This is a genomic window from Streptomyces sp. NPDC097981, from assembly GCF_040302565.1.
Lineage (GTDB): Bacteria > Actinomycetota > Actinomycetes > Streptomycetales > Streptomycetaceae > Streptomyces.
On the sequence record NZ_JBEORW010000020.1, the window covers coordinates 1 to 113,827 of the forward strand.

The 113,827-nt window shown below is 73.0% G+C and carries 99 protein-coding genes, 1 tRNA gene, 1 other RNA gene and 1 pseudogene (1 of these 102 cut by a window edge); 56 read left to right on the top strand and 46 right to left on the bottom strand.

Annotation, left to right across the window (positions count from 1 at the left end; all coding sequences use genetic code 11):
* Positions 1 to 294, top strand: a 294-nt coding sequence (locus ABTY04_RS20190; RefSeq protein WP_352214710.1) for an integrase core domain-containing protein, incomplete at its 5' end; no start/stop codon positions are given.
* A gap of 167 nt (positions 295 to 461) precedes the next feature.
* Positions 462 to 741, top strand: a pseudogene (locus tag ABTY04_RS20195) (NUDIX hydrolase).
* Between the two features lie 368 nt (positions 742 to 1,109).
* On the opposite strand, the gene ABTY04_RS20200 reads toward ABTY04_RS20195, so the two are convergent.
* The 5 genes from ABTY04_RS20200 to ABTY04_RS20220 form a co-directional block, all read right to left on the bottom strand.
* Positions 1,110 to 2,126: a LacI family DNA-binding transcriptional regulator gene (locus ABTY04_RS20200; protein ID WP_352214711.1), complete on the bottom strand. Its 1,017-nt coding sequence runs from the start codon at positions 2,124 to 2,126 to the stop codon at positions 1,110 to 1,112.
* Positions 2,114 to 3,724 carry a glycoside hydrolase family 13 protein gene (locus ABTY04_RS20205; protein ID WP_352214712.1) on the bottom strand — a complete coding sequence of 537 codons (1,611 nt, stop codon included), beginning with the start codon at positions 3,722 to 3,724 and terminating at the stop codon, positions 2,114 to 2,116. Before ABTY04_RS20205 ends, ABTY04_RS20200 begins: the two co-directional genes overlap by 13 nt.
* A 74-nt stretch (positions 3,725 to 3,798) precedes the next feature.
* Positions 3,799 to 4,653: a sugar ABC transporter permease gene (locus tag ABTY04_RS20210; RefSeq protein WP_352214713.1), complete on the bottom strand. Its 855-nt coding sequence runs from the start codon at positions 4,651 to 4,653 to the stop codon at positions 3,799 to 3,801.
* Entirely contained in the window at positions 4,650 to 5,687 is a 1,038-nt protein-coding gene (locus tag ABTY04_RS20215; RefSeq protein ID WP_352214714.1) for a carbohydrate ABC transporter permease, read from the bottom strand. Before ABTY04_RS20215 ends, ABTY04_RS20210 begins: the two co-directional genes overlap by 4 nt.
* Before the next feature lie 8 nt (positions 5,688 to 5,695).
* Positions 5,696 to 6,970, bottom strand: a complete 1,275-nt coding sequence (locus ABTY04_RS20220) for an extracellular solute-binding protein (protein WP_352214715.1) — start codon at positions 6,968 to 6,970, stop codon at positions 5,696 to 5,698.
* Positions 6,971 to 7,192: 222 nt separating this feature from the next.
* On the opposite strand from ABTY04_RS20220, the gene ABTY04_RS20225 reads away from it, so the two are divergent.
* The 5 genes from ABTY04_RS20225 (at position 7,193) to ABTY04_RS20245 (ending at position 11,693) form a co-directional block, all read left to right on the top strand.
* Positions 7,193 to 8,812, top strand: a complete 1,620-nt coding sequence (locus tag ABTY04_RS20225; protein WP_352214716.1) for a glycoside hydrolase family 13 protein — start codon at positions 7,193 to 7,195, stop codon at positions 8,810 to 8,812.
* 26 nt (positions 8,813 to 8,838) lie between these two features.
* Positions 8,839 to 9,888, top strand: coding sequence for a LacI family DNA-binding transcriptional regulator (locus tag ABTY04_RS20230; protein WP_352214717.1), 1,050 nt, complete (start codon positions 8,839 to 8,841; stop codon positions 9,886 to 9,888).
* Between the two features lie 101 nt (positions 9,889 to 9,989).
* Positions 9,990 to 10,880, top strand: a complete 891-nt coding sequence (locus ABTY04_RS20235; protein ID WP_352214718.1) for a phosphatase PAP2 family protein — start codon at positions 9,990 to 9,992, stop codon at positions 10,878 to 10,880.
* Positions 10,881 to 10,965: 85 nt separating this feature from the next.
* Positions 10,966 to 11,089, top strand: a tRNA-OTHER gene (locus ABTY04_RS20240).
* A gap of 295 nt (positions 11,090 to 11,384) precedes the next feature.
* Positions 11,385 to 11,693: a hypothetical protein gene (locus tag ABTY04_RS20245; RefSeq protein ID WP_352214719.1), complete on the top strand. Its 309-nt coding sequence runs from the start codon at positions 11,385 to 11,387 to the stop codon at positions 11,691 to 11,693.
* A gap of 25 nt (positions 11,694 to 11,718) precedes the next feature.
* On the opposite strand, the gene ABTY04_RS20250 is transcribed toward ABTY04_RS20245, so the two are convergent.
* Positions 11,719 to 14,706 (bottom strand): bifunctional [glutamine synthetase] adenylyltransferase/[glutamine synthetase]-adenylyl-L-tyrosine phosphorylase, encoded by a 2,988-nt coding sequence (locus ABTY04_RS20250; protein WP_352214720.1) that lies wholly within the window; start codon positions 14,704 to 14,706, stop codon positions 11,719 to 11,721.
* Between the two features lie 1,040 nt (positions 14,707 to 15,746).
* Here ABTY04_RS20250 and ABTY04_RS20255 point away from each other — a divergent pair.
* Both ABTY04_RS20255 and ABTY04_RS20260 read left to right on the top strand, forming a co-directional pair.
* Positions 15,747 to 17,879, top strand: coding sequence for a PIG-L family deacetylase (locus ABTY04_RS20255; RefSeq protein ID WP_352214721.1), 2,133 nt, complete (start codon positions 15,747 to 15,749; stop codon positions 17,877 to 17,879).
* 255 nt (positions 17,880 to 18,134) lie between these two features.
* Positions 18,135 to 20,225: a PIG-L family deacetylase gene (locus tag ABTY04_RS20260; protein WP_352214722.1), complete on the top strand. Its 2,091-nt coding sequence runs from the start codon at positions 18,135 to 18,137 to the stop codon at positions 20,223 to 20,225.
* A 139-nt stretch (positions 20,226 to 20,364) separates the two neighbouring features.
* Here ABTY04_RS20260 and glnA2 read toward each other — a convergent pair whose 3' ends face one another.
* A complete protein-coding gene (glnA2, locus tag ABTY04_RS20265) occupies positions 20,365 to 21,726 on the bottom strand; it encodes a gamma-glutamylpolyamine synthetase GlnA2 (protein ID WP_266788554.1) in 1,362 nt (453 codons plus the stop codon).
* A gap of 173 nt (positions 21,727 to 21,899) precedes the next feature.
* Here glnA2 and ABTY04_RS20270 point away from each other — a divergent pair, with 173 nt between their 5' ends.
* From ABTY04_RS20270 to ABTY04_RS20285, 4 genes are all read left to right on the top strand, one after another.
* On the top strand, positions 21,900 to 22,280 hold the full coding sequence (locus ABTY04_RS20270) for a hypothetical protein (RefSeq protein WP_352214723.1): 381 nt from the start codon (positions 21,900 to 21,902) through the stop codon (positions 22,278 to 22,280).
* Between the two features lie 68 nt (positions 22,281 to 22,348).
* Positions 22,349 to 23,035, top strand: coding sequence for a thioredoxin-like domain-containing protein (locus ABTY04_RS20275; RefSeq protein WP_352214724.1), 687 nt, complete (start codon positions 22,349 to 22,351; stop codon positions 23,033 to 23,035).
* Positions 23,032 to 23,799 carry a DUF305 domain-containing protein gene (locus tag ABTY04_RS20280; RefSeq protein WP_352214725.1) on the top strand — a complete coding sequence of 256 codons (768 nt, stop codon included), beginning with the start codon at positions 23,032 to 23,034 and terminating at the stop codon, positions 23,797 to 23,799. Before ABTY04_RS20275 ends, ABTY04_RS20280 begins: the two co-directional genes overlap by 4 nt.
* A 121-nt stretch (positions 23,800 to 23,920) precedes the next feature.
* Positions 23,921 to 24,340 (top strand): CBS domain-containing protein, encoded by a 420-nt coding sequence (locus ABTY04_RS20285; protein WP_352214726.1) that lies wholly within the window; start codon positions 23,921 to 23,923, stop codon positions 24,338 to 24,340.
* Here the strand turns inward: ABTY04_RS20285 and ABTY04_RS20290 are convergent.
* Entirely contained in the window at positions 24,325 to 24,585 is a 261-nt protein-coding gene (locus tag ABTY04_RS20290) for a hypothetical protein (protein ID WP_352214727.1), read from the bottom strand. The genes ABTY04_RS20285 and ABTY04_RS20290 overlap by 16 nt on opposite strands.
* A 50-nt stretch (positions 24,586 to 24,635) precedes the next feature.
* Between ABTY04_RS20290 and ABTY04_RS20295 the strand changes: the two genes are divergently transcribed.
* The 4 genes from ABTY04_RS20295 to ABTY04_RS20310 all read left to right on the top strand — a co-directional run bounded on the left by ABTY04_RS20295 (position 24,636) and on the right by ABTY04_RS20310 (position 30,111).
* Positions 24,636 to 25,136, top strand: a complete 501-nt coding sequence (locus ABTY04_RS20295) for a hypothetical protein (RefSeq protein WP_352214728.1) — start codon at positions 24,636 to 24,638, stop codon at positions 25,134 to 25,136.
* A gap of 112 nt (positions 25,137 to 25,248) precedes the next feature.
* Complete coding sequence (locus ABTY04_RS20300; RefSeq protein WP_352214729.1) at positions 25,249 to 26,892, top strand: multicopper oxidase family protein; 1,644 nt, start codon at positions 25,249 to 25,251, stop codon at positions 26,890 to 26,892.
* Positions 26,893 to 27,014: 122 nt separating this feature from the next.
* Positions 27,015 to 28,280, top strand: coding sequence for a DUF4190 domain-containing protein (locus ABTY04_RS20305; RefSeq protein WP_352214730.1), 1,266 nt, complete (start codon positions 27,015 to 27,017; stop codon positions 28,278 to 28,280).
* Between the two features lie 76 nt (positions 28,281 to 28,356).
* Positions 28,357 to 30,111, top strand: coding sequence for an NAD+ synthase (locus ABTY04_RS20310; RefSeq protein WP_352214731.1), 1,755 nt, complete (start codon positions 28,357 to 28,359; stop codon positions 30,109 to 30,111).
* A 103-nt stretch (positions 30,112 to 30,214) separates the two neighbouring features.
* Here ABTY04_RS20310 and ABTY04_RS20315 read toward each other — a convergent pair whose 3' ends face one another.
* Positions 30,215 to 31,243 carry an endonuclease/exonuclease/phosphatase family protein gene (locus tag ABTY04_RS20315; RefSeq protein WP_352214732.1) on the bottom strand — a complete coding sequence of 343 codons (1,029 nt, stop codon included), beginning with the start codon at positions 31,241 to 31,243 and terminating at the stop codon, positions 30,215 to 30,217.
* 339 nt (positions 31,244 to 31,582) lie between these two features.
* Here ABTY04_RS20315 and panB point away from each other — a divergent pair, with 339 nt between their 5' ends.
* The 3 genes from panB to ABTY04_RS20330 all read left to right on the top strand — a co-directional run bounded on the left by panB (position 31,583) and on the right by ABTY04_RS20330 (position 34,456).
* Entirely contained in the window at positions 31,583 to 32,443 is an 861-nt protein-coding gene (panB, locus tag ABTY04_RS20320) for a 3-methyl-2-oxobutanoate hydroxymethyltransferase (RefSeq protein WP_352214733.1), read from the top strand.
* A gap of 121 nt (positions 32,444 to 32,564) precedes the next feature.
* Positions 32,565 to 33,599, top strand: coding sequence for an ATP-binding cassette domain-containing protein (locus ABTY04_RS20325; RefSeq protein ID WP_502996679.1), 1,035 nt, complete (start codon positions 32,565 to 32,567; stop codon positions 33,597 to 33,599).
* Entirely contained in the window at positions 33,596 to 34,456 is an 861-nt protein-coding gene (locus ABTY04_RS20330; protein WP_352214735.1) for an ABC transporter permease, read from the top strand. The genes ABTY04_RS20325 and ABTY04_RS20330 overlap by 4 nt, the downstream gene beginning before the upstream one ends.
* 60 nt (positions 34,457 to 34,516) lie before the next feature.
* Here ABTY04_RS20330 and ABTY04_RS20335 read toward each other — a convergent pair whose 3' ends face one another.
* Positions 34,517 to 37,981, bottom strand: a complete 3,465-nt coding sequence (locus tag ABTY04_RS20335; RefSeq protein WP_352214736.1) for an AfsR/SARP family transcriptional regulator — start codon at positions 37,979 to 37,981, stop codon at positions 34,517 to 34,519.
* Positions 37,982 to 38,053: 72 nt separating this feature from the next.
* Between ABTY04_RS20335 and ABTY04_RS20340 the strand changes: the two genes are divergently transcribed.
* Complete coding sequence (locus ABTY04_RS20340; RefSeq protein ID WP_352214737.1) at positions 38,054 to 38,854, top strand: site-2 protease family protein; 801 nt, start codon at positions 38,054 to 38,056, stop codon at positions 38,852 to 38,854.
* A gap of 14 nt (positions 38,855 to 38,868) precedes the next feature.
* Here the strand turns inward: ABTY04_RS20340 and ABTY04_RS20345 are convergent, their stop codons facing one another.
* Entirely contained in the window at positions 38,869 to 39,054 is a 186-nt protein-coding gene (locus ABTY04_RS20345; protein WP_352214738.1) for a hypothetical protein, read from the bottom strand.
* A gap of 89 nt (positions 39,055 to 39,143) precedes the next feature.
* Positions 39,144 to 39,860, bottom strand: a complete 717-nt coding sequence (npdG, locus tag ABTY04_RS20350) for an NADPH-dependent F420 reductase (protein WP_352214739.1) — start codon at positions 39,858 to 39,860, stop codon at positions 39,144 to 39,146.
* A 115-nt stretch (positions 39,861 to 39,975) separates the two neighbouring features.
* Here npdG and ABTY04_RS20355 point away from each other — a divergent pair, with 115 nt between their 5' ends.
* Complete coding sequence (locus ABTY04_RS20355) at positions 39,976 to 40,581, top strand: hypothetical protein (protein WP_352214740.1); 606 nt, start codon at positions 39,976 to 39,978, stop codon at positions 40,579 to 40,581.
* Positions 40,582 to 40,612: 31 nt separating this feature from the next.
* Here the strand turns inward: ABTY04_RS20355 and ABTY04_RS20360 are convergent, their stop codons facing one another.
* Positions 40,613 to 40,852 (bottom strand): hypothetical protein, encoded by a 240-nt coding sequence (locus ABTY04_RS20360; RefSeq protein ID WP_352214741.1) that lies wholly within the window; start codon positions 40,850 to 40,852, stop codon positions 40,613 to 40,615.
* Positions 40,853 to 40,924: 72 nt separating this feature from the next.
* On the opposite strand from ABTY04_RS20360, the gene map reads away from it, so the two are divergent.
* Positions 40,925 to 41,782: a type I methionyl aminopeptidase gene (gene map / locus ABTY04_RS20365; RefSeq protein ID WP_030156294.1), complete on the top strand. Its 858-nt coding sequence runs from the start codon at positions 40,925 to 40,927 to the stop codon at positions 41,780 to 41,782.
* A gap of 155 nt (positions 41,783 to 41,937) precedes the next feature.
* Positions 41,938 to 42,585, top strand: coding sequence for a biliverdin-producing heme oxygenase (locus ABTY04_RS20370; protein WP_352214742.1), 648 nt, complete (start codon positions 41,938 to 41,940; stop codon positions 42,583 to 42,585).
* 9 nt (positions 42,586 to 42,594) lie between these two features.
* Here ABTY04_RS20370 and ABTY04_RS20375 read toward each other — a convergent pair whose 3' ends face one another.
* The 4 genes from ABTY04_RS20375 to ABTY04_RS20390 form a co-directional block, all read right to left on the bottom strand.
* Positions 42,595 to 42,936 (bottom strand): hypothetical protein, encoded by a 342-nt coding sequence (locus ABTY04_RS20375; protein WP_352214743.1) that lies wholly within the window; start codon positions 42,934 to 42,936, stop codon positions 42,595 to 42,597.
* A 76-nt stretch (positions 42,937 to 43,012) separates the two neighbouring features.
* Positions 43,013 to 43,684 carry a PhzF family phenazine biosynthesis protein gene (locus ABTY04_RS20380; protein WP_352214744.1) on the bottom strand — a complete coding sequence of 224 codons (672 nt, stop codon included), beginning with the start codon at positions 43,682 to 43,684 and terminating at the stop codon, positions 43,013 to 43,015.
* A 19-nt stretch (positions 43,685 to 43,703) separates the two neighbouring features.
* Positions 43,704 to 45,155: an HtaA domain-containing protein gene (locus ABTY04_RS20385; RefSeq protein WP_352214745.1), complete on the bottom strand. Its 1,452-nt coding sequence runs from the start codon at positions 45,153 to 45,155 to the stop codon at positions 43,704 to 43,706.
* Between the two features lie 98 nt (positions 45,156 to 45,253).
* Positions 45,254 to 46,771, bottom strand: coding sequence for an HtaA domain-containing protein (locus ABTY04_RS20390; RefSeq protein WP_352214746.1), 1,518 nt, complete (start codon positions 46,769 to 46,771; stop codon positions 45,254 to 45,256).
* A 103-nt stretch (positions 46,772 to 46,874) separates the two neighbouring features.
* Here ABTY04_RS20390 and ABTY04_RS20395 point away from each other — a divergent pair, with 103 nt between their 5' ends.
* The 6 genes from ABTY04_RS20395 (at position 46,875) to efeU (ending at position 53,474) form a co-directional block, all read left to right on the top strand.
* Positions 46,875 to 47,912, top strand: a complete 1,038-nt coding sequence (locus ABTY04_RS20395) for a heme/hemin ABC transporter substrate-binding protein (protein ID WP_352214747.1) — start codon at positions 46,875 to 46,877, stop codon at positions 47,910 to 47,912.
* A gap of 1 nt (position 47,913) precedes the next feature.
* Positions 47,914 to 49,035: a FecCD family ABC transporter permease gene (locus ABTY04_RS20400; RefSeq protein ID WP_502996680.1), complete on the top strand. Its 1,122-nt coding sequence runs from the start codon at positions 47,914 to 47,916 to the stop codon at positions 49,033 to 49,035.
* Positions 49,036 to 49,067: 32 nt separating this feature from the next.
* Positions 49,068 to 49,910, top strand: coding sequence for a heme ABC transporter ATP-binding protein (locus ABTY04_RS20405; RefSeq protein WP_352214831.1), 843 nt, complete (start codon positions 49,068 to 49,070; stop codon positions 49,908 to 49,910).
* Between the two features lie 185 nt (positions 49,911 to 50,095).
* Positions 50,096 to 51,244, top strand: a complete 1,149-nt coding sequence (gene efeO, locus ABTY04_RS20410) for an iron uptake system protein EfeO (RefSeq protein ID WP_352214748.1) — start codon at positions 50,096 to 50,098, stop codon at positions 51,242 to 51,244.
* Between the two features lie 21 nt (positions 51,245 to 51,265).
* Positions 51,266 to 52,555: an iron uptake transporter deferrochelatase/peroxidase subunit gene (efeB, locus tag ABTY04_RS20415; protein WP_352214749.1), complete on the top strand. Its 1,290-nt coding sequence runs from the start codon at positions 51,266 to 51,268 to the stop codon at positions 52,553 to 52,555.
* A gap of 25 nt (positions 52,556 to 52,580) precedes the next feature.
* Positions 52,581 to 53,474, top strand: coding sequence for an iron uptake transporter permease EfeU (gene efeU / locus ABTY04_RS20420; RefSeq protein ID WP_352214750.1), 894 nt, complete (start codon positions 52,581 to 52,583; stop codon positions 53,472 to 53,474).
* 77 nt (positions 53,475 to 53,551) lie between these two features.
* Here the strand turns inward: efeU and ABTY04_RS20425 are convergent, their stop codons facing one another.
* The 3 genes from ABTY04_RS20425 to ABTY04_RS20435 form a co-directional block, all read right to left on the bottom strand.
* Complete coding sequence (locus tag ABTY04_RS20425; RefSeq protein WP_352214751.1) at positions 53,552 to 54,112, bottom strand: GNAT family N-acetyltransferase; 561 nt, start codon at positions 54,110 to 54,112, stop codon at positions 53,552 to 53,554.
* A gap of 151 nt (positions 54,113 to 54,263) precedes the next feature.
* A complete protein-coding gene (locus ABTY04_RS20430) occupies positions 54,264 to 55,121 on the bottom strand; it encodes a PhzF family phenazine biosynthesis protein (RefSeq protein ID WP_352214752.1) in 858 nt (285 codons plus the stop codon).
* A gap of 134 nt (positions 55,122 to 55,255) precedes the next feature.
* The gene (locus ABTY04_RS20435; RefSeq protein WP_352214753.1) at positions 55,256 to 56,017 is read right to left on the bottom strand and encodes an SDR family oxidoreductase; all 762 of its coding nucleotides are present in this window, start codon (positions 56,015 to 56,017) and stop codon (positions 55,256 to 55,258) included.
* A gap of 108 nt (positions 56,018 to 56,125) precedes the next feature.
* Here ABTY04_RS20435 and ABTY04_RS20440 point away from each other — a divergent pair, with 108 nt between their 5' ends.
* The gene (locus ABTY04_RS20440) at positions 56,126 to 57,427 is read left to right on the top strand and encodes a multidrug effflux MFS transporter (protein ID WP_352214754.1); all 1,302 of its coding nucleotides are present in this window, start codon (positions 56,126 to 56,128) and stop codon (positions 57,425 to 57,427) included.
* 85 nt (positions 57,428 to 57,512) lie between these two features.
* Positions 57,513 to 58,526 carry a small ribosomal subunit Rsm22 family protein gene (locus tag ABTY04_RS20445; RefSeq protein WP_352214755.1) on the top strand — a complete coding sequence of 338 codons (1,014 nt, stop codon included), beginning with the start codon at positions 57,513 to 57,515 and terminating at the stop codon, positions 58,524 to 58,526.
* A gap of 3 nt (positions 58,527 to 58,529) precedes the next feature.
* Here the strand turns inward: ABTY04_RS20445 and ddaH are convergent, their stop codons facing one another.
* A complete protein-coding gene (ddaH, locus tag ABTY04_RS20450; protein WP_352214832.1) occupies positions 58,530 to 59,366 on the bottom strand; it encodes a dimethylargininase in 837 nt (278 codons plus the stop codon).
* Between the two features lie 106 nt (positions 59,367 to 59,472).
* Here ddaH and ABTY04_RS20455 point away from each other — a divergent pair, with 106 nt between their 5' ends.
* Positions 59,473 to 60,102 (top strand): TetR/AcrR family transcriptional regulator, encoded by a 630-nt coding sequence (locus ABTY04_RS20455; protein WP_352214756.1) that lies wholly within the window; start codon positions 59,473 to 59,475, stop codon positions 60,100 to 60,102.
* A 185-nt stretch (positions 60,103 to 60,287) separates the two neighbouring features.
* Complete coding sequence (locus ABTY04_RS20460; RefSeq protein ID WP_352214757.1) at positions 60,288 to 61,034, top strand: bifunctional DNA primase/polymerase; 747 nt, start codon at positions 60,288 to 60,290, stop codon at positions 61,032 to 61,034.
* Between the two features lie 102 nt (positions 61,035 to 61,136).
* Here ABTY04_RS20460 and yaaA read toward each other — a convergent pair whose 3' ends face one another.
* Entirely contained in the window at positions 61,137 to 61,937 is an 801-nt protein-coding gene (gene yaaA / locus ABTY04_RS20465) for a peroxide stress protein YaaA (RefSeq protein WP_352214758.1), read from the bottom strand.
* Positions 61,938 to 62,149: 212 nt separating this feature from the next.
* Here yaaA and rnpB point away from each other — a divergent pair.
* Positions 62,150 to 62,551: RNase P RNA component class A (gene rnpB / locus ABTY04_RS20470), an RNA gene on the top strand.
* A gap of 114 nt (positions 62,552 to 62,665) precedes the next feature.
* On the opposite strand, the gene ABTY04_RS20475 is transcribed toward rnpB, so the two are convergent.
* Genes ABTY04_RS20475 through ABTY04_RS20485 form a run of 3 tightly spaced genes read right to left on the bottom strand, consistent with a single transcriptional unit; the run spans position 62,666 to position 65,639 of the window.
* Positions 62,666 to 64,042, bottom strand: coding sequence for a bifunctional RNase H/acid phosphatase (locus tag ABTY04_RS20475; RefSeq protein WP_352214759.1), 1,377 nt, complete (start codon positions 64,040 to 64,042; stop codon positions 62,666 to 62,668).
* Entirely contained in the window at positions 64,042 to 64,785 is a 744-nt protein-coding gene (locus ABTY04_RS20480) for a zinc ribbon domain-containing protein (protein WP_352214833.1), read from the bottom strand. Before ABTY04_RS20480 ends, ABTY04_RS20475 begins: the two co-directional genes overlap by 1 nt.
* Positions 64,782 to 65,639, bottom strand: a complete 858-nt coding sequence (locus ABTY04_RS20485; protein WP_352214760.1) for a Nif3-like dinuclear metal center hexameric protein — start codon at positions 65,637 to 65,639, stop codon at positions 64,782 to 64,784. Before ABTY04_RS20485 ends, ABTY04_RS20480 begins: the two co-directional genes overlap by 4 nt.
* 276 nt (positions 65,640 to 65,915) lie before the next feature.
* On the opposite strand from ABTY04_RS20485, the gene ABTY04_RS20490 reads away from it, so the two are divergent.
* The 3 genes from ABTY04_RS20490 to ABTY04_RS20500 all read left to right on the top strand — a co-directional run bounded on the left by ABTY04_RS20490 (position 65,916) and on the right by ABTY04_RS20500 (position 68,004).
* A complete protein-coding gene (locus tag ABTY04_RS20490; RefSeq protein WP_352214761.1) occupies positions 65,916 to 66,983 on the top strand; it encodes a hypothetical protein in 1,068 nt (355 codons plus the stop codon).
* Between the two features lie 152 nt (positions 66,984 to 67,135).
* Positions 67,136 to 67,405, top strand: a complete 270-nt coding sequence (locus ABTY04_RS20495) for a hypothetical protein (RefSeq protein ID WP_352214762.1) — start codon at positions 67,136 to 67,138, stop codon at positions 67,403 to 67,405.
* Positions 67,402 to 68,004 (top strand): hypothetical protein, encoded by a 603-nt coding sequence (locus tag ABTY04_RS20500; protein WP_352214763.1) that lies wholly within the window; start codon positions 67,402 to 67,404, stop codon positions 68,002 to 68,004. The genes ABTY04_RS20495 and ABTY04_RS20500 overlap by 4 nt, the downstream gene beginning before the upstream one ends.
* Here ABTY04_RS20500 and ABTY04_RS20505 read toward each other — a convergent pair.
* Genes ABTY04_RS20505 through chsH3 form a run of 3 tightly spaced genes read right to left on the bottom strand, consistent with a single transcriptional unit; the run spans position 68,001 to position 70,967 of the window.
* Complete coding sequence (locus ABTY04_RS20505) at positions 68,001 to 68,969, bottom strand: 3-oxoacyl-ACP reductase (RefSeq protein ID WP_352214764.1); 969 nt, start codon at positions 68,967 to 68,969, stop codon at positions 68,001 to 68,003. The genes ABTY04_RS20500 and ABTY04_RS20505 overlap by 4 nt on opposite strands.
* A gap of 19 nt (positions 68,970 to 68,988) precedes the next feature.
* Positions 68,989 to 70,068, bottom strand: a complete 1,080-nt coding sequence (locus ABTY04_RS20510; RefSeq protein WP_352214765.1) for a Zn-dependent alcohol dehydrogenase — start codon at positions 70,066 to 70,068, stop codon at positions 68,989 to 68,991.
* 26 nt (positions 70,069 to 70,094) lie between these two features.
* Positions 70,095 to 70,967, bottom strand: a complete 873-nt coding sequence (gene chsH3 / locus ABTY04_RS20515; protein WP_352214766.1) for an enoyl-CoA hydratase ChsH3 — start codon at positions 70,965 to 70,967, stop codon at positions 70,095 to 70,097.
* A 255-nt stretch (positions 70,968 to 71,222) separates the two neighbouring features.
* On the opposite strand from chsH3, the gene ABTY04_RS20520 reads away from it, so the two are divergent.
* Positions 71,223 to 71,639 carry a response regulator gene (locus ABTY04_RS20520; protein WP_352214834.1) on the top strand — a complete coding sequence of 139 codons (417 nt, stop codon included), beginning with the start codon at positions 71,223 to 71,225 and terminating at the stop codon, positions 71,637 to 71,639.
* Positions 71,640 to 71,815: 176 nt separating this feature from the next.
* Complete coding sequence (locus tag ABTY04_RS20525; RefSeq protein WP_352214767.1) at positions 71,816 to 72,244, top strand: hypothetical protein; 429 nt, start codon at positions 71,816 to 71,818, stop codon at positions 72,242 to 72,244.
* A gap of 307 nt (positions 72,245 to 72,551) precedes the next feature.
* Here ABTY04_RS20525 and ABTY04_RS20530 read toward each other — a convergent pair whose 3' ends face one another.
* From ABTY04_RS20530 to ABTY04_RS20565, 8 genes are all read right to left on the bottom strand, one after another.
* Positions 72,552 to 73,745, bottom strand: coding sequence for a lipid-transfer protein (locus ABTY04_RS20530; RefSeq protein WP_352214768.1), 1,194 nt, complete (start codon positions 73,743 to 73,745; stop codon positions 72,552 to 72,554).
* Between the two features lie 12 nt (positions 73,746 to 73,757).
* Positions 73,758 to 75,890, bottom strand: a complete 2,133-nt coding sequence (locus ABTY04_RS20535) for an acyl-CoA dehydrogenase family protein (protein ID WP_352214769.1) — start codon at positions 75,888 to 75,890, stop codon at positions 73,758 to 73,760.
* Positions 75,891 to 76,258: 368 nt separating this feature from the next.
* Entirely contained in the window at positions 76,259 to 77,932 is a 1,674-nt protein-coding gene (locus ABTY04_RS20540; RefSeq protein WP_352214770.1) for a serine/threonine-protein kinase, read from the bottom strand.
* 188 nt (positions 77,933 to 78,120) lie between these two features.
* Positions 78,121 to 79,680, bottom strand: coding sequence for a serine/threonine-protein kinase (locus ABTY04_RS20545; RefSeq protein ID WP_352214771.1), 1,560 nt, complete (start codon positions 79,678 to 79,680; stop codon positions 78,121 to 78,123).
* The gene (locus tag ABTY04_RS20550) at positions 79,680 to 81,209 is read right to left on the bottom strand and encodes a serine/threonine-protein kinase (protein ID WP_352214772.1); all 1,530 of its coding nucleotides are present in this window, start codon (positions 81,207 to 81,209) and stop codon (positions 79,680 to 79,682) included. The genes ABTY04_RS20545 and ABTY04_RS20550 overlap by 1 nt, the downstream gene beginning before the upstream one ends.
* 53 nt (positions 81,210 to 81,262) lie before the next feature.
* Positions 81,263 to 82,738: a serine/threonine-protein kinase gene (locus ABTY04_RS20555; RefSeq protein WP_352214773.1), complete on the bottom strand. Its 1,476-nt coding sequence runs from the start codon at positions 82,736 to 82,738 to the stop codon at positions 81,263 to 81,265.
* A 12-nt stretch (positions 82,739 to 82,750) separates the two neighbouring features.
* The gene (locus ABTY04_RS20560; protein WP_352214774.1) at positions 82,751 to 83,011 is read right to left on the bottom strand and encodes a DUF397 domain-containing protein; all 261 of its coding nucleotides are present in this window, start codon (positions 83,009 to 83,011) and stop codon (positions 82,751 to 82,753) included.
* Positions 82,971 to 83,819, bottom strand: coding sequence for a helix-turn-helix domain-containing protein (locus ABTY04_RS20565; protein ID WP_352214775.1), 849 nt, complete (start codon positions 83,817 to 83,819; stop codon positions 82,971 to 82,973). Before ABTY04_RS20565 ends, ABTY04_RS20560 begins: the two co-directional genes overlap by 41 nt.
* Positions 83,820 to 83,903: 84 nt before the next feature.
* Here ABTY04_RS20565 and ABTY04_RS20570 point away from each other — a divergent pair, with 84 nt between their 5' ends.
* Complete coding sequence (locus ABTY04_RS20570) at positions 83,904 to 84,341, top strand: ATP-binding protein (RefSeq protein WP_502996681.1); 438 nt, start codon at positions 83,904 to 83,906, stop codon at positions 84,339 to 84,341.
* Positions 84,342 to 84,442: 101 nt separating this feature from the next.
* Positions 84,443 to 85,447, top strand: a complete 1,005-nt coding sequence (locus ABTY04_RS20575) for a polyprenyl synthetase family protein (protein ID WP_352214776.1) — start codon at positions 84,443 to 84,445, stop codon at positions 85,445 to 85,447.
* Positions 85,448 to 85,464: 17 nt separating this feature from the next.
* Here the strand turns inward: ABTY04_RS20575 and ABTY04_RS20580 are convergent, their stop codons facing one another.
* Positions 85,465 to 87,138 carry a serine/threonine-protein kinase gene (locus tag ABTY04_RS20580; RefSeq protein ID WP_352214777.1) on the bottom strand — a complete coding sequence of 558 codons (1,674 nt, stop codon included), beginning with the start codon at positions 87,136 to 87,138 and terminating at the stop codon, positions 85,465 to 85,467.
* Positions 87,139 to 87,528: 390 nt separating this feature from the next.
* Here ABTY04_RS20580 and ABTY04_RS20585 point away from each other — a divergent pair, with 390 nt between their 5' ends.
* The 4 genes from ABTY04_RS20585 to ABTY04_RS20600 all read left to right on the top strand — a co-directional run bounded on the left by ABTY04_RS20585 (position 87,529) and on the right by ABTY04_RS20600 (position 91,392).
* Positions 87,529 to 88,179, top strand: a complete 651-nt coding sequence (locus tag ABTY04_RS20585) for a class I SAM-dependent methyltransferase (protein ID WP_352214778.1) — start codon at positions 87,529 to 87,531, stop codon at positions 88,177 to 88,179.
* A 165-nt stretch (positions 88,180 to 88,344) separates the two neighbouring features.
* Complete coding sequence (locus tag ABTY04_RS20590) at positions 88,345 to 89,298, top strand: N-acetylmuramoyl-L-alanine amidase (protein WP_352214779.1); 954 nt, start codon at positions 88,345 to 88,347, stop codon at positions 89,296 to 89,298.
* A 136-nt stretch (positions 89,299 to 89,434) separates the two neighbouring features.
* Entirely contained in the window at positions 89,435 to 90,247 is an 813-nt protein-coding gene (locus ABTY04_RS20595) for a hypothetical protein (RefSeq protein ID WP_352214780.1), read from the top strand.
* A gap of 134 nt (positions 90,248 to 90,381) precedes the next feature.
* Complete coding sequence (locus ABTY04_RS20600) at positions 90,382 to 91,392, top strand: LLM class F420-dependent oxidoreductase (RefSeq protein WP_352214836.1); 1,011 nt, start codon at positions 90,382 to 90,384, stop codon at positions 91,390 to 91,392.
* A gap of 52 nt (positions 91,393 to 91,444) precedes the next feature.
* On the opposite strand, the gene ABTY04_RS20605 is transcribed toward ABTY04_RS20600, so the two are convergent.
* The 4 genes from ABTY04_RS20605 to ABTY04_RS20620 form a co-directional block, all read right to left on the bottom strand.
* Complete coding sequence (locus ABTY04_RS20605; RefSeq protein ID WP_352214837.1) at positions 91,445 to 92,098, bottom strand: hypothetical protein; 654 nt, start codon at positions 92,096 to 92,098, stop codon at positions 91,445 to 91,447.
* A gap of 157 nt (positions 92,099 to 92,255) precedes the next feature.
* The gene (locus tag ABTY04_RS20610) at positions 92,256 to 93,338 is read right to left on the bottom strand and encodes a prenyltransferase/squalene oxidase repeat-containing protein (RefSeq protein WP_352214781.1); all 1,083 of its coding nucleotides are present in this window, start codon (positions 93,336 to 93,338) and stop codon (positions 92,256 to 92,258) included.
* The gene (locus ABTY04_RS20615) at positions 93,335 to 94,069 is read right to left on the bottom strand and encodes a class I SAM-dependent methyltransferase (RefSeq protein WP_352214782.1); all 735 of its coding nucleotides are present in this window, start codon (positions 94,067 to 94,069) and stop codon (positions 93,335 to 93,337) included. Before ABTY04_RS20615 ends, ABTY04_RS20610 begins: the two co-directional genes overlap by 4 nt.
* 73 nt (positions 94,070 to 94,142) lie before the next feature.
* Positions 94,143 to 95,459, bottom strand: a complete 1,317-nt coding sequence (locus ABTY04_RS20620) for a glycosyltransferase family 4 protein (RefSeq protein WP_352214783.1) — start codon at positions 95,457 to 95,459, stop codon at positions 94,143 to 94,145.
* A 238-nt stretch (positions 95,460 to 95,697) separates the two neighbouring features.
* Here ABTY04_RS20620 and ABTY04_RS20625 point away from each other — a divergent pair, with 238 nt between their 5' ends.
* The gene (locus tag ABTY04_RS20625; RefSeq protein WP_352214784.1) at positions 95,698 to 96,324 is read left to right on the top strand and encodes a TetR family transcriptional regulator; all 627 of its coding nucleotides are present in this window, start codon (positions 95,698 to 95,700) and stop codon (positions 96,322 to 96,324) included.
* 756 nt (positions 96,325 to 97,080) lie between these two features.
* Here the strand turns inward: ABTY04_RS20625 and ABTY04_RS20630 are convergent.
* From ABTY04_RS20630 to ABTY04_RS20640, 3 genes are all read right to left on the bottom strand, one after another.
* Complete coding sequence (locus ABTY04_RS20630) at positions 97,081 to 97,587, bottom strand: hypothetical protein (protein WP_352214785.1); 507 nt, start codon at positions 97,585 to 97,587, stop codon at positions 97,081 to 97,083.
* Positions 97,588 to 98,323: 736 nt separating this feature from the next.
* Positions 98,324 to 98,557 (bottom strand): ferredoxin, encoded by a 234-nt coding sequence (locus tag ABTY04_RS20635; protein WP_352214838.1) that lies wholly within the window; start codon positions 98,555 to 98,557, stop codon positions 98,324 to 98,326.
* Positions 98,558 to 98,562: 5 nt separating this feature from the next.
* The gene (locus tag ABTY04_RS20640) at positions 98,563 to 100,026 is read right to left on the bottom strand and encodes an aldehyde dehydrogenase (protein ID WP_352214786.1); all 1,464 of its coding nucleotides are present in this window, start codon (positions 100,024 to 100,026) and stop codon (positions 98,563 to 98,565) included.
* 204 nt (positions 100,027 to 100,230) lie between these two features.
* On the opposite strand from ABTY04_RS20640, the gene ABTY04_RS20645 reads away from it, so the two are divergent.
* The 7 genes from ABTY04_RS20645 (at position 100,231) to ABTY04_RS20675 (ending at position 108,552) form a co-directional block, all read left to right on the top strand.
* On the top strand, positions 100,231 to 101,370 hold the full coding sequence (locus tag ABTY04_RS20645) for a Strvi_7410 family MBL fold metallo-hydrolase (protein ID WP_352214787.1): 1,140 nt from the start codon (positions 100,231 to 100,233) through the stop codon (positions 101,368 to 101,370).
* 330 nt (positions 101,371 to 101,700) lie between these two features.
* A complete protein-coding gene (locus ABTY04_RS20650; protein ID WP_352214788.1) occupies positions 101,701 to 102,945 on the top strand; it encodes an SCO2321 family membrane protein in 1,245 nt (414 codons plus the stop codon).
* The gene (locus ABTY04_RS20655; RefSeq protein ID WP_352214789.1) at positions 102,945 to 103,601 is read left to right on the top strand and encodes an SCO2322 family protein; all 657 of its coding nucleotides are present in this window, start codon (positions 102,945 to 102,947) and stop codon (positions 103,599 to 103,601) included. The genes ABTY04_RS20650 and ABTY04_RS20655 overlap by 1 nt, the downstream gene beginning before the upstream one ends.
* A 290-nt stretch (positions 103,602 to 103,891) precedes the next feature.
* Positions 103,892 to 105,091: an energy-coupling factor transporter transmembrane component T family protein gene (locus ABTY04_RS20660; protein ID WP_352214790.1), complete on the top strand. Its 1,200-nt coding sequence runs from the start codon at positions 103,892 to 103,894 to the stop codon at positions 105,089 to 105,091.
* Positions 105,088 to 106,905: an ABC transporter ATP-binding protein gene (locus tag ABTY04_RS20665; protein WP_352214791.1), complete on the top strand. Its 1,818-nt coding sequence runs from the start codon at positions 105,088 to 105,090 to the stop codon at positions 106,903 to 106,905. Before ABTY04_RS20660 ends, ABTY04_RS20665 begins: the two co-directional genes overlap by 4 nt.
* Positions 106,902 to 107,852 (top strand): ECF transporter S component, encoded by a 951-nt coding sequence (locus ABTY04_RS20670; RefSeq protein ID WP_352214792.1) that lies wholly within the window; start codon positions 106,902 to 106,904, stop codon positions 107,850 to 107,852. The genes ABTY04_RS20665 and ABTY04_RS20670 overlap by 4 nt, the downstream gene beginning before the upstream one ends.
* A gap of 247 nt (positions 107,853 to 108,099) precedes the next feature.
* The gene (locus ABTY04_RS20675) at positions 108,100 to 108,552 is read left to right on the top strand and encodes an aggregation-promoting factor C-terminal-like domain-containing protein (protein WP_352214793.1); all 453 of its coding nucleotides are present in this window, start codon (positions 108,100 to 108,102) and stop codon (positions 108,550 to 108,552) included.
* A gap of 122 nt (positions 108,553 to 108,674) precedes the next feature.
* On the opposite strand, the gene ABTY04_RS20680 is transcribed toward ABTY04_RS20675, so the two are convergent.
* Complete coding sequence (locus tag ABTY04_RS20680; protein ID WP_352214794.1) at positions 108,675 to 109,844, bottom strand: steroid 3-ketoacyl-CoA thiolase; 1,170 nt, start codon at positions 109,842 to 109,844, stop codon at positions 108,675 to 108,677.
* 241 nt (positions 109,845 to 110,085) lie between these two features.
* Between ABTY04_RS20680 and ABTY04_RS20685 the strand changes: the two genes are divergently transcribed.
* On the top strand, positions 110,086 to 111,342 hold the full coding sequence (locus tag ABTY04_RS20685; protein WP_352214795.1) for a cytochrome P450: 1,257 nt from the start codon (positions 110,086 to 110,088) through the stop codon (positions 111,340 to 111,342).
* Between the two features lie 216 nt (positions 111,343 to 111,558).
* Positions 111,559 to 111,942 carry a DUF6193 family natural product biosynthesis protein gene (locus ABTY04_RS20690; protein ID WP_352214796.1) on the top strand — a complete coding sequence of 128 codons (384 nt, stop codon included), beginning with the start codon at positions 111,559 to 111,561 and terminating at the stop codon, positions 111,940 to 111,942.
* A gap of 172 nt (positions 111,943 to 112,114) precedes the next feature.
* Here ABTY04_RS20690 and ABTY04_RS20695 read toward each other — a convergent pair whose 3' ends face one another.
* Positions 112,115 to 113,827, bottom strand: the 3' portion of a protein-coding gene (locus tag ABTY04_RS20695) for a bifunctional glycosyltransferase 87/phosphatase PAP2 family protein (RefSeq protein ID WP_352214797.1). It continues 303 nt past the right edge of the window; only the last 1,713 of its 2,016 coding nucleotides appear in the window; its start codon lies off the right edge, out of view; the stop codon is at positions 112,115 to 112,117.

Sequence of the window (113,827 nt, forward strand, 5' to 3'; positions counted from 1 at the left end):
GAATACACATCGCGTGAATACCGCACGTTGATACGGGAGTTGAAGCTGAGGCAGAGCATGGGGAGAACGGGCTCGTGTTATGATAACGCCGTAGCCGAAAGCTTTTTCGGATTGCTGAAAGCGGAGATCGGGACCACCGTCTGGGAGTCCCGTGAAGCCGCTCGCGCCGACGTCTTTCGTTTCATCGAGGTCGAGTACAACCGCACCCGCCTGCGCAAGCACCCGGTCTACGGCTACGTCACCCCGATCGAAACCCGGGCCCTGACGACCCAAGACGTCACCCCCGCAGCGTAACCACCCGCTGTCCACGGCCACGGGGGAACTTCAACTGGCCCGACCTGCCGACCTGGCAGCAAGAGACCGATGCCGACATCTTCGAGGCCATCGAGAAGGCCGTCAGCTGACACGAGTGCCCTGCGCAGCGGGGCAGGCCGAACAACGTTCTCGGAAGGCCGGTCAAGATGCCCAGGCGTGACTACGAGGACGAACCGAACGCACCCAAGGCGAACAGCCTGGTGCCGGCTGCTTCGGCCGTCGTCGGCGACGGCGACGGCGAGGTACGACAGGAATTCTCGATCTGCCTTCTCGCCCGACCCGTCAGCGGGCACCCTCCGCACCTCGGACGAGTCGCTGGAAGTCGCATGGTTCGCACCGCACGAAGTGGATGCCCTCCCCATGGTCCCCGGTATCCGCAAGCGGCTCAACGACTGGCGGACCGGACAAGGCCCCGTCGTCCGCTGAAGTTCGCTGCTGCCCGGCCCCAGACGGCCGCCGGACGCCGTGCCGGCCGAAGCGCGTAGCGATCTGCCGCGCCCCGGGCCAACCGAAACCCCATGGGCAGCTGCACGCTGCCCGCTCCGGCTTGACCCCGCCCCGGCCCGGGACGACTGACGATGGGCCCTCGGCGGAGCCGTCCCCTCCCCGCGCCGCATCCGGGCCGGGCTCGGTGGTACCGGTGGGCGGGCTCCGGATGACAGGGGCCGCCAGCCGGGATCTACCCTCGCAGCCGCCAGGGGGCCGGGTGGGCAACACCGGCCGGGCCCGGCACCGCTCGGGGGTGGGAGCGGCCCGCGCTACGCAGCTCGCCCCCACCCCCTACTCCCCAACCCCTACTCTCCCGGGCCCTGCCCCGTGGACCCCCGCACCACCAGTTCCGGCTGGAACACGTACTCCGTCCGCTGGACCGGGGTGCCGCCGACCGCCTCCAGGAGGGCGCCGACCGCCGCCGTGGCCATGGCGCGGACCGGCTGGCGGATCGTCGTCAGCGGCGGGTCCGTGAACGCGATCAGCGGCGAGTCGTCGAAGCCGACCACCGAGACGTCCTCCGGCACCCGCAGCCCCCGTTCCCGCACCGCCCGGATCACGCCGAGCGCCATCGGGTCGCTGCCGCACACGATGCCGGTGCAGCCGCGGTCCAGCAGGGCGCCGCCCGCGGCGTGGCCGCCCTCCACCGTGAACAGGGTGCGCTGGATCAGCCCCTCCTCCTCGGCCCCCGGCACGGCGGCGACGAACCCCTGCTCCTTGCGGGCGGACGGCACGTACCGCGTCGGCCCGATGGCCAGTCCGATCCGCCGGTGGCCGAGGTCCTCCAGGTGCCGGACGGCCATGTCGGCGGCCGCCCGGTCGTCCGGGGAGATGAACGGGGCGTTCACGTGCTCGTTGAACCCGTTGATCATCACGAACGGCAGGCCCCGCGCGGAGAGCCGCTGGTAGCGCGCGGGGTCCACCGTCGAGTCGGAGTGCAGGCCGGACAGGAAGACGATCCCGGTGACCCCCCGCTCCTCCAGCTGCTCCACCAGCTCGTCCTCGGTGGCCCCGCCCGGCGTCTGCGTGCACAGCACCGGCGTGTACCCGTGGCCGGCCAGCGCCTGCTCTATGACCTGCGCGAACGCTGGGAAGATGGGGTTGGTCAGCTCCGGGATCAGGAGCCCCACCAGGCCGTTGCTGCGTCGGCGCAGCCGCGTGGGCCGCTCGTAGCCGAGCAGGTCCATGGCGGCCAGCACCTTGTGCCGGGTGCCGGCCGCCACGCCCGCCTTGCCGTTGAGCACACGGCTGACCGTCGCCTCGCTGACCTGGGCCTGCGCGGCGATGTCCGTCAGCCGGAGCGGGGAGGTCACACCTGCCACCACACCGCCGTGTCGGCGGGCAGCGTGCCCGGGTCGGTCAGTTCCCCGCTGGCGAGCAGGACCGTGCCCTGCGCCGGTACGGAGACCGGCGACGCCGTCGTGTTCACCGTGCAGACGAACTCGCCGCGGCGGAACGCCAGGACGCCCTCGGGCGCCTCCAGCCACTCCACTGCGTCGCCCGCACCCAGATCGGCCCGCTCCCGGCGGATCCGCAGCGCGGCCCGGTACAGCTCCAGCGTCGAAGCCGGGTCGCCGGTCTGGGCAGCCACGCTCAGGCCCGCCCACTCCGCCGGCTGGGGCAGCCAGCTGCCGCCGGTCCCGAAGCCGTACGGGGCTTGGTCGCCCGACCACGGCATCGGCACGCGGCAGCCGTCGCGCAGTCCGTCCTGGCCGTTCTCCTTGAAGAAGGAGGGGTCCTGGCGCACCTCGTCCGGCAGGTCGGTCACCTCCGGCAGACCGAGCTCCTCGCCCTGGTAGACGTACGCCGAGCCGGGCAGCGCCAGCATCAGCAGGGCGGCGGCCCGGGCCCGGCGCAGGCCGAGTGCCGGGTCGCCGTCGGAGAAGCGGGTGGCGTGCCGGACCACGTCGTGGTTGGACAGCACCCAGGTGCTGGGGGCGCCGACGGGGCGCATCGCGTCGAGCGAGTCGTCGATGGTGGCGCGCAGGGCTTCCGCGTCCCAGCCCGTGGTCAGGTAGTGGAAGTTGAACGCCTGGTGCAGCTCGTCGTGGCGCACGTAGAGGGCGGTGCGGTCGGTGCTGGGGGTCCAGGCCTCGGCGACGCCGATGCGGTCCCCGGCGTACTCGTCGAGGACCTTGCGCCAGGCGCGGTAGATCTCGTGGACGCCGTCCTGGTCGAAGAAGGGCAGCACCTGGTTGCCGAGCAGCTTGAGCTGCTCGTCGCGGCCGAGGTCGGGCAGGCCGGGCGCCTTGACGAGCCCGTGGGCGACGTCGATGCGGAAGCCGTCGACACCCAGATCCAGCCAGAACCTAAGGACCGACCGGAACTCGTCCTGGACGGCCGGGTGTTCCCAGTTGAAGTCGGGCTGTTCGGGCGCGAAGAGGTGCAGGTACCACTCCCCGTCGGCGACCCGCGTCCATGCCGGTCCGCCGAAGATGGACTCCCAGTCGTTCGGGGGCTCGGAGCCGTCGGCGCCCCGCCCCGGGCGGAAGTGGAAGCGCTCGCGCAGCGGCGTCCCCGGCCCCTCCCTCAGTGCCTGCTTGAACCATTCGTGCTGGTCGGAGCAGTGGTTCGGGACGAGGTCCACGATGATCCGCAAGCCGAGCCCGTGTGCTTCGCGGATCACGGCGTCGGCGTCGTGCAGGGTGCCGAACATGGGGTCGATGGCCCGGTAGTCGGCGACGTCGTAGCCGGCGTCGGCCTGCGGGGAGGCGTAGAAGGGGCTGAGCCAGACGGCGTCGACCCCCAGCTCCTTGAGGTAGGGCAGTCGGCTCCGGATGCCTTCGAGGTCCCCCATGCCGTCCCCGTTGGAGTCGGCGAAGCTGCGCGGATAGACCTGGTAGATCACCGCTTCTCTCCACCAACCGGGCAGGGTGCTGCCGGCCTGGGTGGGGATCGTTTCGGCGAGGTGCTGGGTCATGTCGTCCTTGAAGAGATCGGGCCGGGGGTGTGTGGGGGCAGGCGCCGGGTGGTCAGCCCGTGGTCGCGAGGGCGTCAGCCCTTGGTCGCGCCTGCCGTCATCCCGGCGACGAGGTGACGCTGGGCGAAGAGGAAGAAGACTGCGGCGGGGATGGCGATGAGGACGGAAGCGGCACTCATCGCACCCCAGTTGGAGGTGTACTGCGTGACGAAGGTCTGCAGGCCTCCGGCGAGGGTGAGGTGTTCGTCGCCGACCATGAAGGCGGAGGCGTACGCGACCTCGCCCCAGGCGGTGATGAAGGAGTAGAAGCCGGTGACGGCGAGGCCGGGCTTGGCCAGCGGGAGGATGAGGCGCCAGAAGGTGCCGAAGGGGTTGAGCCCGTCGACGCGGCCGGATTCGTCGATCTCGACCGGGATGGTGTCGAAGAAGCCCTTCATCATCCAGGCGCAGAACGGCACCGCGATGGTGAGGTACGTGATGATCAGGCCGAGCGGCTGGTTGAGCAGCCCCAGCTGTCCCATGAGGTTGTAGAGCGGGACGATGAGGATGGCCATGGGGAACATCTGCGTGATGAGCAGGGTCCACATCAGCGGCTTCATGCCGGGGAACTTGAACCGGCTGACCGCGTAGCCCGTGGTGGCGGCGATGAACACGCCGAGCACGGTGGTGACGCCGGCGACGAGCACGGAGTTGCCGAACCAGGTGAGGAAGGAGGTCGACTCCAGCAGGTACCGGTAGTTGTCGAAGGTCGGTTCCTTCACGAAGTCCGTGGAGATGGCGTGCTTCGCGGGCTTGAGCGAGGTCAGCAGGACCCACAGCACCGGGAAGACGGCGATCACGGACGCGACGATCAGGGTGGCGTGCAGGCCGGTGGAGGCGAGCGGGGAGCGCTGCCCCCTGATGCGCGGGGTCGGGGTCGTCACGGTCACCACACCTCTCCCTGCTTGCGCAGCGAGCGCCGGTAGACCAGCGCGAAGATCATGAGCAGCGCGAGGATGAGCACGCCCCACGTGGCGGAGCCGGCGAAGTCGCGCGGGCTGGCCACGAAGGCCTCGCGGAAGGCCTGGGTCACCAGGATCTCGGTGGAGTCGCCGGGTCCGCCCCGCGTGAGCAGGAAGATCACCGGGAACATGTTGAAGGTCCAGATGGTGGAGAGCAGGATCACGGTCATGCTCACCGTGCGCAGTCCGGGCAGGGTGATGTGCCGGAACCGCTGCCAGGCCGTGGCACCGTCCATCTCGGCGGCCTCGTAGAGCTCGGCGGGGATGGACTGCAGACCGCCGAGCAGGGCGACCATCATGAAGGGGATGCCGAGCCAGACGTTGACGGCGACGACGGAGAACTTCGCCCAGGTGGGGTCGTCGAGCCACGGAATCGCCGAGATGCCGCCACCGTCGAGGATCTTGTTGAGGATCCCGCTGTCGCGGTTGAAGAGGAACCGCCAGGCGAAGACGGAGACGAAGCCGGGGACGGCCCAGGGCAGGATGAGCGCCATCCGGTAGGCGGCGCGGCCCCGGAAGTCCCGGTTGAGCATGTTGGCCAGGGCCAGTCCGAGCGTGAAGGTGATCGACACGCACAGGACGGTCCAGGCGATCGTCCAGGCCAGTCGCTGGAGGAACACCGGGTCCCCGAGGACGGCCGTGTAGTTGTCGAGCCCGACGAACTTGTACGTCGCGTCGATGTGGCGGACGCCGATGATACGGGCGACGTTGCGCTCGTTGGCGTCGGTCAGCGACAGGTAGATGCCGCGGACGAGCGGCCAGCCGATGATCACGCCGAGGACGAGCACCACCGGGGCGACCATGGCCCAGGCGTACCAGTGGGTGGCGAGGGCGCGCCTCAGTCCACCGCTGTTCCCGGTCTTCGCGCTGTCAGTCCTGCGGCTCCGGCCGCGGGCGGCGACGGTGTCCTGCCCGTCGCTGCCCGCGGCCTTCGCCACCGACTGGCTGGTGTGAGCAGCCATCGTCTTGTTTACTTCCAGCCCTTGAGGATCTTGCGGAACTCGACGCCGGCCGCCTTGGCCGCGTCCTCCGGGCTGGAGGCCCCGGTGATCGCCTTGGTGTACTCGACCTTCAGCGGCTCGAAGAGGGAGCCGTTCTCCGGGATCCAGGCGCGCTCGACGGCCTTGTCCACGGCCGGCTTGAAGAACTGGACCATCTCGCTGGACTTGACGTCCGGCTGCTCGTAGGCGGCGGTCCGCGTCGGCAGCAGGCTCAGCTCCTTGGCGGACTGGACCTGCACCTCCTGGGAGGTCATGTACTCGACGAAGGCGTGCGACGCGGCGCGGTTCTTGGAACCGGCGAAGACGGCGAGGTCGTGGCCGCCCTGCGGGGAGCCGGCCTTGACGGAACCGGCCGGGACGGCGGCGATGCCGAGGTTCGCCTTGTCCTTGAACTGGTCGCCGGCGTAGGTGTCGGCGACGGCCCACGGACCGTTGATCATCATCGCGGCTTCGCCGGTCTTGAAGGCGGTCTGCATGTTGACGTAGCCGTCGGTGGCGTTGGTGATCGCCGCGCCGGAGGTGACCAGGTCGCGGGCGGTCTTGAACGCGCTGACGCCGGCCGGGTTGTCGACGGTGACCGTCTTGTTCTTCGCGTCGACCAGGTCGCCGCCCTCGCCGTAGATGAGGGGCAGGAACCAGTACGAGTCGTCGCCGCGCAGGTAGAGGCCGGCCTTGCCGGTCTTCGCCTTGATCGAGGCGGCGGCGGTCTTCAGCTCCTCCAGGGTCTTGGGGGGCTGGACGCCGGCGTCCGCGAGCATCTTCTTGTTGTAGAAGAGGCCGAGGGTGTCGATGACCTGCGGGACGGCGTAGGTCTTGCCCTCGAACTTGCCGCTGGCCGCGGCCTGGGGCAGGAACTCGGTGTCGACCTTCTTGGCCGTGTCGGCCGGGACCTCGTCGAGGTAGCCGAGCGAGGCGAAGTCGGCGACCCAGCCGACGTCGGCGCGGATGACGTCGGGGGCTTCGGAACCGCTGCTGAAGGCGTTCTTGACCTTGTTCTGGGCGTCACCGTACGGGACGTTGACGTACTTGACGGTGACCTTCGGGTGCTTCGCGGTGAACGCCTCGGCGATCTTCTGGAAGCTGGCCTTCTCCGCGTCGTTCGAGGTGTCCCACCAGGTGACCGTGCCGGAGAGCTCCCCGCCGGCCTTGGTGTCGCCGCCGTCGTCCTTGGTGTCCCCACCGCAAGCCGTCGCCGCGAGCGCCAGGGTCGCGACCAGCGCGGTGGCCGCTATGCCACGCCGCATATGAACTCCTTCGATGATCCCGGCCGCGCCCTCGCGGTCCCGAGTTGCAGGGAACGTAACAAGCCTGAAAGCCGACGGAAAGAGCTTGCGGCAATTTTCTGCAAGACGGGCCGATCGTTACATCCGTGTGTCCTGACGGTTGCCGCGGCTTGCTGGTTGTTCGAACTCCCTTCGGGTCGTCAGGCCCGCAACCAGGGGGCATGTCGCCGCGTTGACCCCGGTATGACCCATGAGCTGACCGCCTCCCGGCTTGCAAGCGCTTCCAGCAAGGCGACCGAAAGCGTCGGCTGGTGGCGCGATGCCGTCATCTACCAGGTGTACGTACGGTCCTTCGCGGACAGTGACGGCGACGGCATCGGCGACCTCCGCGGGGTGCGCACGCGCCTGCCCCATCTGGCCCGGCTCGGGGTGGACGCCGTCTGGCTCACCCCCTTCTACGTCTCCCCGCAGGCCGACGGCGGCTACGACGTCGCCGACTACCGGGCCGTCGATCCGCTCTTCGGCGACCTCTCCGACGCCGACGAGCTCGTCCAAGCCGCCCACGCCCTCGGGCTGCGGGTCATCGTGGACGTGGTGCCCAACCACACCTCCGACCGGCACGCCTGGTTCCGGGAGGCCCTCGCCGACCCCGCCGCCCGGGCCCGGTACCACTTCCACACCGGGCGCGGACCCGCCGGGGAGCGGCCGCCCAACGACTGGGAGTCCGTCTTCGGCGGCCCCGCCTGGACCCGGACCCCGGACGGCGCCTGGTACCTGCACCTCTTCGCCCCCGAGCAGCCCGACCTGAACTGGGAGCACCCCGAGGTCGCGGAGGAGTTCGCCTCCGTCCTGCGCTTCTGGCTCGACCTCGGCGTCGACGGGTTCCGCATCGACGTCGCCCACGGGATGGTCAAGGCCCCCGGCCTGCCCGACATCGGCCGCGGCGCCCAGGCCACCCTCATCGGCACCGAGCCGCTCCCCTTCTTCGACCAGGACGGCGTCCACGAGATCCACCGCTCCTGGCGGCGGCTGCTCGACTCCTACGAAGGCCCGCGCATCGGCGTCGCCGAGGCCTGGGCGCCGACCTCCGAGCGGCTCGCCCTGTACGTCCGGCCCGACGAGCTGCACCAGGCCTTCAATTTCCGCTTCCTGAACTGCCCGTGGGACACCCGTGCCGTGCGGACCGTGATCGACGAGTCACTGGCCGCCACCGCCTCCGTCGGTGCACCCACCACCTGGGTGCTGTCCAACCACGACGTCGTACGCCACGTCACCCGCTACGGCGGCGGCCCGCAGGGCCTGGCCCGGGCCCGGGCCGCCGTGCTGCTGATGCTCGCCCTGCCCGGGTCGGCGTACCTCTACCAGGGCGAGGAGCTCGGCCTGCCCGAGGTCGCCGACCTCCCCGACGCCGTGCGCCAGGACCCCGCCTTCCTCCGCACCGCCGGGCAGGACGGACTGCGCGACGGCTGCCGGATCCCGCTCCCCTGGTCCGGCGAGGAGCCCCCGTACGGTTTCGGGCCGGCCGGCAGCTGGCTCCCGCAGCCCGCCGACTGGGCCCCGCTCAGCGTCGCCGCGCAGACCGGCGACCCGCACTCCACCCTGGAGCTGTACCGCGCCGCCCTGGAACTGCGCCGCGCACTGCCCGGCCTCGGATCCCCCGACGCGGGCCCGCTGACCTGGCTGTCCGCCCCCGAGGGCGTCCTCCTCTTCACCCGGCCCGGCTTCGCGTGCACCCTCAACAGCCGGCCCGAGGCCGTCGAACTCGCCTCGCCGGGACGCCCCGTACTCTCCAGCACCCCGGTCGAGACGGACGGCCGGACCGTCCTCCTTCCCCCGGATTCGTGCACGTGGTGGGCTTTGTGAGGTGGGAGCCGGTACAGTCCAATCCCGTGACCGCACGGCTAGCCGACATCGCAGCCCAGGCGGGGGTCAGCGAAGCCACAGTCAGCCGCGTGCTCAACGGCAAGCCGGGTGTGGCCGCAGGCACCCGCGAATCCGTGCTGGCCGCGCTCGACGTCCTCGGCTACGAGCGTCCCGTCAAACTGCGCCAGCGCAGCGCGGGGCTCGTCGGCCTGATAACCCCCGAGCTGGACAACCCCATCTTCCCGGCGCTCGCCCAGGTCATCGGCCAGGCACTGACCCGGCAGGGGTACACGCCGGTACTGGCCACGCAGACGCCCGGCGGGTCCACCGAGGACGAGCTCACCGAGATGCTGGTCGACCGCGGGGTCTCCGGCATCATCTTCGTCTCCGGGCTGCACGCCGACACCACCGCCGACATGGGCCGCTACGACCAACTCCGCGGGCAGGGCGTCCCGTACGTCCTCATCAACGGGTTCTCCGACAAGGTCCAGGCCCCCTTCGTCTCCCCCGACGACCGGGCCGCGATGCAGCTCGCCGTGACCCACCTGACCGCGCTCGGGCACACCCGGATCGGGCTCGCGGTCGGACCCAAGCGGTTCGTGCCCGTCCTGCGCAAGATCGAGGGCTTCCGGCTCGGGATGAAGGAACGGCTCGACCTCGACGAGGCCGAGGTCGAGGAACTCATCCAGCACTCCCTGTACACGCTTGAGGGCGGGCAGGCCGCCGCCACGGCGCTCATCACGCGCGGCTGCACGGCGATCGTGTGCGCGAGCGACATGATGGCGCTCGGGGCGATCCGGGCGGCCCGGCAGCAGGGGCTGCGGGTGCCGCAGGACGTCTCGGTCGTCGGCTTCGACGACTCCCCGCTCATAGCGTTCACCGATCCGCCGCTGACCACGATCCGGCAGCCCGTGCAGGCCATGGGCCAGGCGGCCGTCCGCACGCTCCTGGAGGAGATCGCCGGTACGCCGGCCCCGCACAGCGAGTTCGTCTTCCTGCCCGAACTGGTGGTCCGCGGATCCACCGCGTCCGGTCCGCAGCTGGGGGCACCTCCCGGCCGAAGGCCGGGGGAGTAGGGGGGTAGGGGACCGTCTCGTCCTCAGGGGTGAGCGGCTGCGCCGCAGACCGTCCCGAGGGATGATCGGAGGCGAGAACGCATCTGGCAGACTCTGTCCCCATGGGTGAATCGAGCGTGAAGACACTGGAAACCCGGACGGAAGTCTCGTCACCCCACGTGACCGAGAGCGAGACCCGCCCGGGAGATCAGCGCGCCCTGCTCTCCCGACTGCGCACCCCGCGCCGGCCCCGGATCTGGTTCGAGATCCTGCTCATCGGGGTGAGTTACTGGACGTACTCGCTCATCCGCAACTCGGTGCCCGAGCAGAAGGCGGACGCCCTCGCGAACGCCGACTGGCTGTGGAACCTCGAACACACCCTCGGCATCGCCGTGGAGCAGTCGGTCAACCACGCCGTCAACGCGGTGACGTGGCTGGTGGTCGGCATGAACTACTACTACGCCACGCTCCACTTCGTCGTGACCATCGGCGTCCTGGTGTGGATCTACCGTTTCCATCCGGGGCGTTACGCGGCCACGCGCATGGTCCTCTTCGCGACCACGGGCGTCGCCCTCGTCGGCTACTACTTCTTCCCGCTGGCGCCACCCCGGCTGATGAACGGCGGGCACTTCGTCGACACCGTGCTGGTCCACCACACCTGGGGCTCCATGGCCTCCGGCAACCTCAAGCACATGTCGAACCAGTACGCGGCCATGCCCTCCATGCACATAGGGTGGTCGCTCTGGTGCGGGCTGACGATCTTCGCGGTGGCCTCCGCCCCCTGGGCCCGGATCCTGGGCCTGCTCTACCCGGTGGCCACCCTCGTGGTGATCGTGGCCACCGCCAACCACTTCTGGCTGGACGCCGCGGGCGGCATGATCTGCCTCGCGTTCGGCTACACGGTCTCGCGCAGCTGGTACGGGTCCCTCCCCCACCACCTGCCGCGCCACCCCGAGACCGCCGACCCGCACCCGGCGACGGCAGCCCTGCTGAACCGCTTCCGCAAGGTCTAGACAACGCCACCGATATTCCGTGGCCGGGGCCGGTGTCCGGACCGTAGCCTCGGCGTCAGCGGGTGCGCGCGTACCCGCAGGGGGCAGGACCGTGGCAGAGCGGTCTATTGCGCCGGCGGCTCCGGGAGGTTCCCCGGGGCCGCCGTTTGGGGCGAGTGGACGGGCCTGTCCGCCAATGCCCCTCACGGGTTCGAATCCCGTCGGTCCTGCCCCCGGACTGCTCACGTCCGCCGTTCTCCTCGCCCGCATCGGCATGGTGCACTCGCTGGGCGCGCCGGCCTTCCGCCTGGTCGGCCGCGTGTCGGGCCGATTCCTGCCTCAAGCCAAGTGGCGAGGCCCTGCCCGGAGGAGTGAACTGGACGTGAAGGCGCATAAAGGATGTAACGGAGGAGAGTCATGCGTTGCTCACCCCTGCTTGCCTTAGCCGGACTTGCACTCTCGGCCTCCCTTGCCCTCGCACCGGGCGCCGTCGCAGCGGAACCCCGGTCCGGCCAGGTCTCCATCGTGCCGAACACGACACTCTGCAGGCTGGACGGCACGGTCTGGGACTACAGCACGGGACGTCTTTCCACGAATCAAAACGCCGTGGCCTACTGCGAGGGGCTCAGACAAGGCGAAGCCCGTGGGGCGGACGACGGCATGCATTGCCGCCAGAAGAACTATCCGTTGTGGTGGCCCAATCCCAGCGATGCGCAGCGTGCCCGGGACCGCGGCTTCAAGACCGGGTATGACAGGTCCTATCAACGCGAATGGAACGCCAACTCCTGCCAGAACCAGCCGCAACCCGAGCCCTACTATCCTCCGGTGCATTAGCCTCTGAAGACCTGCAGCTGGAGCACTACGCCCCGTAGAACAGGTCGTCCACGACCGCGCGCGCCCGGCGTGTGATGCGGCGGTAGTCGTCGAGCAGCTCGCCGACCGTGCCCTCCGCGTAGCCGAGGTAGCGGCCGACCGCCGCCAGTTCGCGGGCCTCCGACGGGAAGGTGTCCCCGGCCCGTCCGCGGACCAGCATCACCGCGTTGCGGACCCGGGTGGCGAGCACCCAGGCCTCGTCCAGGATCTGCGCCTCCTCGGTCGGGATCAGCCCGGCGGCATGGGCGGCGGCCAGGGCCTCGCGGGTCCGTGTGGTGCGCAGGCCGGGCTCCGACCAGGCGTGCCGCATCTGGATCAGCTGGACGGTCCACTCGACGTCGCTGAGTCCGCCGCGGCCGAGCTTCGTGTGCAGGGTCGGGTCGGCGCCGCGCGGGAGGCGTTCGGACTCCATGCGGGCCTTCAGCCGGCGGATCTCGCGGACCGCGTCCTCGCCGAGGCCCTCCGCCGGATAACGGAGCGGGTCGATCAGCTCGATGAACCGGGCACCGAGGTCGGCGTCCCCGGCGACCGGCTCGGCGCGCAGCAGGGCCTGGCTCTCCCAGGTCAGGGACCACCGCCGGTAGTACGCGGCGTACGAGGAGAGGGTGCGCACGAGCGGGCCGGAGCGGCCCTCGGGGCGCAGGTCGGCGTCGATGAGCAGCGGCGGGTCGGCGGTGGGGAGCTGGAGCAGTCGGCGCATTTCGGCGATGACGGTCTGGGCGGCCTTCGCTGCCTCCTGTTCGTCGACGCCCTCGCGGGGTTCGTGGACGAACAGGACGTCGGCGTCGGATCCGTAGCCGAGCTCGTGGCCGCCGAAGCGGCCGACGCCGATGATCGCGAAGCGGGTGGGCAGGGTCTCGCCCCATTGGTCGCGGACGGCGGCGCGCAGGGCTCCGGCGACGGTGGCGGCGGTGAGGTCGGAGACGGCGTTGCCGACCCGGTCGACGAGGGCTCCGGGGTCCTCCTCGGCCGGGCTGTCCTCCGTACCGTACGAGCGGATGATGTCGGCGGCGGTGGTGCGGAACAGCTCGCGGCGGCGGACCCCGCGGGCGGCGGCGACGCCCGCCTCGGCGCTGTCGGCGCGGCCGACGGCGGCGAGCACCTCCTGCTCCAGGGCCTCGTGCGTACGGGGCTGGAGCCCTTCGGGGTCGCCGAGCAGGGCGACGGCCTCGGGGGCCCGCATGAGCAGGTCGGGGGCCAGCCGGCCGGCGGACAGGACGCGGGCCAGGTTCTCGGCGGCGGCGCCCTCGTCGCGCAGCAGCCGCAGGTACCAGGGGGTCTTGCCGAGGGCGTCGGACACCTTGCGGAAGTTCAGCAGGCCGGCGTCCGGGTCGGCGGAGTCGGCGAACCAGCCGAGCATGACCGGGAGCAGGGTGCGCTGGATGGCGGCCTTGCGGGTGACGCCGGAGGCGAGGGCTTCGAGGTGGCGCAGGGCCGAGGCCGGGTCGGCGTAGCCGAGGGCTTCGAGCCGCTGCCCGGCGGCGCGCGGGGAGAGCCGGGTCTCGCCGGGGGTGAGCTGGGCGACGGCGTCGAGCAGCGGCCGGTAGAAGAGTTTCTCGTGCAGGCGCCGGACCACGGAGGCGTGCCGCCGCCAGGCCTTGTTGAGTTCGGCGACGGGTTCGGTGCGCAGGCCGAGGGAGCGGCCGAGGCGGCGCAGGTCGGCCTCGTCCTCGGGGACGAGGTGGGTGCGGCGCAGCCGGTAGAGCTGGATGCGGTGCTCCATGGCGCGCAGGAACCGGTACGCGTCGTTCAGCTGGGCGGCGTCGGCGCGGCCGACGTAGCCGCCGGCGGCGAGGGCGTGCAGGGCGTCGAGGGTGGTGCCGGAGTGCAGGCTGGCGTCGCTGCGGCCGTGGACGAGCTGGAGCAGCTGGACGGCGAACTCGACGTCGCGCAGACCGCCGGGGCCGAGCTTGAGCTCGCGGTCGACCTGGGAGGCGGGGATGTTGTCGACGACGCGGCGGCGCATCTTCTGCACGTCGGCGACGAAGTTCTCGCGTTCGGCGGCCTGCCAGACGAGGGGTGTTATGGCGTCGACGTACTGGGCGCCGAGGTCCCGGTCGCCGGCCACGGCGCGGGCCTTGAGCAGGGCCTGGAACTCCCAGGTCTTGGCCCAGCGCTGGTAGTAGGCGAGGTGGGAGGCGAGAGTGCGGACGAGGGGGCCGTTGCGGCCCTCGGGGCGCAGGTTCGCGTCGACGGGCCAGATGGTGCCCTCGATGGTGGTCTCGGAGCAGATCCGCATGAGGTGGGAGGCGAGACGGGTGGCGGCCTGGAGCGCCTTGCCCTCGTCCGTGCCGTTGGCCGCGTCGCCGACGAAGATCACGTCCACGTCGGACACGTAGTTGAGCTCGTTGCCGCCGCACTTGCCCATGGCGATGACGGCGAGCCGGCACGCGGCGGCGTCATCGGGCGCGGCGGCGGACGCGATGCGCAGGGCGGCACGGAGGGTGGCGGTGGCGAGGTCGGCGAGCTCGGCGGCGGTCTGGGCGACGTCGATGGTGCCGCAGACGTCGCGGGCTGCGATGGAGAGCAGACAGCGGCGGTAGGCCACGCGCAGGGCGACGGGGTCGTGCGCCTGGGCTAGCCCCTGCTCGAACTCGGCGAGGCCGGGGTGCAGGTCGGCGGCCTCGTAGGTGACGAGGGCGTGCCAGTCGCGGGGGTGGCGGGCGAGGTGGTCGGCGAGCGCCTCGGACGCGCCGAGCACGCCTAGGAGGCGGTCGCGCAGCGGTTTGGCACTGACGAGGGTGTCGAGGAGCACGGGCCGTTCGTCATTGCTCTGCGCCTCGGCGAGCCGGACGAGCCCGAGGAGGGCGAGGTCGGGATCGGCGGTGGCCCCGAGGGCGTCGAGGAGCACCGGATCGGTGCGTACGGAAGCCAGCGCGTCGGAGTCGAGCAGCCGCGCGGCGGCCGAGGGGTCGGTGAAGCCGCTGCGCAGCAGCCGGATGAAGGTACTGCTCCTGCGTCCCGGGACTGTCATCCCGCCGCCTCCCGCGTGCGTCGCCACCACTGCCCATGCGTGCCTGAAGGGAGCCTATCCGGAGCAGGCGTTCGACTCACCGGCGTGGGCGGGCACATATCATGACGCAGATTGTCGGATTATCTGGATACTTATTCCGAACGCGTGTCCTTCTTCGGGCCGCTCCCCGCCCGAACCGGCCGCAAGGACCCCATATGCCCGACGGACACCCTGCCCCGGGCCCCTGGCACCCCGCCGGAGCCGGGCACGGTGGACCGTCGCGGAACGAGCCGACGGGCAACCCTTCTTGGACCCCTCCCCCGCCCCCGCCGGTCGGACACTGGGACCCGTCAGGCCTTGTGCACGACGGGACTTGGGACCCGCCGAACCCCGCCCAGCCCGGAACCTGGGACCCGTCGGGGCCTGCGCAGCCCGGAACCTGGGACCCGTCGAGCTCTCCGCACACTGGACCGTGGGGCCCGCCGAACCCCGCCCAGCCCGGAACTTGGGACCCGTCGAGCCTCGCCCAGGCCGGGACTTGGGACCCGCCGAACCCCGCCCAGGCCGGGACTTGGGACCCGTCGGGGCCTGCGCAGCCCGGAACTTGGGACCCGTCGACCTTTCCCCACACCGGACCGTGGGACCCGTCCAACCCCGCCCAGCCCGGAACTTGGGACCCGTCGAACCCTGCCCCGTCTGAGACTCGGGACCGCTCGAACCTTGTGCAGCCCGGGGCTTGGGACCCGGCGGGCTCTGCACAGGCCGGGACTTGGGACCCGTCAGGCCTTCCGCAGCCCGGACCCTTGGCCCCCTCGGGCCTTGCGCAGCCCGGGCCTCAGAACGCGTCGCCCCTTCCGCAGGCCGGCCCCTGGGACCCGGCGCAGCCGCCGGCGGGCGGAACGGCGCACGCCTCGGCGGGATCGGAGTGGGACCCGGCGGGCGGACCGGCCGGGCCCGCCCGGGGCCCGGCGCGGCCCGAGCAGTTCCCTCCCGGCGCGGGTGCGGCGGCACCTGACGGCCCGTCCGCCCTGTCCGGCAACGACTCCCGGCAGGGTGCGCCCGTGCATGCCGACCGGCCGACGACCCGTACCACCGCCGGCGGCAATCGCGGCGGCCGCCGCACCGCACGGCGGGGGGCCCGGTTCGTCAAGGTCGTGGCCTTCTGCGCCGCCACCGCCGCCTGCACCATGCTCGTACTCCGCGGCAACGCCGCGCTCGGCGGCCTCGGCCACCGCACGGCGGCCGCCCCGCCTGCCGCCGCCGACGCGCCCGACCCCGGCCGCGTACTGCAGGTCGTCGCCCACCCCGACGACGACCTGTACTTCATGAACCCCGACCTCCAGTACTCCATAACCGCCGGACACCCCGTCACCACGGTCTACCTCACCGCCGGCGAGGCCGACGGCATCAACGCCACCGAGGGCAAGCAGGCCTCCACCCCGCCCAACAAGCCCGCCTACGCCGAGGCCCGCCAGAACGGCATACGCGCCGCCTACGCCAAGATGGCCACCGGCAACCGCAGCAGCGCCTGGAAGCGCACCGTCGTCCCCACCAAGGGCGGCGGCCACGCCGAGGTCGACGTCCTCGTCGCCAAACCCGAGGTCAACCTCGTCTGGCTGCAGATGCGCGAGGCCGGCACCGTCTACGACAGCGCCCCCGACAGCCTGCACGGCCTGTGGGACGGCAAAGTGGCACGGCTGGAGTCGGTGCTCGCCTCCGCCACCCCCGTCAAGCAGCGCTTCTCGTACTCGAAGGAGCAGGTCGTCCAGACCCTCGTCGGCGTCCTGGAGCAGTACAAGCCGACCACCGTCCGCGCCCAGGACCCCACCCCCGGCCGTTTTCCCGACACCAAGCGGTACACCGACCACCAGGACCACTTCTACGGGGCCCGCTTCGTGCAGGCCGCCCTGGCCGCGTACGCGAAGGACGTGAAGGAGCGCCCGCACTTCGCGGTGCAGAACTACCTCGGCTACTTCAACGGCTCCCTGCCCAGCGCCCTGGACCCGGACGAGGCCAAGGAGAAACTGGACATCCTGGACACCTACGCCTGGCTCGACAAGCAGAACCACTGCGGCAGCGACGCCGGCTGCGGAGACCTCAAGGTCGCCGACCACCCCGCCGGCAACGGCTGGACCTCGACCGTCAACTACGCCCGCGGCACCAGCACCTCCTGGCTGGTCTCCGACAAGAAGCACGGCCTGTGGGCTTTCAAGGTGCTCGACGGCCAGGTCGCCCTGTGGCACCGCTCCGGTCCGATCGGCGCCTGGAGCGGTCCACGCCTGCTGCCCGGCACCGGCATGGACCCTGGCGTGTCGACCGCCACCCTGCCCGACGGGCGGATCGCCGCCTTCGGCACCCGCACCTCCTTCGGCGCGCGGCCCGCGGACTACCGGCGCGAGGTGGTGTACGCGGTCCAGAAGGGCCAGGACACGGAGGAGTTCGGGGACTGGCAGTCACTGGGCACGCCCGAGACCGCCGACGAGAACTGGACCTCCGACATCAGCGCCCCCGCCGTCTCGGTCGACGGCACCGGGCAGTTGGCGGTGTTCGTCCGCGACGGCGCGTCCACGCTGCGCGGGCGGGTGCAGCCGGCGAACGGCGGTTGGGGGCCGTGGGCCCAGTACGGCGGAGCCGATCTGCACGGCACCCCGGCCACCGCCACGGACGGCGCCGGGCGGCGCATGGTGTTCGCGGCCACCACCAAGTCGGTGCTCGGCTGGGCGCAGTCCGGGCCGGGTGCGCCGCTGGGGACGGCCGCCCCCACGGGGCTGCCGGACACGACGCTCCCGCTCACCGCGGAGGGGCGCGAGGGCGGGGTGCGGCTGTGGTTCCGCAAGCCGGGCTCGGGCAATGTCCGCACCGCCCTGGTGACGGGTGACGGCGGGTTGAAGACGAACGGCCTCACCGACCTCGGCGGGCTCCGGGGCTTCGGCCCGGTGACGGCGAGCGGGCACGTGCTGGCCGGCCGTGCGGCGGGCGGTCAACTGGGGTCGGACCTCGGGTCCGGGCGGCCGTGGGAGCGGTCGGCGCTGATGTTCGTCGGGGCCCCTTCGTCCACGATGACGGGCAGTAACCTGGTCAACCTGGCGGTGGTGGGGCTCGACGCCCGGCTGTACGTGACCTCGTCGGCGGACGGTGCGGACGCACATCTGGCGCCGTGGCTGCCGGTGGGTCCGCGCAACACCGGCCGCTAGAGGCGTACGCACGGCGCGAACGGGGGCGAACGGTACGAACGGGGCGGCCCAAGTGCGTCCACATGCGGGGCGCTTACCGGGAGCGGAAACACACAGGGCACAATCACTTCCGGTCGTTTTCGGAAAGCAGGAGTCATCGATCGCATCGGCGAACCAAGTACCCCGATTTGGCCTCTCACTGACTGCACTGCATGAACCGACTGCACTGACCGCTCGGCGGTTCTTCCCGCCCGGAACGACCCCAAGGCGTGACCGATGCCGATGACCCGTCGCCGCTTCCTTCTTGCCGCCATCCTTCCCGTACTCACCGTCGGCGCCACCGGCGTGCTCGCCGTCGCCACCGGCCAGCAGACGTCGGCAGAGGCCACCCAGGAGCACAACCAGGCGTTCGCGCTCCCGGCGAGCACCACCGCCGGATCGGTCGTGCAGGTCGTCGCCCACCCCGACGACGACCTGTTCTTCATGAACCCGGACCTCAGCCGGTCGCTGACGGCCGGCCTCCAGCTCACCACCGTCTACCTGACCTCCGGCGAGGCCGACGGCCGCAACGAGGCCAACGGGGCCGGCGCCAAGGACCCGGAGCAGCCCGCCGACCGCGCCCACTACGCGGAGGCCCGGCAGAACGGCATCCGCTCCGCGTACGCCCAGATGGCCACCGGGGACCGCACCAGCCCGTGGAAGCGCACGGTCATACCCACCGCGGGCGGCGGCCAGGCCGAGCTCGACGTCCTGATCGCACGGCCGAAGGTCAACCTGGTCTGGCTGCAGCTGCGCGAGGCCCGCAACCCCACCGCGGAGAACCCGGACAGCCTGCGCGGCCTGTGGAACGGCAAGATACCCGCGCTCGGCGCCCAGCTGGCCTCCGGAACCCCGGTCAAGCAGCCGTATGCGTACACCAAGGACCAGGTGGTCCAGGCGATAGCCGGGCTGCTCGCGCAGTACAAGCCGACGACGATACGCATGCAGGACCCGACGCCGGGCCGGTACCAGGACACCGGCAAGTACACCGACCACCAGGACCACATGTACGGCGCCCGCTTCGTGCAGGCCGCCACCGTCGCGTACGCCGCCCAGGTCGCCGACCGCCCGCGGTTCTCGGTGCAGAACTACCTCGGCTACCACAACGGCGCCCTCCCGCACGCCCTGGACCCGCAGACGGCCGAGACGAAGATCGGCTACCTCAAGACGTACGCCTGGCTCGACCACGAGGACTACTGCGGCAGCCCCTCGGGCTGCGGCGACCGCAAGGTGGCGGGCAGCCCCACCGGCCGCAACTGGGCCCAGTCGCTGCGCTACGCCCGCGCCGACAGCACCTCGTGGATGGCGGCGGGCACCCCCGGCCGGCTCTACGCCTTCGCAGCGCTGGACGGGCAGATGGCCGTCTGGACCCGGCAGAGCGGCACGGCCGGCTGGACCGGCCCGGCCCTGCTCCCCGGCACCGGCATCGACCCGGGCGCGAGCACCGCCCGCCTCCCCGACGGCCGCATCGCGGTCCTCGCCACCCGGACGAGCTTCGGCCCGGTGCCGGCGGACTACCGGCGCGAGATCGTGTACGCCGTCCAGTCCGCGCCGGACGGCCCGTTCGGGCCGTGGCAGCCGCTCGGCACCCCCGAGGGCGCCGACGAGGACGGCACCTCCTCGATCAGCGCCCCCTCGGCGGCCGTGGCCCCGGACGGCCGGCTGACCGTCTACGTCCGCGACTCGCACCGCACCCTGCGCGCCCGCGATCAGCAGCCGGACGGCACCTTCGGCCCTTGGCAGCGCCTGGGCGGCGAGGACCTCCAGAGCGACCCGGTGACGGCGGTCGATGCCGCCGGGCGGCGGCAGGTGTACGCCACCACCAGCAAGTCGGTCCTGGCCTGGACCCAGCCCGTCCCGGGCGCCCCGCTCGAAGGACCCTTCCCGACGGGCCTGCCGGCGACCACGGTCCCGCTCTCGGCGGCTCCGGAGGGCGCGGGCATCCGGCTCTACTTCCGCCGCCCCGACTCGGGCGTCGTCCGTACGGCCCTGGTCACGGCGGGCTCCGGCAAGCCCCAGGTGTCGAGCGTCTCGGAGGCCGGCGGCCGGGCGGGCTACGGCGCGATCAGCGTCGCGGGCCGCCTCCTGTCGGGCCGCGCGGACACGGGCACGATCAGCACGACGGGCCTCGGCGGACCGCCGGCGTGGACGGAGTCGCAGATGCTCTACACGGGCGCCCCGGCCGGCATCCTCGAACCGGCGGGCGCGACGACGACGGCGGTCCTGGGCCTGGACGCGGAACTCCACATCACCACGACCCCACCCGCTTCCCCGGACCCCACCCGCCCCGCCCGCACCACCTGGCACCGAGCGGTCCGCCCGGCCTGACCCGCGCCCCACGAACAAGGGCCTTCCGACGGCCCGTGTCCGCGTCCCGGACCTCGGCGCGGCAGACGACTCCGGGCCGGTGGTCGATGACCACCGGCCCGGAGTGTCCTGCGCACCTCGGAAGGGCTCTGACCTGGGGTTAGAGCACCGGGAGGTTCTTGCGGAGTTCGAAGGCCGTGACCTCCGAGCGGTACTCCTCCCACTCCTGCTTCTTGTTGCGCAGGAAGAAGTCGAAGACGTGCTCGCCGAGGGTTTCGGCGACCAGTTCGCTCCGTTCCATCAGGGAGATGGCCTCGCCGAGGTTCTGCGGGAGGGGTTCGATGCCCATCGCGCGGCGTTCGGCGTCGGAGAGGGCCCAGACGTCGTCGTCGGCGCCCGCCGGGAGTTCGTAGCCCTCCTCGATGCCCTTGAGGCCGGCGGCCAGCAGGACGGCGTAGGTGAGGTACGGGTTGGCCCCGGAGTCGATCGAGCGGACCTCGACGCGGGAGGAGCCCGTCTTGCCCGGCTTGTACATCGGGACGCGGATCAGGGCCGAGCGGTTGTTGTGGCCCCAGCAGATGTACGAGGGGGCCTCGCCGCCGGAGCCGGCCGTGCGGGAGGAGCCGCCCCAGATGCGCTTGTACGAGTTGACCCACTGGTTGGTGACCGCCGCCGTCTCCGCCGCGTGGCGCAGGAGGCCTGCGATGAAGGAGCGGCCCACCTTCGAGAGCTGGTACTCGGCACCCGACTCGTAGAAGGCGTTGCGGTCCCCCTCGAAGAGGGAGAGGTGGGTGTGCATGCCCGAGCCGGGGTACTCCGAGAAGGGCTTCGGCATGAAGGTGGCCTGGACGCCCTGTTCGAGCGCGACCTGCTTCATGACGAGGCGGAAGGTCATGATGTTGTCCGCCGTGGAGAGCGCGTCCGCGTAGCGGAGGTCGATCTCCTGCTGCCCCGGCGCGCCCTCGTGGTGGCTGAACTCGACCGAGATGCCCATGGATTCGAGCATGGTGATCGCCTGGCGGCGGAAGTCCATGCCGACGTTCTGCGGAGTGTGGTCGAAATAGCCGGAGTTGTCCGCCGGTACCGGGCGGGTCCCGTCCAGCGGCTTGTCCTTCAGCAGGAAGAACTCGATCTCGGGGTGGGTGTAGAAGGTGAAGCCGAGGTCGGAGGTCTTGTTCAGGATGCGCTTGAGCACATACCGCGGGTCCGCGAAGGAGGGGGAGCCGTCCGGCATCAGGATGTCGCAGAACATCCGGGCGGTCCCGGGCGCCTCTGCACGCCACGGCAGTATCTGGAACGTGCTGGGGTCCGGCTTGGCGATCATGTCGGACTCGTAGACCCGGGCGAAGCCCTCGATGGCCGATCCGTCGAAGCCGATGCCCTCGTCGAAGGCCTGCTCCAGCTCGGCGGGAGCGACCGCGACGGACTTCAGGAAGCCCAGTACGTCGGTGAACCACAGGCGCACGAACCGGATGTCGCGCTCCTCAAGCGTCCGGAGGACGAATTCCTGCTGCTTGTCCATGCCTTCATCCTCGCAGTTCAGACGGCCTGTGTACCACCTCCCCCGAGGGCGGGGGCACGGTCGGGCGGGTCCAGTATCGCCAGCCGCGGTTTCCGCCACATTACGCACCTCTGAAAGCTCGTGGCACCCCCGCACTGACCTCGGGCCCGTCATGAGCATTACCATCTGCGCCCATGGGGGGCTGGGAGCACATGCGGCACGGGCGCATCGGGCGTCACGTGCCTCGGCGTGCCGTCATCGCGGTGGCCCTTTCCGTGCTGCTCGGAGCGCTGTTCCTGTGTGCACGGCCGGGCGAGCCGCACGCCGCCGCGGCCTCCGTACACGTCCACCCGCACGGGGCGCATGCCGTCTGCGTGTCCCCCGACGAGCTGCCCGGCTGCTCCCCCTTCTCCCACGTGGCCCCCGGCGTGCTGCCCGCCCCGCCGCCCGCGGCGACCGTGGCGGGCCCCGCCCCGGATCCCGTCGTGCATCCCGCCGGCGGCGGCCCGGCCCGGCCGCACGGGACGCTCGCCCGCGCCCCCGACCTCCATGCCCTGCAAGTGCTGCGGACCTGACCGGTCCGGGCGCCGTACCGCGCTCCACCGGATCCCCCCACCCCCCTCAGCAGAAGGATTCAGGGCACATGGCCAGCAGCACCTCCCCCGACAACAGCTCCCGTCAGGCGCGCATAGCCGAGATGCGCCGCGCCGAGCGGTCCCGTGACCGGCGCAACAAGGCCGTCGCGATCACCGCCTCCACGGCGGTCGTCGCGGGGCTCGTCGGATTCGGCGCGTGGGTGATGATCGACCAGAAGGAGAAGAAGGACGCCGCGGCCGCGGCGGTCCGCAAGGCCGAGGCAGCCGCGGCGGAGGCCCGCAAGACCCCGGTGGCCGGCGAGCAGACGTGGGACGCGAAGAGCCTGGGCCGCAACCACGTCGAGACCCCGGTGAAGTACCCGATGAACCCGCCGGTCGGCGGCGACCACAGCCCCCGCTGGATGAACTGCAACGGCGACGTCTACAAGAACCCCGTCCCCGAGGTGAACGCCGTCCACTCGATGGAGCACGGCGCGGTCTGGGTGACGTACAACGAGAAGGCGGCCAAGGCCGACCTCGACACGCTCGCCGGGAAGGTGTCCAAGACCCCGTACACGCTGATGAGCCCGGACAAGGAGCAGGCCGGCACCATCATGCTGAGCGCCTGGGGCAAGCAGCTGACCGTGGACAAGGCGGATGACCCCCGGGTCGCGCAGTTCCTCACCAAGTACGTGCAGGGCGAGCAGACCCCCGAGCCGGGCGCGGCCTGCACCAACGGGCTGGCCGAGAAGTGACCCGTACGTACTGGGCGGCCGGGACCGCCGTCCTGCTCGCACTGGTGTTCGCGGTGGCGGCCACGGTCGGCGCCGCGAGCGGCGGCGACGGCCAGGGCGGCGGGTCCGCTGCGGCCGCCCGCGCACCGGGCCTCTACTCGGCGGACGCGGGCTTCGCCCGGGACATGGCTGTGCACCACCAGCAGGCGGTGGAGATGTCGTTCATCGTGCGGGACCACACCAAGGACGAGCCGGTACGCGGGCTCGCGTACGACATCGCCAACACCCAGGCCAACCAGCGGGGCATGCTGCTGGGCTGGCTGGACCTGTGGGGGCTGCCGAAGGTGGTGGCCGACGAGCCGCCGATGTCCTGGATGGGGTCGGACGGCGGGCACGGCGGCGGCCACGCCGGGCACGGCACGGGGGACATGAGCGGGCACGGCGCGGGCGACATGAGCGGGCACGACATGGGCGACATGGGTGACATGGCCGGGCACGACATGGGCGGCGCCGCCGCCAAGCCCGGCGCGCTGATGCCCGGCATGGCCACCAAGGAGGAGCTCGCGCAGCTCGGCAACGCCGAGGGCAGGGACGCGGAGGTGCTCTACCTCCAGCTGATGACCGACCACCACAAGGGCGGCGTCGCGATGGCCCGGGGCTGTGCGGCGCAGTGCGCGACCCCCGCCGAGCGGGCGCTGGCCCAGGGCATGGTCGAGGCGCAGCAGTCGGAGCTCACCCTGATGGCGGACATGCTGAAACAGCGCGGAGCTGCGCCGCGCGGGTGACGGGCAGCGCCCGTACGGTGGTGGGAGGCGCCCTCATCAGGCCCTCCCCCCACCGGCCTCCCGAGGGTGCCGGGCGGGCGCAGCCGCGCCCGGCCGCATCGGCGTCAAGGGAGGACAGCCAATGACCACCGCGGCAGACATCATGCACCCCGGGGCCCAGTGGATCCCCGCCACCGCGACTCTGGACAAGGCCGCTCAGCTGATGAGCCGGCTCAATGTGGGCGCACTGCCCATCAGCGATGCCGCCGAGCGGCTGTGCGGCATCATCACCGACCGCGACATCGTCGTGAACTGTGTGGCCCAGGGTCTGAACCCGACCGAGCTGACCTGCGGTGACATGGCCCAGGGCACCCCGCGCTGGATCGACGCGGGCGCGGACGTCTCCGACGTCCTGGGCGAGATGGAGAGCCACCGCATCAAGCGGCTCCCGGTCATCAAGGACAAGAAGCTGGTCGGCATGATCAGCGAGGCCGACCTGGCCCAGCACCTCGACGAACACCAGCTGGCGGGCTTCGTCGAGAAGGTCTACGCGAGGCGCTGACCCGGCTCCCGCACCCCAGCCTCCAGGACCGCCCGTGCCACCCGGCCCGGGCGGTCCAGCATGACCAGGCGCCCCGCCGGTTCGACGACCTCGCATCGGGCGCCGAGCCGGTCGGCCGGCGCCGCCTGGCGTTCCAGCCACCGCAGGGCCGACCGCCCGGCCGAGCCGTCGTACCCGGCGAGGACGGTGGCGGGCGCGGCCGGCGGGCACGGCCGGCGGGCGCCCGGTCCGCAGCGCCTCAACACGGCGGAGCCGGTCCTACGATCGGGTACCCGCCCGGGGTAGGGTTCCGCCCATGACGCGCCCTGCCCTGCGCACCGCCCAGCGAGCCGCCCGGTGGCCCCGGCTGCTGCTGCTCGCTGCGCTGCTCCTGGGCATCGTCACCATGCACACCCTGGGCCATCCGAGTCGGTCCCACACCATGGAGGACGCGGCCCCGCTCGCCGCCGTTGCCTCAGCCGGGCGTGCCGCCGACCACATGACGGGCCCCGCCCCGGACCACGGCACCGGCCTCGCGAAGGGACACGGTGCCGCCGCGCCGACGGGCACGGCTCAGGCGTCCGGGGACCGGCGGCCCGCCGCCGAGGCCCCGCCGCACGGCACCGGCATGGACCCCATGTCGGTGTGTCTGGCCGTGCTGGGCGGACTCACCCTGCTGATCCTGGGCGCCGGACCGGCCGGCCTCCGCGACACCGCGCCGCTCGGGGGCGCGGCCCGCGCGCCGGGCCGGTCCGGCGGGCCGGATCCGCCCTCTCCCCGCGAACTCCTCACCCGGCTGGCGGTACTGCGCGTATAGCGACGGGCCCGCTGCCGCCCCCGCATGCCCGCGGCGCGCCTGCGCGAAGGGCCGGAGCGGCGGCAGCAGACGGCGCCCACCCGCTCGTACGACCACACCACGAGGTGCTTCCATGCGCTCTCTTCCCACCCGCCGCGCCGTTCTCGGCGCCTCCGCCGCCCTCGCCGGTTCGGGGCTGCTCGCCGCCTGCTCCGACGGTTCCGGCACCGCCGGCATGGACCACGGCTCCATGGACCACGGCTCCATGAACCACGGCGGCCCCTCCGCCGCCGCCACACCGGGCGGCTACGTCGACCCCGCCGGGCCCGAGGTCCGGGCCGCCGAGGCGGCCCGCAAGGCCGCCGGACCGGTCTCCGAGGTCAAGCTGACCGCCACCGCGACCCCGCTCGACCTCGGCGGCGGGCTCACCGTCCGCTCCTGGGCGTACGGGGATGGGCTGCCCGGCCGGGAGGTCCGCGTCGCCGCGGGCGGCACCCTGGCCCTGACCCTGGCCAACAACCTCCCGGAGGCCACCTCCCTGCACTGCCACGGCATCGCCCTGCGCAACGACATGGACGGGGTCCCGGGCCTGACCCAGCGGGACATCGCGCCGGGCGGGTCCTTCACGTACCGGTTCGCCGTCCCGCACCCGGGGACGTACTGGTTCCACCCGCACACGGGCGCCCAGCAGGACCGCGGCCTGTACGCCCCGCTCATCGTCGAGGACCCGAGGGAGCCCCTCTCCTACGACAAGGAGTGGGTGGTGGTCCTGGACGACTGGATGGACGGGGTGGACGGCTCCACCCCGGACGCGGTCCTGGCCGAACTCCGCAAGGGCATGGGCACGGGGTCCGGCCAGGCATCCGGGGCGGGCGGGCACGCGGGCCACGGCGGCGCCACCGCCCCGCAGACCCCGGCCGTCGGCGGCGGGCCCTCGCGGATGCTCATGGGCGGGGACAGCAACGTCCTCGGCAAGGACCCGGGTGATGTCGCGTACCCGCACTACCTGGTCAACGGCCGGACGGCACAGGACCCGTCGGTCTTCACCGCCAAGCCCGGAGACCGGATCCGGCTGCGGATCGTGAACGCGGGGGCGGACACCGCCTTCCGGATCGCCCTCGGCGGCCACGAACTGACGGTCACCCACACCGACGGCTACCCGGTGACGCACACGAAGACCGGCTCCCTGCTGCTCGGCATGGGCGAGCGGTACGACGTCCTGGTCACCGCGCAGGACGGGGTGTTCCCGCTCACCGCGCTCGCCGAGGGCAAGGGCGCGTCGGCATCGGCGCTCGCCCTGCTGCGCACCGGGGCGGGAACGGCGCCCACCGCCGAGACCCGGCCCGCCGAACTGGCCGCGACGCCGCTGACGGCGGACGGGCTGCGCGCCGCGGAGCCCGTCCGGCTGGCGGGCCGCAAGCCGGACCGCACCATCACCCTCACGCTGACCGGGGGGATGGAGAAGTACGACTGGGCCTTCGACGGCAAGCCGTACACGGCGGACCAGCGGCATCCGGTGCAGGCGGGCGAACGGGTGCGGCTGGAGTTCGCCAACTCGACGACGATGTGGCACCCGCTGCACCTGCACGGGCACACCTTCGCCCTGGGCGGCGGCGGTGACGCGGGCGGCGCCCGCAAGGACACCGCGCTGATCCTGCCGGGCAGGAAGCTGACGGTGGACTTCGACGCCGACAACCCCGGGCTGTGGATGGTGCATTGCCACAACGTGTACCACGCGGAGGCCGGGATGATGACGGTGCTCGGCTACCGGCGATAGCCTTCCGCGGGGCTGCGGCCCCCGGCCTGCGGGCCGGGGCCAAACCCCATTGGAGCCCGTCCGGGGCGCGTGGCAGGCTGGTGATCACTACGCACACCACCTCGTGAGGACTCCCGCCAGGCATGAGCACGCCCCCGAACCCTCCCAGCAGCCCGTCCGGTCCGCCGACGGAGCCCGTGGGCACGCCCGTACCGGAGCCGGCACAGCCGCTGTCGCTGAGCAAGACCCCGGCACCCGAGCCCACGCCCGAACCCGAGCCGGCGCAGCCGCTGCCGCTGTCGCTGAGCAAGACCCCGGAGTCCGTGCCCACGCCGACGCCGAAACCGGAAGCAGGACCCGAGTCCGCGCCCGCACCGGCACCGGTGCCGGCACCGGCACCGGCACCGGCAGCCGAGCCCGCGCCGCAGCCCGCCGCGGCCCCGGAGGCGGTCCCCGCCGCCGTGCCGCAACCCGGGCCCGTACCGGCGGCCGCGCCCGCCGCGCCCGCCGGCGCCTTCGCGCCGCCCGCGCCCATGCCGCCCCCGGCCGCCCCGGGTCCCGCGTTCGGCGCGCCGGTGCCGCCCACCAACCCCTGGGGTGCCCACGCCGGCCACGGCGCCACCCCCGGCAACCCGTGGGGCGCGCCCGCCCCGACCACGAACGGCCTGGCCGTCGCTGCTCTCACCATCGGCATCGCCGCCGTGGTCATCGGCCTCATCCCGTTCGTCTTCTGGGCGGGCTTCCTCCTCGCCGTGGTCGGCATCGGCATCGGCATCGGCGCCCTCGTACGCGCCTCGGACGGCGCCGGCCGCAAGACGATGGCCGTCGTGGGCACGGTCTTGGCCGTACTCGGCCTCGGCGCCTCGGTCGGCGGCCTCCTCCTCACCGGCCTCATCATCAAGAAGACCGCCGCCCACCGGCTCGACGACGACCGGAACCCCCCGGCCGACCTCCGCCACAGCATGCCGCCGTACCCGAGGACGTCGCCCACGCCCACGCCCTCGCCCTCCCAGGTCCCCGGCATGACGACCCCGCTGCCGTTCGGCGAAACGTTCACGTACCCGAACGGGATCAAGGTGAGCCTCTCCGCGCCGAAGAAGTACGTCACGAAGAACAAGTACTCCGAGGTGGGCAACGCGGTGGAGATGACGCTCACCATCACCAACGGCTCGTCCGCCGCGCACAACGTCATCTACGCGATGCCCAACGTCCGCGACGAGAAGGGCATGACGGCCAAGCTCGTCTTCGACGGCGACGTCCCGAAGATGATCAGGGGCGACATCCTGCCGGGCGAGTCCGCCAGCGGGGTCGTCGCCTTCGAGGTGCCGGAGGGCACCGAGCGCATCAGCGCCGACATCTCGCCCGGGATCATGCTGCCCAACGCGAAGTTCAGCGGCTCGATCGGCTGACCGGACCGGCCGGAAGACAGACCGGGAATGCCGGGGCCCAGGACATCGCGTCAGAAAGACGATTAGACTGGGCCCCGTGCCTCAACTTCGCCTCGCTCTGAATCAGATCGACTCGCAGGTCGGCAACATCGCCGCCAACGCCGACTCGGTCGTCCACTGGACCCGGCACTCCGCCGAGCAGGGCGCCCACCTCGTGGCGTTCCCGGAGATGATGCTGACCGGGTACCCCGTCGAGGACCTCGCCCTGCGCGGCTCCTTCGTCGAGGCCTCCCGCACCGCGCTGCGCGACCTCGCGCAGCGGCTGGCTGCCGAGGGCTTCGGCGAACTGCCGGTCGTCGTCGGCTACCTCGACCGTACGGAGCAGGCCGCCCCGCGGCTCGGCCGCCCCGCCGGCTCCCCGGAGAACGCGGCCGCCGTGCTGTACGGCGGGAAGGTCGTCCTCCGCTTCGCCAAGCACCACCTCCCCAACTACGGCGTGTTCGACGAGTTCCGGTACTTCGTCCCCGGCGGCACCCAGCCGGTGATCCGGGTGCGCGGCGTCGACGTGGCCCTGGCGATCTGCGAGGATCTCTGGCAGGAGGGCGGCCGTGTCCCGGCGACCCGCTCCGCCGGGGCCGGCCTGCTGATCTCCGTCAACGCCTCCCCGTACGAGCGCAACAAGGACGACCTGCGCCTCGAACTGGTGCAGAAACGGGCCAAGGAGGCCGGCTGCACCCTCGCCTACCTGGCCATGATCGGCGGCCAGGACGAGCTGGTCTTCGACGGCGACTCGATCGTGGTCGACGGCAGCGGCGAGGTCATCGCGCGCGCCCCGCAGTTCTCCGAGGGCTGCGTCCTCGTGGACCTCGACCTCCCGGCCGCGCGGGCGGACGCCCCCGAGGGCGTCGTCGACGACGGGCTGCGGATCGACCGGGTGGTCCTCTCCGAGGAGCCCGTGGAGCCGTACGAGCCGGTGGTCACCGGCGGCTACGCCGACCGCCTCGACGACGACGAGGAGATCTACGACGCGCTGGTCGTGGGCCTGCGCGCATACGTCAAGAAGAACGGATTCCGCTCCGTCCTGATCGGGCTCTCCGGCGGCATCGACTCCGCTCTCGTCGCCGCCATCGCCTGCGACGCGATCGGCGCGCAGAACGTGTACGGCATCTCGATGCCCTCGAAGTACTCCTCGGACCACTCCAAGGGGGATGCGGCCGGCCTGGCCGAGCGGACCGGCCTGAACTTCCGGACCGTGCCGATCGAGCCGATGTTCGACGCCTACATGGGCTCGTTGGGTCTGACCGGCCTGGCGGAGGAGAACCTCCAGTCCCGGCTGCGCGGCACCATGCTGATGGCGGTGTCCAACCAGGAGGGCCACATCGTGCTGGCCCCGGGCAACAAGTCGGAGCTGGCCGTCGGCTACTCCACCCTGTACGGCGACTCGGTGGGCGCGTACGGCCCGATCAAGGACGTCTACAAGACGGACGTCTTCCGGCTCGCGCGGTACCGCAACCGGGCCGCGGTCGAGCGCGGGGAGACCCCGCCGATCCCGGAGAACTCCATCGTGAAACCGCCGAGCGCCGAGCTGCGCCCGGGCCAGGTGGACACGGACTCGCTGCCCGACTACCCGGTGCTCGACGCGATCCTGGAGCTGTACGTGGACCGCGACCAGGGCATCGAGGAAATCGTCGCGGCCGGCTTCGACCGCGCCCTGGTCGCGAAGACCCTGCGGATGGTGGACACTGCGGAGTACAAGCGCCGCCAGTACCCGCCGGGCACGAAGATCTCCGCGAAGGGCTTCGGCAAGGACCGCCGGCTGCCCATCACGAACGGCTGGCGCGAGCACGCGTAGCCGCTGCGCTCACCCGAACGGGGAAGGGGCCCCGCCGCGATGCGGCGAGGCCCCTTTTCGTCCTGCGCGGGCGGGGCCCCTGGCCCCCGGCCCCCGGCAGCGCCTACTGGCGCACCGTCAGCCGTGCAGCGACCGGCAGGTGGTCGCTGCCGGTGCGCGGGAGGGTCCAGGAGGCCTCCGGCCTGATCCCGCGGACCATGATCTGGTCGATCCGGGCCATCGGGAACCGGGCCGGCCAGCTGAAGCCGAAGCCGTCGCCCGCGGCGCCCTGGGTGGAGCGCATCTGCGAGGTGACCTCGGACAGGGAGCGGTCGTTCATGGTGCCGTTGAGGTCGCCGAGCAGGACGACCTTCTTCAGCGGTTCGGCGGCGAGCGCGGCGCCCAGGGCCCCGGCACTGTTGTCGCGCTGGTTCGCGGTGAAGCCGGCGTTGAGCTTGACCCGGACGGAGGGCAGGTGTGCGGCGAAAACGGCGATCTGGCCGTACGGGCTGTCCACGGTGGCGCGCATGGCGCGGGTCCAGCCCATCTTGATGTCGACGGGCGCGGCGGCGGTCAGCGGGTACTTGCTCCACACACCGACCGTTCCCTCGACGGCGTGGTACTTGTACGTGCCCGCCAGAGCCTGTTCGTAGACGGGGACGACGCCGCCCTTGAGCTCGGTCAGGGCCAGCACGTCGGCCCCGGACCGGGAGACCTGCGCGGCCGTGCCGCGCGGGTCGGGGTTGTCGGCGTCGACGTTGTGGGTGGCGACCACCAGGTTGCCGCCGGAGCCGGACTTGTCGAGGACCAGGCTGCCGAAGAGGTTCACCCATACGACGGCCGTCAGCAGTATCGCGATCAGCGCGGTGGCCGACTTGCGGACGACGGCGGCGGCGAGCAGGAGCGGGACGGCCAGGCCCAGCCAGGGCAGGAAGGTCTCGGTGAGGCTGCCGAGGTTGCCCACGTCGTTCGGCAGTTCGGCATGGAAGATCATGACCAGCGAGATCAGGGCGGCCAGGGCCGCGGTCACGATCCCGCGCCGCCAGATGCCCCGGTCCCGGCGCAGTTCGGCCAGTCGGCGTCGGAGGCGGGATCCGGAGGGCTCGGGCTCCGAGCCGCCGTTCCCCGTCTCCGTCATGTACGCCTGTGCCATGCCACTGCCCTCGCTGCCGTGCTTGCGCTCCGTCCCCGCACCTTGACCCTAGGCGATCGACGAAGCCTTCCGTGCCGTGTTCCGGCCGTACGTCCGGGAGGACGAACGGCCGTGTGGAAGAGGTTCCGCTTGTCACGAAACGCGCATATTCGCTCTCGCGCGCGTCGAATGGCCCGGGAGGGGAACATGAGAGGGCCAGGAGTGGTCCTCGTGTGAGCCAGGAGTGTGACGCACCGGTCTACGCGCCACTTTCGCCACGGCCCGGGCAGGTGCCACCATGGTGGGTGAGTCCGGGGACGCCGTGAGGGCGCCTCGAGATGACATCAAGGAGCAGTTGCAATGACGCATGCCGTTTCGCCTGCCCGCGAAGCCGCCTCCCCCACCCTGTACGGAGGAACGGGCACCCGGCGGATCACCGTCCGCGACCTCACCCTCGCCAAGGAGCGCGGCGAGAAGTGGCCCATGCTCACCGCCTACGACGCGATGACCGCGTCCGTCTTCGACGAGGCCGGCATCCCGGTCATCCTCGTCGGCGACTCCATGGGCAACTGTCACCTCGGCTACGAGAACACCGTCCCCGTGACGATGGACGAGATGACCCTCCTGTCGGCGGCCGTCGTACGGGGCACCAGCCGCGCCCTGGTCATCGGTGACCTGCCGTTCGGCTCGTACCAGGAAGGCGCCGTGCAGGCGCTGCGCAGCGCCACCCGCCTCGTGAAGGAGGCCGGTGTCGGAGCCGTGAAGCTGGAGGGCGGCGAGCGCTCGCTGCACCAGACCGAGCTGATCGTGCAGTCCGGCATCCCCGTCATGTCCCACCTGGGCCTGACCCCGCAGTCCGTGAACGCCATGGGCTACCGGGTGCAGGGCCGCGGCGACGAGGCCGCGCACCAGCTGCTCCGCGATGCCAAGGCGGCGCAGGACGCGGGCGCCTTCGCGGTGGTGCTGGAGCTGGTTCCGGCCGAGCTGGCCGCCGAGGTCACCCGGTCCCTGCACATCCCGACGGTCGGCATCGGCGCCGGCGCGGAGTGCGACGCGCAGGTGCTGGTGTGGACCGACATGATGGGCCTGACCGGCGGGAAGATGCCGAAGTTCGTGAAGCAGTACGCGAACCTCCGCGCGACCATGGGCGACGCGGCGAAGGCCTTCGCCGCGGACGTCGTCGGCGGGACGTTCCCGCAGGCGGAGCACACCTTCCACTGATTCCGCCGACCGGGCGGGCGCCCGGTCCGACAGCCCGCCGACGCGTCGTCGGCGGGCTGTCGGCTTCCCGTCGGCGGGCTGTCGGTCGCCTGTCGGTGCGCTGTCGGTGGCGGATGGTCCCATGGTGGGCATGACGCGAAACGACAAGCATCCCCTGAACGGCTCGAACGCCGTAGAGGTGCGGGGACTGGTCAAGCACTACGGCGAGACCAAGGCCCTGGACGGTGTCGACCTGGACGTCCGCGAGGGCACGGTCCTCGGGGTCCTCGGACCCAACGGCGCCGGCAAGACCACCCTCGTACGCTGCCTCTCCACCCTGATCGTCCCGGACGCCGGGACCGCGACCGTCGCGGGCTACGACGTGGTCCGCCAGCCGCGGCAGCTGCGCCGCACCATAGGCCTGACCGGCCAGTACGCCTCGGTCGACGAGAAGCTCTCCGGCTGGGAGAACCTCTACATGATCGGCCGGCTGCTCGACCTGTCCCGCAAGGAGGCCCGCTCCCGGGCCGACGAGCTGCTGGAGCGGTTCTCGCTCACCGACGCCGCCAGGAAGGCCGCAATGAACTACTCCGGCGGCATGCGCCGCCGGCTCGACCTGGCCGCCTCGATGATCGGCCGCCCGGCCGTGCTGTACCTGGACGAGCCGACCACCGGCCTCGACCCCCGCACCCGCAACGAGGTGTGGGACGAGGTGCAGCGGATGGTCGCCGAAGGAGCCACCGTCCTGCTCACCACCCAGTACATGGAGGAGGCCGAGCAGCTCGCGAACGAGCTGACGGTCATCGACAAGGGCAAGGTCATCGCGAAGGGCCAGGTCGACGAGCTGAAGGCCCGGGTCGGCGGCCGGACCCTGAAGATCCGCCCCGTCGCCGCGTCCGACCTGCCGGGCATGGCCCGTGCGCTGGCGGAGGCCGGGCTCGACGGCGTGGCCGGTTCGCAGGCCGTACCGGACGAGGGCGTGCTGCTGGTCCCGATCCTGAGCGACGAGCAACTGACCGCCGTGGTCGGCCTGCTGGCCGCCCGCGGGTACGCGATCGCCGACCTCGGCACGTACCTGCCCAGCCTGGACGAGGTGTTCCTGGCCATCACCGGCCACAAGCCCGACTCCACAGAGGACTCGCTTCCCACCGAGCAGACCGAGGAGGTCGCGGCATGAGCACCGGAACCACGACGAAGCCCCGTACCGCGGCGGCCCCCACGGCCGCACCCGGCGCATCCGCTGCCGCGTCCGGCGAAGGCCGGATCGGCCTGCGGGCCAATCTGCGGCACATCGGCGCCCTGGTGCGCCGCAACGCCCTCCAGATCAAACAGGACCCCGAGTCGATGTTCGACGTCCTGTTCATGCCGATCATCTTCACGCTGCTGTTCGTGTTCGTCTTCGGCGGCGCGATCTCCGGCAAGGGCCAGCAGGAGGCGTACGTCAACTACGTCGTCCCGGGCCTGATGGCGATGATGGGCATGAACATCGCCATGGGTGTCGGCACCGGCGTCAACGACGACTTCAAGAAGGGCGTGATGGACCGCTTCCGGTCCATGCCGATCGCCCGGTCGTCCGTCCTGATCGCCAAGATCGTCGTCGAGCTCGGGCGCATGATGGTCGCCATCGCGATCCTGCTCACCGTGGGCTTCATGCTCGGCCTGTCGATCAAGACCTCGGTGTTCGACCTGTTCCTGTCCATAGGCCTGTCGGCGGTCTTCGGCGCCTCGCTGATGTGGATCTTCATCCTGCTCGGCCTCACCATGAAGACCGCGCAGGCCGTCCAGGGCATGGCGATGCTGGTCCTGATGCCGCTGCAGTTCGGCAGCTCGATCTTCGCCCCGCCGTCGACCATGCCCGGCTGGCTGCAGACCTTCACGGACTACAACCCGCTGTCCAACCTGGCCGACGCGGCCCGCGGCCTGATCAACGGCGGTGCGGTCGCCCACCCGGTGACGGTGACCCTGATCTGGTCGGTGGCCATCACGGCGGTCACCATGCCGCTCGCTGTCCGCAAGTTCCGTCAGAAGACCTGATCCGGGTCTGCCGGTCCGTTCCGGATCGCGTCCCGGACGGGCCCCGCACGGGGGACCGGGTCAGATGAGGGCGGTGGCCTCCTCCAGGGTGAGGCCGCCGCCTTCGGCGTACGCGGACTCGTACGCGGCGTCGCCGAGCGCGGCCCGCGTCAACTCCTCGGCCTTGGCGGCGTCCTCGCGTTCCGTGCTGACCGGGAAGTGCCCGGCCGGCAGGTTGGCCCGGTAGGCGCCGGCCAGCCGCGCGGCGTCGTACGCCCGCTCCCGGCCGCCGAGCGAGGCGTGGGCGACGGCCGCCGTCAGCAGGAAGGTGGCGGGCAGTTGCGGGGCGACCATGAGCGCCAGCGGGTGCCGGAAGGCGCCCAGGGCCTCCTGGACCCGCAGCAGGGCGTCCGCGTGCTTGCCCTCCTGGTTGTCGAGCCAGGCCGTGGTGGAGAACAGGAACACGTCGAAGACGGCGAACGCGCCGAGGGCGAACTCCTCGCGCAGGATCCCGACCTGCTTGCGGGCCTCGGCGACCCGGCCGGTACGGCCCAGGATGCCGGCGTAGAACAAGCGGGCGGCGGGCATGGCCTCGTTGTTGTACCGCTGCACGGTGGACACGATCTCCGCGAGGATCTCCTCGGCCTCCGCCATCAGGCCGTTCTCGAAGAGCGCGCCGGCCATGCGGACACGCAGCACCGTCACCTGTGCCTTGGCACCGAGGCGCTCGGCGTACTCGACCGCGTCGAGGTAGTCCTGGGCCGCGAGGGCGTACGCGCCGCCCTTCTCCCGGGCTTCGGCGCGGGCGGACAGCGCTTCGGCACAGCCCCAGTCGTCGCCGAGCTCGCGGAACAGGGCCAGGCTCTCGTCCGCGTCGCGGGAGGCGTCGCCCGCCCAGTCGGCGCGGTTGGCGAGGATGTTGGCCCGCAGCTGGAGGGCGGAGGCCAGCTCCCAGCGGTAGCCGAGGGCCCGGGCGGTCTCGACGGTCTTGTCCACGACCTCCTTGAGCAGGCCGCCCTCCCCCGCGATCATGACGGCGTAGATCCACAGTGAGGCCGGTGTCCGGCAGGTCTGCGGGAGCCCGGGCCGGTAGGTGGCGAGCACTCCCTCGACCCGGGCACGGACCTCCGGGGCGTCCCAGTCGGCGTTGGTCTGGTCCCGGGCGGCCAGCTGCACCAGGTGGAGGGCGCGCCAGCCCTCGGCGAGCAGTTCGCCGTCGTAGGGAGGGGGCGTGTCCACGAGCCGCTCGTACACGGGCTCGGCGGGTACCCAGGGCGGCGCGAAGGGGTCGGGGCCGAGGGTGGCCGCCGCGTCGGACCAGTGCCGTGCCTCGGCGCGCAGGTCCAGCATCTGCCAGTACCAGCCCAGGGAGTGGACGAGGCACAGGACCTCGCCGACGTCACGGGAAGCGACGGCCCGGCGCAGGGCCGTACGGAGGTTCTCGTACTCGGTCGCGAGCCGGTCCGCGGCGGCGCGCTGGCCGTGGCCGCGCAGCAACGGTTCGGTGGTGCGCGCGAGTTCCCGGTAGTACGTGAGATGACGCCGCTCGGTGTCCGCGCGGTCCCCGCCGGCGGCGGCCAGCCGCTCGGCGGCGTACTCGTGGATGGTCTCCAGCATGCGGTAGCGCATGCCGGTGCCGTCGGGGCCGGGGGCGGCGACGACGAGGGACTTGTCGACGAGGGAGCCGAGCAGGCCGAGGGTGTCGGGGTCGGCGCACACGGCTTCGGCCGCTGCGACGTCGCAGCCGCCGGCGAAGACGGACAGCCGGCGCAGTACCGCCCGCTCGGGTGCGTCGAGCAGGTCCCAGGACCAGTCGACGACGGCCCGCAGGGTCTGCTGGCGGGGCAGTACGGTACGGGATCCGCTGGTCAGCAGCCGGAAGCGGTCGTCGAGACGGTCGGCGATCTGGCGCGGGGTGAGCAGCCGCAACCGGGCCGCGGCCAGCTCGATGGCGAGCGGCAGCCCGTCCAGGCGGCGGCAGATCTCGGCGGCGGCCTCGGGGTCTTCGTCGGTGCGGAACCCGGGCCGGGCGGCGGCGCCGCGGTCGCCGAGCAGGCGGAGCGCGACGGGGTCGGGCAGCGGTTCCACCGGGCGCAGCGATTCGCCGGGTATGCCGAGGGGTTCGCGGCTGGTGGCCAGGATCCGGACGCCGGGGCAGCGCGCGAGGAGGTGCTCGGCCAGCTCGGCGGCAGCGCCGATGACGTGCTCGCAGTTGTCGAGGACGAGCAGGAGCCGTCGGCGGGAGCAGTGTTCGGCGAGCCGGTCCAGCGGGTTGTCGCCGGCCCGCTCGGTCAGCGCCCGCAGCTCCTCGGCGGAGCCGCCGCGCAGTTTGGTCTCCCGGGCGCCGAGTGCGGCCAGCGCTGCCTCGGCGACGTCCTCGGGATCGTCCACGGGGGCCAGCTCCACGAACCACACGCCGTCGGGCCAGGCCCCGGTGGCTTCGGCGGCCTCCTGGGACAGTCGCGTCTTGCCGGCGCCGCCGGGTCCGAGCAGGGTGACGAGGCGGGCCCGCCCGAGGTCCTCGCCGATGGCCCGGATGTCGTCCTCCCGCCCGACGAAGGTGGTCAGCCGCACCCGCAGGTTTCCCTGGGCGGGAGGTACGGCCACGCCCGCGGGCTCCCCGCCCGTGCCGGGAGCCGGCTGCGCCGGGCCGCCGGCCGGCGCCTGCCCGCCCGGCCACGCGGCACCCGTGCCGGAGGTCGGAGCCGAGCCCTGGCCGGGCTGCGCCGGGTGGCCGCCGGGGGACTCCGCGCGGGGCGGGGCCTGGGCCGGGGCCCGGCCGGGCTCCGCCGGGCCGGCGGCCGAGGGCTGCCCTCCGGGCAACGCAGCAGCCGGGGCCGGGGTCAGGAGTTGCGCGTGGAGGGCGCGCAGGTCGGGGCCCGGGTCCGTGCCCAGGCGGGCGGCGAGGTCCCGCCGGACGGCGTCATAGGCGGCCAGTGCCTCCGCCGGCCGGCCCGTGTCGCGCAGGGCCCGGATCCGCAGGACCTGGAGCGGCTCGTCGAGCGGGCGCCCCTCGCACAGGGAGGTCAGCTCGTGGAGCGCGCCCTCGGCCTGGCCCAGGGCCAGGGCCGCGGTGAGCCGGCCCCGGCGCGCGTCCATGCGTACGGCGTCCCACCGGGCGGACCCGGCCTCCCGGTCCGGCAGGTCCGCCAGCGCCGGGCCGCGCCACAGTGCCAGGGCCTCGTCGTACAGGGCGGCCGCCTCGGCCGGGTCCTGTGCCAGGGCGCCGGACCGCGTGAGCCGTTCGAAGCGGTACAGGTCGACGTCCTCGCCCGTCGCGACCAGCAGGTAGCCGCCGTCCACCGAGCGGACCGCCCCGTGCCCCAGGGCCCTGCGCAGCCGGGCCACCAGTGCCTGGAGCGCGGCGGGCGCATCCGCGGGCCGGTCGCCGTCCCACACCTCGGCGACGAGCAGGTGCGACGGCACCGCCCGCCCCGGGCGCAGTGCGAGGGCGGTCAGCAACGCCCGCAGGCGCGCTCCGCCGACGGCGACGGGGGTCCCGTCGTCGCGGATGGCCTGGGCCGTACCGAGGATCGCGTAACGCACCGGCCCATTGTCGCTGGCCCCGGCTCCGACCCGTACTCCTTTTGGCCCCGTGCCCGGGGTAGGTTTCGCCGCATGGGTCATCAGGGCGTCCGCGGTGAGCGGCAGATCAGTTCCGTGTTCCTCGGCATCTTCGCCGTCATGGCGGTCACCGGGTGGGCGGTGTGGACGGGGTACTCGACGAGCACCGGGCTCGCCGTGTTCCTCTTCGTGACCGCGGCCTGGATCGTCTCCCTCTGCCTGCACGAGTACGCGCACGCCCGCACGGCCCTGCACAGCGGCGACCTCACGGTCGGGGCCAAGGGCTACCTGACGCTGAATCCGCTGAAGTACACGCACGCACTCCTCAGCATCGTCCTGCCGGTGATCTTCGTGATCATGGGCGGGCTGGGCCTGCCCGGCGGCGCCGTGTACATCGAGCGCGACCGGATCCGGGGCCGCTGGAAGCACAGCCTCATCTCGGCGGCGGGCCCGCTGACCAACGTGGCCTTCGCGGCCGTCTGCACGGCGCCGTTCTGGCTGAACGCCCTCGACGGCGTCCCGCTGCCGTTCCGCTTCGCGCTCGCCTTCCTCGCGCTGCTCCAGGTCTCGGCGGCGATCCTGAACTTCCTGCCGGTCCCGGGCCTGGACGGCTACGGGATCATCGAGCCCTGGCTCTCGTACCGGATCCGGCGCGAGGTGGCGCCGCTGGCACCGTTCGGGCTGATCGCGGTCTTCGCGCTGCTGTGGGTCCCGGAGGTCAACGCGTTCTTCTTCGACGTGGTGCGCGACATGCTGTCCGCGTTCGGCGTGTCCGACCTGGAGACCTACTGCGGCCACGACCTCTACCGCTTCTGGCAGGAAACGAACGGCTTCTGCACGGCCCCCGGCTCGTAGCCGGCGCCCAGGCCCTAGTCGGCCGGGCGCCCGGCCTTTTCCGCCTTGGCCTTGCGCAGGTAGAACCAGGCCATGTTGGACGTGAGCCCGGCCAGCAGCACCCACACGATCCCCAGGAAGCTGCCCTCCACGAAGGCGACCACGGCCGCGGCCACGGACAGGACGCAGACGACGATGGCGAACACGGCAAGGCGGGGCATGGGGAACAGCTCCTCGGCGACACGGAACGGGGTCGAGCCCCACCAGTGTCCCCCATGCCCCGCAGTGCTCCCGTAAGGGGCGCCGCAGGTCAGACGTCCGTGATGCGCAGGCCCGTGTGGGCCTTGTAGCGGCGGTTTGCGGAGATGAGGTTGGCGACCAGGGACTCCACCTGGTGGGCGTTGCGCAGGCGGCCCGCGAAGACTCCGCGCATGCCCGGGATGCGGGCGGCGAGGGCCTGGACGATGTCCGTGTCGGCGCGGGATTCGCCGAGGACCATCACGTCGGTGTCGATCTCCTCCACCGATTCGTCCTGGAGCAGGACCGCGGAGAGGTGGTGGAAGGCCGCCGTGACGCGGGAGTCGGGGAGCAGGGCCGCGGCCTGCTGGGCCGCGCTGCCCTCTTCGACGTGGAGGGCGTACGCACCCTGCTTGTCGAAGCCCAGCGGGTTGACGCAGTCCACCACGAGCTTGCCCACGAGGTCCTCGCGGAGGGCTTCGAGGGTCTTCGCGTGGCCCTCCCACGGCACCGCGATGATCACGATGTCGCTGCGGCGTGCGCATTCGGCGTTGTCCGCGCCCTCCACGCCGAGGCCCAGTTCCTCGGCGGCGCTGTGCGCGCGCTCGGCGGCGCGGGAGCCGATGATCACCTTCTGGCCGGCCCGGGCGAGCCGGTAGGCCAGGCCCCGGCCCTGGTCGCCGGTGCCGCCGAGGACGCCGACGACGAGCCCGGAGACGTCCGGCAGGTCCCAGGGGTCCTTGGCCGGTGCCTTGGCGGGCGGATTCTGAGTGCTGTCTGTGGAGGTCATGGGGGCGAGGGTAATGCCGTGATCGGCAGAGTCGAACGGACGTGGGGCCTTCACGGCCGGGCGAAGCCGGGGCGAAGCGCTCCTGCGGGTCCCTTCCGTGCGGCAGGATGCCGCCATGGACGCCGTGAGGATCGCGCTGCTGCGCGAGGTGCTCGCAGGTACGCAGTGGCCCGGGGCCGCGCGCCGCTTCGCCGGATCGCTGCGGCGCTCCGTCGTTCCGGCCGGCGGGAACCTGCTGCTGGTGGGGACCGAGCAGTACGAGCCCTGGCATCTGGCGGCGCACCTGGTGGACGAGGCCGCCTGGTCCGGGCTGCCGCAGCTGGCGCCCACGCTGGTACGGCACCGCGTGCTGCCCGGGAAGCCGGCGCACCTGTCGGTGGGGCTGGGCCGGCTCGAGGCGGCCCGGCGCGGGCACACGCTGCTGGTGGTGGCGCCGGAGCAGCCCGGGGCGGGGCTGCTGGAGCGGGTGCACGGCGCCCGGCGCGCGGGGGCGACCGTTCTGTCCCTGGACGGCGGGGATCCGGATCTCGCCGCGCTCGCGCACGACGCCCTGTCCGTACGGGAGGGCTCCGACGAGCCGGACCTGGAGACGGTGCAGCACCTGGTGAGCGCGGCGGCCGGGGAGAACGGCCTGCCGGTGCGGCGCGGGCCGCGGCGGCTGCGGGACGGGCTGGCGCGGCTGGCCGACCGGCTGGCCGCGCCGCCGCCCAGCCGCTGGTAGGCCCCTGGTGGGCCCGGGCCCGGGGAGAGCCCTACGACGCGGTCGTGCCCTCGTCCTCTTCGGTGGTCTTGTCGTTCCACCTGGGGTCGTTCTGCCATTCGAGGTTGCGCTCCTGGGCGGACTCCATGGCATGGGCCGCCTCCTCCGGCGTGGAGTACGGTCCGAAACGGTCCTTCGCCGGGCACTCCGGGCCTTCCTCGACCTTGTGGTGCACCAGGCAGTAGTACCACTCGCCGGGTTTGCCCACCTGGCGCTTCTTGAACAGGGCCATCGTCCTCGGGCTCCTCTCGATACCGCTCTCTGCCGCCATGCTGCCCCATCCCCGCTGGATACACTCGCTTGCATGTCTGGCCAGTCGCTGCTCGTACCAGGCGAGCTTTCTCCTGCCCGTTCCGTTCCCGGAAACATCCGCCGGCCCGAGTACGTGGGCAAGCCCGCGCCCACTCCGTACACCGGACCGGAGGTGCAGTCGGCCGCGACCATCGAGGCCATGCGCATCGCCGGCCGGATCGCCGCCCAGGCGATGGAAGAGGCCGCCAAGCTGATCGCCCCGGGGGTGACCACCGACGAGCTGGACCGGGTCGCCCACGAGTACATGTGCGACCACGGCGCCTACCCGTCGACGCTGGGCTACCGGGGCTTCCCGAAGTCCCTGTGCTCCTCGGTGAACGAGGTCATCTGTCACGGCATCCCCGACTCCACCGTCCTGCGCGACGGCGACATCGTGAACCTCGACGTCACCGCTTTCATCGGCGGCGTGCACGGCGACAACAACGCCACGTACCTGTGCGGCGAGGTGGACGAGGAGTCACGGCTGCTGGTCGAGCGCACCCGCGAGGCCCTGAACCGGGCCGTCAAGGCCGTCAAGCCGGGCCGCCAGATCAACGTGATCGGCCGGGTCATCGAGTCGTACGCGAAGCGCTTCGGCTACGGCGTGGTCCGGGACTTCACCGGGCACGGCATCAACTCGTCCTTCCACTCCGGCCTGATCATCCCGCACTACGACAGCCCGCACGCCACGACGGTCATCGAGCCCGGGATGACCTTCACGATCGAGCCGATGCTGACCCTGGGCACGCACGAGTACGACATGTGGGCGGACGGCTGGACCGTCGTCACGAAGGACCGCAAGCGGACCGCGCAGTTCGAGCACACACTGGTGGTGACGGACACGGGAGCCGAGATCCTCACCCTGCCGTAAAACCTCCGCCGGGGGTGTTTTGCCGACAGCACGTCGGGAACACATTGACTTAGGTAACCCTAAGCACGAGGATCGGGCGTGGCGGCCGTGCCGTCACGCCCGTCGGGCCCGGGCCCGTCAGGCCCGTCTCCTCGTCCCGTCTCCGGAGGATTGTCTTGGACGCCTTCTCCACGGTCATCCGTGTCGCGTCGCACGAGCAGCACACCGAGGCCGAGACCTCGACGTTCATGAGCGACCTGCTCGGCGGCCGGCTCGGGGTGGACGCGTACACGCGCTACACCGAGCAGCTGTGGTTCGTCTACCGGGCCCTGGAGGGCGCGGCCGGGTCCCTGCGCGACGACCCGGTGGCGGGCCCGTTCATAAAGCCCGAGCTGATGCGCGTCGCCGAGATCGAGCGCGACCTGGCGCACCTGCGCGGGCCGTCCTGGCGCGAGACGCTGGTCGCGCTGCCCGCGACCGAGGCCTACGCGGCCCGCGTGGCGCACTGCGCGGCCACCTGGCCCGGCGGGTACGTCGCCCACCACTACACCCGCTACCTGGGCGACCTCTCCGGCGGCCAGATCATCCGCGACAAGGCGGAGCGGACGTGGGGCTTCACGCGCAAGGGCGACGGTGTGCGGTTCTACGTCTTCGCGGACATCGCCAACCCCGCCGCCTTCAAGCGGACCTACCGCGAGCTGCTGGACGCGATCGCCGCGGACGACCTGGAGAAGCAGCGCATCATCGACGAGTGCAAGCGCGCCTTCGACTACAACGGAGCGGTCTTCCGGGAGCTGGGCGACGAGTTCCCGCTGAGCGCCTGACACCCGCGCTCAGTCGCCCTGGATCAGCCAGGTGACCAGGCCGATGAAGAACAGCAGCGCCTCGACGGCCTTCGCGTAGCCGAGGGCGAACGTGCAGCCGGCGGCGCCCGCGACAATGCGGTTCGTGCGCTGCTGCGGGGTCAGCGGCCGCCGCCACACGGCGGCGGCCAGGCCCAGCGGGACCAGGTACGGGAGCGAGAGCCAGAGCGGGGCCTTCGGCAGGTAGGAGGTCGCGTAGCCGAGGCCTCCGGCCACCAGGGTCAGCGCCGTGAAGAGCGCGGGGACCAGCAGCCACTGCTGCGTCCCGGTGTGCGGGGCGGGGTGCGGCGCGGCGGTCGGGGTCGTGTTCATGACCCCATTGCACCGCCGCGCGGCATCCCGGCCCAGGGCGCACGTACTCAATCGCGGCTGGGTACCTGGTGGGTACCTACTCGGTTCGGGCCTGCGGCGGCTTCGCGAAGCGGACGCGGCCGCCGATCTCGACCGTGCCGTCCGGGCCGGGCGCGGTGAGGATCTGGGAGCCCGCGCCCTGGGTGATGTTCAGGGCCCGGTTCAGCTCGGCGGTCAGCAGTATCGCGGCCGAGCCCGTGGCCTCGTCCTCGGCGATGACCCCGTCGGGGCGGCGCGGGAAGCCGCGCGCCCGGATGCGGCCCGCGGCCTCGTCCTCCCAGGCCCATGCGTACAGCCAGCCCTCGCCCGGCGGCGGCGAGGGCAGCGCTTCGACCTCGGCCGGGCTCGCGTACTGCTCGGTGCGCTTGCCCTCGACCCACTCGGGGAGGGCCGTGATCCAGGTGAACTCCCCGTCGTCACGCGCCCATACGGAGCCGACCGGTGGCTGGAGCTCCTCGATGTCGAGCAGCCAGGCGACCCCGACCAGCGGATGGCCCGCGAAGGACATCCGCGTTCCCGGGGTGCGGATGTCGACGACCCCGCGCTCGGGGTCGTCGACGAACACCGTCTCGCTGTAGCCGAGTTCGGCGGCCAGCGCCTGGCGCGACGCATCGTCGGGGCAGGTCCGGCCGTCGCGTACGACGCCGAGCAGGTTGCCGTACCGCCCGTCGCCCGCGCAGAAGACCCTGAGCACATCGAGATCGTTCACGCGGGAATTGAAACACGGTTCAGATCCGTACGGTGCGCCGCCTGCGCGCGAGGTGGACCGCGCCCGCACCGGCCGCGACGAGCGCGCCGGACGTGGCGAGCAGGGCTGCGGCCGGGACTTCGGCGCCCGTACGGGCGAGGTTTCCGCCGGCGCTGCCGCCACCGCCCACGGTGCCGCCCGTGCCCACGGCCCCGCCTTGGGCGGCCGGCGCGGGGGTGGCCGTGGGGGTGGCGGTGGGCGCCGTGGTGGGCAGGACGGCGCCCTTGTCGACGGTCACGGAGAGGGTGACGGGGTCGGCCGGCCTGCCTTCGGCGTAGTCCGGGCTCGGGGCCCCGATGGCGGCCGCGCCCTCGGCGGTGAAGGCGGCCGGGACGGCGTTCAGGGTGAGCAGGCCGCCCGCCGTCCGGTACTCGGCCTTCGACAGGTCGAGGGTGGCGAACGGGACGTCCGCCTTGGTGGCGGCGGGCGTCTTGACGTCCAGGACGAGGGTGCCCTTCCTGCCCTCGGCGTTGACGCGCAGATTGCCGAAAGTCATGTCGATGCCGTGGTCGGCCCGCTGGAAGCGCAGGCTGCCCGCGAAGGAGGCGGTCAGCTTCTGCTTCCCGGCGTCGAGCTCGCCCTTGCCGAGGGCGAACGCGAAGGTGTCGCCGCTCGCGACGGCCCCGCCCGCCGGGGTGACCGAGCCGCCGCCCCTCACCACGTACGAGCGGAACGAGTCCTTCACGCCCCAGGTCAGCCGGCCGCCGAGGAGCTGCTGCGGGCCGTCGGCCGCCGGGGAGCCGGCGCTCTGCGAGGGAGCGGGCTCCTTCGGCGGGGCCGGGGCGGACGGGGACACCGGGGTGGAAGCCGTCGCGGACGGGGAGGGGGACGGCTTCGCGAACTCCAGGGCGGCCGTGAGCGGGTCGCCGGCCAGGCCGGCGTACCGGTCCGAACCGAGCTGCTCCGCCGCCTCCTTGGTGAGGGTGGTGCCCAGCTTCTCCATCGCCGGCCCGCTGAAGGCCACGTCCGCCATCGGGACGTCGGCGGTGAGCGTGCCGTTCTTCGTGACGTCGGCGGTCAGCTTCTTCGTCCCCGTGTCGAAGCGGAGGTTGGCGAGGGTCACCTTGAAGCCGTGCGCGGGCGCATCGAACGTGACACTGCCCTTGAAGGCGGCGGTCACGACGTGTCCGCCGTCCTTGTCGTACCGGCCGGTCGCCTGACCGAAGCGGAAGGTGCCGTCGGCGTTCAGCGCGGCCCCGTCCGCCGGGGTGATCGTGCCCTTGGCGATGGTGAGGACGTACGAGCGGTAGCTCGCCAGGACGCCCCAGTCGAGGGTGCCGTTCACGATCGGGACCGGCGCGGAGGCGACGGCCGCGGAGGCCTGCCCGCCGCCCGCCGCCGTCGCGGGCAGGACTAAGGCGGTGGCGCCGAGGGCGGCCGCGGTGGCGACGGCGGCCGCGAGGGCGAGCGGGCGGCGGTGGGACGGGGACATGGCGGGGGCCTCCTGAAAGGCGACGGGGGGTGGCTGACGGGACGGGTGAGAGGGGCGGGGCCGGAGGGGCCCGGCGAGGGAGTGGAACGGGAGGGATGTCAGGGCCGCGGCCGTGACACGCCCGCGGACCCTGCGGGACCGTCCGGGCCTGCCTGCCCGGTCGGCGCGGCCGGCGCGGACGGCGCGGACGGTGCAGCCGGACCCGCCGGGGCGTGCGGGGCGGCCTGCGGCCTGCGCCGGGTGCGCAGGACGAGGAGGACAGCGACGCCCGCCAGGACCAGAACGGCCGCGCCGAGCGTGGCGTACGGGCCGGTGCCGGAGGACTCGCCCGCCCGTGCGGCGGGCGCGGGCGAGGGGCCGGGGGCAGCGGGCGCGGCGGGCGGGGCCGCGGAGCCCAGGTCGGGCAGGGCCGGCAGCTGCGTGGTGGCGTCGAGCGCGACGGAGAGCGAGACGGGGTCCATCTCGGTCCCCGCCTTGTACAGGGAGCCGAAGGCCTGCGCGCCGCCCTCGGTGAGGGTGGCGGGGGCTTCGGTGAGGCGGGCGAGCGCCCCCTCGGTCTTCAGCCCCCTGGCGTCGAACTCGACGAGCGCGACCGCGTGCTTGGTCTCGCCGCCGGTGGTGACGTCGGCGGACAGGACGCCCTTGCCGTTCTCCACCTTGACGCCCGGCTTGCCGAGTTTCAGGTCCAGATGGGCGCCGGTGAAGTGGACCGTTCCGGCGAAGGCGGCGTCGAGGGTTCCCTTCCGGCCGTCGTACGCGCCCTTGCCCTGCGGGAAGCGGAACAGTGCGCCGCCGTCCTGGGCCCCGTCGGCGAGGGTCCACCGGCCCTGACCGACGGAACCGGTGACGTACTCGCGGAAGGTGCGCCGGACACCCCAGTCGACGGCGGCGTCGGCGAACGCGCCCGGGGCGGCCTGCGGGTCCTGCGAGGCCTGCGGGGGCTGTGCCGGAGCGCTCGCGGACGGCGGGGAGCCGGCGGGCGGGGCGGTCTTGACGTCGACGGAGAGCGAGACGGGGTCGAGCTGCGTGCCTGCGGGGTAGTAGCCGGCGAAGGCCTCGGCGCCCTGTTCGGTGAGTGTGGCCGGGATGCCGGTCAGGGTGACGGGGCTGCCGCCGCCCGTCATGTTCACGCCGCCCAGGCCGAGGGTGGCGAAGGGCACCTGGGTCCGGGTGCTGACCGCGCCGGTGTCCTTGGCCTTGCCGGAGACGTCCGCGTAGAGCGTGCCGCCGCCCCCGCGGATCTTGATGGTGGGCCGGCTGACCGTCAGGTCCAACTCGTACGTGCCGTCCGGCTTCTGGTGGCCCTGGAAGCCGACGCCGCCGCTGAAGGCGGCCTCGAAGTCGCCGGAGTCCGGGTCGTAGGAGCCGGTGGCCGAGTGGAAGCGGAAGAGGCTGCCGCCGACCGTGGCGGCGCCGTTCTTCAGCCGGAAAGCGCCTTTCGCGACCGGACCGGTGACATAACTCTGGAAGGACGACTTGATGCCCCAGTCGAGCCGGCCCCCCTGCACGGTGCGGCTCGCCGCGTGGGCCGCGGCGGCCGGGAGCAGGGCGCCCAGCAAGGCCGCCAGGGTGGCCAACAGGGCGACTGCGGACGCGCGTACGGGTCGCGAGGGCATGAATGCCCCTTCCGGATCTGATTAATAAGGTTAGGCTAACCTAAGCTACCTTCAATCGGAGGGGAACCCCCGATTCCAGCCGGACGATCAGGACGGTGCCTTCGTGCCCACGCCCGCCGCGCCAACCCGCTCCCCCCGCCGCGCCCTTGCCCTCGTACTCGCCTGCTGCGCACTGGCCCTGCCCGCCCTGACGGGCTGCGCAGGCACGTCCGCCGCCGGACCCGGCGCCGCCACCCGCCCGGCCGCCGCGCCGGACCGGGTGGAACCGCTCTCGCCCGCGCCGCTGCCCGCGCTCCCGGTGACCGTGCCGTCGGCGGACGGCCGCCAGGTGACCGTGACCTCGGCGGAGCGGGTGGTCCCGCTGACCGGCGGCCTGAACGAGATCGTCCAGACGCTCGGCCTCGGCCCGCAGGTCGTCGCCCGCGACATCACGGCCACGTTCGAACAGGCCGCGCAGCTGCCGGTGGTGACCCGCGGTCATGACGTGTCGGCGGAGAGCGTGCTGGCGCTGCGCCCGACGCTGGTGCTGGCCGAGACCACCTCCGGCCCGGCCGAGGCGATCCGGCAGATCCGCGACGCGGGCGTCCCGCTGCTGGTGGTGGCCCCGGCCAAGTCGCTGGAGGACGTGCCGAAGCGGATCGGGGCAGTGGCCGACGCCCTCGGCGTCAAGGACGCCGGGGCGCGGCTGAACGAGCGCACCGCCGGGCGGATCGCCGCCGCCCGCAAGGCCGTTCCGGCCGAGGCGGCCTCCCGGAGGAAGCCCCGGGTGGCGTTCCTGTACCTGCGCGGCACTGCGTCCGTGTACCTGATGGGCGGCTCCGACTCGGGCGCGGCCTCGCTGCTCGAAGCGGCCGGCGCCGTCGACACCGGCAAGGAATCGGGGCTCGGCAAGGACTTCACCCCGATCACGAGCGAGGCGCTGGCGGCTGCCGCGCCGGACGCGATCCTGGTCATGTCCAAGGGACTGGAGTCCGTGGGCGGTACGGACGGGCTGGTGAAGATCCCCGGCGTCGCCCAGACCCCGGCGGGAATGGGCCGGCGGGTCGTCGCCGTCGACGACGGGGTCCTGCTCAACTACGGCCCGCGGACCGACCGGGTGCTGAGCTCGCTCATCTCCCAGCTGTACGCAAAGGCCGCCTGACGTGGCAGCGCGGAACACGGGCGTCGCCCCGCTGCCGGAAACCGGCCCCGAGCTGCCGCCTGCCGGGCGGAAACCGCCCGGGGCGGCCGAGGCGCCCCGCCGGACCGGCGTCTGGCTGGTCGCGGCGCTGGTTCTCGCCCTCGGCGCCCTGGCACTGGCGTCCGCCGGGACGGGGGCCTACGCGATCCCCGCCGGGGACGTGCTCGGGTCCGCGGCGTACCGTCTGGGCCTCGGCGGGGCCCCGCTCGACCGGGTCGGCGAGAGCGTGCTGTGGAACGTACGGCTCCCGCGGATCGTGCTCGCGCTGCTCGTCGGCGCGAGCCTGGGCTGCGCGGGGGCCCTGATGCAGGGGGTGTTCGGGAACCCGCTCGCCGAGCCGGGCGTCATCGGGATCTCCGCGGGCGCCGCCGTCGGCGCGGTGGCGGCCATCGGGCTCGGACTCGGTTTCCTCGGCAACTGGACCATCACCGCCTGCGCGTTCACCGCCGGGCTCGTCACCGTCGGCTCCGTCTATCTCCTCTCGCGCAGCGGCGGCCGGACCGAGGTCGTCACCCTCATCCTCACGGGCATCGCCGTCAACGCCTTCGCCGGCGCCCTGATCGGCCTCTTCGTCTTCTTCGCGGACAGCGGCCAGGTCAACCAGATCACCTTCTGGCAACTCGGCTCCCTCGCCCAGGCCACCTGGCCCAAGGTGCTCGCCGTCCTGCCCTGCGCGCTCGCCGGCCTGCTGATCGCCCCCTGCCACGCCCGCGAGCTGGACCTTCTCGCGCTGGGCGAGCGGCCCGCCCGCCACCTCGGCGTGGACGTGGAGCGGCTGCGCGTCACGCTCATCCTCGTCGTCGCGCTGCTCACCGCGGCCGCCGTCGCCGTGGCCGGCGTCATCACCTTCGTCGGACTGCTCGTCCCGCACCTGCTGCGCATGGCGAACGGCCCCGGCCACCGCTTCCTGGTCCCGGTCAGCGCGCTCGCCGGAGCCGTGGTCCTGCTCGGGGGCGATCTGGCCGCCCGGACCGTCGCCCGGCCCGCCGAACTGCCGCTCGGCGTGCTGACCGCCCTGATCGGCAGCCCCTTCTTCTTCTGGCTGCTGCGCCGCACCCGCCGCAGGCAGGGAGGCTGGGCGTGAGCGTCCCCTTCTTCCGGCGCGGCAGGCGCGGCATCCCCGGCCACCCGGCGCCGGGTTCGGCCCTCGCCGAGGCCGTCGGCCTCCGCGTCCGGCTCGGCGGGCGCGAGGTGCTGGCCGGGATCGACCTGACAGTGAGGGCCGGCGAGGTGCTGGCCCTGGCCGGCCCGAACGGCGCGGGCAAATCCACCCTGCTGGCCGCCCTCGCGGCCGATCTGCCCGCCACCGGGGGCGTCGTACGGATCGACGGGCGCCCGGTGGGCGACTGGGCGGCCCGGGATCTGGCCCTGCGCCGGTCCGTGCTCCCCCAGTCGGCGGCGATGTCCTTCCCCTTCCCGGTGGGGGACGTCGTACGGATGGGCCGCGCCCCCTGGGCCGGCACCCCGCTCGCCGACGCGGACGAGCAGGCGGTAGCCGCCGCCATGGCCCGGGCGGAGGTGGCCGGCTTCGCCGCCCGCCCCTTCTCCGCGCTCTCCGGCGGCGAGCGGGCCCGGGTCGCGCTGGCCCGCGTCCTGGCCCAGCAGGCCCCGCTGCTGCTGCTCGACGAGCCCACCGCGGCCCTGGACCTGCGCCATCAGGAGCTGGTGCTGCGGATCTGCCGGGAACGGGCCGCGGCCGGGGACGCGGTGGTGGTCGTCCTGCACGACCTGGGCCTGGCCGCCGCGTACGCCGACCGGGCCGCCGTACTGCACGAGGGGCGGATCGCGGTGGACGGGCCGCCGGCCGAGGCGTTCGGGGACGAGCTGCTGAGCCGGGTCTACCGGCAGCCCGTCGAGGTGTTCCCACATCCGCGCACCGGGGCTCCGCTTGTGGTCCCCGTACGGGACGACGGCCGTTCCGCAGTACGGAAAGGTCACATCGACTTGACCTCCGCTTGACCATTCCATGGGGTTTGCCTGAAGGTGCCGTGACGGCCCCGTGTCCGGGAGGCGTAGATGTGTGCTGAATCACTGGACGCGCGGATATGGGTCAGGTAAGCCTCGGTTAAGTTAGGTCCGCCTCACCGGCCGCCCGTCGTGATCAGGGCGGCCGTCTGCCGAACGCCAGACAGCCAGGAGCCCGCATGCGTCCCGCCCGCCTCACCGTCCTCACCGCGGCCGCCGCCGTGGTCGCGCTCACCGCCGTGACCGGCTGCGCCGAGAAGAGCGGCTCGGGCGACGGGGCCATCAAGGTCGCCGCCTCCGACAGCGCGTGCGAGCTCTCCAAGACGGAGTTCCCGGCGGGCAAGGCGAACTTCGAGGTCGAGAACAAGGGCTCGAAGGTCACCGAGGTCTACCTCTACTTCCCGGACGGCCGGATCGCCGCCGAGCGCGAGAACATCGGCGCCGGCACCAAGGCCACCATCACCGCCGAGCTCAAGGCGGGCGACTACGAGGTCGCCTGCAAGCCCGGCATGAAGGGTGACGGCATCCGCCAGAAGGTCAAGGCCACGGGCAACGGCGGCGGCGAGAAGCGCAGCCCCGAGCTGGACGCCGCGGTCGCCGAGTACCGCAAGTACGTGCAGGCGCAGGCCGACGAGACCCTCCCCAAGGCGCAGGCCTTCGCGGACGCGGTCAAGGCCGGCGACGTCGAGGCCGCCAAGAAGGCGTACGCCGCCTCCCGCATCGGCTGGGAGCGCACCGAGCCGGTCGCCGAGTCCTTCGGCGACATCGACCCGAAGGTCGACGTCCGCGAGGACGGCCTGGAGGCCGGCCAGGACCCGGCGAAGGACTGGACCGGCTGGCACCGCCTGGAGAAGGCCCTGTTCGCCGACAACAAGATCGGCGACGACGAGAAGAAGTTCGCCGACCAGCTGATGACCGACCTGGCCGGCTGGCAGAAGAAGGTCGGCGAGGCCGAGATCACCCCCACCTCGATGGCCAACGGTGCCAAGGAGCTGCTGGACGAGGTCGCCAGCGGCAAGGTCACCGGTGAGGAAGAGCGCTACAGCCACACCGACCTGGTCGACTTCAAGGCCAACGTCGAGGGCGCCCAGAAGGCGTACGAGCTGCTCAAGCCGGTCGCCGCGAAGAACAACCCGACGCTGTCCGCGGAGCTGGACAAGCAGTTCGCCGCGATGGGCACGCTGCTCGACAAGTACCGCGCCGACAAGAACACCTACGAGTTCGCGTCGTACGACACGGTCGGCCAGGACCAGCGCAAGGAGCTCTCGGACGCCGTCAGCGCCCTCGGTGAGCCGCTGTCCAAGCTCGCCGCCGCCGTAGCCAAGTAACGCGTATCAGGGGTATCGGACATGTCTGAAGACACCATCACCACCGGCGAGGCCACCGAGGCCGTCGAGTCCGCCGCCGGCGGTCCGTCCCGCCGCTCCGTGCTCGGCTGGGGCGGTGCCGGGCTCGCGCTCGGCGCCGCCGCGGCGGGCGGCACGGTCGCCGCGATGACCAGCGCCTCGGACGCCGTTCCGGCCGCGCTCAGCGGCTCCGCGGTGCCCTTCCACGGCAAGCACCAGGCCGGCATCGCCACCGCCGTCCAGGACCGGCTGCACTTCGCCGCCTTCGACGTGAAGACGAAGGACCGCGCGGAGCTGGTCCAGCTCCTCAAGGACTGGACGCGGGCCGCCGAGCGGATGACCGCCGGACTCCCCGTCGGCGAGGGCGCGGTCGGCGGCCTCCCCGAGGCCCCGCCGGACGACACCGGTGAGGCCCTCGGCCTCAAGCCGTCCCGGCTGACGCTGACGATCGGCTTCGGCCCCTCGCTGTTCGCCAAGGACCGGTTCGGCCTGGACGGCAGGCGCCCCGAGGCCCTCGTCGACCTGGAGCAGTTCCCCGGCGACAACCTGGACGCGGCCAAGAGCGGCGGCGACCTCTGCGTGCAGGCCTGCGCGGACGACCCGCAGGTCGCCGTGCACGCGATCCGCCAGCTCGCCCGCATCGGCTTCGGCAAGACGGCGGTGCGCTGGTCGCAGCTCGGCTTCGGCAAGACCTCGTCCACCACCCCGGACGAGCAGACCCCGCGCAACATGATGGGCTTCAAGGACGGCACCCGGAACATCTCCGGCACCGACACCGCCCGCCTCGACAAGCACGTGTGGGTCTCCGACGAGGCCAAGGACGCCTCGGCGTGGATGGCCGGCGGCTCATACCTGGTCGCCCGCCGGATCCGGATGCACATCGAGACCTGGGACCGCACTCCGCTCCAGGAGCAGGAGGACATCTTCGGCCGGGACAAGGCCGAGGGCGCGCCCGTCGGCAAGTCCAAGGAGCGCGACGAGCCGTTCCTGAAGGCGATGAAGCCGGAGGCGCACGTCCGCCTGGCGCACCCCGACAGCAACAACGGCGTCACCATCCTGCGCCGCGGCTACTCCTTCACGGACGGCACGGACGGACTGGGCCGCCTCGACGCGGGCCTGTTCTTCCTCGCCTACCAGCGGGACGTCCGCAAGGGCTTCATCCCGCTCCAGCGCAACCTGTCCAAGAACGACGCGCTGAACGAGTACATCCAGCACGTGGGTTCGGCCGTCTTCGCCGTCCCGCCGGGCGTCCGTGACAAGGACGACTGGTGGGGCCGGGAGCTGTTCGCGTAGTTCCGCGGCAAGGAAAGGAACCGACGTGTTCAGCAACTATCTGATCGGCCTGCGCGAGGGGCTTGAGGCCAGCCTGGTCGTCTGCATCCTCATCGCGTACCTGGTGAAGACCGGGAACAAGGACAAGCTGGGACCGCTGTGGCTCGGCGTCGGCCTCGCCGCCGCGCTCAGCCTGGCCTTCGGCGCGGCGCTCGAATTCGGCACCTCGGAGCTGACGTTCCAGGCGCAGGAGGCGATCGGCGGCAGCCTGTCGATCGTCTCGGTGGGCCTGGTGACGTGGATGGTCTTCTGGATGAAGCGCACCGCGCGGCATCTGAAGACCGAGCTGCACGGCAAGCTCGACGCGGCCCTCGCGATGGGCACGGGCGCCCTGGTGACGACGGCGTTCCTGGCCGTCGGCCGGGAGGGCCTGGAGACCTCGCTGTTCGTGTGGCGGTCGGTCCACGCGGCCGGTGACGGCGCGGGTCCGCTGGCGGGCGTCCTGCTCGGCATCGGGTCGTCGGTCCTGCTGGGCTGGCTGTTCTACCGCGGCGCGCTGAAGATCAACCTGTCCAGGTTCTTCACGTGGACCGGCGGCATGCTGGTCGTGGTCGCCGCGGGCGTGCTCGCGTACGGCGTCCACGACCTCCAGGAGGCCGAGTTCCTGCCCGGCCTCACGAACAAGGCCTTCGACGTCACCGCGGCCATCCCGCCGGACAGCTGGTACGGGACCCTGCTGAAGGGCACGTTCAACTTCCAGCCGGACCCGACCTGGCTCCAGGCCGTCGTGTGGCTGCTGTACCTGGTCCCGACCCTGCTCCTCTTCCTCGGGGTGCAGAAGTTCGGCCGTGCGGCGGCCCCCGCAGCCGCCCAGGCCGCCCCGGCCGCCCCGGCGTCCTTGGCGGCGGGCGTCTCCGCGGAGACCGAGAGCGGCTCGTAAGGCAGTGCCGGCATGCGCGAGGGGCCCGGATCATCCCGATCCGGGCCCCTTCCGCATGTCCGGGGCTCACGCCCGGGTCACCAGAGGCGGTCGACGAGCCCCGGGTACAGGGCGATCCGCGCGCCCGCGAACGCCGCGGCATCGACGCCCGCGCCGGGGAAGTCGGCCAGGACCTCCTTGTCGAAACCGGGCGCGTCCGTGGCCAGCGGCTCCTCGGGCGTCCCGCCGACCAGGACGGCCCCGGGCAGCCGGGTGAAGCCGGCCGCCTCGTAGAACGGGACGAGCGGCCGGTCGCAGCTGAACAGGACCAGGTCCACGGCCGGGTCGGCGGCCAGCGCCGCACGGGCCGCCGCCACCAGGCGGCCGCCGTACCCGCGGCCCCGCAGGCCGGCCCGGGTCACCACCGCGCTGAGCCCGGCCGCGCGGTACGTGCGCCCCGCGTGCCGGACCGGCTTGTGGAGCAGCGCCAGCGAGGCGGCCACCGTCCCCGCCGCGTCCACCAGCAGCATCACCCGGGGTGCGAGGGCGGGGTCGTGCCCGGCGCGGGCGCCGGGCCAGGCCTGCGCCTCCAGGGCCGCGACCTGCGCGGCGAGCCCGGCCGGGAGCCCGTCCTCCTCGTACGTCAGCACCGTCGTCACGTGCGGGCCCCCTCTCCGTGCCGCGGGTCCCCGGCGCGAGCCGGCGCCGGGTCCCGCGCGGGTCCCCGGCCCGTCCGGGCGGGTCGCCGGGCCGTGCGGGCCGCCGGGGCCCCGTCCCGGGAGGCGGATGCCGCCGCCGGCAGGCCGTGGCTCATCCGATCCGCACCCCGCGGCCGCCCACCCGCACCCGCGGGTCGCCGGCCCGCAGCTCCACCGTCAGGACGCCGGGGCGGCCCATGTCCTCGCCCTGGTGGAGGGTGAGCACGGCGTCCGCCGGGACCAGGCCGAGCTCGCGCGCGTACGCCCCGAAGGCGGCCGCGGCGGCACCGGTGGCGGGGTCCTCGACGACGCCGCCGACCGGGAACGGGTCCCGTACGTCGAACAGCGCCGGGCCCGCACGGTGCACCAGCTGGACCGTGGTCAGTTCCAGCCGGTGCATCAGCGCCTCCAGCCGGGGGAAGTCGTACGCGAGGTCCGCGAGCCGGGCCCGGGTGGCGGCGCCGAGCACCAGGTGGCGGTTCCCGGCGAAGGCGATCCTCGGCGGGAATGCCGGGTCCAGCTCGGCCTCGGGCCAGTCCAGCGCGGCCAGCGCCTCGGCGAGGTCGGCCGGGTCGACGTCCTCGACGTGCGGCTCGACGCTGGTCAGGACGGCCCGCAGGCCCTCCTCGGACGCGGTGACGGAAACGGGCACCGTGCCCGCCGGGGTCGCGAACACGAGCTCGCCCGGACCGATCCGCTCCGCCAGCGCCACGGAGGCGGCCACGGTGGCGTGCCCGCAGAAGGACACCTCCGCCTTCGGGCTGAAGAACCGCAGGGTGAAGGCCCGTCCGGGCTCCCCGCCGAGGTCCTCCGGCGGCTCGGTGAGGAAAGCCGTCTCGCTGTAGCCCAGATCGGCCGCGATCCGGAGCATTTCGGCCTCGTCCAGCCCGGTCGCATCGAGTACGACCCCGGCGGGATTGCCCCCGGCCGGGTCGTCCGAGAAGGCGGTGTAACGCAGCACGTCAGTCATGATCATCCCAACTCCCGGCCAGGCGCCCGCATTCCCGCGGCTCCGGCAGGCTCCCCGGCGGGTCCGTGGCGAAGCCCCGGGGCGATCCCCGGGCCTCGGCCGCCGCCCGTATCCGTCCGGCCCCGGCCAGGGGGTCAGCCGCGCCCGATGTACGGCATCGTCGTCGCCATCACCGTCGCGAACTGCACGTTCGCCTCCAGCGGCAGCTCCGCCATGTGCAGCACCGTGCGGGCCACGTCGGCGGCGTCCATCACCGGCTCCACGGCCAGCTGTCCGTTCGCCTGGAGGATCCCGGTCTGCATCCGCCCGGTCATCTCGGTGGCCGCGTTGCCGATGTCGATCTGCCCGCAGGCGATGCGGTACGGCCGCCCGTCCAGCGAGAGCGACTTGGTCAGGCCCGTCATCGCGTGCTTGGTCGCGGTGTAGGCGATCGAGTTCGGCCGCGGCACGTGCGCGGAGATGGAGCCGTTGTTGATGATCCGGCCGCCCTGCGGGTCCTGTGCCTTCATCTGCCGGAAGGCCGCTTGCGCGCACAGGAAGGCCCCGGTCAGGTTGACGTCCACCACTTGGCGCCAGGCCTCGTACGAGATGTCCTCCAGCGGGATGCCGCCCGGGCCGAAGGTGCCGGCGTTGTTGAAGAGGACGTCGAGGCGCCCGTGGCGCTCCCGCACCGCGCCGAACAGCGCGGCCACGTCGTCCGGGTCGCTCACGTCCGCCCGTACGCACAGCACGTCCGCGCCGGGCCCGGCCGCGTGCGCCGTCTCCTCCAGTGGTCCGGTCCGGCGGCCGGCCACGGCCACCGACCAGCCGGCGGCGGCCAGGGCGAGGGCGACGGAGCGGCCGATGCCGGAGCCCGCACCGGTCACGACGGCGATCTTCTTCCCACTTGCGCTCATGGGGCCGCAGGGTACGTCACATGCCGCATCGGTCCACGGACGTTCCGATAGCTGAGAGCATGGGCCGGTCGGGGGTGTGAAAAGACGACGAAAAGACTGGAGTTCCGCATGTCGGAGAGAGGCCCCGCGACGGCCCCCTCGCACGAGCCGTCGCCCGAGACGCCCTCCGCACCGCAGACCGCGTCCGCCCCGCTCACGTCCGCACGCCGTACCGGACTGCTCGTCACATTCATACTCGGCGGGCTCAGCGCCCTCCCCCCGCTGTCCATGGACATGTACCTGCCGGCCCTGCCGCAGGTCACCGGCGCCCTGGACAGCCCGGCCGCCACGATCCAGCTCACCCTCACCGCCTGCCTCGCCGGCATGGCGCTGGGCCAGCTCGTCATCGGCCCGATGAGCGACAAGTGGGGCCGCCGCCGGCCCCTGCTCACCGGCATGGCCGTCTACGTCCTCGCCACCGCGATCTGCGCCCTCGCTCCGACCGCCGAGCTGCTGATCGGCTTCCGCCTGCTCCAGGGCCTGGCCGGATCGGCGGCGATCGTCATCGCGCGGGCCGTCGTACGCGACCTGTACGACGGCGTCGAGATGGCCCGGTTCTTCTCCACGCTGATGCTCATCTCCGGCACGGCCCCGATCATCGCCCCGCTCATCGGCGGCCAGATCCTCCGCTTCGCCGACTGGCGCGGGGTGTTCGTCGTCCTCACCGGCGTCGGCGCCGTGCTCACCCTCGTCGTCTGGCGCAGCCTCGGCGAGACGCTGCCGCCCGAGCAGCGCCAGACCGGCGGCGTGGGCTCCGCACTGCGGACCATGCGCGGGCTGCTCGCCGACCGCGTCTTCGCCGGGTACACCCTGGCCGGCGGCTTCGCCTTCGCCACGCTCTTCTCGTACATCTCGGCCTCGCCCTTCGTGGTGCAGAAGATCTACGGGGCCTCGCCGCAGGCCTTCAGCCTGCTGTTCGGCCTCAACTCCGTCGGCCTGATCGCCGCCGGGCAGGTCAACGGCAAGCTGCTGGTCGGCCGGGTCCGCCTGGACAAGGTGCTGGCGGGCGGGATCGCCGTCATCACGGCCGCCTCGGTGGCGCTGCTGCTCATGTCCTGCGGGGTGTTCGGGGAGGTCGGGCTGGTCCCGATCGCCGCCGCGCTGTTCGTGCTGATGTCGGCGATGGGCCTGGTCCTGCCGAACACCAACGCGCTGGCGCTGATGCGCACCCCGCACGCGGCCGGATCGGCGTCGGCGCTGCTGGGCACCTCGTCCTTCCTGGTCGGGGCGATCGCCTCGCCGCTGGTCGGGATCGCGGGCGAGGACACGGCGGTGCCGATGGCGGTGGTCCAGCTGGTGTGCTCGCTGCTGGCGGCCGGCTGCTTCGCCGGGATGTGCCGGCCGTGGCAGAACCGGGACGCGGCCGTCTGAAGCCGGACGGCTCCGTGGGCGTGAGCCGGGCGGCGGGGGCGGGAGCACGGCGTCCGGGGCGCCCCGGGCGCCGTAAACTTCCCAGGTGAACGCCTCCGCTTCCGCCTCCGTCCCCACCACCGCCGAAACCCTCCGGTCCGCGCTGGGCGGGCTGCTCGACGGGCTCCCGCCGAAGCAGGCCGCGGCCGCCGTCGAGCGGCTGATCGCCAGCTACCGCGGCCGGACGCCGACCGACGCGCCCATCCTGCGCGACCGCTCCGACGTGGCGGCGTACGCGGCGTACCGGATGCCGGCCACTTTCGAGGCCGTACGGTCCGCCCTGGGCGCCCTCGCCGAGGCCGCCCCGCAGTGGTCCCCGGGCTCCCACGTGGACGTGGGCGGCGGCACGGGCTCGGCGACCTGGGCGGTGGACGCGACCTGGGACGGCCCGCGCGGGACCACGGTCCTGGACTGGGCGGAGCCGGCGCTGGCCCTCGGCCGGGAACTCGCGGCGTCCTCCGGTTCGGAGGTGCTGCGCGCCGCCGAGTGGCGCCGGGCCGTCATCGGGTCCGGGCTGACCCTCCCCGCGGCGGACCTGGTGACCGTGTCGTACGTCCTCGGCGAGCTGACGCCGGAGGCCCGCCGGGCCGTGGTCGCCGAGGCGGCCCGCGCCGGGCAGGCCGTGGTGCTGATCGAGCCGGGCACGCCCGAGGGGTACCTGCGCATCCGCGAGGCCCGCGACCAGCTGATCGGGGCGGGGCTGAAGGTCGCCGCCCCGTGCCCGCACGACGGCACCTGCCCGATCGAGGTCGGGCAGGACTGGTGCCACTTCTCGGCGCGGGTCAGCCGGTCCTCCCTGCACCGGAAGGTCAAGGGCGGGTCCCTCCCGTACGAGGACGAGAAGTTCAGCTACGTGGCCGCGACCCGTTTCCCGGTGGAGCCGGCCCCCTCCCGGATCACGCGGAGGCCGCAGATCCGGAAGGGGCTCGTCCTGCTGGACCTGTGCGGTCCCGAGGGCGAGGGCCTGACCCGGGTCAACGTGACCAAGCGCCACGGTGACCTGTACAAGGCGGCGCGGGACGCCGACTGGGGCCAGGAGTGGCCGCCGGCCACTCAGTAGCCGCTACATCCGCAGCTCCTGGGTGCAGCACTTCACGCTGCCGCCGCCCTTGAGCAGCTCGCCCAGGTCCATCGGGACCGGCTCGAAGCCCCGGTCCCGCAGGGGGTCGAACAGCCCGGCCGCCGCCTGCGGGAGCAGGACGTGCCGGCCGTCGGAGACCGCGTTCAGGCCGAGGGCGGCCGCGTCCTCGGCGCCGGCGATCAGCGCGTCGGGGAACAGCCGCCGCAGCACGGCCCGGCTGCCGGGCGAGAAGGCGGGCGGGTAGTACATCACCTCGTCGCCGTCGAGCACGCAGAGCGCCGTGTCGAGGTGGTAGTACCGCGGGTCCACCAGGTCCAGGCCGATGACCGGGCGGCCGAAGAACTCCTGGGCCTCGTCGTGCGAGAGCGGGCTGGAGCGGAAGCCCCGCCCGGCCAGGATGTAGGTGGCCGTGACGGCGAAGTCACCCTCCCCCTCGTTGACGTGGGACGGCTCGTGGACGTCCTGGAAGCCGTGCGAGCGGAACCATTCGAGGTGGATCTCGGCCTCGGCGGCGCGCTCCGGGTAGGCGAACCGGGCGCCGAGCACCCGGCCGTCGACGACGAGGGCGCCGTTCGCGGCGAAGACCATGTCGGGCAGCTCGGGGTCCGGTACGAGCGTCTCGACGGTGTGGCCGAGCGAGCGGTAGCGGTCCCGGAGGTCTTCCCACTGGGCGTGTGCGAGGGGCAGGTCCACCGGTTTCGTGGGGTCCATCCACGGGTTGATGGAGTACGTGACCTTGAAGTGTGCGGGTGGGCACATCAGGTAGCGCCGGGGTGTGGCGTCTCTGCGCAAAGAAGGCTCCTCACGACTGACGGAGATGGTGGAGAGAATCGTCTCTCCTCGACGGGAGACCGCGCAGTGAACTGACCGGGTGGTTTACGGAATGACACGAAGACGAGACATGCCGCATTGATAATTTGTCCGAATGAGCAGCAAAGCCCCTGACGGGAAAGCCCCCGACCCCGCCCGCCGCAGCGACCGCTCCCGCCGGGCCATCCTCGACGCGGCGCTCGCGCTGGTCGGCGAGGTCGGCTACAACAAGCTGACCATCGAGGCCATCGCCGCCCGCGCGGGCGTCGGCAAGCAGACGATCTACCGCTGGTGGCCTTCGAAGGCCGCGGTCCTGCTGGACGCCTCGCTCTCGCTCGCCGGGGACGCGCGGACCGAGGGCGGCTGGACCGGCTTCCCGGACACCGGGGACCTCGCGGCGGACCTCAAGCTGGTGCTGCGGGCGACGGTGGACGAGTTCGGCGACGAGAAGTACGACGCCTCCGCACGCGCCCTGACCGCCGCCGCGGCGACCGACCCCGAGCTCGGCGCCCGCTTCACCGAGCAGCTGCTGGAGCCGCAGTTCGCCCTGTACGAGGCGCGGTTGCGGGCAGCCCGGGAGGCCGGTCAGCTCGCGGACGACGTGGATCTGCGCCTGATGGTGGAGATGCTGCTCGGGCCTTTGACGTACCGCTGGCTGCTGCGGACGGCCCCGCTGACGCATGCCCATACGGACGCGCTGGTGGACCGGGTGCTGGGCGGGGTGGCGAATTTCACCGGGAAGTGACCGGAGGGCGGCCGGCCGGGGTTAATTGGCCGAATTCAACCGGTATGTGACGGCATTGTGCCTGCCGTTTCGTGCGCTCCGTGCGCCCCTCCCCCACCCCTCGCCGGGGCAGTGCGGTCACCCGGACCGCAGGATGGTGGGACGATGTGAGGGTCTGCCGGGGAAACGGTGAGGTGAGGGGATAGATGGGGTCTGAGTCCGGCCGCGTCAAACGCGGCGAGCAGAGCAGGATTTCCCAATGGCTGCGCCGGCGGCCCAAACCCTCCCCCGAAGATCCCGAGCGTGCACGCGAGGCCCTTCTGCTGGCCGCGGCCGCCGCAGGCCTGCCGCTCGCCCCCGCCGCCCATCCCGCCGGCTACCGATGTTCGTGCGACCGGATCGGCTGCCCCACTCCCGCGCGGCACCCCCTCTCCTTCGCCTGGCAGACGCAGTCGACGACCGACCGGGCGCAGATCGAACGCTGGGCACGCAACCAGCCGCAGGCGAACTTCATCACCGCGACGGGCATGGTCCACGACGTGCTGGACGTCCCGCTCGAAGCCGGTGCGAGCGCCCTGGCCCGCCTGCTGGCGGCGGGAGTCGAGGTCGGCCCGGTCGCGGAATCGGGCGGTACGGGCGACCAGGCCCGGATGCTCTTCTTCACGGCGACGCGCGGCACCCCCGAGGACGAGGACGAGTGGTGGCCGTGCGAGCTGGACTGCCACCCGGAGACGATGGACGAGCACCCGGGGCTGCGCTGGCACTGCCGGGGCAGCTACGTGCTGGTGCCGCCGGCGGCCCTGCCGGGTGACCTGTCGGTCAGCTGGATCCGGGGCTTGGAGCACGCACTCCCGGATCCCCTCACGCTCCTGGAAACGCTGACGGACGCCTGCGCCACGTACGCGGTCGCGTCCGACCGGACCCCTTCAGCGGCCTGGCCCCTGAGCCGCTGACCCCGGCGGTCCGCTGCGGGGGCGGGGCCCCGGGGAACGGTGGACGGGCGCGGGGAGGGGCGAGGCTCCGCGCAGCGGGCCGGGGCCAGGGACCGGCGGCGGTCAGTGGATCCGGGTGACCACCACGTCGAGGGACCAGGCCTTGGCCGGCTTCGCCGGGGCCTCGGCCTCCACCGTGTGGCCGAGGTCGCGCAGCGCCGTGACCAGCTCCGCCGGGGTCTGCGGCACGGCGCCCGCCACCAGCAGCTCCCGCACCAGCCGCCCCTTCGTCGCCTTGTTGAAGTGGCTCACCACCGACCGCTTCTCCACGCCGTCCACGACCTGCGAGTGCAGCACCCGCACCGTCGCCGTGCGGCCCGCCACCTCGCCCTTGGGCTTCCAGGCCGAGGCGTACGCCGAGGACCGCAGGTCCAGCACCAGCCCCTCCCCCGCGGCCGCGGGCATCACCGCGGCCATCGGCTCCCGCCAGTACGCGCCCAGGGCGCCCAGCGCCGGCAGCTTCACCCCCATCGAGCAGCGGTACGAGGGGATCCGGTCCGTCACCCGCACCGCTCCCCACAGGCCCGAGAACACCAGAAGGGACCGCTGCGCCAGATCCCGCGCCGCCGCCGGAAGGTCCGCGAGGCCCAGCGCGTCGTACAGGACGCCGGTGTAGACCTCCCCGGCCGGCCGGGCCGCCGCGGACCGCAGCCCGGCGTTCTTCGCCACCTCGGCGCGCAGCCCCTCGCTCAGGCCGAGCACCTCGCGGGCCTTCACCTCGTCCCCCGCGCACAGCTCGACCAGTTCCTCCAGCACGGCCGCCCGCGCCTCGGCCAGTCCCGGCAGCGACAGCGCCTGCGGCTCCAGGGGCGCGCCGGAGCCGCCGGCGGCCTTTCCCTCGGACGGCGGCAGCAGCACGAGCACGGTGGTTCTCCTTCGGTACGACACGTCGCAGGGGGTGCGGCCCCCGAGCCAGGGTAAGGCTCCCGCCGTACCGCCCCGCGCCACCGGACCCGCGCCCGGTCCGCGGGGAGACGGGCTCGGCCTGCGATCCGCAGGGCGTCCGGTGGAGACCCCGCCGCTGCGTCAAGGTCAAGCCGTGACGGCACAGCCGGTAACATGGTCGCCACGGCAGACGAGTCGGCCGGACGGCCGCGTCGGGATCCCCGGATCCCGCCGAGGAACGTCCGGGCTCCACAGGGCAGGGTGGTGGGTAACGCCCACCCGGGGTGACCCGCGGGACAGTGCCACAGAAAACAGACCGCCGGGGGCTTCGGCCCTCGGTAAGGGTGAAACGGTGGTGTAAGAGACCACCAGCGCCTGGGGTGACCCAGGCGGCTAGGTAAACCCCACCTGGAGCAAGGTCAAGAGGAGCCGTCTTCGGACGGCTCTGCGCGAACGCTTGAGGGCTGCCCGCCCGAGTTCGCGGGTAGACCGCACGAGGCCGGCGGCAACGCCGGTCCTAGATGGATGGCCGTCTCCCCGGCGACCGCGAGGTCACCGGGAGACAGAACCCGGCGTACAGGCCGGCTCGTCTGCCGAGCGGGCTCCCGACCAGTTCGGGAGCCCGCTTTTTCATGCGTCCGGCGTGCGAACGCGAGAACCCCCGCCACGGGTGGCGGGGGTTCTGCCGTGTTCCCGGGCGGCAGCGGCTACGGCTGCTGGCGCAGGTGCGAGGTGTCGTTCAGGAGGCGGACCGAGGCGTTGCCGTCGGCGTAGTAGGCCACCGCCGACAGGGAGGCCGCGGACAGCTCCATCCGGAACAGCGACTCCGGCGGGGCGCCCAGGGCGAGCCGCACCAGGATCTTGACCGGGGTCACGTGCGTGACCAGCAGCACCGTGCGGCCCGCGTGCGCGGCGAGCAGCCGCTCCCGGGTCGCCGAGATCCGGCGGGTGGCGGCCGTGAAGCTCTCGCCGCCGCCCGTCGGGGCCGCCTTCGGGGAGTCCAGCCAGGCCTGGAGGTCGTCCGGGAAGCGCTCCCGGACCTCGGCGAACGTCAGGCCCTCCCAGGCGCCGAAGTCCACCTCGCGCAGGCCCTCCTCGACGGTGACCTTCAGCCCGAGGCGGTCCGCGACGGCCTGAGCAGTCTCCCGGCAGCGGCGCAGCGGGGAGCTGACGATCGCCTGGACGGTGCCGCGCGCGGCCAGCGCCTCGGCCACCGCCGCCGCCTGGCGGCGGCCGGCCGGTGACAGCTCCGGGTCGGCGCCGCCGCTGCCGGAGAAGCGCTTCTGCGGGGTGAGGGCGGTCTCGCCGTGGCGCAGCAGCACGAAGGTCGCCGGGGTTCCCATGTCGGGGCCCCAGCCCTGGCCGCCCGCGGGGGGTGTGGCCGGCTGGGCGGGAACGGCCTGGGCCCGGCCCTCCTCCGGGGCCGGGACGCGTCCCGGCGCGCCCGGCTCGGGCTCCGCGAACAGCGTGTCGGCCCCTGCCTCCGCGAGCGCCGGTGCACGGGCCGGCGTACGAGGCGATGCGCCCGCGCCGGAGGCGAGGGCGGCCCGCACGGCCGCGGCCCCCTTCGCGGCGTCCCCCGGAGGGCCCGCCGGCGGGGTGGCCAGGGCGCGGGCCGCCGAGGCGTCCAGGGCCGCCGAAGAGGCCGAGGGCTCCCACTGCCTGCCGCGCTTGCCCGCGTCCATCGCCTCGTTGGCGAGCCGGTCCGCGTGCTTGTTCCGCTCGCGCGGGATCCACTCGTACGTGACCTGCGAGCGGGGCAGGATCGTCGCCGCCTCCGCCGCGAGGGGCTTCATGTCCGGGTGCTTGATCTTCCAGCGGCCCGACATCTGCTCGACGACCAGCTTGGAGTCCATGCGGACCTGGACCACGGCGTCCGGGGCCAGTTCGCGGGCGGCCTTGAGGCCGGCGATCAGGCCCTTGTACTCGGCCACGTTGTTCGTCGCGACGCCGATGAACTCCGCGCGCTCGGCCAGCGTCTCGCCCGTCGCCGGGTCGAGGACGACCGCGCCGTAGCCGGCGGGCCCCGGGTTGCCCCGGGAGCCGCCGTCCGCCTCCACGACGAACCGGACAAGCCTCTGCATCAGATGCCCGAGTCGGCCGTACGGACCAGGATGCGGCCGCAGTTCTCGTGACGCACGACCTGGTCGCGGGCCGCGGCCTTGATCTCGTTGACCTCGGCCATGTCGAGCTCCAGGCGGCAGCCCTCGCAGCGGCGCTGGTACAGGCGGGCGGCGCCGACGCCGCCCTGCTTGACGCGGATCTTCTCGTACAGGGCCATCAGGTCGGCCGGCATGGACGCGACGATGACCTCGCGGTCCTTGGTGACCTTCGCGGCCTCGGCGTCGAGCTCGCCGGTGGCGGCGTCGCGGCGGGCGGTGGCGTCGGCGAGCTTGGCTTCGAGGGCGGAGACCCGCTCGGTGAGCTCGGTGACCCGCTCCTGCGCGCCCTCCAGGCGCTCCATGACTTCGAGGACGACGTCCTCCAGGTCGGCCTGGCGCTTGGCGAGGGAAACGACCTCGCTCTGGAGGTTCGCCAGGTCGCGGGCCGAGATGCCCGCGCCGGAGTCGAGCCGCTGCTGGTCGCGGGCCGCGCGCTGGCGCACCTGGTCGACGTCCTGCTCCGCCTTGGTCTGCTCGCGGGCGGCGTCGCTCGCCTGCGTCTGGGCCGCCACGAGCAGGTCGCGCTGCTGCGTCAGGTCCTTGGTCAGGGACTCGACCTCGGTGTGCTCCGGCAGCGACTTGCGCTTGTGGGCGAGCTGCGACAGCCGGACGTCCAGGGCCTGGACGTCGAGGAGTCGGATCTGGTCGGCGGGCTCGGCGTTCAGTTGGGGGCTCCAGAGATAGAAGGGGGTGTGACGGACGGCGCGTGCACCGTCCACGGGTCGGTGACCGTGCGCGAGACGTGGGTGCGCAGACCCCAGCCGTGGCGCTCGGAGATCGCGTCGAGCTGCGCGGCGGCCTGCTCGCACCAGGGCCACTCGGTGGCCCAGTGCGCGGCGTCGACGAGGGCGAGCGGACTCTGCTCGCGGGCCTCGGAGACCGGGTGGTGGCGCAGGTCGGCGGTGAGGTAGGCGTCCACGCCGGCGGCGCGGACCGCCGCGAAGTTGCTGTCGCCGGACCCGCCGCTGACGGCGACGGTGCGGATGAGCGCGTCCGGGTCGCCGGCGACGCGGATGCCCTGGGCGGTCCGCGGCAGCCGGGCGGCGGCGCGGGCGGCGAACTCGCGCAGGGTCTCGGGGTGGTCCAGTTCGCAGATCCGGCCGAGGCCGCGGCGGCCCCCGGGGTCGCTCGGATCGGGGACCAGCGGGCCGGTGACCCGCAGGTCGAGGGCGCCGGCGAGGGCGTCGGAGACGCCGGGGTCGGCGGTGTCGGCGTTGGTGTGGGCGACGTGCAGCGCGATGTCGTTCTTGATCAGCGTGTGCACGACGCGGCCCTTGAAGGTGCCGGCCTCGACGGTGGTGGTGCCGCGCAGATAGAGGGGGTGGTGGGTGACGACCAGGTCGGCGCCCAGCTTCACGGCCTCGTCGACGATCTCCTGCACGGGGTCCACGGCGAACAGGACCCGGGAGACCTCGGCGTCGGGATCGCCGCAGACGGTTCCGACGGCGTCCCACTGCTCGGCCCGCGAGGGGGGCCAGAGGGCGTCCAGCGCGGCGATGACTTCAGAGAGACGGGGCACAGGCCAAGGCTACCGTCCGTCAGGGAGCGGCTGAGTCCGTACGGGGTCCCCGGCGCCCGCGACCCCGTACGTCCGTGCCGCCGCGCGCGGCGGGGGTCCGCCGGGGGCCCGACGGAGGTCCGAGGGCGGGGACGGCACCCCGGTAGCGCACAGCACAGTCGCCCCCGCCGCCACGGCTGAACCGCCCGGCGGCCACCCGTATGTGTGAAGCGGGAGTGGTCGTGTTGTTCGGGTCGACGTGCGAAAACTAGCTTCCTCACCGGAGGTGACGCACGGATGACTGTCTGTGCCATCGAGATCACGACGAAGGCCTCGTTCACCATCGCCGCGGACGGGTCGTACGCGGCCCGGCTGGCCGGGAACGGGGAGGCCCGCTACCCGGAGCGCTGGACCCTGGCCGGGCCCGAGCCGTATGCGGTGCCGCTGCCGCTCGCGCAGCCCGAGGAAGCCGACAGCGAGGTGCTGGCCCTGGCGGACGGGCGGGTGCTGATCCACCGCCGGGTCGCGCAGCGGCACGCCTTCGCGCTGCTGTACCCGACGGGCGGCCCCGCGGCCGGGCCGCGCACCGGGGAACTCCCGCTGGGCTCGGTGCAGCCCGGGGACGACGGGGTGCGGCTGTCCCTGCTGCCCCCGGCCCCGGACGGGTTAGGCGCCTTCGCCCTGGCCGCCTCGGCCGCCGGGACCACGGTCTGGCAGGTCGCCGGAGGCCCCTTCGGGCAGGTCGCCCGCATCCCGGGCCGGTGCTCGGGCGGCGTCTGGCTGGACCGGGCCGGCCGGATACTGGCCCTGGACCGCGAACTGGACGGCACCACCAAGGCCGTCGCGGTGGACCTGGGCCGCGGCGGCGAGGTCTCCCCGCTGCTCCAGATCACGGAGGACAGCAACGACCGGCTGCTGCTGGCCGACCCCGACAGCGGGCTGCTGCTGATCCGCTCGGACGCCCCGGGCGAACCCCGCCTGGGCTGGGGGGTACTGGGCAGCTCCCTCCCGGTGCGCTTCCCGGAGTGCCTGCGCGGGGAGGCGGGGACCCCGTTCGCGGTGCAGCCCGGCCAGGCCCTGATGCCGGAGACCTGCGGGGTCGCACTCCGGCTGGAAGGCGGCACGATCGGCCTGTGGCGCCCCGCCGACCGGCACGTCTTCCGCCTCGGCGCGCCCGACGGCTGGCTCGGCACCGGGCTGTGGAGTCCGCAGGGCCGCCTGCACCTCCCGTACGCCACCCCCGAGATCCCCTGCGGGATCACGGGCCTGAGCCTGCCGGCGGCCCCGCCGCCGCCGGTCCGGCTGGACCCGCCGCCGACGGCCGCGCCCCGGCCCGTACCGCTCCAACAGGCCCCGCTGCGGTGACGTGGAGCGCGGGGGTCAGCGGCCTTCGGAGGCCAGGTCGCGTGCCGCACCGGGCGCCGCGGCCACCGCGCCCGGCAGGACCGTCCGGCGTACCACAAGGGGCGCGTCAAGGAATTCTTGACAACTCACCTGTGTCAATGTTTCCTTGACGCATGTCGATCTTGAATTCGAGGGCCCGGCACCGGGTCGTCTTTCCCACCACCCCGTCCATGGCCGCCGCAGTGCCGCTCGCCGTGAGCCTGCCGGCCGTGGCAGTGATGTTCGGCGACCGGTTCGGCGCCGCCACCACCGCCGCCCTGGTCGTCGCGGGCCTCGCACTCATCGCCTGCACGGCCGGCCTGGCCGCCCGCAAGGCCGAGCAGGTGCGCCGCGACGAGGAAGCCCTCGACGCCCTCGAACCCCTTGCCGGACTGCGCCGATGAGCAACGAACCGCTGCTCCACCCGGTGGAGACCGCCCGGATCCGGGAAGGGATCGCCGCAGCCGTCCTCGGCGCCCCCGAGGGACTGGCCGAATCGCTCGAACACGACGCCTTCGGGTACCTGCGCCTGGTGGACGCCTCGCGCGTCGGGGCCGAGGAGGCGAGCCGGCTGCTGCGCGAATCCGTCCAGGGCGCCAGGGCCGCCGGCCACAGCTGGGACACGGTGGGCCGGGTCCTGGGTGTGAGCCGCCAGGCCGCCCAGCAGCGCTTCTCGGGCAAGGCCGCGGCCGCGAGCCCGTCGGCGCCGCCCGCCGCGGGCCCGAACGCCCCGAAGCGCCGCACCCTCGGCGGGTTGACCGCGTTCAACGAGATGGCCGCACTGGCGGAGGCCGGCCGCGACGGCTGGCAGCTGGTCGGCTACGGCCCCTTCTTCCACGAGGTGGAGGCGTCCACCCACCCCTGGGAGCACTGCCGGGTGACGCTCCCCTCCCTCGCGCGACACCGGCGGATGGAATCCGAAGGCTGGATTCCGGTCGGCGTGGGATGGTTCCCGTGGCGGTACTACAAGCGGCCCGTCACCGCCGGCACCCCCGGCGCCTAGGCCGGGCCCGCGGCGCGGACCCCCTGGTCGTGCTTGAGGGCCAGCACCTCCACTGCCGCGAAGGTCTCGTTCGCCGGGCGGGACGCGTAGTGCGGGGTCAGGACCTCGTCCAGCTCCTCGAAGGAGAAGGCCTCCTTGGTGGTGTCGAACTTGGCGGCCACCCTGGGCCGGTCCATCACGACCACGATCCCGCCGTGCACGACGAACAGCTGCCCGTTGGCCTTCGCCGAGGCCGGCGAGGCCAGGTAGCCGACCAGCGGGGAGACGTGCTCGGGGGCCAGCGGGTCGAGCTTGCCCTCCTCCGGGACCTGGAAGCCCGCGAAGACGTCCTCCGTCATCCGGGTCCGGGCCCGCGGGCAGATGGCGTTGGCCGTCACCCCGTACTTGGCGAGGGCCAGGGCGGTCGAGGTCGTCAGGCCCACGATGCCGCCCTTGGCCGCCGCGTAGTTCGGCTGCCCAGCGCTGCCGCCGAGGAAGGCCTCGGATGAGGTGTTGACGATCCTGCCGTAGACCGGTCCGCCCGCCGCCTTCGACCGCTCGCGCCAGTGCACGGACGCGAAGTGCGTGGTGTTGAAGTGGCCTTTGAGGTGGACCCGGACGACCGAGTCCCACTCCTGCTCCGACATGGAGAACACCATCCGGTCGCGCAGGATGCCCGCGTTGTTGACCAGGATGTCGAGCTTCCCGAAGCTGCTCACCGCCAGCCCGACCAGCTCGCGCGCCTGCTCGAAGTCGGCCACGTCGCCGAGGTGCGCCACCGCCTGCCCGCCCGCTGCGCGGATCTCGGCGGCCACCTCCTCGGCCGGGGCCGCCGAGGCCTCCCCGGAGCCGTCCCGTCCGCTCTGGCCGAAGTCGTTGACGACCACGCTCGCACCGAGCCGCGCGAGCTCGATCGCCTCGGCCCGGCCGAGCCCGCGGCCGGCGCCGGTGACGATGGCGGACAGCCCCTGGAGTGGGAGTGACATCTGTCGGATTCCTCTCGGATCAGAGTTCGATGCAGGTGCGCAGGGCCACGCCGGTGCGCATCTGGTCGAGGGCGTCGTTGATCTCCCCGAGCTGCACGCGGTGCGTGATCAGGCCCGCCAGGTCCACGCGGCCGGCCCGCCACAGCGCGATGGTGCGCTCGTAGGAGCGGAGCACGTCCCCGCCCCCGTACATCGAGGGCAGGATCTTCTTCTCGTCGAAGAACAGGGAGAACATGTTGACCGAGTAGTTGTCGTCGAGCGCGCCCGCGCCGACCACGACGACGGAGCCGCCGCGCCGGGTCATTTCGTACGCGGTCTGCGTGGTCGCGGACTTGCCGACGACCTCGAAGACGTAGTCGAAGCCCTCGCCGGCCGTGATCCGGTTCCTGGCGTCGGCGAACGCCTCCGGCGCGACCGCCTCGGTCGCCCCGAACCGCAGCGCCGCCTCGCGCCGCGAGGCGACCGGGTCCACGGCGACGACCTGCGCCGCGCCCTGCACCTTGGCGCCCTGGATGACGGAGATGCCGACGCCGCCGCAGCCGATCACCGCGACCGAGGACCCGGCCTCCACCTTGGCGGTGTTGATGGCCGCGCCGAGGCCGGTGGTCACCCCGCAGCCGATCAGCGCGGCGATGTCGTACGGCAGGTCGTCGGGGATCGGCACGGCGCACGCGGCGGGCACCACCATCTCCTCGGCGAAGGTGCCGGTCCCCGCGAAGCCGAAGATGTCCCCGCCGCCCGCACGGCGGAAGTTGGGCGTGGCCACGTTCGCGAAGGACTCCAGGCACAGGTGGCCCTGGCCGCGCTTGCAGGCGGGACAGTGTCCGCACGGCGGCAGCCAGCAGACGAGGACCCGGTCGCCGATCTTGTGGCTGGTCACCCCGTCGCCGACGTCGACGATCTCTCCCGAACCCTCGTGGCCGGGGATGAAGGGGGCGGGCTGCGGCAGCACGCCGCTCATCGCGGAGAGGTCGGAGTGGCACAGGCCCGTGGCCCTGATCCGGATCCTGACCTTGCCGGGACCGAAGCCCGCGGTCTCCATGTCGTCGACGACTTCGAGCTTGTCCTGGCCTATCTCGCTCTGCAGTGCTGCGCGCACGGTGCGGCTCCTTGTGTGGTCGGGCGTTACGCGTGTTCGACGACGGTGTCGGCGAGGACCGGCGCGTCGTCCCGTTCGACGGCGGTCACCGAGACCTGGACCCGGCCGGGCTCCTCCCACATCCGGATCCGCAGGGTCTCGCCCGGGAAGACGATCCCGGCGAAGCGCGTGCGGTAGGCGCGGACCCGCGAGACGTCCCCGCCCAGCGCCGTGTCGACGACGGCCTTGAGGGTCATCCCGTACGAGCACAGGCCGTGCAGGATCGGCCGGTCGAAGCCGGCCTGCTTGGCGAACTCGGGGTCGGCGTGCAGGGGGTTCCAGTCCCCGGAGAGCCGGTACAGGAGTGCCTGCTCCTCGCGGATGTGCCGCTCCTCGACCCGGTCGGGCGCCCGCTCGGGCAGCTCGGTCCGGACGGAGGGCCCGCGGTCGCCGCCGAACCCGCCCTCCCCGCGTACGAAGATCTGCGCGTCGCTGGTCCAGAGCGGCCCCTCGGCGTCCGCGACTTCCGAGCGCAGGACGATGACGGCCGCCTTGCCCTTGTCGTAGACGGCGGCGACCCTGGAACTGGACGTGGCCTGCCCCTTGACCGGGATGGGCCGGTGCAGCTCGATCGAGTGCCCGCCGTGCAGGACGGCGGCGAGGTTCACGTCGATCCCGGGTGCGGCGAGGCCGCCCAGCATGGCCATGCCGGCGCCGGCGACGGTCGCGAAGCTGGGGAGCACGTGGAGTTTCGACTCCAGGGTGTAGCGCAGCTCGTCGGGGTCGGTGGCGGGGCTGGCTTTGCCCGGGTCCGTGCCCGCGCCGAGGCCGAGGTGGTAGAGCTGGATGTCCTTGTGGTCCCAGGCGATCTCCCCTTGGCGGGGGTCGGCGGCGAGGGCCCTGGCGGCATCGATCGGCATTGAGGATGCTGCTCCTTGTCTCGGTTCCCGTTGCTTCTGCGTGGAAGACCTCGGCGCGGCCGTCCGCACCGTCGGCCGCACCGAGGTCGTTTGCGGGACCGGTTCTAGAACGCGTTCTAGGATCGATCGGTGAGGAATGTATAACGCACGCCCCAGCAGTTGGGAAGACTCCTGACTGCATGTCAGAACCTGTTTGGCCGGAGCGTGTTGCCCGGCCCCCGGAGGGCGGGGCCCTAGGGTGGCGGGGTGGACGAGATGCCCCTGAATTTCCGTACGACGAGGTCGTTGCGAGTCCTGCTGGCGGAGGGTCCGGGCATGTCGGCCGACGGGCTGGCGGTCCTGCTCGGACTGGAGGCGGACCTCGACGTGGTCGCCCGGGTCGCGCCCGGTGCGGACGTGGGCGCGGCGGCGCTGACGGCCTGTCCGGCGGTGGCGCTGGTGGACGCGGACCGGCCGGACGTGTTCGCGGAGGTGGCGGCGGTGTGCCGCGAGGCCCCGGAGTGCCGGGTGCTGCTGTTGGCCGGGTCGGCCCGGCCGGGCCTGGTCGAGGGGGCGCTCGCCGCGGGAGCGGCGGGGGTGGTGCTGCGGGACGACCCTCCCGGAGCACTGGCCGACGCCGTCCGCCGCGCCGCGACGGGCGAGGCGGTCACGGACCCGACGCTCGAACCGTAGCCCGGCGCCGCCGGGAATCCGGCCTCGCCGGCGTTCGGGGCGTGGGGCACGGGCCGGCCCGACACGGGCTCAACCGTTCGATCCCGGCCACCGATTGACGGATTCCGCCGCAGCGCGCGGCCACCTGCTGGACCAGGATGGGACCCCCTCAACCCGACTTCGTGGGAGACGGAACCATGCGCATGTCCGCCCTGTCCGCCACCGCCGCGCTCGTCGTGGCGACCCTCGCCGCAGGCACGGCCCCGGCCTCCGCCGACGCCCCGGCCGGCCCGGTCCTCGTGCTCGAACTGGAGGCCGGCACCGCCACCCTCCACCACAACACCGCGAGGGTGACCTACGAGCGCGTCGACGGCGCGGTGAACTCGGTCAAGATCATCTCGGTGGAGATCGTCAGCGGCGAGCGCGACTGCGCCTGGGTGGCGTGGAACGACCCGCACAACGTGAACGGCTGGTCCAACCTGACCAGCGAGCCCTCCTGCAACGGCACCGGCCTGATCGAGGGGCACGACGAGATCATCAAGGCGCCGGCCGGCCACCCGCTCAAGGTGCGCCTGGCCGGGGACCACGGGGGCGACGTGGTGCACAAGGACATCGAGAAGCTCTGACCGGGGGCGGGCCGGATCCGGGCGCTACGAGCCGTCGCCGGCCCGCGCGTGGGCGAGGGCGGCCAGGAGGTCGCTCCCGCCCGGGACGGCGAACAGGCACTTGGGAGCGGCCACCGCCCGCCCCCTCCGGAGCCCTAGGCCCTGTCGTCAAAGTAGCGCCGGTCAGGCCCGCGGCGTCCGGTGCCGTGCATCGCAAGGCGGAGGGGCTCCCGATTACTGGACGTACTTGGGTGCCCCGACAACGCAGCGAGGTGCGGTGCCGGGCGTCGCGGGCCAGGCGGGACTTTGACGACAGGGCCTAGGAGGGTCAGCCCCGCCGCAGCAGGGTGACGACGGCCGCGCCGCCCAGGCCGATGTTGTGGGCCAGGGCGACCCTGGCTCCCGGGACCTGGCGCGGGCCGGCGGTGCCCCGCAGCTGCCACACCAGTTCCGCCGCCTGCGCGAGCCCCGTCGCCCCCAGCGGGTGGCCCTTCGAGATCAGGCCCCCGGAGGGGTTCACCACCCACCGCCCGCCGTACGTGGTCGCCCCCGACTCCACCAGCTTCCCGGCGGCGCCGTCCTCGCACATCCCGAGCGCCTCGTACGTCAGCAGCTCGTTGATCGAGAAGCAGTCGTGCAGCTCGATCACGTCGACGTCCTCGATGCCGAGCCCGGAAGCCGAGAACACCTGCCGCCCCGCCGCCGCGGTCATCGGCTTGCCGACCACGTCGATGCACGAGCCGGAGGCGAACGAGGCCTCCGTGTCCGTGGTCATCGCCTGCGCGACGATCTCCACCGCCTTGTCGTGCAGCCCGTGCCGCACCACGAACCGCTCCGAGACGACCACCGCGGCCGCCGCCCCGTCCGAGGTCGGCGAGCACTGGAGCTTCGTCAGCGGCTCGTGGATCGGCTTCGCCGCCAGGATCTCGTCCACCGTGTACACGTCCTGGAACTGCGCGTTCGGGTTGTCCGCCGAGTGCCGGTGGTTCTTCGCCCCCACCGCCGCGAGCTGCGCGGCCGTGGTCCCGTACCGCTCCATGTGCTCGCGCGCCGCGTTCCCGAAGATCTGCGCGGTCGGCGGCGACATCTCGAAGCCGTGCCCGGCGGCCATGATCCCGTAGTGCCGGGCGACCGGCGAGGTCTTGAAGTCGGAGCCCGCGTCGGCGCCGCCGCCCAGCGCGCCCTTCTTCATCTTTTCGAAGCCCAGCGCCAGCACGCAGTCGCTGATCCCGCCCTCGACGAACTGCCGCGCCATCATCAGCGCCGTCGACCCCGTCGCGCAGTTGTTGTTCACGTTGTACACCGGGACCCCGCTCAGCCCCAGCTCGTACGCGGCCCGCTGGCCGGCCGTGGAGGCCTGGAAGCAGTACCCCACCGGTACCTGCTCGACCAGGTCGTACCCGATGCCCGCGTCCGCCAGCGCCGCGGTCCCGGCCTCCTTCGCCATGTCCCAGTACTGCCAGTCCCTCGACTCCGGCTTCTCGAACTTCGTCATGCCGACGCCCACGATGTACGACTTCATGCCCGGTGACTCCTAGTCCCTGGGAAGGCCGAGGATCCGCTCGGCGACGACGTTGAGCTGGACCTGCGTGGTGCCCCCGGCGATGGTCAGGCAGCGGGACATGAGCATCCCGTGCACCGCCCGCTCCCCCACCCCCTCCCGTACCGCGCCCGCCGGGCCCAGCAGTTCGAGCGCGAGCTCGGCGGTCCGCTGCTGGTGCGGGGTCTGCACGAGCTTGCGCACGGACGCACCGGCCCCCGGTTCCAGCCCCGACACCTGCTGGAGCGTGGTGCGCAGCCCGATGCAGGCCAGGGCGTGCGCCTCGGCGGCGAGCGCCCCGATCCGCGCCCGGTACGCGCCGTCGAGTCCGGCGGAGCGGGCGATCAGTGCTTCCAGGCCAGTGGTGAAGGTCATCTGGTCGGCCATGTGGACGCGCTCGTTGCCGAGGGTGTTGCGGGCGACCTTCCACCCGCCGTCGGGTGCGCCGACGAGGGCGTCCGCGGGCAGCAGGGCGTCGTCGAACCAGACCTCGTTGAAGAGGGCCTCGCCGGTGATCTCCTTGAGCGGGCGCACGTCGATGCCGGGGGTGTTCCGCATGTCGACCACGAAGTAGCCGAGCCCCTTGTGCTTGGGGGCGGCCGGGTCGGTCCGGGCCAGCAGGATCCCGAAGTCGGCGCTGTGCGCGGAACTCGTCCACACCTTCTGCCCGTTGACCTTCCAGGAGCCGTCCGCCGTCCGCTCCGCCCTGGTCCGCAGCGAGGCCAGGTCCGAGCCCGCTCCCGGCTCGGAGAAGAGCTGGCACCAGGTGACGTCCCCGCGCAGGGTTGCCGGGAGGTACCGCTCCCGCTGCGCCTCGGTCCCGTGGGCGAGCAGCGACGGCACGACCCAGGTGGCGATCCCGAGGTCGGCGACCGAGACCCCGGCCGCGCGCATTTCCTGCTGGACGACGAGCTGCTCGACGGGCCCGGCGCCGAGCCCGTACGGGGGCGGCAGGTGGGGGGCCGCGTATCCGGTGGGCGCCAGGATCCGCCGGGCGGCCGCCCCATCGAGGCCTCGCGCGTCCTCGATGGCGGTACGGGCGCGCTGCCGGTACGTCTCGGCCTGCGCCGGGAGTTCGAGGCGCAGCTCCCGGCGGGCTCCGGCGGCCGCGAGCCGCACGGCCCGTACGCGGTGGCCGTCCCCGGCTCCGAGCAGCTGCCGGGCGACGATCGCGCGCCGCAGGTACACGTGCGCGTCGTGCTCCCAGGTGAAGCCGATGCCGCCGAGGACCTGGATGCAGTCCTTGGCGCAGGTGTAGGCGGCGTCGAGGGCGGTCCCGGCGGCCAGCGCGGCCACGAGCGAGCGCACCTCGGCGGGCTCGTCCATCGCCTGGGCGGCGTCCCAGGCCAGGGCGCGGGCCTGTTCGAGGCGCACCAGCATGTCGGCGCACAGGTGCTTGATCCCCTGGAACTGCCCGATGGGCCGGCCGAACTGCTCGCGGACCTTCGCGTACTCGGCGGCGGTGTGCAGCGCCCAGGCCGCGGTGCCGCAGGCGTCGGCGGCGAACAGCGTGCAGGCCAGGTCCCGGACCAGGGCCGCGTCCAGGCCGAGGAGACGGCCGGGGGGCACGGTGACCCCGCGGGCCCGCACCTCGGCGGTGGGCCGGGTCGGGTCGGCGCTCTCCTGCGTACGGATGTCCAGCGCGGCGGCGTCGACGGCGAACCAGCACGTGCCGTGCGCGGCCTCGGCGGCGAGCAGCACGAGGTCGGCCTCCCCGGCGCCGAGTACCGGGGGCGCGACGCCGTCGAGCAGGTGCCCGCCGCCCTCGACGGCGACGGCGGTCAGGGTGCCGGGGCCGAGGGCGACCGCGCCGATCCGCCCCGCGAGGGGTTCGGCGCCGGCCCGGTCCAGCAGTACGGAGGCCAGCGCGCTCGGCAGGTACGCCCCGGGCAGCGCGGCCCGGGCGGCCTCCTCCACCACGACGGCGAGGTCGAGCAGGGTCCCGCCCTCCAGGTGGGGCTCCAGCAGCCCGGATTCCGCGAGCGCGTCCCACCAGGCGGGCCGCTCCCCGGTCCGCGGCGGGCTGTCGAGCAGCTTGCGCACCTCCTCGGGCGGCACGGTCCGCGCCACCCAGCCGCGTACCGCCTCGGCCAACTCCCGTTGTTCCCCGGTGATTCCGATGCCCATGGACAGGCAGGCTAGAACACGTTCCAATCTGACGGAAGGTCAGATGAATGTGTTCTTCGGTGATGTTCTTCGGCGGTGCCGTCTTGGCTCACCGGACCCTGCGAAGTCCGGGCATTGGGCCGGCGCCGCCGGCTCGCCTCGCAGCAATGCCGCGATGCGCTCAGCGAGCGTGAGGGAGGGTGCCAAGCGGCCCCGCCCGCGCCACACGCCACACGCGACGTACCGCCTCCACCAGCCGCGGCAGGTCGGCAGGGTGCGAGAAATGGCCCAGGTCGACGCATGGTGCCTCAAGCGGTCCGGTGAGCGCAGCCACACCCGGCCCCGCGATCGCGGCTTGAGCAGCAGGACGTGATTCACCCGGTACCGGATCAGCGGGTCGCGGCCTTCAGCGCGGCGCGGGCGACCTCCTTCGCCTTCGTCTCGCAGTCGCCCTTGGCGTACGGCTTCGCGTAGAGGCCCACCCAGACGGAGAGGTTGCCCTCGCGCACGGCGAGGACACAGGTCCGGTCGGCACTGGGGGATCCCCAGTAGGCCTCGGCGCCGAACCCGATGCGGGGCGCCTCGCGCTGACCGGCCGCCGCCGCGCGGAAACGCTCCTTCTGGGTACGCGCGTCGGCATCCGCGTCCCCGCCGAGGCTCAGGTCCCAGCGGACCAGCCCGGTCGGCGACGCGGCGGTATTGAGCCCGTCCCAGGTGCAGCCCACCTGCACACCCTCGGCCGTTTCGGACCGGGTGCCGTCGGTCGGCCGCCCGAACTCCAGGGGCACCTTCCCCTGCGCAGCCGCCGCCTTGCAGGCCGGGACGGCCGTGTACGCGACGGGAGCCGTGATCCGGTCCCGTACGTACAGCGCGGCCCCGGTCCCGGCGACGAGGAGGACGCCGACCGCCGCCAGGGCCGCGATCCGGCGCGAACCGCGGGGGCCGGGGCGCGGGGCGTCCGGGGAGACGGCCGGGACGGGCGGGACGGGCGGGACCACAGGGGGCCGCGGCGGGACCTCCTCCGCACCCGTCGCGGCCGGACCCTTCCGAGGTTCCGGTTCCGGTTCCGGTACGGCTTCGGGTGCGGGTTCGGACGCAGGGGCGGGGGCGGGTACGCCGGCCGGGACGGGCGGCGTACCCGCCGGCTCGGCCGGGCCGTCACCATGCCGGTCGAGCAGCCGCTCGATCTCCGCCCGCTGAGCGGCGATCATCCCGTACACGGCGGAGGGCCAGTGCCGGCCCGCCGGAGCCACCGGACCGATCAACTCCCGCAGCCGCGCCGCGGTCGGTCGGGCGGCAGGGTCCTTGGCCAGGCAGCTCGCGACGACCTCGCGCAGGCCCGCCGGTACGGCGCTCAGGTCGGGCTCGGCGTGCACCACGTCGTACAGCGTCCGGAGGGTGGAGGGTCCGGCGAACGGACTGCGGCCGGTGACCGCCATGACCAGCACCGAGCCGAGCGAGAACACGTCGCTGGCCGGGGTGAGTGGCATGCCCTCCGCCTGCTCGGGCGACATGTAGGAGGGCGAGCCGACGACCCAGCCGGTCCGCGTCAGCCCGGTGTCCCCCTCGGCCCCCGACTCCGTCTCCCGCGCGATGCCCAGGTCGATGACCCGTACACCGTCCTCGGCCAGCAGCACGTTGTCGGGCTTGAGGTCCCGGTGCACCAGCCCGGCCCGGTGGATCTCCGCCAGGGCCGAGGCCAACCCGGCCGCGAGGCGCCGTACGGCGTCCTCCGGCAGCACCCCGACCGCCTCGACGACGGAGCCCATCGACGGCCCGGCCACGAACACCGAGGCGAGCCAGGGCGTCGGGGCGTCCGCGTCGGCGTCGATCACCGCCGCCGTGTAGGCGCCGGACACCTTGCGCGAGGCGCTGACCTCACGCCGGAACCGGGCCCGGAAGGCCTCGTCGTCGGCGAAGTGCGCGAGCACCTGTTTGACGGCGACGAGCCGCCCGTCCGGCCCTGCCGCCAGCAGCACCCGCCCCATACCTCCCTGCCCCAGCAGGCCGAGCACGTCGAACGACCCCACGCGCTTCGGTCCCGAGGCCCCCAGGTCTTCCATACCGCCCCGCCCCTCCCCGGATACGGGGAAAGATCATACCGAGAGGGCCCTCACGAAGGTCGTGAAATGCGGGCGGGCCGACGGCGCAGGCAGGGCCGTCGTGATTCCCGCAGTCCCCCACGGCGGCCCCCGATCCGGCGGAAGGCCGGACGGCCGGGTGTTCCTCCGGGCCTGATGAGGGTCCGGATTCAGCGGGGCATCGCCGCCAGCGCGGCCCGGGCGATCTCCTTCGCCTCGCTCTCGCAGGTCGCGGCGGGATGCCCGGCACCGCCGAGGGCCACCTGCACCAGGAGGTTGCCGTCGCTCACGCTCAGCGCACAGGTCTGCGCGGTCATCGGAGTCGACCAGCGCGCGCCGTCCCCCACCCCGAGACCGGTTTCGGGCCGCCCGCTGCCCAGGTCGGACCGCGTGCGCTCCGCCCCGCTGCCCGGGACGCGGCCACTGCGCTCCACGGACCAGCTGACGGACGCGTGCGGCTTCGGTTCCTCCTCGCCGGCGAACGCGTCGAAGGCCGCCACCCAGTTACAGGCCACGTACGACTTCACCGGTGACCTGTTGTCGCCGGCCTGGCGCATTTCCTGCTGCGGCAGCGGCAGCTTCTCGGCCGCCTCCGTGCAGAGCGGCACGCTCAGATACCGGTCCGCTTCGACCGGCGGCGGCTCCTCCAGCGCGCGCAATCCGTACGTCACCCCGGCCCAGGCCGCCACGAGGACGCCTGCGGCCAGCATCAGGTTCCGCGGGCGCAGGCGCAGCCGCCGGCCGCGCGGCGCGTGGGCCCGCTCCGGGCGGACCGCCGCCGCGGTCGCGGTCGCCGCGTCCGGGTCCACGTCCGGGCCCCCGAGCGCGCGATCCGTGCCGTCCGGGTCCCGGAGCAGCCCGTCGATCTCCTCCTGCTGCGCGGTGGCCATCCGCTCGACGGCGGGCGGCCACCGCGTGGCGTCGGCCGCTCCGGTCAGGCCCAGGATCTCCGCCGGGGACGGCCGGGCCGCCGGATCCTTGGCCAGGCACCGGGTGACGAGCCCGCGCAGACCCGGCGGGAGGCCGAGGAGGTCGGGTTCGGTGTGCACGACGTTGTACAGGGTCAGCGCCACCGTCGGCGCCGCGAAGGGACTGCGGCCCGTCGCGGCCAGGGCCAGGACCGACCCGAGGGAGAACACGTCGCTCGCCGGGGTCAGTTCACGGCCCTCGGCCTGCTCGGGCGACATGAACGCGGGCGAGCCGATCACCGTCCCGGCCTGCGTCAACTCGGTGACCTCGCCGGGCCGGGCCACCCGTGCGATCCCGAAGTCGATCACCCGTACCCCGTCCCGGGCGAGCAGTACGTTGTCGGGCTTGAGGTCCCGGTGCACCAGCCCGGCCCGGTGGATCTCGGCGAGGGCCGTCGCCAGCCCCGCGGCGAGCCTTCGTACGGTCTCCTCGGGCAGCGCCCCGGCGCTCTCCACCGCGGACCCCAGCGAAGGCCCGGCCACGAACACCGAGGCCAGCCAGGGCGCGTCCGCCTCCGGGTCGGCGTCCAGGACGGCCGCCGTGTAGGCGCCGGACACCTTCCGCGAGGCGGCGACCTCACGCCGGAACCGGACCCGGAAGCCGTCGTCGTCGGCGAGCCGGGCGTGCACCTGCTTGACGGCGACGAGCCGTCCGTCCGGTGCGGCGCCGAGCAGCACGCGGCCCATGCCGCCCCGGCCGAGCTCGGCGAGCAGCCGGTACGGTCCCGCCGTGGCCTGATCGGACTCCCTGAGCGGTCTCATCAGCTCCCCACCGACTCCACGACCGAGGCGGCGACCTCCCGCGTGACGGCCGCACACTTGCCGGTCGGGTAGCGGGGGCCCGTCACCGAGACGTGGAGCACCATGTTGACGTCCCGTACGTACAGACGACAGTTCGGAAACCGGGCGTCCTTGGGCGGCGGCTGCCACAGACCCTCGTCGGCGAACCCGAGGTTGATGTCGCGCCGGGTCTCGCCGGGTTCGTTGAAGATCTCAAGGCGGTGCTTCGCCCGCTCGGCCCCGGTGCCCTCGCCCTTGCCGGTCGCGAAGAACGTCCACTCCGCTTCGATCTCGTCACCAGTCCGGTTGGTCCAGGTGCAGCGGGCATAGGCCGAGCCGGACTCCTCGACCGGCCCGAACCCGTCCGGTTGGTCGAAACCGGACGGCACGCGCACCTTGTCCCGGACCTGTGCACAGGACGGGGGCATCGCCGGGTACTTGTCCTGCTTCTGCGCCAGCCCTGCCGACCGGACATCCGATACGAATTCGCGGTAGGTATCCACGAGGTACGGCCGCCCCACGGTCAGCCCGACGACGGCCAAGGCCGCCGCACCGGCCACGGCCACGGCCACGATCAGCGGCCGGGGCCGTCGGCGGCGGACGGGAGGCGTGTCGGCCGTGGCCTGGCGCAGCAGCGCGCCCGTCACGACCAGCTGGTCGTGGATCAGCGTGTTCACCGCTTCCGGCCACGGCCGCGCCGACGGCGTCAGCCCGCCGACCGTGCTCAGCAGCTCGCGCGGGGTCGGCCGGTCGGCCGGGTCCTTGGCCAGGCACCGGGCGGCGACCTCGCGCAGGCCGGCCGGTACGCCGCTCAGGTCCGGTTCGCCGTTGACGACCTCGTGCAGGATCCGCGGTACCGAACTCCCGGCGAACGGCGGTCTGCCCGTGCAGGCCGTGACGAGGGTCGCGCCGAGCGAGAACACGTCGCTGGCCGGGGTGAGTTCCTGCCCCAGCACCTGCTCGGGGGACATGAACGACGGCGACCCGATCAGCGAGCCGTCGTGCGTGATCCGGGTCTGGTCGCCGACCGCCCGGACGATGCCGAAGTCGATGACCCGTACGCCGTCCTCAGCGAGCAGCACGTTGGACGGCTTGAGGTCCCGGTGGATCAGCCCGGCTCCGTGCACGTCGGCCAGGGCGTGCGCGAGCCCGGCGGCCAGCCGGCGCGCCGCCTGCTCGGGCAGCGGCCCGGTGGCCTCCAAAGCCTGGCCCAGCGAGGGCCCGGGCACGAACTGCGAGGCGAGCCAGGGCGCCTCCGCGTCGGGGTCGGCGTCGATCACGGCCGCGGTGTAGCCGCCGGCCACCCGCCGCGAGGCGTCCACCTCGCGGCGGAACCGCGCCCGGAACCCCTCGTCCTCGGCCAGCAGCTCGGCGTGCACCTGCTTGACCGCGACGAGCCGCCCGTCCGGCGCCACCCCCAGCACGACCCGGCCCATCCCGCCCTGGCCGAGCACCGCGACGGTCCGGAACGGCCCCACGGTCACGGGCTGGTCAGCCTGCGATTCCTCCACCCGCTGTCCCCCCTGTCCCCACCCCTGAACGCGAGGGGATCCTATCGGGGGCGTCACTTCCCCAGGGCGGCTCGGGCCAGGCTCTTGCCGTCGCCCTCACAGTCCGACGATCCGTCCTGCGGGGTGCCGAGGCGCACGGTGACACCGAGATTGCTGTCGCGCATCTTGACGACGCAGTCGTAGACCTGGGTCTTCTCGTACGCGTAGGGCTCCGGATACTCCTTCTCCGCGGCCGCGACATCGGGCGCCAGGTCCCACTGGACCATCGCGTAACGACCGCTCGCCCCCACGGTCGGCCACTCGCACGTCGTCCGCGCGCCGGACGAGCCCCCGGTTCGGCCGTCCTGGGAGACATTGCGGCCCGCCGGCATCTTCGACGTGAGCTCTTCGCAGGTACCCAGCCTCTTGTAGTTCCCGTCGTTCCCGTCGTTCCCGTTGCCACCCCACAGCGCGTACGCCCCGCCGCCGAGGCCGGCCACGAGCACGAACGCCGCGAGCAGGGCCACACGCCTGCGCGGTCGCGGTGCAGCGGGCACCGGGACCGAGGGGGCGGGCACCGGGACGGCGGGGGCCGGGATGGCGGGGGCCGGGGCGGCAGCTGTCACGGGCTCCGGTACGACGTCCGGCAGCGGCTCCGACTCGGCCTCCGGGCCGCCCAGCAGCCGCCCGATGTCGCTTCCCCGGGCCGCGATCAACCGGTGCACGGCAGGCGGCCACGGGCGCCTGGCCGGGAGCACCGGACCGATCAGCTCCAGGAGTTGCGCCGGGGTGGGCCGGTCCTCCGGCCGCTTGGCCAGGCATCGCTCGATCAGCGGCCGCAGTCCCGCCGGAACTGCGTCCAGTCGGGGCTCGGCGTGCACGACGTTGTACAGCGTCTGGAACGTCGAGCTCTCTGCGAACGGACTGTGCCCGGCCGCCGCCAGCGCGAGCACGGAGCCCAGCGAGAACACATCGCTGGCCGGGGCCAGTTCCCGGCTCTCCGCCTGCTCGGGCGACATGAACGAGGGCGAGCCGACCACCCAGCCGGTCCGGGTGAGCTCCGTGGCGCCCTCACCTTCGACCACACGTGAGATCCCGAAGTCGATGACCCGGATGCCGTCCTCGGCCAGCAGCACGTTGTCCGGCTTGAGATCCCGGTGGATCAGGCCCACCCGGTGGATCTCCATCAGCGCCGTCGCGAGTCCGGCCGCGAGCCGGCGTACGGCGTCCTCGGGGAGCGGGCCGACCTCCTGCACGGCCGCGCCGAGCGATGGCCCCGTCACGAACACGGAAGCCAGCCAGGGCGCCGCCGCGTCGGCGTCGGCGTCCATCACGGCGGCCGTGTAGGCTCCGGACACCTTCCGGGAGGCGGCCACCTCCCGCCGGAACCGGACCCGGAAGTCGTCGTCGGCGGCGAGGTGTGCGTGGATCTGCTTGACGGCGACGAGCCGCCCGTCCGGTGCGGCGCCGAGCAGCACCCGGCCCATACCGCCCCGGCCGAGCTCGGCCAGCAGGCGGTACGGACCGGCCACCTCCGGGTCGGCCGCCACCAACGGCTTCACTCAGAGCCCGCGCACGAACGTGGTGAAAGCGGCGGGGCTCACGGTGAAGGCGGGCCCGTCGGGGTTCTTGGAGTCCCGCACGGCGATCCGGCAGGGCTGCGCGGCGACTTCGACGCACTCGCCGCCGGTGTCACCGCTGTACGAGGCCTTGCGCCAGGCGGCGCCGCCGAGGGGGGCGCACTCGACGCAGTCACCGCCTGTGCCGCCGCTGTAGCTCGACTTACGCCACTGGGCGGCTGCCAGGTCCTGATTGGTCCCCATAACGTTCCTCCCGTACGCAGGCGATCAGTGCCGCAGAGTCCTCCACAGAGAGGGCCGCAGCCTGCAAATGATCGTAACGGTGCGCACAGTCCCTGACCGTGTCCGGGTTTGCGGTCACGTTGGCCGATCCATAGCTCTCGGCATAGACGATATCCGGGTCGCCCTCGAACCTGAGGACGTTGAACGACCCAACCGTAGCGGGGTGTTGGCCAGCGCTGAAAGGGAGGACCTGGATTCGGAGTTCACGCTTATCGCGGAAGCCCAACAAGTGGTCCAGTTGGTTCCGCATCACCTCACAACTACCGAACGGCCGATGCAGCACAGCCTCATCCAGCACCACCCAGACCAGAGGTGGCCGGGCCCTGCTCAAGATGCGTTGTCGATCCAGCCTCGCGGCCACAGCCTCATCCAGCTTGTCCGACCAGCCAGCACTAAGCACCGCCCGTGCGTACTCCTCCGTCTGCAACAGCCCGTAGACCAACTGCGCCTGGTAGCTGGAGATGTACGTCGCCCGCACCTCCATCTCCGCGTACGCCTGGAACCAGTGCGGCAGCTGACTCCTCAGCACCAGCCCCACCAGCCTGGAGAGCATCCCGTCCGTGCCGAGTGCCGCGTCCACCCGTTCCGAGAAGTCCCGGGTCGGGACCTTCCTCGCCGTCTCGATCTGTCCGATCAGGGAGGCCGTGCAGAAGACGATGTCCCCGAGCTGCCCCTGTTTCAGCTTGGCTTCCTCCCGCAGGCGGCGCAGTTCCGCGCCGTAGTAGTCCAGCGGGGAGGCGCTGGGGTCGAGATCGCGGATGTTGACCATGGAGCGGTCACCCCCAAGTACACACCGTGCGGCGTTCGTTTCGGTCCGTAGCCGAGCGTAACCAGATCGCTCCACCCTGATGTCGTGAATCACGTAACTGAGTACTCGGCAACCGAAGTTGGCGAGAGCTACCGGATGGGCTTCACCGTCGGTGAGCACTCCGCCCGGCACATGCGGCGCATCCTGCGGATCTACCTGGCCAGTTGGGGCCTGTCCGGGCTGACCCAGGCTGCGGAGCTGGCGCTGACCGAGCTGGTCGCCAACGTCGTCCGGCACGTTCCCGGACGGGGCTGCTCGGTGCTCATCCTGTGCGGGCCGGACGGGCTGCGGGTCGAGGTGACGGACTGCTGCCCGGACCCGGTGCGCGTGGCGCGCGGTGAAGACGGTGAACTCGGCGAGGGCGGGCGGGGGCTGCTCCTGGTCGAGGCCGTGACCGACCGCTGGGGCGCGGAGCCGACGGCCACCGGCAAGACGGTGTGGTTCGAGTGCGACGCACCCCGCCGCGAACCGGCAGGGAGGTGAACCGGACGTGGCCGGAAATCGCTCTAGATACCCTCGGTATCAACTGATCCAATCTGGGGCGTTCACGCCACCCACATTCACCTCCAGGACGGAAATCACCCGTGAATTCCTTCACGTACGTGGACCTGCACCGGCAAGTCTCCTTCGACATCGAGAAGGAAATGGAGGCTGCTCTTCTGAGGCTCGCCCCCGCCTCGGGAACGAGCGCCGCCAAGAACGCGGTGAGCAAACTCCTCCGGCATCAAAAAATGCGGCACCCCCTGTCCGTGCTCCCGATGATGGTGCACGCCATCGAGACGGGCGATCCCGGACCGGCCGTCCCGCTGTCCGCCGTGCACCTGCTGTGGTGGACTTCGGCCTGCTACCTCGATGACCTGGCCGACGGTCACGGAACGCCCGCTTCCGTCAGCCTGGACCAGAACGAGGCGCTACTGGCCTCGGTGCTCAGCGGAGCGGTGCTCCCGATCCAGATCATCCGGTCGCTCCCGGTGCCTGCTGCGGTCCAGGGCGCGCTGACGGCGGAGCTCGCGACCGGCTGGGCAGTGGGTGTCGAGGGGCAGCTGAGCGATATGGACGGAGACGTCGAGAACGCCACTCGGAACTCCGTCATCACGGCCTATCGCGGGAAATCCGGCGGTCCCTACTCGATGATCACGGCGATGGCGGCGATATTGTCGGGCGCGAGTGACGAGAGAGTGGAGTTGTGGCGGGAGTTCGGATACATATTCGGCATACTGTGGCAAATATTCAACGATCAGGAAGACGTCCTGTCGGGCCGCAATGAGGACCTCCTCAACGGGACGGTGACCTACCTGCTCACCTGCGCCCTCGACGACGCCCCCACCCCGCGGGCCCGGGAGGAGCTCCTCGGCTGGTGCGCCGCCGCACGGCATTCCGAGCAGGCGCGCACGGAACTCACCCGCCTCCTCCTCGCGCCGGACGTGCTCCGTCCGTACGCCGCGGAGCTCGACGCCTTCCGTATCGAGGCCCACGGTCTGCTCACCGACCTCGGCGGACACGAACAACACCTGCCCGTCATGCGGCACCTCGTGGACCAGGCGGCGCAGATGCTCCTCCAGGAGCAGCTCGTACCGGTCTCCGCATAGGCCGCCTCCAGGGCGGGTCAGTGCGGGACGGCCGCCAGCGCGGTCCGGGCGAGGGCCTTGGCGTCCTGCTCGCAGGACGACCGGGAGCCGGTCTCGATCGCATGCGTCACGTTGACGGTGAGGTTGCGGTCGCGGACGGCCAGAGCGCATGCGGTCTTGGATCCCTTGTCCGTCCAGTAGGCCTCGCCACCGACGCCGAGACCGGTTTCCCTCATGCCGTCGTTGCGCCATGCCGTGTTGAAGCGGCGCTGCTGCTCGTCGGACGCGTCGTCGACTCCGTAGCCACTGAGCAGGAGGCCCCACAGCACCACCTCGGTCGGCGGCTCGGCGGGGCCTGCAGCCTGCCAGACGCAGCTGGTCTGCGCCCAGTTGGTCTGCTCGGTGTGGCGGTCCTTGGCCACGGTCCGCCCCTTGGGCAACTTCCCTGCCATCTCCTCGCAGGTGGGGATCTGCGTGTACGTGCCGAAGCCCGTGGCTCCGGTCGAGGACGCGGTCGCCGCCGCTTTGCCCTTGGGGGATCCGCCCGGATCCTTCAGCCACAGCGACGCGGCCACGACGGCGATGCCGACCGCCAGCACGGCGCCGGCCGCCCATGCGGCCCTGCCCCGGGAACCCGGGCCCGGGCGCGCCCGTGACACCTGCGGCGCGACACCAGGATCCGCCTCCTCGGTGGCCCGCTCGGAGAAGTCGTCCGGGTCCGGGCGCTGCTCCGGCCGTGGCCCGGGATCCGGCTCTGGACCCGGCTCCGCGTGCGGCTGCGGCTCCGACTGCGGCTCGGGCTCCGGCGCCTGCGCGGCCGCTGGGGCCCCGCCACCGAGCAGCCGGTCGATCTCCGCCCGCTGCGCGGACGCCATCGCGTGCACGGCGGGTGGCCACTGCCGGCCGGCGGGGGCGACGGGTCCGAGCAGGTCGAGCAGTCCGGCCGCGGTCGGCCGGTCGGCCGGGTCCTTGGCCAGGCACCGCTCGACGACAGGGCGCAGCCCCGACGGGACACCACTGAGGTCGGGTACGGCGTGCACGACGTCGTACAGCGTCTGGAGGGTCGAGGCCCCCGCGAACGGGCTGTTGCCGGTCGCCGCCATGACCAGCACCGAGCCGAGCGAGAACACGTCGGCGGCCGGGGTCGGTTCCCGGCTCTCGGCCTGCTCCGGCGACATGAACGCGGGTGAGCCGATCACCCAGCCGGTCCGGGTCAGCCCGGTGCTGCCCTCGCCGTCCACCGCCCGTGCGATGCCGAAGTCGACGACCCGTACGCCGTCCTCGGCGAGCAGCACGTTGTCCGGTTTGAGGTCCCGGTGGATCAGCCCTTCCCGGTGGATCTCCGCCAGCGCCGAGGCCAGTCCCGCCGCGAGGCGCCGCAAGGGCTCCTCGGACAGCACTCCCGCAGACTCCACAGCGGAGCCGAGCGAAGGCCCGGACACGAACACGGAGGCGAGCCACGGCGTGGCGGCGTCCGCGTCGGAGTCGATCACCGCCGCGGTGTAGGCGCCGGACACCCGGCGCGAAGCCGCCACCTCGCGCCGGAACCGGGCGCGGAACCCGTCGTCGCGGGCGAACCGCTCGTGCACCTGTTTGACGGCGACGAGCCGCCCGTCCGGCCCGGCGCCCAGCAGCACGCGGCCCATACCTCCCTGCCCCAGCACACCGACCACCCGGAACGGCCCCACGTACGCCGGGTCCGTCGACCCCAAGCGTCCATACCGTCCTGCCCCCTGCCCCTCCCCGGATGGGGAGGCGGATCATACCGAGAGGCCGCCCGCGAAGGCAGAGAAGGCACCGGCGCTGCCGCCGTGAGGGCGAGCGGCGCCGGATCGTCGAGCAGGCGGACCGGGTGCCCGGCGCCACGATGCGATCACGCCGGCCGCCCGGCACGACGTGGTCGGCGCCCTCGCCGCGGGTGCGACCGCGACGCCCCGCGGGACTCGCCACACACGAACGGGCGGAGGGCGAGCGGGTCCGCAGGCCTGTCCCGGCTGTTCGCCCGCCGGCCCTCACCCTCCGGCCGGAGGCACCCCGGCCATGGCGGCCTACCGGGCGGTAGGGCAGCATGGGCCGACCACGCGCAGCTCAGGAGGAACCCCATGGCCGCCCCCGCCACCCCCAAGCCGGACACCCTCGCCGCCTTCGAGGCCGCCAAGGGGTTCATGCCCGTACGCGAGGGCCTGGCCCTGTACGAGGCCGCCGCCGCGGCCGGGGCGCTGGGGCTGCCGCTGCTGGAGGTCGGCACGTACTGCGGGCGCTCCACGATCCTGCTGGCCGACGCGGCCCGTGAGGCCGGGGTGGCCGCGATCACCGTCGACCACCACCGGGGCAGCGAGGAGCAGCAGCCCGGCTGGGAGTACCACGACCCGTCGGTCGTGGACCCGGAGGTCGGCCTGATGGACACCCTCCCGACCTTCCGGCGCACCCTGCACAAGGCGGGCCTCGAAGACCACGTCATCGCGATCGTGGGGCGCTCCCCGCAGGTCGCCGCGGCCTGGGGCGGCAAGCTCGGCTTCGTCTTCATCGACGGCGGGCACACCGACGAGCACGCCACCGGGGACTACGAGGGCTGGGCCCCGCACGTCGCCGAGGGCGGCACGCTCGTCATCCACGACGTGTTCCCGGACCCGGCCGACGGCGGCCAGGCCCCGTACCGGATCTACCTGCGCGCCCTCGCCTCCGGCGCCTTCGAGGAGGTCTCGGTGACGGACTCCCTGCGCGTCCTGCGCCGCATCGCCCCGGGCGTCTGACCCCTGCCGGGCAGACCGGCCGCGGCGGGGTGGCTGCCCGGGTCGGGGGCTGACCGGCCGGTCCTGGCACATGGCTGATCAGCGCATATAAGTGGATAACCGCACCATGCCCCCGTTTGGCTCACGGTCCGCGCCGACGGCCGCCCGCCGGTCTAGCATCGCGATGTGCGCTACGACGACAGTCCCCCCTCCCCCGAGTCCGCCTCCTCGGTCAGCCTGGAGCGGCGGTGGTTCGCGCGCCGCTCCGCCCTCGCCGTCGGGGCCGCCGTGCTCGCCCCGACCGCCCTGGCGGGGTGGGTCCTCGTCCAGGTGACGACCGGGGCGGGGGCGGACGACGCCCGCCCGCCGCGGATCGTGATGCCGGCCGCCTCCGCCACGGGCACCGCGGCCACCCCGCAGGCCCCGGCCACCCCGAGCTCCACCGCCCCCGCCGCCCCCGCCGTCAACCCGCTCGCCGGCCGGACCGTGGTCATCGACCCCGGGCACAACACCGGCAACTTCAAGCACACCTCCGAGATCGACCAGAAGGTCGACATCGGCACCGCCAGCAAGGAGTGCGACACCACCGGCACCACCACCAACGCCGGTTACATGGAAGCCGAGTTCACCCTCGACGTGTCCCGCCGGCTGCGTACCGTCCTGGAGGCCAGGGGCCTCAAGGTGGTCCTGACCCACGAGGCCGACCGCCCCTGGGGTCCCTGCATCAACGAGCGCGCCCGCATCGGCAACGAGGCCGCCGCCGACGCCGTGGTCTCGGTCCACGCGGACGGCGTCTCCGAGGGCAATCGCGGGTACCACGTCATCCTCCCGGCCAAGGTCAAGGGCGGCGCCGCGGACACCGCCCCGATCGTCGGCCCCTCGCGGGACCTCGGCGAGCGGATCGCCTCGAACTTCGCCCGGACCACCGGCTCGGCCCCCGCCAACTACCTCGGCAGCGGAACGGGATTGGTGGTGCGCGACGATCTCGGCGGACTCAATCTCTCAACCCGGCCCAAGGTGTTCATCGAATGCGGCAACATGCGTGACGCCAAGGACGCGGCGCTGCTGACGAGTCCGGAGTGGCGGCAGAAGGCCGCCCAGGGCATCGCGGACGGCATCGTCGGCTTCTTGGGCGGGTAGTCCCTCGGGGACAGCCTGCCGCCCCGACCCTCTCGGCCGCCGGGAACCTCCGTACCATGGTCCCGCCCGCCCCGCTCCTGCATGTGCGCGACCGCGGCACCACGAGACGACCGAGACCGAGAAGGACACCTAAGACGTGAACATCCGCTCCCTCACTCGAGGCGACGGCGTGGTGATCGGAGCAGCGGCGCTGCTGTTCATCGCCTCGTTCCTCGATTTCTACTCCGCGACCGGCCTCGACCTGCCGAGCGTGTGGGACACCGACGTGTACCGTCTGGCGCTTCCCACGATCTTCCTGCTCGCCTTCATCGCGACCGGTCTGATCATCGCCTCCCGCTTCCAGCCGGAGACCCGCAAGCTGGCGGGCCTGCCGCTGGCCGCGTGGGGGATGGTGCTCGCGGTCGCAGCCGCCTGGTCCTCCCTCTGGTCCCTGATCACCAGCCCGAGCGGCGCCGACCTCGGCCCGGGCTGCATCCTCGCCTTCCTCGCCACCCTCGCGCTCGCCGGCGTGGCCGTCGCGGGCGAGAAGGTCCCGGCGCTCGCCGGCCCGCTGATGCCGGAGCAGCGGCCCGCCGCCCCCGCACCGTACGGGGCGCAGCCGCAGCCCGGCGGCGCCGGGTACGGCTACCCGGGCGGCCAGCAGCCGCAGCCGTACGGGGCCACCCCGCAGCCGGTCCCGCCGTACGGCGGGACCCCGGCCGCGGCTCCGGCTCCGGGCCCGCAGGACGGGGCGCCCTCCCCGGCCTCGGACTTCACCCCGTTCTGGTTCGCGGTCCCGGTGGCCCGCCCCCTCTTCCCCGAGGACGGCTCCCCCACCCCGATCGCCGAACTCGCGCCGGGCACCTGGTACCTGGCGGTGGACCAGCGGGGCCCGGCCACGCTGATCGCCCAGACCCAGGACGGCCGCCGCGGCGTCCTGAACGACACCTCGGGCATCCAGCGCGGCTGACCCCGCGCCGGCCCGCCGGTGCAACCCCTCGACGGCCCCCCGCCCTTCCGGGCGGGGGGCCGTTGCCCTACAGTCGCCTGACGCATCGTCAGATGCGGCTGTGGCGGCACTTCGGCATCGCGGAGGGGACGTACATGCGCCTCGGACTCGCACTCGGCTACTGGGGCCGCGGCCCCGACCGGTCCCACCTCGACCTCGCCACCGAGGCCGAGAGCCTCGGTTACGACTCGGTGTGGACCGCCGAGGCCTGGGGCTCGGACGCCTTCACCCCGCTCACGTGGATCGCCGCGCACACCTCGCGGATCCGCCTCGGCACCGCGATCGCCCAGATGGCCGCCCGCACCCCCACCGCCACCGCCATGCACGCCCTCACCCTGGACCACCTCTCCGGCGGCCGGATGATGCTCGGCCTGGGCCTCTCCGGCCCCCAGGTGGTCGAGGGCTGGTACGGGCGCCCCTTCCCCGCGAGCCCCCTCACCGCGACCCGCGAGTACGTCGACGTCGTCCGCCAGGTGCTGCGCCGCGAGGGGCCCGTCACCCTCGACGGCCGCTTCCACAGCCACCCGTACCGCGGCGGGGACGGCACCGGCATCGGCAAACCGCTCAAGCCCATCACCCACCCGCTGCGCGCGGACCTGCCGGTCCTGCTGGGCGCGGAGGGCCCGAAGAACATCGCCCAGACGACCCGGATCGCGGACGGCTGGCTGCCCCTGTACTGGTCTCCGACCCGCACGGACGCCTACCGGGCCTCCCTCACCGAACTGCCCGAGGGGTTCATGATCGCCCCGATGGCCCGGGCCAAGGTCTGCGACGACGTCGCCGAGGGGCTGCTGCCCGTCAAGGCGATGCTCGGCTTCTACATCGGCGGGATGGGCCACGCGGCCCGCAACTTCCACGCCGACCTGATGGGCCGGATGGGCTACGAGGAAGAGGCCCGCCGCATCCAGGAGCTGTTCCTCGCCGGGCGCCGGCAGGAGGCGGTCCTCGCCGTCCCGGACGCGTTCGCCGACGAGATCTCACTGATCGGGCCGCGCGAGCGGATCGCCGAGCGCCTCGACCTGTGGCGGGAGGGACCGGTCACCGACCTGCTCCTGACGGCCCCGGACCCGCACACCCTGCGCGTCCTGGCTGACCTCAACACCTGACGGACGGGCCGGACGGGCGACGCTGCCCGTCCGGCCCGCGGCGTACGAAGGGTCATCCCCCGCTCAGCTGGGACAGGCTCGGGACCTTGTCGGTCACCGTGGCACCCGCACTCTGGCCGGCGCTCTTGACGCCGGTGATGACGTCCTGGAGGGAAGTGAGGTCGGCGGCGTCGGCATCGCCCGTACGCAGCTTCGCGCCCAGGCCCTTGAGGGACGCGATGCCCGCCGTCAGCGGGGCGATCGCCTTCGACAGCAGCGGGTCGCCCTTGGCGTTGTCCGCCGCCGCCTTCAGCCGGTTGTACGCGAGGGCGCCCGCAAGACCGGCCTTGACCAGCGCGAACGTACGGCCGTTGGCACCCTTCTTGAACTTGCCCTCGCGGTACGGCTTGATGATCCACTGGTATGTCGCGCCGGCCGCGAGCCCCACGTTGGCGACGAAGCGCGCCTTGGCGAACTTCTGCCTCTCCGCCGAGGTGGTGGGCGTGGGCTCGGCGAGGGCCGCGACCTCCGCCGCCTCCGTCGCCTGCCACGCCTCGGCCGCCTCCACCGCGGCGGCGCTCGGCGCCGCGGGCACGGACAGGGCCGCCACGTCCTCGCTCCGGCCCCCGCCACCGCCCCCGTTGCCGCAGGCGGTGGCGCCGGCGAGCAGCGCACCGGACAGGAGCAGCGCGGTGAAGGCGCGGCGGAATCGGGTGATACTGGGTATGGACACGGTTTCCTCCGGGGAGTGAGGTGTCCCCCGCAGCGTCACCCCGGTCCCGGCGCTGCGCCACTTGGGGGACCCGTTCGGGTTTCCCCGCATCCCCGTCCGGGCAGACTGCCGTCCGCGGCGGCCCGCCCGGCCTTCCCGGCCCGCGCCCGGCCTATCCGCAGCAGTCGGGCTCCAGTCCGGACGGCAGTTCCAGCCCCCCGAACACCGCCCCGGTCGCCTCGTCGCCGCCCAGCGCGGCCACGGCGAGCAGCAGCGACCCGGCCGTCCAGGTCGTCTGCTCGACCGGCCACACCGCCTTGTCCTCGAAGACGTAGCCCGTCCAGTACATGCCGTTGTCCGCGCGCAGGTGCGTGATCGAGCGCAGGATGTCCAGCGCCCGGTCCGACTCGCCCACGGCCCACAGGGCGAGCGCGAGCTCGCAGGACTCCCCGCCCGTCACCCACGGGTTCGGCAGGACGCAGCGCACCCCGAGCCCCGGGACTACGAACTCGTCCCAGCGCTCCTCGATCCGCGCCTGCGCCTCGGCGCCGGTGAGCGCGCCGCCCAGCACCGGGTAGTACCAGTCCATCGAATAACGGGACTTGTCCAGGAAGCGTTCCGGATGCCGGCGGATCGCGTGCCCGAGGGCCCCGGCCGCCAGCTCCCAGTCCGGCTGCGGCTCCTCGCGGTGCTCGGCGATCGCCAGCGCGCACCGCAGCGCCTGGTGGATCGAGGAGGAGCCGGTGAGCAGCGCGTCCGTGACGGGCGTGCCGTCGGCCTCGCGCTTCCAGCCGATCTCGCCGCCCGGCTGCTGGAGTCCGAGCACGAACTCCGTCGCCGCGTAGACGGCGGGCCACATGCGGTCCAGGAACGGGTCGTCGCCGGTGGCCAGGTAGTGGTGCCAGACGCCGACGGCTATGTACGCGACGAAGTTGCTCTCGCGGCCCGCGTCCTGCGGCTCGGCGGTGTCCACCCCGTCCGGCCGGTCGGCGTAGGCCGCGTACCAGGAGCCGTCGGCGTTCTGGTGCCGGGCCAGCCAGTCGTACGCCCGCTCCGCCGCCTCGTGCTCGCCCGCCGCGTCCAGCGCCATCGCGGCCTCGGTGTGGTCCCACGGGTCGAGGTGGTGCCCGCGGAACCACGGGATGGCCCCGTCGGAGCGCTGCGCGGCGAGGATGCCGGCCACCGTCCCGGCGGCCTCCTCTGCCGTCAGCACACCGTCCAGGACCAGGCGTTCGGTGCGTCCGGGCGAGCTCACTTCGCCGCGCCGACGGGCAGGTGCGGCTTCGTCGCGTACGCCACGAAGCTCTTGCCGATGACCGGGTTGAGCACCTGCTCCGCGAGCCGCGTGGCCAGCGGCTTCTTCATGATGTCCCAGACCAGGAGCTTGTGGTACGCCTTCACCGGCAGCGCCTTGTCGTTGTCGACGCCGAACGCGCACTTGAGCCACCAGTACGGGGAGTGCAGCCCGTGGGCATGGTGGGTGCCGTACGTCTTCAGGCCCGCGGCCGCCATCTTCCCGAGCAGCTCGTCCGCCTTGTAGATGCGGATGTGGCCGCCCTCGACCTCGTGGTACGCGTCGCTCAGCGCCCAGCAGATCTTCTCCGGGCCGTAGCGCGGCACGGTGATGGCGATGCGGCCGCCCGGCTTGAGGACGCGGACCATCTCCGCGAGCACGCCCTTGTCGTCGGGGATGTGCTCCATCACCTCGGAGATGATGACCACGTCGAAGGACTCGTCGGGGAAGGGCAGGGCCAGCGCGTCGCCCTCCATCGCGGTGGCGGTGGCACCGGCCGGAGCCTCGCCGGCCTCCTTCATCGCGGCGAACCACTTGGCGACCTCGCGGATCTCCTCGCCGTTGCGGTCGACTGCGACCACCTGGGCGCCGCGCCGGTAGCACTCGAAGGCGTGCCGGCCGGCGCCGCAGCCCAGATCGAGCACACGGTCGCCTGCGGCGAGCGGGAACCGGGAGAAATCGACGGTCAGCACGGGGTCCTGCCTTCGCGGTCGCGGGAGTGAAGGGGGTGGGGAAGGTGGAGGGAGCGTGGGACGGAGCGGAAGGTCACCGCGCGCGGCCGGTGCGGCCGGCTGTCTGCTCGATGGCGGCCCGGTAGTGCGCGGCGGTGCCCTCGGCGGCTCTGGCCCAGGTGAACCGGGACAGCACCCGCTCGCGTCCGGCGGCGGCGAGGCGGGCCCGCAGCTGCGGGTCGCCCAGCATCCGGCCCAGCGCGGCGGACAGCGCGCCCGCGTCACCGGGCGGCACCGCGAGGCAGGTCTCGCCGTCGGGCCCCGCGACCTCCGGGATGGCACCGCCGGTGGTGGCGACCAGCGGGGTGCCGGTGGCCATCGCCTCGGCCGCCGGCAGCGAGAACCCCTCGTACAGCGAGGGCACGCAGGCGACCTGCGCGCTGCGCACCAGGTCGACCAGCTCGGCGTCGGTGACGCCCTTGACGAAGCGGACCGCGTCCTGGAGCCCGTACGAGTCGATCGCGCGGGCGACCGGACCCTGCTCGGCGCGCTTGCCGACGACGACGAGGTGGGCCTCGGGCTGCTCGGTCCGCAGCTTCGCGAGCGCCTCGACGAGGTGCACGAGCCCCTTGAGCGGGACGTCGGCGCTGGAGGTGGTGACGATCCGCCCGGGTACCTCGGCGACGGACGCGTCGGGCGACCACAGGTCGGTGTCGGCGCCGATGTGGACGACGTGGATGCGCTCGTCCCGCACGCCCAGGTGCTCGGCGATCTCCTGCTTGGAGGATCCGGAGACGGTCAGCACCGAGGGAAGCCGGCGGGCGACGCGCCCCTGCATGCGGGTGAAGGCGTACCAGCGCCGTACGGAGGCCCGCCTGCGGCGGTCCTTGGCGGCGGCCAGGTCCAGCTTGCGGTCGACGGTGATGGGGTGGTGAATGGTGGTGACCAGCGGTGCACCGAGGTCGGCCAGCAGGCCGTACCCGAGCGTCTGGTTGTCGTGGATGACGTCGAACTCGCCCGCGCGGGCGGCGAGATGGCGCCGGGCCCGCAGCGAGAAGGTCAGCGGCTCGGGGAATCCGCCGGTCCACATGGTGGCGACCTCAAGCGCGTCGATCCAGTCCCGGTACTCGTCGAGCTTCGGCGTACGGAACGGGTCGGGCTGGCGGTACAGGTCGAGGCTCGGCAGCTCGGTGAGCGTGGCGCCGGTGTCGAGGACCGGGTACGGCTGCGCGCCGATGACCTCGACGGAGTGGCCCAGCTTCACGAGCTCCCGCGAGAGGTGCCGGACGTAGACGCCCTGACCGCCGCAGAACGGGTTCCCCTTATAGGTGAGGAGTGCGATGCGCAACGGGCGGTCGCCGTCGGTGGCGGAACCCGCGAAAGGGCTCGTCACCATGGCCTCAGCGGTCACTCTCGGCCCCCTTCTCCCTGCACTTTCGCCGGAGCGTAACCGCTCGCATAATGTAGAACAAGTTTCAGACTTGATCCGTCGATGACCATTGAATCTACCGGCCGGAAACCACACCGTAAGAGGCGGAGCAGGTGATTCGCGCCACGGCTTCGGCGGCTGGCATGCTGGCTGCCGATCACGACGCGAACGGCCCGGAAATCAGCACCGCAACGACACGGAACGCCATGGAACGGGACAGATGACAGCGGATGTGAAAGCCGTCGCCACGACGGCGTCCCCTCCCCTGACGGAGCGCCAGGAGGCGCGCCGCCGCCGGATCCTGCACGCCAGCGCACAGCTCGCGAGCCGGGGCGGTTTCGACGCCGTCCAGATGCGCGAGGTCGCCGAGGCGGCCGGGGTCGCGCTGGGCACCCTGTACCGGTACTTCCCCTCCAAGGTGCACCTGCTCGTCGCCACGATGCAGGACCAGCTCCAGCACATGCACACGACGCTGCGCAAACGGCCCCCGGCGGGCGAGGAGCCGGCGGCCCGGGTCGCGGAGACGCTCATGCGCGCCTTCCGCGCGCTCCAGCGCGAGCCGCACCTCGCCGACGCGATGGTCCGCGCACTGACGTTCGCGGACCGCAGCGTGAGCCCCGAGGTGGACACGGTGTCCCGGCTGACCACGGCGATCATCCTGGACGCGATGGGCCTGGACGCCCCGCCGACGGCGGAGCAGCTCTCCGCGGTCCGGGTGATCGAGCACACCTGGCACTCGGCGCTGATCACCTGGCTCTCGGGCCGCGCCTCGATCGCCCAGGTCAAGATCGACATCGAGACGGTCTGCCGCCTGATCGACATGACGGCACCCCGGGAAAAGGCCTGAACCGACGCGCGGATGCGGGGCGGGCTGCACGCGCTGCGCCGGGCGGGACGGCCGGGACGCCGGGGGCGGGGGCGGGGTCCGTGGGCTCGGGGTCGCGAGGGGCGGGCGGAACTCCCGGGGCGGTTTTCCGGTCGGCCGGGATCAGGGAGGGTCCGGGGGCGTCCCGCCAGTCCACTGTCCTTCCGTGTCGGTCCGGCCCGTCAAGGGCGCTCCTCCTCGTTCCTCGTCGTCGCGTCGCTTCGCGATGGCCTTCGGCCACCCTTGACCGCCCGGCCCGCCCCGGAATGCCAAAGACTGTCGGGAAGCCCCCGAAGGATGGCCCGGGAGGTTCAGATTCAGGAGCGGCCCCGCGTCAGAGTTCCCGGTCAGGAGTCCCTGTCATCCGCACCCAGCCCCGCCAGGACCATCGATCCGGGACGGCGCCGGGGCCGCGGGGACGGGCCAGCCCCCTCAAGGGCCCGCATCCGACTCTTTACCGGACCCGGGCGGACCCGACCTGCACCAGACAGCGGCGAGAAGCCCACCGGGACCCGTGCCGGCCCGCGGACACATCAAATCGCTACGCGCTCCTCATTGCTCGGCGTCCGACGGCCGTCCGGGGCTGATACCCGCACCACACGACGACCAGAGGCCCCTCCCGGGCCCGTAGGCGCATCAGATCGCTACGCGCTCCTCATTGCTCGGCGTCCGGCGGCCGTCTGGGGTTGACACCCGCACCACACGACGGCCGGAAGACCGTCTCTGGGTGCGTCGACGTCAGGCCGCGCAGCGCTTGCTGTTGAGGGCGGTTTCGGCGCCCTTGTCGTAGCCGGCCTGCCAGTCCGGGTTGGGTTGCGTGAGGTGCTGCGGCTGATTCTTCTTGCAGGCTTCAAGAGTGTCCTTCAGGCCTTGCTGGAAGCCCCTTCGGTACTGGTTCTCGTTCTGGTCCGTCGAGGTGCCCGTTTCCCCCGTACACACGGTGTGCTGGTTCTCGTCAGGCGTCGTCGCGTTGCTCCACTCGACGGTGTAGGAGCCCTCCGGCAGCCCCGGGATCTCCGACGTGCCCTTGTGGATGATCTTGTTGTACTTGCCGCTCGTCTCCGTCACCCGCAGGTCGCCACGGAAACCGGAGACATGGAGGGTCACCGTTCCCTCCTTCGGGCCGGCAGTGATCGTGCACGTGCTGGCCGCCGGAGGGGCCGCCACGGCGTGGGCGGCCGGGAAGAGTCCGGCCAGTGAGACGACAAGGGCCCCGACAAGAGCCGGCCGGATGGGTCCGTTCATGGCTTCGCCTTCCCCTGAAGATGCAGCCAGGGGTCATCCCTACCTCCCTGCCCACGATCCTCCCCTGCCTCCCCCCTGTCGACCGGACTCAGACGGCCGCCGGACGCCAAGCCGGGCGAAGCGCGTAGCGATCTGATGCGCCCACGCGCTCCTCGCCTCGCCGTGGTCGTCCTTTGGGTGCGGGTATCAGCCCCGGACGGCCGTCGGACGCCGAGCAATGAGGAGCGCGTAGCGATTTGATGCGTCCGCGGGCCGGCACGGGTCCCGGTGGGCTTCTCGCCGCTGTCTGGTGCAGGTTGGCCCCATCTGGGTGCGGGATGGGGTGGATGCGGGCCCTTGAGGGGGACGGGCCTTCCCCGCGGACCACCTCGCTCCGGCCTGGTGGCCCTGGCGGGGCTGGGTGCGGATGACAGGGATACGCGCCCTGGGTCTCTGACGGGCCCGCTCCTGAATCTGAACCTCCCGGCCATCCTTCGGGGGCTTCCCGACAGTCTTTGGCATTCCGGGGCGGGCCGGGCAGTCAAGGGTGGAGCGCAGCGACATCGCGAAGCGACGCGACGACGAGGAACGAGGAGGAGCGCCCTTGACGGCCCGGACCGAACCGGAAGGACAGTGGACTGGCGGGACGCCCCCGGACACTCCCTGATCCCGGCCGACCGGAACACCGCCCCCGGTATCCCGCCCGGATGCGCGCCGCGGAGTACACGGACTCCGCCCCCAACCCCCGCCCCGCCCCCTACTCCTCCGGCGGGAACACCGCCTCTCCCGTCCCCGCCAGGGTGATCATGATGGCCTCCACGGGGCAGCCCTCCGCCGCCGTCAGGACCGGCTCGTTCGCGTCCGTCTCCGGGTCCCGCGGATGCGACTGGCGCGCCGAGTCCAGGGCGAAGCCCTCCGGTGCGTGGTTCACGCACATCCCCGAGCCGATGCAGACGCCCCGGTCCACCTCCACGTGCCACCGGTCACCCACGGCGGTCACGCGCCCGTCGCGTAGCCCGCCGGCAGGTGGATCATCTTGTGCTCCAGGTACTCGCTCAGCCCCTCGGGCCCGAACTCCCGCCCCACACCACTGTTCTTGTAGCCGCCGAACGGACCCAGCATGTCCAGGCTGAAGGTGTTCACGTTGAAGGTGCCCGTCCGCACCTGCCGGGCGAAGTCGATGCCGTGCTCGACGTCCCCCGTCCAGACGCTGCCGCTCAGCCCGAACTCCGAGTCGTTGGCGACCCGTACCGCCTCCGCCTCGTCCCCGTACGGGATCAGGCAGACGACCGGTCCGAAGATCTCCTCGCGGGCGATCCGCATCGAGTTGTCCACGTCCCCGAAGAGCGTCGGCTCCACGTACCAGCCCTGCTCCAGCCCCGCCGGGCGGCCGCCGCCCGCCAGGACCTTCGCCCCCTCCTCCTGCCCGATCCGGATGTAGTCCAGCGAGCGCTGCTGCTGCCGCCTGGCCACCAGCGGCCCGAGCTGTGTCGCCGGGTCCAGCGGGTCGCCGACCACCAGCGCGCCGGCCGCGGCCGCGAGCGCCTCGGCGACCTCCTCGTACCGGCTGCGCGGCGCGAGCACCCGGGTCTGGGCCACGCAGGCCTGCCCGTTGTTCATCCAGGCCGCCGGGACGATCCCGGCGATGGTGGACTCCAGGTCGGCGTCGGGCAGGATCACGGCGGCGGACTTGCCGCCGAGTTCGAGCGTGACCCGGGTCAGGTTGCGGGCGGCGACCTCCATCACGCGCCGGCCGGCGGCGACGGAGCCGGTGAAGGCCACCTTGTCGACTCCGGGGTGGCCGACCAGGTACTCGCTGACCTCCCGGTCGGCGGGCAGGATCGACAGCACGCCCTCCGGCAGCCCCGCCTCCCGCGCGATGTCGGCGAGGATGAACGAGTCCAGCGGCGACTCGGGGGACGGCTTCAGGATCACCGTCGACCCCGTCAGCAGCGCGGGCGCGAGCTTGGCGGCGGCCACGAACTGCGGCACGTTCCACGGGATGACGGCCGCGACCACGCCCACCGGCTCCCGGCGCACCAGGATCGGCCCGAGCACTCCCTGGCGGTGCTCCTCGTACGGGTAGGCGCGTGCGACCTGGATCGCGGCGTCGTAGACCATCATCGGGCCGAGCGCCTGCGCGAGGACGCTCCAGGAGTACGGGGACCCGTTCTGGGAGCTGATCGAGCGGGCGATCTCCTCGTGCCGGACGGCGATGGCGTCCTTGATCCGGGTGACGACGGCGATCCGCTCGTCCAGGGACATCCGGGGCCAGGGGCCCTCGTCGAAGGCCCTCCGCGCGACGGCGACCGCGCGGTCCACGTCCGCGCAGGAGGCGTGGGGGACGCTGCCGATGACCTGCTCGGTGTGGGGGGAGACGATCTCGATCGTGTCGGTGCCCAGCGGATCCGTCCATTCCCCGCCGATGAACAGGTGTCCGTGTTCCACGAGCTCGGTCATGGCTGCTGCCTCCTGCGGCTTGGCGTTCCCGAACTGATACCAGTTCTAGTTCCAGGAGTCCACGGCCAGGACGGAACAGTCCGGGAGATCCAACGACTGGTCAGAACGGGCCGCAGCTGGTCGACTTGGGCTACTACTGGAACACGTTCTCGTGAGAGTGGGCCGGGCGGCGCAGACCCGGCCGGGCGCAGACAGGGAGCCCTCATGCCGCAGGACACACCCGACCAGGCCACCCCGCAGACCGCACCACACATCACCCCGCACGTCACCCCGCACGTCACCGACCACGGCGGCGGCGTGCGCGGCATCAAGGTCCCGATCCCCGACAACCCCCTCGGCCACACCCTCGTATACGTCCTCGACACCGACCGCGGCCCCGTTCTCGTCGACACCGGCTGGGACGACCCGCAGTCCTGGGACACCCTCGTCGCCGGACTCGGGGCGCTCGGCATCGCGGTCGCAGACGTCCACGGGGTCGTCATCACCCACCACCACCCCGACCACCACGGACTGTCCGGCCGGGTCCGCGAGGCCTCCGGCGCCTGGATCGCCATGCACGCCGCCGACACCGAGGTCGTCGTACGGACCCGCTCCGCCGAGCCCGGCGTCTGGTTCGACTACATGAGCGGGAAGCTCGCCGCCGCCGGAGCCCCCGAGGAGCACATCGCCCCCCTGCGGGCGGCCCGCGCGGGCAGCCGCACGCTCCCCCATGGCCTTCGGCACGGGAGGGGCCCCCACCTGCCCGGCCTGCGCGCCGCCGTCCCCGACCGGGAGATCGTCCCCGGCGAGCTGCTCCCCCTCGCCGGGCGCCGCCTGCGCGCCGTCTGGACCCCCGGGCACACCCCCGGCCACGTCTGCCTGCACCTGGAGGAACAGCACCCGGCGAACCTCCCCGGCAACGGCCGCCTCTTCTCCGGGGACCACCTGCTGCCCGGGATCTCCCCGCACATCGGGCTCTACGAGGCCCCCGACGAAAACGGGGTCACCCGGGTCACCGACCCCCTCGGCGACTACCTCGACTCCCTCGAACGGATCGGCCGCCTCGACCCGGCCGAGGTGCTCCCCGCCCACCAGCACGCCTTCACCGACGCACCGGCCCGGGTGGGCGAACTGCTGCGCCACCACGAGGAGCGGCTGACCGGGCTGCGGGAACTGCTGGCCGAGCCGCTGACCCCGTGGGGGATGGCCGAGCGCATGGAGTGGAACCGTCCCTGGGAGCAGATCCCGTACGGCTCCCGCAACATCGCCGTCTCGGAAGCGGAGGCCCATGTGCGCCGGCTGGTGAAACAGGGCCGGGCCGAGGCGGTCCCGGGCAGCGACCCGGTCACGTACCGCGCACTGTGACGACGGAGCCTGGCCCGCCGGCGGGGCAGGCCCGCCGGTAAGGGGCACTGCGGCCGGGCGCCCCCCTTTCCGGGCTGCTACGGGCCGGTACAGTAAACCCGTCGTCCACCCTTCCGTACGGGGGGAAGCCGGTGAGATCCCGGCGCTGACCCGCAACCGTGACCCGCCCCGGCCCCTGCCGGGCGGGAAGCCGGACTGCCCCGTACGCGAGGTGCGCGGCTCGCGCCGCCGGAGTCCCGGCGGCCGGCACCGTCGAGGTAAACGGAGCCGGAGCCCGGTGCCCTGTGCGCGCCTGCCTCCTGCTCCCCAGCACGAGAGGCACCCGCCCCCATGAACGTCCGCCGCAGCGCAGCCGCGCTCGCCGCCTCCGCCGTGCTCTGCGTGGGCGCCGCCCCCGCAGCCCTCGCCGCGCCCTCCCCGTCCGCCCCGCCGGCCCCGGTGATCCCGTCCGGGCTGTTCGGCAAGAAGGACCCGACGTACGACGGTGTGTGGCGGCAGTCGTTCGCACTGCTGGCCCAGAACACGGTGGGCGTCAAGCCGGCCAAGGAGGCCGTCGGCTGGCTCGTCGGCCAGCAGTGCGCGAACGGCGGCTTCGCCTCCTTCCGCGCGGATGCGGGTGCGGCCTGCGACGACAAGACGATGTTCGACACGAACGCCACCGCCGTGGCCGTGCAGGCGCTGAAGGCGCTGGGCGGCCAGGACGCGGCGGTGAAGAAGGGCGTGGACTGGCTGAAGTCCGTCCAGAACGAGGACGGCGGCTGGGCCTTCGTCCCCGGCACCCCGAGCGAGGCCAGCTCCACCTCCGTGGTCATCAGCGCGCTGGCCGCGGCCGGCGAGAAGCCGGCCGAGGTCAAGTCGAAGGCGGGCAAGTCCGCGTACGAGGGCCTGCTCGCCTTCCAGCTGGGCTGCGCCGCCGAGCCGGAAGCCGACCGGGGCGCCTTCGGGTACCAGCCGGCCGACGGCAAGCTGCCGGCCAATGCCGACGCCACGGCCGCCGCGGTCCTGGCCGGCCTCGGCCAGGGACCGGTCGTGGCCCCTTCCGCCACGGACACCCCCGCGGCCGCGCTGCCCTGCCCTGCGGGTGCGGCCGACCCGGCGGGCGCGGCCCAGGGCGCGGCCGGCTACCTGGCCGAGGCGCTGAAGAAGGACGGCCACCTCACGGCGGTCACCCCGGGCGCGGACCAGCCGACCGCGGACACCGGCAACACCGCGGACGCGGTGATCGCCCTGGCCGCGGCCGGGCACAAGCAGTCGGCGGCGGGCGCGCTGGAGTGGCTGAAGGCGAACTCGGCGGAGTGGGCCAAGGGCAACCCGGCGGCCCTCGGCACCCTGGTGCTGGCCGCGCACGCGACGGGCACGGACCCGAAGTCGTTCGGCGGCACCGACCTGGTGACGGCACTGAACGCGACGGGCCCGCAGACGGGTGACGCCGCCGCGGCGAAGGACAAGGCCGGCAAGGCGGAGTCCGACTCCGGCTCCGACAACAACATCTGGTGGATCGTGGGCGCGGGCCTGGCGGCCGGCATGGGCATCGGGGTCCTGCTGAGCGGCCGCCGGAAGAAGAACCAGCTCTGATGCGCCGCGGCCTGACCCTGCCGGCCCTCGCGGTCGGCATCCTCCTCACCTTCCTCGCGGCCTCCCCGGCACTGGCGGCGGGCTACCGCTACTGGTCGTTCTGGGAGGGCCCGGGGGGCCAGTGGCAGTACGCCACCCAGGGCCCCTCTACGGCCCGCCCGGCGGACGGCGCGGCCCTGGGCTTCCGCTTCGCGGTGAGCCCGGACGCGGCGGCCGAGGCGGCGAAGCCGCGCGCGGCGGCCGACTTCGCGGCGGTCTGCGCGTCGACCCCGGCCGTGGAGGGCCGCAAGCGGATCGCGGTGGTCGTCGACTTCGGAGTCCCGGCGGACGCCCCGGCGGACGACACCCCGCCGCAGGACGCTCCGCGCACGGCCTGCGCCCAGGTCGCCCCGGACGCCACGGCGGCCGAGGCGCTGGCGGAGGTCGCCAAGCCGCTCCGCTACAACAGCGCGGCGCTGCTGTGCGCGGTGTCGGGCTACCCGAAGCAGGGCTGCGGCGAGCAGATCGCGGATGCGGAGCCGAAGCCGTCGAAGCAGGACGAGTCCAAGGGGCAGGCCGAGGACGGCGGCCCGTCGACGGGCCTCGTGGCCGGCCTGGCGGCGGTTGCCGCCCTGGCGGCAGCCGCGGTCTGGCAGTCCCGCCGCCGCAACCGATGACCGACCCTGCCCACGGGGCGGCCGATACCCCGCACGGCGCCGAGCCCCCCGCGTCTGCTTCGCGGGCCCGGGCCGGCATCCCGCGTCCCGCCGAAAGCCCGCGCTCGACGCCGGGAGCGTCCACGGATGCCGCGGCGCCGGGGCCCGACGGCTCCGCCCGAGCAGGTGGCACGACCGGCACCACCGCCCCAGCGAATACGACCGACACGGCCGGCACGGCCAACACGCCCGGTGCAGCCGGCACCGCCGGGCGGGGTGTGGGTCGGCCACGCCGGCCCGCACCCGGCGACGTGCCCCCGGCCGGGCCCGGGCCCGCCGGGCAGGCCGACCCCGCGTCCTGGCCGACGTACGAGACGTATGGGTCGTCATACGAGAAGAGCCGGGGCAGCCGGGTTGCCCCGCCGCAGGCCCGCCGGGGCAACGCCCTGCACGCGGGAGCGTGGTGGCTCTGGGCCCTCGGCCTGGCCACCGCCGCCTCCCGCACCACCAATCCGCTGCTCCTCGGCCTGATCGTCGGCGTGGCCGGCTATGTCGTGGCCGCCCGCCGCACCACCGCCCCCTGGGCCCGTTCCTACGGCGCCTTCCTCAGGCTCGGCCTCTTCGTCGTCGCCCTGCGCCTGGTGTTCTCCGTACTCCTCGGCTCCCCCATCCCCGGCTCGCACACCCTCTTCGCCCTCCCCGAGGTCCCGCTGCCCGCCTGGGCGGCCCAGGGCATCCGCCTCGGCGGCCGCGTCACCGCCGAGCAGCTCGTCTTCGCCTTCTACGACGGCGCCAAACTGGCCGCCCTCCTCGTCTGCGTCGGCGCCGCGAACGCCCTCGCGAATCCGGCCCGGCTGCTGAAATCCCTCCCGGCCGCCCTGTACGAGGCCGGTGTCGCCGTCGTCGTCGCCATGACCTTCGCGCCGAACATGGTCGCGGACGTCGCCCGCCTGCGGACCGCCCGCCGCCTGCGCGGCCGCCCGACAGGCGGCATCAAGGCGGTCCTCCAGATCGGCCTGCCCGTCCTGGAGGGCGCCCTGGAGCGCTCCGTCGCCGTTGCCGCCTCGATGGACGCGCGCGGCTACGGCCGTACCGCGCACGTCCCGTCCGCCGTGCGGCACACCACCAACGCGCTCACCCTCGGCGGCCTGCTCGGCATGTGCGCGGGCACGTACGGGCTGCTCGCCGCCGAGGGCGCCGCGTACGGGCTGCCGGTCCTGCTCATCGGCCTCGTCCTGGCGCTCGCGGGCCTGCGCCTCGGCGGGCGGCGCAGCATCCGGACCCGTTACCGGCCCGACCGCTGGGGCGGGCGCGCGTGGCTGGTCGCCGGGTCGGGGGCGGCCGTCGCCGCCGCCCTGGTCTACGCCGGGAGCGTCGCCCCGGGCGCCCTGCACCCCGGTGTGGTCCCCCTCGCGGCGCCCACGCTCCCGCTGTGGCCGGCGGCCGCGATCCTCATCGGCCTGCTCCCCGCCTTCGTGGCGCCCGTACCGCCCAAGGAGGCGTCGCAGTGATCCGCTTCGAGCAGGTGTCGGTCACGTACGACGGCGCCGCGCAGCCCGCCCTCCGCGATGCCGACCTGGTGATCCCGGAGGGCGAGCTCACGCTGCTGGTCGGCCCGTCGGGTGTCGGCAAGTCGACCCTCCTGGGTGCGGTCTCGGGCCTGGTCCCGCATTTCACCGGGGGCACGCTGCGGGGCCGCGTCACGGTCGCGGGCCGCGACACGCGCTCCCACAGGCCGCGCGAACTCGCGGATGTCGTGGGTACGGTCGGCCAGGACCCGCTCGCCCATTTCGTGACGGACGTGGTCGAGGACGAGCTGGCGTACGGCATGGAGTCCCTCGGTCTGGCCCCGGCCGTCATGCGCCGCCGGGTCGAGGAGACCCTGGACCTGCTCGGCCTGAACGAGCTCCGCGACCGTCCCCTCGCCACCCTGTCCGGCGGCCAGCAGCAGCGGGTCGCGATCGGCTCGGTCCTGACGCCGCACCCGAAGGTCCTGGTGCTGGACGAGCCCACGTCGGCGCTGGACCCGGCGGCCGCCGAGGAGGTCCTGGCCGTCCTCCAGCGCCTGGTCCACGACCTGGGCACCACGGTGCTGATGGCGGAGCACCGCCTGGAGCGGGTCGTCCAGTACGCCGACCGGGTACTGCTCCTCCCGGCTCCGGGGGCGGCGCCGGTCCTCGGAACCCCGTCCTCCGTCATGGCGGTCTCCCCGGTCCACCCCCCGGTGGTCGCCCTGGGCCGCCTCGCGGGCTGGTCCCCCATCCCCCTGTCGGTCCGCGACGCCCGCCGCCAGTCCCCCGCCCTCCTCTCCCGCCTCCCCGATCCGGCCGCGCCCTCGCCGGCGTTCGAGGCGCGGGGTCTGGGGCGGAGCCCCGGGTTCGGGAAGGGGCGGGCCGGGGAAGAGGCCCCGCGCAGCGGCCCCGCCCTCCGCCCCGGCCTCCGCTCCGCCCTCCTGGCACGCCTGCTCCGCCGGAGCACGCCGACCCCCGCCGGCGCCGGCACGGCCACCGGCACGGACACCGGCCCTGCCGGCGTCGGCGCCCCGGTCGAGCCCGTGGCCCGGCTCGCCTCCCTCTCCCTCCGCCGCGGCCGCGCCGAGGTCCTGCACGGCATCGACCTCTCCGTGGCGCCCGGCGAGACCATCGCCCTCATGGGCCGCAACGGCGCCGGCAAGTCCACCCTCCTCGCCACCCTCATCGGCACCATGGCCCCCACCACCGGCACGGTGACCGTCGGCGGCCGCATCCCCCACCGCACCGCACCGCAGGAGATGGTCCGCCGCGTCGGCCTCGTACCGCAGGAGCCCCGCGACCTCCTCTACGCCGACACCGTGGCCGCCGAGTGCACTGCCGCCGACGCCGACGCCGGCCGGCCGGCCGGCACCTGCCGGGCCCTGGTCCGGGAGCTGCTGCCCGACGTCCCCGACGACACCCACCCCCGGGACCTCTCCGAGGGCCAGCGCCTGGCCCTCGCACTGGCCCTCGTACTCACCGGCCGGCCGGCCCTGCTCCTGCTCGACGAGCCCACCCGCGGTCTGGACTACGCGGCCAAGGCCCGCCTGATCGAGATCCTGCGGACGCTGGCCGCCGACGGGCACGCCATCGTCCTCGCCACCCACGACGTGGAGCTCGCCGCGGAACTGGCCCACCGGGTCGTGATCCTGGCGGGCGGCGAGATCGTCGCGGACGGCCCGACCGCCGAGGTCGTCGTGTCGTCCCCGGCCTTCGCGCCGCAGGTGGCCAAGATCCTGGCCCCGGGGCGCTGGCTCACGGTGACCCAGGTCGCCCGGGCCCTCGCCCTCACCGACGGCGGGCCGACCACATGAACCACCCGGCCCGACCCGGCCGCCCCGCGCGCCCCACACGTCCCCTGCGCATCGGCCCCCGCGCCGCCGCCGCGCTGCTCCTCGTCACCCTCATCGGCATCGCGGCCTTCGGCTGGCCGCTCCTCGCCGACCGCGGGTCCGGCCTCGCCCACTCGCAGGACGCCCCCTGGCTCTTCGCGGGGCTGCTCCCCCTCCTCGTCGCAGTCGTCGTGGCGACCATCGCCGACCAGGGCATGGACGCCAAGGCGGTGGCGATGCTCGGTGTGCTCGCCGCGGTCGGGGCGGCGCTGCGGCCGCTGGGTGCGGGCACGGCCGGCCTGGAGCCGATGTTCTTCCTGATGGTGCTCAGCGGCCGCGTCCTCGGCCCGGGCTTCGGCTTCGTCCTCGGCTCGGTCACGATGTTCGCCTCCGCCCTGCTCACGGGCGGGGTCGGGCCGTGGATGCCGTTCCAGATGCTGGCGATGGGCTGGTTCTCGCTGGGCGCCGGACTGCTGCCCGGCGCGATGGGGGTCCCCCCTGGTCGAGCGAAGCCGAGAGCTTGGGGGAGGCTCCGGGGCCGGGTGGAGCTGCTGATGCTGGCGGCGTACGGGTTCGCGGGCTCGTTCGCGTACGGCACGGTCATGAACCTGCAGGGGTGGGTGCTGCTGCAGGGCATGGGGCAGGGGATCTCGTTCCACCCGGGGGATCCGGTCGCCGCCAATCTGACGCGCTTCGCCGCGTACTGCGTGGCGACCTCGCTGGGATGGGACCTGGGCCGGGCCGTGCTGACCGTCGTACTGACCCTCGCGATCGGCGGCACGCTGCTGAAGGCGCTGCGCCGGGCGGTACGGAAAGCGTCGTTCGAGGCGCCCGCTTCTTTCGATCCCGGGAGCGAGAGCGGCCCGGCACGCGCCCATCAGCGTGTACAAACAGGCACAGAAGGCGACATTCAGCCCCCTTGGCGGTGACACGCCCCATAGGAGCTACGTCACATACGACCCGCGATAGTAGGCCTCCGGGCGCTCCACCGGCACGCCGGACGGGGTTTCGCTACGGCCCTTCTGCGAGGGGAGCTAGTAAGATCCGTCGTTGCCAGCCCCCTGGCCGGTCTGTAGAACTGGATGAGTCGCAGGGCGGACCGAGCTTCCCCCGGGTTCAAACCCCGGACTCCTCTTCCCCCCACGAACCCCTCTCCTCCGCGTGAGTGGCTCACGCATGTCTTCGGCATGCCGCGACGACCCTTGCCCCCTTCGGAAGGTTCACTCCGTGTCCAAGATCATCCGCCGCATCGCCGCCTCCAAGAAGACCCTCGCCGGCTCCATCGTCGCCCTGGGCGTCGCCGGCACCATGCTCGCCACGGTTCCCGCCCAGGCGGCCCCGATGAGCGCCAAGGCGATCGCGCACCAGATGATCAAGGACCCGGCCCAGTTCGCCGCCTTCAACAACATCGTTTCCCGTGAGAGCGGCTGGAACCACACGGCCACGAACTCCTCCTCGGGCGCGTACGGCCTGGTCCAGGCCCTGCCGGGCTCGAAGATGGCCTCGGCCGGCGCGGACTGGAAGACCAACCCGGCCACCCAGATCAAGTGGGGCCTGGACTACATGAACTCCCGCTACGGCAGCCCGGTCGGTGCCTGGAACTTCTGGCAGGCCCACCACTGGTACTAAGCCACCAGTGACCCCGCTGCGCCGCGAGCAGTGCGAAGGCCCCGGTGGCCGGACCTCCCCAGGTCCGGCCACCGGGGCCTCCTGTTTCCCATCCCACAGGGTTCGGTGCGCGCAGCGCGCGGTCACAGCCGCTGGATGATCGTCCCGGTCGCCAGCGCGCCGCCCGCACACATGGTGATCAGCGCGAATTCCTTGTCGCGGCGTTCCAGTTCGTGCAGCGCGGTGGTGATCAGCCGGGCCCCGGTCGCGCCGACGGGGTGGCCGAGCGCGATGCCGCCGCCGTTGACGTTGACCTTGCCCAGGTCCTGTTCGAAGACCTGGGCCCAGCTGAGGACGACAGAGGCGAAGGCCTCGTTGATCTCGACCAGGTCGATGTCCTTGAGGGACATCCCGGCCTTGCCGAGCACGGCCCGCGTCGCGTCGATCGGGCCGTCGAGGTGGTAGTGCGGGTCGGCACCGACGAGGGCCTGGGCGACGATCCGGGCGCGCGGCCTGAGCTTGAGCGCGCGGGCCATCTTGCGTGAGGCCCACATCACGGCGGCGGCACCGTCGGATATCTGCGAGGAGTTCCCGGCGGTGTGCACGGCGGTCGGCATGACCGGCTTGAGCCGGGCCAGCGCCTCCATGCTGGTGTCGCGCAGCCCCTCGTCCCGGTCGACGAGGCGCCACATGCCCTGCCCGGCGGCCTGCTCCTCCTCCGTGGTGGGGACCTGGACGGCGAACGTCTCCCGCTTGAACCGCTCCTCGGCCCACGCTGCGGCGGCCCGCTCCTGGGAGAGGAGTCCGAGCCGGTCGACGTCCTCGCGGGTCAGACCCCGGTGGCGGGCGATCCGCTCGGCGGCCTCGAACTGGTTCGGGAGGTCGACGTTCCACTCGTCCGGGAACGGCTTGCCGGGGCCGTGCTTGGAGCCGGAGCCCAGCGGCACCCGGCTCATCGCCTCGACGCCGCAGGCGATGCCGATGTCGATGACCCCGCCGGAGATCATGTTGGCGACCATGTGGTTGGCCTGCTGCGAGCTGCCGCACTGGCAGTCCACGGTCGTCGCGGCGGTCTCGTACGGCAGGCCCATGGCGAGCCAGGCGTTGCGGGCCGGGTTCATGGACTGCTCGCCTGCGTGGGTGACGGTGCCGCCGACGATCTGTTCGACGCAGTCGGGCTGGATTCCGGTCCGGGCGAGGAGTTCGCGGTACGTCTCGCCGAGCAGGTAGGCGGGATGGAGGTTGGCGAGCGCGCCCCCGCGCTTGCCGATGGGGGTGCGTACGGCTTCGACGATGACGGGTTCCGCGGCCATGAGCTCGTCCTCTCCTGCACTGTGCCGACGCGGCGGGCCGTCCCGGCGCCCCGCTCGAACTAGTACGCGTTCTAGTTCTCCTCGCAGTCTTATGACCCGGAGGCCCGGCACGCAAGGGTCTTGCACGCGGCTTACACGGATTCCACACGCAACAGTTGGCGTGAGGGCCCTTGTCACTTCTGGAACTCGTTACTACCTTCAAGCCAACTTCTGATGGGCCGTCAGACTTTGGAGTCGCCCGATGCCCTGTCCCGAGCTGCCCGAAGGCTTCGACGCCACCGACCCCGACCTCCTCCAGGACCGCGTCCCCTTCCCCGAATTCGCACGGCTGCGGCAGACCGCACCCGTGTGGTGGTGCCCGCAGCGAAGGGGCGTCACCGGCTTCGACGACGAGGGCTACTGGGCCGTGACCCGGCACGCGGACGTCAAGTACGTCTCCACACACCCGGAGCTGTTCTCCTCCACCACCAACACGGCGATCATCCGCTTCAACGAGCACATCCAGCGCGAGCAGATAGACGCCCAGCGCCTGATCATGCTGAACATGGACCCGCCGGAGCACACCCGCGTTCGCCAGATCGTCCAGCGCGGCTTCACCCCTCGGGCCATCCGCGGCCTGGAACAGGCCCTGCGCGACCGGGCCCGGAAAATCGTCGCGGAGGCCCTGGCCGCCTCCGGCGACGGAAGCGGCGACGGGAGCTTCGACTTCGTCACGCAGGTGGCGTGCGAGCTCCCCCTCCAGGCCATCGCCGAACTGATCGGCGTACCGCAGGAGGACCGGCTGCGCATCTTCGATTGGTCGAACAAGATGATCGCGTACGACGACCCCGAGTACGCGATCACCGAGGAGGTCGGCTCCAACGCGGCGATGGAGCTCATCGGCTACGCCATGAACCTGTCCGCCGCCCGCAAGCAGTGCCCGGCCAACGACATCGTCACGCAGCTGGTGGCGGCCGAGGGCCAGGGCAACCTGGGCTCCGACGAGTTCGGCTTCTTCGTGCTGCTGCTCGCGGTCGCGGGCAACGAGACCACGCGCAACGCCATCAGCCACGGCATGCACGCCTTCCTGACCCACCCCGACCAGTGGGAGCTGTACAAGACGACCCGGCCGGCGACGGCCGCCGAGGAGATCGTCCGCTGGGCCACCCCGGTGGTGTCCTTCCAGCGCACCGCCACGCAGGACACGGAGCTGGGCGGCCGGAAGATCAAGGCGGGCGACCGGGTGGGGCTCTTCTACTCCTCCGCCAACCACGACCCCGAGGTCTTCGAGAACCCGGACGCCTTCGACATCACCCGCGACCCCAACCCCCACCTCGGCTTCGGCGGCGGCGGGCCGCACTTCTGCCTCGGCAAGTCCCTCGCCATCATGGAGATCGACCTGATCTTCAACGCCCTGGCCGACGCCCTGCCCGACCTCCGCCTGGCCGGCGAGGGCCCGCGCCGGCTGCGCGCGGCCTGGCTCAACGGCATCAAGGAGCTCCGGGTCAGCCACGGTTGAGCACGCGCCCGTGGCCGTACCGGTACCACGGCGGCAGGGGCCGCTCCTCCCACGCCCCGGCCCCTGCCGTCCCCCGGAACAGCCGCCGGGGACGTGCACCGAGGACGTGCGCCAGGGGCACGCCCCGCGTGCGGGGGCGCATCGAGGGCGCACGTATGCAGGATTGTTGGCTTCCGGACCATTGTCCTGAGACCGGTGGGGCGTCACACTGCGCGGATGAACCTTCACGCTGCCGATACAGACACCGCTCGCCGGGTGGATGCCCGCTGGCAGCGGCTGCCCACGACGTGGCGGCTGATCGAGGAGCGCGGCGGGCCCGACACGCTCTGCCGCGGTGTCATCGAGCTCATCGAGGCCGCCTCCGCGCAGCCGCAGCTGCGCCGGCTGTACCCGTTCACCCGCCAGTGGACCCTGTGGTTCAGCTCGCGCACCCGCCACCCCTTCGAGGTGGAGGCACCGGCCGCCGAGCCCACGCCCGACGGCCGTTTCCGGGTACGCAGCCCCAGCCTGAACACCGTCATCGCCGAGACCGACACCGCCGAGGCCGCCATCGCGCTCGTCGTGGACCGTCTCTGCGCGGGCGGCGCGGCGGCCCTCTGAATCCCCCGGGTGGCGCAGGCGCCGCCGACGGCGGATCCTGACAGGACGCGGCGATCCACCGAAGGGGTGCCGGGGCGGGCACACGGCCTGCCCCGGCACCCCTTCGGCAACGTCCCGTCAGGATCCGCCGTCGGCGCCCCTTCGCCCCGCGGACGCCGTCAGGGCCGGCTGCTCAGGCGCGGCTGCGCGTGGCGGCGCCCACCCGCTGCGGCTCGCGAGGCCGCGGCACGCTCGCCCCGGCCGGCAGGACCGCGCCGCGCGGCCCCGACAGCACGTGGACGAGCCCGAACCCGGCGCCGACGACGACGGCGCCGCCCACCGCGTCGAGCACCCAGTGGTTGGCGGTGGCGACGATCGCGCACACCGTGATCAGCGGGTGCAGCGCCCCGAGGAGCTTCTGCCAGCCCTTCGGCGCGAGCGTGATGATCACGATCCCGCACCACAGCGACCAGCCGAAGTGCAGCGAGGGCATCGCCGCGTACTGATTGGAGATCGCGGTCATCGCCCCGTACTGCGGATGGGCCAGGTCCTGCGGTCCGTGCACGGTGTCGATGAAGCCGAGCCCGGGCATCAGCCGCGGCGGCGCCAGCGGGTACAGCCAGAAGCCGAAGAGCGCGAGGACGGTCGCCAGGCCCAGGGCGGCCCGGGCCCAGCGGTAGTCGCCGGGCCTGCGCCAGTACAGCACCGCCAGGATCGTCAGCGGCACCACGAAGTGGAACGACGTGTAGTAGAAGTTGAAGAACTTCGCCAGCCAGGGCGTGTTCACCACGGCGTGGTTGACGGCGTGCTCGATGCCGATGCCCAGCGCCCGCTCGACGGCGTGGATCTGACTGCCGTGCCCCTCGGCCAGGCTGCGGCTGCTGGGCGCGGCGGCCCGGATGTGCGAGTACAGCGAGTACCCGACCCGTATCAGCAGCAGCTCCAGCAGCAGGTTGGGGCGCGACAGCACGCGCCGCCAGAACGGCAGCAGCGGCACCCGCGACCAGCGGGCGGCGGCCGGCCGGCCGTAGGCCGTCGGAACGGGCTCGCGCCAGTACGGCGAGGAGCGTGGCAGGAACGGCACCGCGCAGGCCGCCGCCAGTGCGGCGAGCAGCAGCACGTTGTCCCGTACGGGGGCCAGCGCCGCCAGGTTGGGCAGCAGCACGTCGCTGGGCAGCGTCATGGCGAGCACCACGGCCACCGGCCACACGGGCCGGTCCGCCGCCCGCTTGCCGACCTTGCCGGCCACCGCCAGCAGCACCCACAGCAGCTGGTGGCGCCAGCCGGTCGGCGCCACGGCGACGGCCACACAGCCGGTGACGGCGACGGCGAGCAGCAGCTGGCCGTCGCGTGCGTAGCGGGCCGCGCGGCGCAGACCGGCCCAGACGACAGCGGCCGCGAGCGCCGCATACAGCAGGATCTCGGCGGGGCCGCTGAGGCCGAGCCGCAGCAGCGCACCGTGCACGGACTGGTTGGCGAGGCTGTCGGGGGCGCCGAGGCCGGTGCCGGCGAGGTGGTGCACCCAGTAGGTCCAGGAGTCGCGCGGCAGGGCCGCCCAGGACAGCGCGGTGGCTCCGGCGAACGTCGCGGCGGCTGCCTTGGCGGTGGGGCGGCGGCCGGTCAGCCACAGCAGCGGCGCGAAGAGCAGCAGGGCCGGCTGGAGCGCGGCGGCGAGGCCGACTAGGAAGCCGGCCGGGCGCTCGCCGGGCACCCGGAACACGGCCAGCAGCACCAGCAGTACGGGCAGGGCGGCGGTCTGGCCCGGCGAGGCGGCCGCGCGGACGGGCAGCGACACCATCATCAGGCCGACCAGCACGGGCGCGGCGAGCAGCGCGGTGCGCCGGGGCACCGGGTCGGGCAGGCCGCGCGCGGCGACCAGCCCGACGGAGGCGACGAACAGCAGCGT

Excerpts from the sequence above, each read along its gene's own strand:
- ABTY04_RS20430 (WP_352214752.1), bottom strand. The coding sequence starts at position 55,121 with ATGACTGACGTGCTGCGTTACACCGCCTTCTCGGACGACCCGGCCGGG.
- ABTY04_RS20540 (WP_352214770.1), bottom strand. The coding sequence starts at position 77,932 with ATGGAAGACCTGGGGGCCTCGGGACCGAAGCGCGTGGGGTCGTTCGAC.
- ABTY04_RS20345 (WP_352214738.1), bottom strand. The coding sequence starts at position 39,054 with ATGCCCCGCCTTGCCGTGTTCGCCATCGTCGTCTGCGTCCTGTCCGTG.
- ABTY04_RS20685 (WP_352214795.1), top strand. The coding sequence starts at position 110,086 with ATGCCCTGTCCCGAGCTGCCCGAAGGCTTCGACGCCACCGACCCCGAC.
- ABTY04_RS20690 (WP_352214796.1), top strand. The coding sequence starts at position 111,559 with ATGAACCTTCACGCTGCCGATACAGACACCGCTCGCCGGGTGGATGCC.
- ABTY04_RS20670 (WP_352214792.1), top strand. The coding sequence starts at position 106,902 with ATGAACCACCCGGCCCGACCCGGCCGCCCCGCGCGCCCCACACGTCCC.
- ABTY04_RS20455 (WP_352214756.1), top strand. The coding sequence starts at position 59,473 with ATGAGCAGCAAAGCCCCTGACGGGAAAGCCCCCGACCCCGCCCGCCGC.
- ABTY04_RS20325 (WP_502996679.1), top strand. The coding sequence starts at position 32,565 with ATGGTGGGCATGACGCGAAACGACAAGCATCCCCTGAACGGCTCGAAC.
- ABTY04_RS20630 (WP_352214785.1), bottom strand. The coding sequence starts at position 97,587 with ATGAACGGACCCATCCGGCCGGCTCTTGTCGGGGCCCTTGTCGTCTCA.
- ABTY04_RS20675 (WP_352214793.1), top strand. The coding sequence starts at position 108,100 with ATGTCTTCGGCATGCCGCGACGACCCTTGCCCCCTTCGGAAGGTTCAC.
- ABTY04_RS20460 (WP_352214757.1), top strand. The coding sequence starts at position 60,288 with ATGGGGTCTGAGTCCGGCCGCGTCAAACGCGGCGAGCAGAGCAGGATT.
- ABTY04_RS20285 (WP_352214726.1), top strand. The coding sequence starts at position 23,921 with ATGACCACCGCGGCAGACATCATGCACCCCGGGGCCCAGTGGATCCCC.
- ABTY04_RS20235 (WP_352214718.1), top strand. The coding sequence starts at position 9,990 with ATGGGTGAATCGAGCGTGAAGACACTGGAAACCCGGACGGAAGTCTCG.
- ABTY04_RS20390 (WP_352214746.1), bottom strand. The coding sequence starts at position 46,771 with ATGCCCTCGCGACCCGTACGCGCGTCCGCAGTCGCCCTGTTGGCCACC.
- ABTY04_RS20215 (WP_352214714.1), bottom strand. The coding sequence starts at position 5,687 with ATGGCTGCTCACACCAGCCAGTCGGTGGCGAAGGCCGCGGGCAGCGAC.
- ABTY04_RS20305 (WP_352214730.1), top strand. The coding sequence starts at position 27,015 with ATGAGCACGCCCCCGAACCCTCCCAGCAGCCCGTCCGGTCCGCCGACG.
- ABTY04_RS20375 (WP_352214743.1), bottom strand. The coding sequence starts at position 42,936 with ATGAACACGACCCCGACCGCCGCGCCGCACCCCGCCCCGCACACCGGG.
- ABTY04_RS20525 (WP_352214767.1), top strand. The coding sequence starts at position 71,816 with ATGCGCATGTCCGCCCTGTCCGCCACCGCCGCGCTCGTCGTGGCGACC.
- ABTY04_RS20600 (WP_352214836.1), top strand. The coding sequence starts at position 90,382 with ATGCGCCTCGGACTCGCACTCGGCTACTGGGGCCGCGGCCCCGACCGG.
- ABTY04_RS20275 (WP_352214724.1), top strand. The coding sequence starts at position 22,349 with ATGGCCAGCAGCACCTCCCCCGACAACAGCTCCCGTCAGGCGCGCATA.
- ABTY04_RS20440 (WP_352214754.1), top strand. The coding sequence starts at position 56,126 with ATGTCGGAGAGAGGCCCCGCGACGGCCCCCTCGCACGAGCCGTCGCCC.
- ABTY04_RS20225 (WP_352214716.1), top strand. The coding sequence starts at position 7,193 with ATGACCCATGAGCTGACCGCCTCCCGGCTTGCAAGCGCTTCCAGCAAG.
- ABTY04_RS20340 (WP_352214737.1), top strand. The coding sequence starts at position 38,054 with ATGGGTCATCAGGGCGTCCGCGGTGAGCGGCAGATCAGTTCCGTGTTC.
- ABTY04_RS20560 (WP_352214774.1), bottom strand. The coding sequence starts at position 83,011 with ATGGGGACCAATCAGGACCTGGCAGCCGCCCAGTGGCGTAAGTCGAGC.
- ABTY04_RS20300 (WP_352214729.1), top strand. The coding sequence starts at position 25,249 with ATGCGCTCTCTTCCCACCCGCCGCGCCGTTCTCGGCGCCTCCGCCGCC.
- ABTY04_RS20565 (WP_352214775.1), bottom strand. The coding sequence starts at position 83,819 with ATGGTCAACATCCGCGATCTCGACCCCAGCGCCTCCCCGCTGGACTAC.
- ABTY04_RS20330 (WP_352214735.1), top strand. The coding sequence starts at position 33,596 with ATGAGCACCGGAACCACGACGAAGCCCCGTACCGCGGCGGCCCCCACG.
- ABTY04_RS20490 (WP_352214761.1), top strand. The coding sequence starts at position 65,916 with ATGACTGTCTGTGCCATCGAGATCACGACGAAGGCCTCGTTCACCATC.
- chsH3 (WP_352214766.1), bottom strand. The coding sequence starts at position 70,967 with ATGCCGATCGATGCCGCCAGGGCCCTCGCCGCCGACCCCCGCCAAGGG.
- glnA2 (WP_266788554.1), bottom strand. The coding sequence starts at position 21,726 with ATGGACAAGCAGCAGGAATTCGTCCTCCGGACGCTTGAGGAGCGCGAC.
- ABTY04_RS20260 (WP_352214722.1), top strand. The coding sequence starts at position 18,135 with ATGCCGATGACCCGTCGCCGCTTCCTTCTTGCCGCCATCCTTCCCGTA.
- ABTY04_RS20545 (WP_352214771.1), bottom strand. The coding sequence starts at position 79,680 with ATGAGACCGCTCAGGGAGTCCGATCAGGCCACGGCGGGACCGTACCGG.
- panB (WP_352214733.1), top strand. The coding sequence starts at position 31,583 with ATGACGCATGCCGTTTCGCCTGCCCGCGAAGCCGCCTCCCCCACCCTG.
- ABTY04_RS20530 (WP_352214768.1), bottom strand. The coding sequence starts at position 73,745 with ATGAAGTCGTACATCGTGGGCGTCGGCATGACGAAGTTCGAGAAGCCG.
- efeB (WP_352214749.1), top strand. The coding sequence starts at position 51,266 with ATGTCTGAAGACACCATCACCACCGGCGAGGCCACCGAGGCCGTCGAG.
- ABTY04_RS20585 (WP_352214778.1), top strand. The coding sequence starts at position 87,529 with ATGGCCGCCCCCGCCACCCCCAAGCCGGACACCCTCGCCGCCTTCGAG.
- ABTY04_RS20220 (WP_352214715.1), bottom strand. The coding sequence starts at position 6,970 with ATGCGGCGTGGCATAGCGGCCACCGCGCTGGTCGCGACCCTGGCGCTC.
- npdG (WP_352214739.1), bottom strand. The coding sequence starts at position 39,860 with ATGACCTCCACAGACAGCACTCAGAATCCGCCCGCCAAGGCACCGGCC.
- ABTY04_RS20360 (WP_352214741.1), bottom strand. The coding sequence starts at position 40,852 with ATGGCCCTGTTCAAGAAGCGCCAGGTGGGCAAACCCGGCGAGTGGTAC.
- ABTY04_RS20495 (WP_352214762.1), top strand. The coding sequence starts at position 67,136 with ATGTCGATCTTGAATTCGAGGGCCCGGCACCGGGTCGTCTTTCCCACC.
- ABTY04_RS20655 (WP_352214789.1), top strand. The coding sequence starts at position 102,945 with ATGCGCCGCGGCCTGACCCTGCCGGCCCTCGCGGTCGGCATCCTCCTC.
- ABTY04_RS20535 (WP_352214769.1), bottom strand. The coding sequence starts at position 75,890 with ATGGGCATCGGAATCACCGGGGAACAACGGGAGTTGGCCGAGGCGGTA.
- ABTY04_RS20505 (WP_352214764.1), bottom strand. The coding sequence starts at position 68,969 with ATGTCACTCCCACTCCAGGGGCTGTCCGCCATCGTCACCGGCGCCGGC.
- ABTY04_RS20645 (WP_352214787.1), top strand. The coding sequence starts at position 100,231 with ATGCCGCAGGACACACCCGACCAGGCCACCCCGCAGACCGCACCACAC.
- ABTY04_RS20625 (WP_352214784.1), top strand. The coding sequence starts at position 95,698 with ATGACAGCGGATGTGAAAGCCGTCGCCACGACGGCGTCCCCTCCCCTG.
- ABTY04_RS20650 (WP_352214788.1), top strand. The coding sequence starts at position 101,701 with ATGAACGTCCGCCGCAGCGCAGCCGCGCTCGCCGCCTCCGCCGTGCTC.
- ABTY04_RS20205 (WP_352214712.1), bottom strand. The coding sequence starts at position 3,724 with ATGACCCAGCACCTCGCCGAAACGATCCCCACCCAGGCCGGCAGCACC.
- ABTY04_RS20355 (WP_352214740.1), top strand. The coding sequence starts at position 39,976 with ATGGACGCCGTGAGGATCGCGCTGCTGCGCGAGGTGCTCGCAGGTACG.
- ABTY04_RS20500 (WP_352214763.1), top strand. The coding sequence starts at position 67,402 with ATGAGCAACGAACCGCTGCTCCACCCGGTGGAGACCGCCCGGATCCGG.
- ABTY04_RS20295 (WP_352214728.1), top strand. The coding sequence starts at position 24,636 with ATGACGCGCCCTGCCCTGCGCACCGCCCAGCGAGCCGCCCGGTGGCCC.
- ABTY04_RS20315 (WP_352214732.1), bottom strand. The coding sequence starts at position 31,243 with ATGGCACAGGCGTACATGACGGAGACGGGGAACGGCGGCTCGGAGCCC.
- ABTY04_RS20680 (WP_352214794.1), bottom strand. The coding sequence starts at position 109,844 with ATGGCCGCGGAACCCGTCATCGTCGAAGCCGTACGCACCCCCATCGGC.
- ABTY04_RS20520 (WP_352214834.1), top strand. The coding sequence starts at position 71,223 with ATGCCCCTGAATTTCCGTACGACGAGGTCGTTGCGAGTCCTGCTGGCG.
- ABTY04_RS20640 (WP_352214786.1), bottom strand. The coding sequence starts at position 100,026 with ATGACCGAGCTCGTGGAACACGGACACCTGTTCATCGGCGGGGAATGG.
- ABTY04_RS20435 (WP_352214753.1), bottom strand. The coding sequence starts at position 56,017 with ATGAGCGCAAGTGGGAAGAAGATCGCCGTCGTGACCGGTGCGGGCTCC.
- efeO (WP_352214748.1), top strand. The coding sequence starts at position 50,096 with ATGCGTCCCGCCCGCCTCACCGTCCTCACCGCGGCCGCCGCCGTGGTC.
- map (WP_030156294.1), top strand. The coding sequence starts at position 40,925 with ATGTCTGGCCAGTCGCTGCTCGTACCAGGCGAGCTTTCTCCTGCCCGT.
- ABTY04_RS20270 (WP_352214723.1), top strand. The coding sequence starts at position 21,900 with ATGGGGGGCTGGGAGCACATGCGGCACGGGCGCATCGGGCGTCACGTG.
- ABTY04_RS20475 (WP_352214759.1), bottom strand. The coding sequence starts at position 64,042 with ATGCAGAGGCTTGTCCGGTTCGTCGTGGAGGCGGACGGCGGCTCCCGG.
- ABTY04_RS20385 (WP_352214745.1), bottom strand. The coding sequence starts at position 45,155 with ATGTCCCCGTCCCACCGCCGCCCGCTCGCCCTCGCGGCCGCCGTCGCC.
- ABTY04_RS20250 (WP_352214720.1), bottom strand. The coding sequence starts at position 14,706 with ATGACAGTCCCGGGACGCAGGAGCAGTACCTTCATCCGGCTGCTGCGC.